67 protein-coding genes and 12 pseudogenes are annotated in these 80,821 nt (G+C 44.9%); 19 read left to right on the top strand and 60 right to left on the bottom strand.

Annotated features, from left to right (window positions below; translation table 11 throughout):
- Positions 1-55 precede the first annotated feature (55 nt).
- The 17 genes and pseudogenes from accA to rpsB all read right to left on the bottom strand — a co-directional run bounded on the left by accA (position 56) and on the right by rpsB (position 19,436).
- Positions 56-1,015 (bottom strand): acetyl-CoA carboxylase carboxyl transferase subunit alpha, encoded by a 960-nt coding sequence (accA, locus tag BLO31_RS19695; RefSeq protein WP_070970830.1) that lies wholly within the window; start codon positions 1,013-1,015, stop codon positions 56-58.
- Between the two features lie 41 nt (positions 1,016-1,056).
- Positions 1,057-4,534 (bottom strand): annotated as a pseudogene (gene dnaE / locus BLO31_RS19690) (DNA polymerase III subunit alpha).
- A 107-nt stretch (positions 4,535-4,641) separates the two neighbouring features.
- Positions 4,642-5,264 (bottom strand): annotated as a pseudogene (rnhB, locus tag BLO31_RS19685) (ribonuclease HII).
- A 2-nt stretch (positions 5,265-5,266) separates the two neighbouring features.
- Positions 5,267-6,412, bottom strand: a complete 1,146-nt coding sequence (gene lpxB / locus BLO31_RS19680) for a lipid-A-disaccharide synthase (RefSeq protein ID WP_070970827.1) — start codon at positions 6,410-6,412, stop codon at positions 5,267-5,269.
- Between the two features lie 91 nt (positions 6,413-6,503).
- Complete coding sequence (gene lpxA / locus BLO31_RS19675) at positions 6,504-7,292, bottom strand: acyl-ACP--UDP-N-acetylglucosamine O-acyltransferase (protein ID WP_070970824.1); 789 nt, start codon at positions 7,290-7,292, stop codon at positions 6,504-6,506.
- Position 7,293: 1 nt separating this feature from the next.
- Positions 7,294-7,746 (bottom strand): 3-hydroxyacyl-ACP dehydratase FabZ, encoded by a 453-nt coding sequence (gene fabZ / locus BLO31_RS19670; RefSeq protein WP_070970850.1) that lies wholly within the window; start codon positions 7,744-7,746, stop codon positions 7,294-7,296.
- Positions 7,747-7,882: 136 nt separating this feature from the next.
- Positions 7,883-8,914: a UDP-3-O-(3-hydroxymyristoyl)glucosamine N-acyltransferase gene (lpxD, locus tag BLO31_RS19665; protein WP_070970821.1), complete on the bottom strand. Its 1,032-nt coding sequence runs from the start codon at positions 8,912-8,914 to the stop codon at positions 7,883-7,885.
- 2 nt (positions 8,915-8,916) lie between these two features.
- Positions 8,917-9,426 carry an OmpH/Skp family outer membrane protein gene (locus BLO31_RS19660; RefSeq protein WP_070970817.1) on the bottom strand — a complete coding sequence of 170 codons (510 nt, stop codon included), beginning with the start codon at positions 9,424-9,426 and terminating at the stop codon, positions 8,917-8,919.
- Between the two features lie 13 nt (positions 9,427-9,439).
- Positions 9,440-11,844, bottom strand: a pseudogene (bamA, locus tag BLO31_RS19655) (outer membrane protein assembly factor BamA).
- Positions 11,845-11,881: 37 nt separating this feature from the next.
- Positions 11,882-13,240, bottom strand: a complete 1,359-nt coding sequence (gene rseP, locus BLO31_RS19650) for a sigma E protease regulator RseP (RefSeq protein ID WP_070970816.1) — start codon at positions 13,238-13,240, stop codon at positions 11,882-11,884.
- Positions 13,237-14,445: a 1-deoxy-D-xylulose-5-phosphate reductoisomerase gene (ispC, locus tag BLO31_RS19645; RefSeq protein WP_070970813.1), complete on the bottom strand. Its 1,209-nt coding sequence runs from the start codon at positions 14,443-14,445 to the stop codon at positions 13,237-13,239. The genes rseP and ispC overlap by 4 nt, the downstream gene beginning before the upstream one ends.
- Positions 14,446-14,494: 49 nt before the next feature.
- Positions 14,495-15,337, bottom strand: coding sequence for a phosphatidate cytidylyltransferase (locus BLO31_RS19640; RefSeq protein ID WP_070970847.1), 843 nt, complete (start codon positions 15,335-15,337; stop codon positions 14,495-14,497).
- Positions 15,338-15,351: 14 nt separating this feature from the next.
- A complete protein-coding gene (locus tag BLO31_RS19635) occupies positions 15,352-16,131 on the bottom strand; it encodes an undecaprenyl pyrophosphate synthase (protein ID WP_070970844.1) in 780 nt (259 codons plus the stop codon).
- 90 nt (positions 16,132-16,221) lie between these two features.
- Positions 16,222-16,779 (bottom strand): ribosome recycling factor, encoded by a 558-nt coding sequence (frr, locus tag BLO31_RS19630; RefSeq protein ID WP_070970810.1) that lies wholly within the window; start codon positions 16,777-16,779, stop codon positions 16,222-16,224.
- 93 nt (positions 16,780-16,872) lie between these two features.
- Positions 16,873-17,595 (bottom strand): UMP kinase, encoded by a 723-nt coding sequence (gene pyrH / locus BLO31_RS19625; protein WP_070970808.1) that lies wholly within the window; start codon positions 17,593-17,595, stop codon positions 16,873-16,875.
- A gap of 141 nt (positions 17,596-17,736) precedes the next feature.
- Positions 17,737-18,579: a translation elongation factor Ts gene (gene tsf / locus BLO31_RS19620; protein WP_070970805.1), complete on the bottom strand. Its 843-nt coding sequence runs from the start codon at positions 18,577-18,579 to the stop codon at positions 17,737-17,739.
- Positions 18,580-18,707: 128 nt separating this feature from the next.
- Positions 18,708-19,436 carry a 30S ribosomal protein S2 gene (gene rpsB, locus BLO31_RS19615; RefSeq protein ID WP_070970803.1) on the bottom strand — a complete coding sequence of 243 codons (729 nt, stop codon included), beginning with the start codon at positions 19,434-19,436 and terminating at the stop codon, positions 18,708-18,710.
- 375 nt (positions 19,437-19,811) lie between these two features.
- On the opposite strand from rpsB, the gene map reads away from it, so the two are divergent.
- From map to BLO31_RS19600, 3 genes are all read left to right on the top strand, one after another.
- Entirely contained in the window at positions 19,812-20,690 is an 879-nt protein-coding gene (gene map, locus BLO31_RS19610) for a type I methionyl aminopeptidase (RefSeq protein WP_070970801.1), read from the top strand.
- Positions 20,691-20,811: 121 nt separating this feature from the next.
- Positions 20,812-23,433, top strand: a complete 2,622-nt coding sequence (gene glnD, locus BLO31_RS19605; protein WP_070970798.1) for a bifunctional uridylyltransferase/uridylyl-removing protein GlnD — start codon at positions 20,812-20,814, stop codon at positions 23,431-23,433.
- 162 nt (positions 23,434-23,595) lie between these two features.
- The gene (locus BLO31_RS19600) at positions 23,596-23,979 is read left to right on the top strand and encodes a DUF3461 family protein (RefSeq protein ID WP_070970796.1); all 384 of its coding nucleotides are present in this window, start codon (positions 23,596-23,598) and stop codon (positions 23,977-23,979) included.
- 27 nt (positions 23,980-24,006) lie between these two features.
- On the opposite strand, the gene pgpA is transcribed toward BLO31_RS19600, so the two are convergent.
- From pgpA to vcdP, 15 genes and pseudogenes are all read right to left on the bottom strand, one after another.
- The gene (gene pgpA / locus BLO31_RS19595; protein WP_070970793.1) at positions 24,007-24,510 is read right to left on the bottom strand and encodes a phosphatidylglycerophosphatase A; all 504 of its coding nucleotides are present in this window, start codon (positions 24,508-24,510) and stop codon (positions 24,007-24,009) included.
- Between the two features lie 2 nt (positions 24,511-24,512).
- A complete protein-coding gene (gene thiL, locus BLO31_RS19590; protein ID WP_070970841.1) occupies positions 24,513-25,481 on the bottom strand; it encodes a thiamine-phosphate kinase in 969 nt (322 codons plus the stop codon).
- Between the two features lie 154 nt (positions 25,482-25,635).
- Positions 25,636-26,103: a transcription antitermination factor NusB gene (gene nusB, locus BLO31_RS19585; protein ID WP_070970791.1), complete on the bottom strand. Its 468-nt coding sequence runs from the start codon at positions 26,101-26,103 to the stop codon at positions 25,636-25,638.
- Positions 26,103-26,573: a 6,7-dimethyl-8-ribityllumazine synthase gene (gene ribH, locus BLO31_RS19580; RefSeq protein WP_004415274.1), complete on the bottom strand. Its 471-nt coding sequence runs from the start codon at positions 26,571-26,573 to the stop codon at positions 26,103-26,105. The genes nusB and ribH overlap by 1 nt, the downstream gene beginning before the upstream one ends.
- A gap of 168 nt (positions 26,574-26,741) precedes the next feature.
- A pseudogene (gene ribBA / locus BLO31_RS19575) lies at positions 26,742-27,850 on the bottom strand (bifunctional 3,4-dihydroxy-2-butanone-4-phosphate synthase/GTP cyclohydrolase II).
- A gap of 32 nt (positions 27,851-27,882) precedes the next feature.
- Positions 27,883-28,536, bottom strand: a complete 654-nt coding sequence (locus BLO31_RS19570; protein WP_070970788.1) for a riboflavin synthase — start codon at positions 28,534-28,536, stop codon at positions 27,883-27,885.
- Between the two features lie 6 nt (positions 28,537-28,542).
- Positions 28,543-29,648 (bottom strand): annotated as a pseudogene (gene ribD / locus BLO31_RS19565) (bifunctional diaminohydroxyphosphoribosylaminopyrimidine deaminase/5-amino-6-(5-phosphoribosylamino)uracil reductase RibD).
- 7 nt (positions 29,649-29,655) lie between these two features.
- Positions 29,656-30,105, bottom strand: coding sequence for a transcriptional regulator NrdR (gene nrdR / locus BLO31_RS19560; RefSeq protein WP_070970785.1), 450 nt, complete (start codon positions 30,103-30,105; stop codon positions 29,656-29,658).
- Between the two features lie 100 nt (positions 30,106-30,205).
- A pseudogene (locus tag BLO31_RS19555) lies at positions 30,206-31,455 on the bottom strand (glutamate-5-semialdehyde dehydrogenase).
- 15 nt (positions 31,456-31,470) lie between these two features.
- Positions 31,471-32,609: pseudogene (gene proB, locus BLO31_RS19550) on the bottom strand (glutamate 5-kinase).
- Positions 32,610-32,926: 317 nt separating this feature from the next.
- Positions 32,927-33,316, bottom strand: a complete 390-nt coding sequence (crl, locus tag BLO31_RS19545; RefSeq protein ID WP_070970782.1) for a sigma factor-binding protein Crl — start codon at positions 33,314-33,316, stop codon at positions 32,927-32,929.
- A 101-nt stretch (positions 33,317-33,417) separates the two neighbouring features.
- Complete coding sequence (frsA, locus tag BLO31_RS19540) at positions 33,418-34,665, bottom strand: esterase FrsA (protein ID WP_070970779.1); 1,248 nt, start codon at positions 34,663-34,665, stop codon at positions 33,418-33,420.
- Positions 34,666-34,761: 96 nt separating this feature from the next.
- Positions 34,762-35,226, bottom strand: coding sequence for a xanthine phosphoribosyltransferase (gpt, locus tag BLO31_RS19535; protein ID WP_070970776.1), 465 nt, complete (start codon positions 35,224-35,226; stop codon positions 34,762-34,764).
- 73 nt (positions 35,227-35,299) lie between these two features.
- The gene (locus tag BLO31_RS19530; protein ID WP_070970773.1) at positions 35,300-36,589 is read right to left on the bottom strand and encodes an NCS2 family permease; all 1,290 of its coding nucleotides are present in this window, start codon (positions 36,587-36,589) and stop codon (positions 35,300-35,302) included.
- Between the two features lie 481 nt (positions 36,590-37,070).
- A complete protein-coding gene (vcdP, locus tag BLO31_RS25305; protein WP_483855406.1) occupies positions 37,071-37,157 on the bottom strand; it encodes a small protein VcdP in 87 nt (28 codons plus the stop codon).
- Positions 37,158-37,612: 455 nt separating this feature from the next.
- Between vcdP and BLO31_RS19525 the strand changes: the two genes are divergently transcribed.
- The 4 genes from BLO31_RS19525 to BLO31_RS19510 all read left to right on the top strand — a co-directional run bounded on the left by BLO31_RS19525 (position 37,613) and on the right by BLO31_RS19510 (position 41,806).
- Complete coding sequence (locus tag BLO31_RS19525) at positions 37,613-39,085, top strand: aminoacyl-histidine dipeptidase (RefSeq protein WP_070970769.1); 1,473 nt, start codon at positions 37,613-37,615, stop codon at positions 39,083-39,085.
- Between the two features lie 330 nt (positions 39,086-39,415).
- The gene (locus tag BLO31_RS19520; RefSeq protein ID WP_070970768.1) at positions 39,416-39,856 is read left to right on the top strand and encodes an ATP-dependent zinc protease family protein; all 441 of its coding nucleotides are present in this window, start codon (positions 39,416-39,418) and stop codon (positions 39,854-39,856) included.
- A complete protein-coding gene (rimK, locus tag BLO31_RS19515; protein WP_070970763.1) occupies positions 39,856-40,761 on the top strand; it encodes a 30S ribosomal protein S6--L-glutamate ligase in 906 nt (301 codons plus the stop codon). The genes BLO31_RS19520 and rimK overlap by 1 nt, the downstream gene beginning before the upstream one ends.
- A complete protein-coding gene (locus tag BLO31_RS19510) occupies positions 40,748-41,806 on the top strand; it encodes a succinylglutamate desuccinylase/aspartoacylase family protein (protein WP_070970761.1) in 1,059 nt (352 codons plus the stop codon). Before rimK ends, BLO31_RS19510 begins: the two co-directional genes overlap by 14 nt.
- A gap of 58 nt (positions 41,807-41,864) precedes the next feature.
- On the opposite strand, the gene BLO31_RS19505 is transcribed toward BLO31_RS19510, so the two are convergent.
- The 4 genes and pseudogenes from BLO31_RS19505 to dinB form a co-directional block, all read right to left on the bottom strand.
- Positions 41,865-43,229, bottom strand: a complete 1,365-nt coding sequence (locus BLO31_RS19505; protein ID WP_070970758.1) for a sodium-dependent transporter — start codon at positions 43,227-43,229, stop codon at positions 41,865-41,867.
- Positions 43,230-43,445: 216 nt separating this feature from the next.
- Positions 43,446-44,189, bottom strand: a complete 744-nt coding sequence (locus BLO31_RS19500; RefSeq protein WP_070970755.1) for a YggN family protein — start codon at positions 44,187-44,189, stop codon at positions 43,446-43,448.
- A 72-nt stretch (positions 44,190-44,261) separates the two neighbouring features.
- On the bottom strand, positions 44,262-44,750 hold the full coding sequence (locus BLO31_RS19495) for a transcription elongation factor (RefSeq protein ID WP_425425312.1): 489 nt from the start codon (positions 44,748-44,750) through the stop codon (positions 44,262-44,264).
- 52 nt (positions 44,751-44,802) lie between these two features.
- Positions 44,803-45,872: pseudogene (gene dinB / locus BLO31_RS19490) on the bottom strand (DNA polymerase IV).
- A 153-nt stretch (positions 45,873-46,025) separates the two neighbouring features.
- Here dinB and BLO31_RS19485 point away from each other — a divergent pair.
- Positions 46,026-47,240, top strand: coding sequence for a GGDEF domain-containing response regulator (locus tag BLO31_RS19485; protein WP_070970752.1), 1,215 nt, complete (start codon positions 46,026-46,028; stop codon positions 47,238-47,240).
- A 68-nt stretch (positions 47,241-47,308) separates the two neighbouring features.
- Here BLO31_RS19485 and nqrM read toward each other — a convergent pair whose 3' ends face one another.
- The 9 genes and pseudogenes from nqrM to bolA form a co-directional block, all read right to left on the bottom strand.
- Entirely contained in the window at positions 47,309-47,563 is a 255-nt protein-coding gene (gene nqrM / locus BLO31_RS19480; protein ID WP_070970749.1) for a (Na+)-NQR maturation NqrM, read from the bottom strand.
- 24 nt (positions 47,564-47,587) lie between these two features.
- Positions 47,588-48,589, bottom strand: a complete 1,002-nt coding sequence (locus BLO31_RS19475) for an FAD:protein FMN transferase (RefSeq protein WP_070970747.1) — start codon at positions 48,587-48,589, stop codon at positions 47,588-47,590.
- 123 nt (positions 48,590-48,712) lie between these two features.
- Positions 48,713-49,936 carry an NADH:ubiquinone reductase (Na(+)-transporting) subunit F gene (gene nqrF / locus BLO31_RS19470; protein ID WP_070970744.1) on the bottom strand — a complete coding sequence of 408 codons (1,224 nt, stop codon included), beginning with the start codon at positions 49,934-49,936 and terminating at the stop codon, positions 48,713-48,715.
- Between the two features lie 35 nt (positions 49,937-49,971).
- The gene (gene nqrE, locus BLO31_RS19465; protein ID WP_070970741.1) at positions 49,972-50,568 is read right to left on the bottom strand and encodes an NADH:ubiquinone reductase (Na(+)-transporting) subunit E; all 597 of its coding nucleotides are present in this window, start codon (positions 50,566-50,568) and stop codon (positions 49,972-49,974) included.
- Positions 50,569-50,574: 6 nt separating this feature from the next.
- Positions 50,575-51,206, bottom strand: a pseudogene (locus BLO31_RS19460) (NADH:ubiquinone reductase (Na(+)-transporting) subunit D).
- Complete coding sequence (locus tag BLO31_RS19455; protein ID WP_070970738.1) at positions 51,206-51,976, bottom strand: Na(+)-translocating NADH-quinone reductase subunit C; 771 nt, start codon at positions 51,974-51,976, stop codon at positions 51,206-51,208. The pseudogene BLO31_RS19460 and the gene BLO31_RS19455 overlap by 1 nt, the downstream one beginning before the upstream one ends.
- A complete protein-coding gene (locus BLO31_RS19450; RefSeq protein ID WP_070970737.1) occupies positions 51,966-53,210 on the bottom strand; it encodes an NADH:ubiquinone reductase (Na(+)-transporting) subunit B in 1,245 nt (414 codons plus the stop codon). The genes BLO31_RS19455 and BLO31_RS19450 overlap by 11 nt, the downstream gene beginning before the upstream one ends.
- A 5-nt stretch (positions 53,211-53,215) precedes the next feature.
- Entirely contained in the window at positions 53,216-54,556 is a 1,341-nt protein-coding gene (locus BLO31_RS19445; RefSeq protein ID WP_070970734.1) for a Na(+)-translocating NADH-quinone reductase subunit A, read from the bottom strand.
- A 474-nt stretch (positions 54,557-55,030) separates the two neighbouring features.
- A complete protein-coding gene (bolA, locus tag BLO31_RS19440; RefSeq protein ID WP_070970731.1) occupies positions 55,031-55,342 on the bottom strand; it encodes a transcriptional regulator BolA in 312 nt (103 codons plus the stop codon).
- A gap of 149 nt (positions 55,343-55,491) precedes the next feature.
- Here bolA and BLO31_RS19435 point away from each other — a divergent pair, with 149 nt between their 5' ends.
- The 4 genes from BLO31_RS19435 to BLO31_RS19420 all read left to right on the top strand — a co-directional run bounded on the left by BLO31_RS19435 (position 55,492) and on the right by BLO31_RS19420 (position 59,310).
- On the top strand, positions 55,492-56,622 hold the full coding sequence (locus tag BLO31_RS19435; protein ID WP_070970835.1) for a methyltransferase: 1,131 nt from the start codon (positions 55,492-55,494) through the stop codon (positions 56,620-56,622).
- A 140-nt stretch (positions 56,623-56,762) separates the two neighbouring features.
- Complete coding sequence (locus BLO31_RS19430; protein ID WP_070970729.1) at positions 56,763-57,332, top strand: YajG family lipoprotein; 570 nt, start codon at positions 56,763-56,765, stop codon at positions 57,330-57,332.
- Positions 57,332-57,877 carry a peptidylprolyl isomerase gene (locus BLO31_RS19425; RefSeq protein ID WP_070970725.1) on the top strand — a complete coding sequence of 182 codons (546 nt, stop codon included), beginning with the start codon at positions 57,332-57,334 and terminating at the stop codon, positions 57,875-57,877. Before BLO31_RS19430 ends, BLO31_RS19425 begins: the two co-directional genes overlap by 1 nt.
- 53 nt (positions 57,878-57,930) lie before the next feature.
- Positions 57,931-59,310: an AmpG family muropeptide MFS transporter gene (locus BLO31_RS19420; RefSeq protein ID WP_070970722.1), complete on the top strand. Its 1,380-nt coding sequence runs from the start codon at positions 57,931-57,933 to the stop codon at positions 59,308-59,310.
- Between the two features lie 62 nt (positions 59,311-59,372).
- On the opposite strand, the gene BLO31_RS19415 is transcribed toward BLO31_RS19420, so the two are convergent.
- From BLO31_RS19415 to BLO31_RS19405, 3 genes are all read right to left on the bottom strand, one after another.
- Positions 59,373-60,041, bottom strand: a complete 669-nt coding sequence (locus BLO31_RS19415; protein ID WP_070970720.1) for a ChrR family anti-sigma-E factor — start codon at positions 60,039-60,041, stop codon at positions 59,373-59,375.
- Positions 60,038-60,622 (bottom strand): sigma-70 family RNA polymerase sigma factor, encoded by a 585-nt coding sequence (locus BLO31_RS19410; protein ID WP_070970717.1) that lies wholly within the window; start codon positions 60,620-60,622, stop codon positions 60,038-60,040. Before BLO31_RS19410 ends, BLO31_RS19415 begins: the two co-directional genes overlap by 4 nt.
- A gap of 61 nt (positions 60,623-60,683) precedes the next feature.
- Positions 60,684-61,274 (bottom strand): LON peptidase substrate-binding domain-containing protein, encoded by a 591-nt coding sequence (locus BLO31_RS19405; RefSeq protein WP_070970714.1) that lies wholly within the window; start codon positions 61,272-61,274, stop codon positions 60,684-60,686.
- A 346-nt stretch (positions 61,275-61,620) separates the two neighbouring features.
- Between BLO31_RS19405 and BLO31_RS19400 the strand changes: the two genes are divergently transcribed.
- From BLO31_RS19400 to csdA, 4 genes and pseudogenes are all read left to right on the top strand, one after another.
- Positions 61,621-62,370 carry an outer membrane protein OmpK gene (locus tag BLO31_RS19400; protein WP_070970711.1) on the top strand — a complete coding sequence of 250 codons (750 nt, stop codon included), beginning with the start codon at positions 61,621-61,623 and terminating at the stop codon, positions 62,368-62,370.
- 205 nt (positions 62,371-62,575) lie between these two features.
- Positions 62,576-63,463, top strand: coding sequence for a 2-dehydropantoate 2-reductase (gene panE, locus BLO31_RS19395; RefSeq protein WP_070970708.1), 888 nt, complete (start codon positions 62,576-62,578; stop codon positions 63,461-63,463).
- Position 63,464: 1 nt separating this feature from the next.
- Positions 63,465-64,063: pseudogene (locus BLO31_RS19390) on the top strand (DJ-1 family glyoxalase III).
- A complete protein-coding gene (csdA, locus tag BLO31_RS19385; RefSeq protein WP_070970705.1) occupies positions 64,064-65,275 on the top strand; it encodes a cysteine desulfurase CsdA in 1,212 nt (403 codons plus the stop codon).
- 45 nt (positions 65,276-65,320) lie between these two features.
- Here csdA and ndk read toward each other — a convergent pair whose 3' ends face one another.
- The 11 genes and pseudogenes from ndk to trmJ form a co-directional block, all read right to left on the bottom strand.
- The gene (ndk, locus tag BLO31_RS19380) at positions 65,321-65,746 is read right to left on the bottom strand and encodes a nucleoside-diphosphate kinase (protein ID WP_070970832.1); all 426 of its coding nucleotides are present in this window, start codon (positions 65,744-65,746) and stop codon (positions 65,321-65,323) included.
- A gap of 61 nt (positions 65,747-65,807) precedes the next feature.
- A pseudogene (gene pepB, locus BLO31_RS19375) lies at positions 65,808-67,105 on the bottom strand (aminopeptidase PepB).
- Positions 67,106-67,261: 156 nt separating this feature from the next.
- Entirely contained in the window at positions 67,262-67,456 is a 195-nt protein-coding gene (gene iscX, locus BLO31_RS19370) for a Fe-S cluster assembly protein IscX (protein WP_070970702.1), read from the bottom strand.
- 26 nt (positions 67,457-67,482) lie between these two features.
- Entirely contained in the window at positions 67,483-67,821 is a 339-nt protein-coding gene (gene fdx, locus BLO31_RS19365; protein WP_070970700.1) for an ISC system 2Fe-2S type ferredoxin, read from the bottom strand.
- 12 nt (positions 67,822-67,833) lie between these two features.
- Positions 67,834-69,685: pseudogene (gene hscA / locus BLO31_RS19360) on the bottom strand (Fe-S protein assembly chaperone HscA).
- Between the two features lie 20 nt (positions 69,686-69,705).
- Positions 69,706-70,221 carry a co-chaperone HscB gene (hscB, locus tag BLO31_RS19355; protein ID WP_070970695.1) on the bottom strand — a complete coding sequence of 172 codons (516 nt, stop codon included), beginning with the start codon at positions 70,219-70,221 and terminating at the stop codon, positions 69,706-69,708.
- Positions 70,222-70,277: 56 nt separating this feature from the next.
- The gene (gene iscA / locus BLO31_RS19350) at positions 70,278-70,601 is read right to left on the bottom strand and encodes an iron-sulfur cluster assembly protein IscA (RefSeq protein WP_070970692.1); all 324 of its coding nucleotides are present in this window, start codon (positions 70,599-70,601) and stop codon (positions 70,278-70,280) included.
- Between the two features lie 68 nt (positions 70,602-70,669).
- A complete protein-coding gene (gene iscU, locus BLO31_RS19345) occupies positions 70,670-71,053 on the bottom strand; it encodes a Fe-S cluster assembly scaffold IscU (RefSeq protein ID WP_070970690.1) in 384 nt (127 codons plus the stop codon).
- Positions 71,054-71,090: 37 nt separating this feature from the next.
- Complete coding sequence (locus BLO31_RS19340) at positions 71,091-72,305, bottom strand: IscS subfamily cysteine desulfurase (protein WP_070970688.1); 1,215 nt, start codon at positions 72,303-72,305, stop codon at positions 71,091-71,093.
- A 28-nt stretch (positions 72,306-72,333) separates the two neighbouring features.
- The gene (gene iscR, locus BLO31_RS19335) at positions 72,334-72,840 is read right to left on the bottom strand and encodes a Fe-S cluster assembly transcriptional regulator IscR (RefSeq protein WP_084659940.1); all 507 of its coding nucleotides are present in this window, start codon (positions 72,838-72,840) and stop codon (positions 72,334-72,336) included.
- Positions 72,841-72,956: 116 nt separating this feature from the next.
- A complete protein-coding gene (gene trmJ / locus BLO31_RS19330) occupies positions 72,957-73,688 on the bottom strand; it encodes a tRNA (cytosine(32)/uridine(32)-2'-O)-methyltransferase TrmJ (RefSeq protein ID WP_070970682.1) in 732 nt (243 codons plus the stop codon).
- A gap of 184 nt (positions 73,689-73,872) precedes the next feature.
- Here trmJ and suhB point away from each other — a divergent pair, with 184 nt between their 5' ends.
- The 3 genes from suhB (at position 73,873) to BLO31_RS19310 (ending at position 78,573) form a co-directional block, all read left to right on the top strand.
- Positions 73,873-74,676 (top strand): inositol-1-monophosphatase, encoded by an 804-nt coding sequence (gene suhB, locus BLO31_RS19320; protein WP_070970676.1) that lies wholly within the window; start codon positions 73,873-73,875, stop codon positions 74,674-74,676.
- 362 nt (positions 74,677-75,038) lie between these two features.
- The gene (locus tag BLO31_RS19315; protein WP_070970673.1) at positions 75,039-75,806 is read left to right on the top strand and encodes a DUF1266 domain-containing protein; all 768 of its coding nucleotides are present in this window, start codon (positions 75,039-75,041) and stop codon (positions 75,804-75,806) included.
- 1 nt (position 75,807) lies between these two features.
- Positions 75,808-78,573 carry a DnaJ domain-containing protein gene (locus BLO31_RS19310; protein ID WP_070970670.1) on the top strand — a complete coding sequence of 922 codons (2,766 nt, stop codon included), beginning with the start codon at positions 75,808-75,810 and terminating at the stop codon, positions 78,571-78,573.
- Positions 78,574-78,608: 35 nt separating this feature from the next.
- Here BLO31_RS19310 and BLO31_RS19305 read toward each other — a convergent pair whose 3' ends face one another.
- On the bottom strand, positions 78,609-80,279 hold the full coding sequence (locus tag BLO31_RS19305) for an Hsp70 family protein (RefSeq protein ID WP_070970667.1): 1,671 nt from the start codon (positions 80,277-80,279) through the stop codon (positions 78,609-78,611).
- Positions 80,280-80,821: the final 542 nt, after the last annotated feature.

Here is an 80,821-nt window from a genome sequence, read left to right as displayed (position 1 = left end):
AAGACAAATAAAAAAGGCTGACCATGGGTCAGCCTTTTTAATCATTGTTTTCAAATTAGCAGTAACCGTAACTCATTAGGCGCTGGTAACGACGCTCTAACAAATCTTCTGCTTGGAACTGCTCTAGTTCTTGTAACTGACGAAGTAGCGTTTCTTTCATGTTAGCAGCCATTTGGATATGGTCTCGATGAGCACCACCCAGTGGCTCTGGAATAATTTCGTCAATAAGCTCTAGTTCTTTTAGACGCGGAGCAATCAAACCCATCGCTTCTGCTGCTTGTGGAGCTTTATCTGAATCGCGCCACAAAATAGAGGCACAACCTTCTGGCGAAATAACTGAATACGTCGAGTACTGAAGCATGTTTACGTAATCGCCAACACCAATCGCAAGCGCACCACCAGAACCACCTTCACCAACGACGTTACAGATAACAGGCACTTTAAGGCCAGCCATCACTTTTAGGTTTGTCGCAATAGCTTCAGATTGACCGCGTTCTTCTGCGCCAACACCTGGGTAAGCACCTGCTGTATCGATAAATGTGATGATCGGCATTTTGAAGCGCTCAGCCATTTCCATCAAACGCAGTGCTTTGCGATAACCTTCTGGTTTTGGCATACCGAAGTTGCGAATCACTTTTTCTTTCGTTTCACGGCCTTTCTGATGACCAATGATCATAACAGGACGACCTTCTAGGCGCGCGATACCACCAACAATGGCTTTATCATCGGCGTAGGCGCGATCACCAGCCAACTCTTCAAACTCTGTAAAAGCGTGCTCAATATAATCTAGGGTGTAAGGACGCAGTGGGTGACGAGCCATTTGAGCCGTTTCCCAAGCGCCTAAATCACTGAAAATTTTCTTCTTTAGTTCCAGACTTTTCTTTTCAAGCTGCGCAATTTCTTTATCTAGATCGATACCTGAGTCTCCGCCGTGACGAGATACATCACGCAAGGCTTCAATTTTCGCTTCAAGTTCAGCAATTGGCTTTTCAAATTCTAGAAAGTTTAGGCTCATCTACGGATCCTTTTTGACTCGGCAACATCGGTCACCGAATATTAATTAAATTCGAGTTCTACTTGGTTCTTTCCAAGCAGTTGTTTTAATTCGTCTAGCAGAGTATCGCTCGGCGTTACTCGCCATTCTGTGCCCAGCGTCAAACGCGCACGAGCATCGTCGCGCTGGTAATACACATTAACAGGGACACTACCAGCTCGATGAGGCTCCAGTACTTTACTGAAGCGCTCGAAAAATGATTCGTCTACTTGAGTCGCATCGATGGAAACCGACAGGCCACGCGCATATTTTTCGCGCGCCGTTCCGAGATCCATAACTTCTCGCGCGGACATTTTAAGACCACCATTGAAATCATCAAAGCTGACCTGTCCAGAAACCACCAAAATTTTATCTTTTTCTAGTAGTTCCGCATATCTATCTAACGCATCTGAGAACAACATCACCTCGATGCGCCCACTTCGGTCATCTAGAGTCATGATACCGATACGACTGCCGCGTTTAGTCGTCATAACCCTAGCGGCAATAACCAAACCGGAAAGTGTCACAGATTGATCGCGCCTTGTTGGTGTCGCATCTTTTAATCGACAACTCGTATACTTACCTAGTTCCTTGATATAGGCATTTATTGGGTGCCCGGTCAAATAAAGGCCAAGTGTATCCCGTTCTCCCTCTAACCATACTTTTTCTGGCCAAGGCGGTACTTTGGTATACTTACTCTCCACTTCTTCTGGGGATTCAGTCAGAACGCCAAACAGATCAGATTGACCAAATGCTTCAGCTTGGTGGTGTTGGCTAGCCGCTTTTACCGCATCGTCTAGCGATGCCATCATCGCAGCTCGGTGCGGCCCTAAGCGGTCTAACGCCCCTGCATAAATGAGCTTTTCGATAACGCGTTTATTGACTTTTTTCAGGTCAATACGGGCACAAAAATCAAATAGGTCCTTGAAGTATCCATCTTTCTGGCGAGCTTCTAAAATCGCTTCAATAGGACCTTCACCTACCCCTTTAATTGCGCCGATACCATAAACGATTGACCCATCTTCATCGACGTTAAAACGATACAGACCCGAGTTAATATCTGGCGGTAACACGGTCAGCTTCATGCGCTGACACTCATCAACCAGTCCTACCACTTTTTCAGTGTTATCCATATCGGCTGTCATAACCGCCGCCATAAACTCGGCTGGGTAGTGTGTCTTTAGCCAAAGCGTTTGATAAGAAACCAGAGCATAGGCCGCTGAGTGAGATTTGTTAAAGCCGTAGCCAGCAAACTTCTCTACCAAGTCGAAGATCTTCATGGCGAGTTCGCCATCAACCCCGTTTTTCACCGAGCCTTCTTCAAACACGGCGCGCTGCTTTGCCATCTCTTCCGGCTTTTTCTTACCCATAGCTCGGCGGAGCATATCCGCACCACCAAGGGTATAACCGGCGAGAACCTGCGCAATCTGCATTACCTGCTCCTGATAGAGGATAATGCCGTAGGTCGGGTCAAGGATCTCTTTTAATGACTCATGCTGCCACTTTTCATCTGGATAGGAGATATCCTCGCGGCCGTGCTTACGGTCGATAAAGTTATCAACCATTCCCGATTGCAAAGGACCCGGACGAAAGAGTGCTACCAGTGCGATAATATCTTCGAAACAGTCTGGTTGTAGACGTTTAATTAGCTCTTTCATGCCCCGAGATTCGAGCTGGAATACCGCTGTGGTTTCTGAATTTTGCAATAGCCTAAATGAAGCGTCATCTTCTAGCGGTATGGATTCAATCAGAACGGGCTCTTTACCCTCTTTTTCTAATCTCGGATTGATGAGCCCCAGCGCCCAATCGATAATGGTCAGCGTACGCAGACCCAAGAAGTCAAACTTAACCAGTCCCGCTGTTTCTACATCGTTTTTATCAAACTGCGTAACGGGGAAATGACCTTCCGCATCGGCGTAAATTGGAGCAAAATCTGTAATTGTGGTTGGCGAAATAACAACACCACCCGCGTGTTTACCCGCGTTTCGAGTACAGCCCTCAAGAATACGACACATGTCGATGAGTTCTTTGACTTCTTCATCTGCCTCGTATAACTCAGGTAACGCAGGTTCCGCTTTAAACGCTTTTTCTAACGTCATTCCCGGATCAGGCGGTACCAACTTAGAAATTCGGTCAACAAAGCCAAATGGGTGGCCGAGCACTCGTCCTACATCGCGGATAACCGCTTTAGCGGCCATAGTACCAAAAGTGATAATTTGCGATACCGCATCACGACCATACATCTCAGCCACGTGGTCGATAACCTGGTCTCGTTTGTCCATACAAAAGTCGACATCGAAATCGGGCATGGAAACACGTTCAGGGTTAAGGAATCGCTCAAAGAGTAGATCGTATTCTAACGGATCGAGATCGGTAATTTTTAGAGCATAAGCAACGAGAGATCCGGCACCGGAACCACGCCCCGGTCCAACAGGGATAGCGTTATCCTTAGACCATTGAATAAACTCCATCACGATCAAAAAGTAACCGGGGAAGCCCATTTGGTTGATTACATCGAGTTCAATTTGAAGTCGATCATCGTATTCAGGCCTTTTCTCTAGTCTGGTCTTTTCATCGGGAAACAGAAACTCTAAACGCTCTTCCAAACCTTCTTGAGATTTCTTAACCAGAAAATCTGTCTCTTCCATACCTTCCGTTGGGAAAGCGGGAAGGAAGTACTCTCCCAAACGCACGGTGACATTACATCGCTTGGCAATTTCAACACTGTTTCTAGCGCTTCGGGAATGTCTGCAAAGAGCTCACACATCTCCTCTTCGCTGCGAAGATACTGCTGTGGGCTATAGTTTTTTGGACGTCTAGGATCTTCTAAGGTATAGCCATCGTGAATAGCTACTCGTATCTCGTGTGCATCAAACAGTGAATCATCAAGAATGACGACGTCATTGGTCGCAACAACAGGCAATTCTGATTGCTCTGCTAAATCAAGTGCGAAGTGTAGATAGTTTTCTTCGTCTGCGCGGCCGGTTCGGGTTAACTCTAGATAAAACCTGTCTTGAAAGTACTGATTGTAGAACTGAACACACTCAGAAACGAGCTGCTGATTTCCCTTCAGTAGGGCTTTGCCGACATCTCCATCCTTACCACCTGAGATGAGTATTAGCCCTTCACAAAGCTCCGCTAGCCACTCTTTATCAATCACGGGTTGGTGTTGAACGTGACCTCTCAAGTAAGCTTTTGAAATCAGTAGCGTTAAATTTTTGTAACCTTGGTTGTCTGCCGCCAGCACGGTGAGCTTGGTCAGTTCTTCCCCAAACTCGGCAGATTGAACGGAAAAGTCAGCGCCAATAATCGGCTTTATACGCAACTGTGTGCTGTCCCATAAAACTTTACCAAACCACATAAGTTGGTAAAGTCGGTGAGCGCCACGGCAGGCATCCCCATTTCCGCTACCTTTTTTACTAAAGGAGGTACTTTGGAAAGTCCATCAACCATGGAAAAGTCACTGTGGACTCGTAAATGAATAAATTTGGGATCTGACATCAATAGGTTCCGGATATCACGACAGCATCTAAAAGCGATAGGTCATTCTAAATAACTTAAAATTAGATGGCTATCTTCAGGGTATATTTTCCTTGAACTAAATCTGACTAGTCAGCCAGACCCAGTGCCTTTTTCACGGGTTTAAAACTCTTTCTATGCTCTTCGATTACGCCGTGCTGCTCAATTGCTTCAAAGTGGGCCTTGGTTGGATACCCCTTGTGCTTGGCAAATCCAAACTCTGGATGACGTTTGTCCAGTTCTTCCATTTCTTGGTCTCGCACAACTTTAGCAATAATTGAAGCCGCACTGATTTCGGCAACTCTGAGGTCCCCTTTAACAATAGCTTGAGCGTTAACGGTCAATTCAGGGATTCGATTTCCATCAACTAAGACAAAATCAGGTTGAATCTTTAGACCTTCAACCGCCCGCTGCATAGCCAGCATGGTCGCGTGCAGTATGTTCAGTTCATCGATTTCTGTTGGAGAACAACGTCCTACTGACCACGCCAGTGCCTTTTCCTTGATTTCTGGTAGCAAAGCTAACCGCTTTTTCTCTGACAGTTTTTTTGAATCGTTTAACCCTTCAATCGGGTTATTGGGATCCAAAATGACGGCAGCAGTAACCACATCACCAACTAATGGCCCACGACCAACCTCTCTACGCCAGCAAATCTTTGATACCCTTCTGGATATTCAAACGGGGGAAATTCAATTTTTGGTTTGGTCGCCATAGTTAACTACTTCGCTTAATCAATGAAAGTACTGCATTTGCAGCTTGTGTATCTGCGTCTTTGCGGATCCAGTGGTGCATTTCTGTAAACCTCTCTACCATTGGGTGAGAATCCGTGTTTAGCAGCGCCGACGTTTCGAGGTAAAGGTTCTCAACAGTACAGTCGTCTTGCAAGTATTCTTTAACCAGCTCTTCGTCAGCCAAAATATTAGGCAGGGAAACATACTTAGTTTTCACCAATCTGCGCGCGATAAAATGCGTTAAAGCGTTAACCTTGTACCCAACCACCATAGGGCGCTTTAACAACATACACTCTAGAGCAACCGTACCTGAGGCCAGCATAACGGCGTCTGCTGCCGATATAACATTTCTCGCCGTATCATTAACCAGTACAAAATCGAGTTCTGGTGCTTGTTCTTTCCAGACTTGTTCAAACTGCTCTCGGCGTTTCTCGTTTACTACCGCAACCACGAACCCCAAATTGGGATTGTCTTTGTATAGGCGCTGACAGGTCTCAATAAAGGGTGGCGCCAACATTTTAACTTCACTACCACGGCTTCCCGGCAGAACGGCTAACCATTTTTTATCTTCGTCTAGCTGGAGTAATTCTCTTGCGGGTGTCTTTTCAACCACAAGTGGAATGGCGTCTGCAAGGGTATGTCCAATAAACTCACAAGGTACTGAAAACTTGTCGTAAAAGGCTTTTTCAAACGGCAAAAATGCTAGAACCAAATTGGTGGCTTGGGCAATGCCGTGGATGCGATTCTGTCTCCATGCCCAAACCGATGGGCTAACATAGTGAACCGTTTTAATTCCCGCTTGCTTTAAATCTTTTTCAACTCTTAAGTTAAAGTCTGGCGCGTCGATACCAACAAAAACATCAGGTGGATTTTCAGTGTAGTAACGAATCAGCTCTGCTTTGATTTTAAGCAGACGAGGAAGACGCCCTAGAACTTCTACCAAGCCCATAACCGCCAACTCTTCCATATCAAAAAGAGATGTGCACCCTTGCGCTATCATCTTCGGCCCACCAATCCCTACAAACTCTGCGTCGGGATGTTGTGCTTTGATTGCTTTGATCATACCTTCACCTAAGGTATCACCAGAAAGTTCACCTGCTATTACACCAATACGCAATGGTTTTTTCATTTTTGCCTCTATTGCTTTCGGGCATATAAAACAGAAAAAGACCGCTACTCATGGAGCAACGATCTTTTTGAATTAAATTGCCATTCGTACTTTAACGAATGATACCACGTTCAGTTCGCTCTAAAATTTCGCAAAAGCCTTTAACTGGTGCGCACTCTTCGGCCATTTCCGCTAGCAAAGGTTTCACCTCTTCTAGCGTTTTACCTGAGCGGTAAATCTCTTTATAAGCCTTGTTCAACCCGCGCAGCTCTGACTTTTCAAATCCGTTGCGCTTCAAACCGACAAGGTTTAAACCAAATGGTTTGGCGTGATTACCTTGTGCAAGGACATAAGGCGGAACATCTTGCACTACTGCACTACAGCCACCGATATAAGCGTATGCACCGACTTCACAGAACGGATGAATGGCAGAAAGTGCCATTACACCAGCGTAATCGCCAACAGTGACATGTCCACCCAAGATGGCATTATTACCGATATGGGTGTGATTGCCGACGACACAATCGTGAGCAATGTGTGCATTCACACACAGCAAGTTATCATCACCAATCACCGTGGTCGCTTTATCTTGTGTAGTTCCGCGGTGAATCTGCACACTTTCGCGAATAACATTGCGATCGCCAACAACTACCGTGGTTTCTTCGCCACCGTACTTTTTGTCTTGGTTTTCTTCGCCCACAATGGCAAAAGGAAAAATGCGGTTATCTTTGCCAATGACCGTTTTCCCCTTAATGACTACATGGGACATAACTTCTGTTCCATCACCTATCTCTACATCTTGTGTGATGTAAGTAAATGGACCTACCGTTACATTTGCACCAATTTTGGCACCTTCTTCCACCACTGCAGCAGGGTGAATTTTCGCTGTTTCATGGATCATATTAGAACTCTCGACGAGCACACTTTAGCTCTGCAGAACAAACGACTTCACCATCCACTTTGGCCACACCATTGAAAGCCGCAATCCCGCGACGTTCTTTAATAAACTCGACTTCAATAACGAGCTGGTCACCCGGAGTAACCGGTCTGCGAAACTTCGCATTATCGACACTAGCGAAATAGTATAGTTCGTTTTCAGAAGGTGCACCGAACGATTTGAAGGCCAGTAGTCCTGTCGCTTGGGCCATTGCTTCTAAAATCAGCACACCAGGAAATACTGGAAGTTGAGGAAAATGACCTGTGAACTGAGGTTCATTCACTGATACATTCTTAATTGCTGTTAGGTATTTTTCTTCTTGAAAATCAACCACTTTATCAATCATCAGGAATGGATATCTATGCGGTAGAAGTTCCTGAATTTCTGTAATATTCATGGTTTTAGTTTCAGTAGTCAAAGTCATATTCCTATGTTCAATCTTAAAATATTTTCGGATACTGACCTTTGACTTATTCAAAGGTCAGTATCCGTATTTCATGCAAGCATAAATAGATAAAAAGACTCGCACTAAGCGAGTCTTTTTATCAGAAGAGCTAGGATTGCTCGTTCTGATCTAGCAGCTTTTCCACCGCTTTCAGACGCTTGTTCATATCATCAATTCGATGAACTCGTGTCGCGGTTTTACGCCACTCTCGGTTCGTCTGTAATGGGATACCAGAGGAGTAGACACCTTTTTCAGTGATGCTACGCATAACCATCCCCATCCCTGTAATGGTCACACCATCAGCAATATCAATATGACCATTAATCACGGCCGCACCACCGATAATACAGTATTTACCAATTTTGGTACTACCTGCGACTACTGTACCACCAGCCATCGCTGTACCATATCCGATGTGCACGTTGTGAGCGATCTGCAACTGATTATCTAAAATCACGTTGTCTTCAATGATAGTGTCATCTAGCGCTCCGCGATCGATAGTCGTACATGAACCGATCTCGACTCGATTGCCAATTACAACACTACCTACTTGAGGGATTTTGATCCACTCACCTTTTTCGTTAGCATAGCCAAAACCATCCGAACCAATCACACTGTTGGATTGGATGAGGCAGTCACTGCCTATCGTCACTTCGTGATAAACACTGACATTGGCCCACAACTTAGTGTTTTCACCAATTTTCGCATTTTTACCGACAAAGCAACCTGCGCCAATAACCACACCGTTCGCCAGCTCAACGCCAGATTCGATAACAGCATTAGCACCAACACTGACATTTTTTCCTAGAATTACATCTTCAGCAATGACCGCTGAAGGCGCTATTTCAGTCGCAGGTGGCGGAGTACTATCCAAAGCTAAAGCAATTTTTGCATACCCTACGTATGGGTCATCAACAACGATGACGTTGCCAATGCAGGCCTCTTTTTGCGCCTCTTTCACCATAACAACACTTGCCTTGCATTCAGACAAGTGTTTAGCGTATTTCAAATTCGACAAGAAGGTCACATCCCCCTCACCGGCCTTATCCATAGGCGCAACTCTAGATACCTGTACTTCACTGTTACCGTGAAGTTCTCCACCAGTAATTTTTGCCAGTTCGGCTAAAGTCAACGTTGTCATAATTATTTCAGTGCGTTAATCACTTTTTCAGAAATATCATCTTCAGGTTTAGCATAAGCAAGGGCTTTTGCCTCAACAATCATGTCGTAGCCTTCTTTTTCAGCAATTTCCTGAGTTTTGTCTTGGATTACTTTAAACAGCTTCTGCGTTTCTTGAGCTTCACGCTTTTTGCTCGCCTTATCTAAAGCTTGAGCTTTAAGCTTATACTCATTGTCTAGTTGGCCTATTTCTAAGCGAAGGTTTGCAACTTCTTCGTCACCCAACAGCTCGCCATCGCGCTGGAGCTTCTCTATTTTTGTTTTCGCTTTAGCTTGAATGGCTTTAAGCTCGTCGGTTTTTTCTTTAAATTCAGCCTGCATTTTTTGCAGTACTACTTCGCGCTGCGGTATGGTTTGGAAAACCTGAGCCGAGTTGATGTAACCAATTTTTTGAGCCGCTTCAGCAGCATTAGCAAATAGAGACGTTGAAAGAAGTGCTAGGCTGATACCTGCTACTTTTGCCATTTTTTTCACTTGTAATTCCTCATTAGAAGGTTCGGCCAATTGTGAAGGTGAAGAACTCTTCGTCATCACCTTCATACTTTTCGATTGGTTTAGCTAAAGAGAAGACCAATGGACCATTGGGGACATCCATTGCAAAGCTGCACCATATGAAGCTCGGTAGTTTGTTGGGTCTGAGTAGTCATAGTAAAATGGGCTATCGATACCATCTCGATAGGTAAACTCGGTATCCCAAACACTTGCCGCATCTACAAAGACGCTGGTACGTATCTGACTTCTCACTTCATCAGAAACTAGCGGAGTTGGGAAAATCAACTCCATACTAGCGAGAGCAACGGCATTACCACCTACCGAATCATCTGTGGCAGTAGTACAACCATTGTTACCGCACGAGCCACTATTGTTTGTGTAAACCGCTCTTGGGCCAGCTGTATTAGAACGGAAACCACGTAAGGACGTAAAGCCACCAGCATAGTAGTTTTCGTAAAATGGGTAAACATTGTCATTCCCATCCGACTGACCGTAGCCGTTACCATAACCTAAACGACCGCGCATTAAGAGACTAAACTCATGCTTTTTGGTCAGTGGAACATACTGTCTAACATCATACTGTAGTTTAAAGTACTGAGCGTCGGAGCCCGGTACTGTCATTTTGGCAAATGCCCTTTGATAGTTACCCGCGGTCGGGAAATAGCCTCGGTTAAGGTTATTTCTTGTCCATGCAAGGTTGATATCAATATCACCGGTTTGAATTTCATTCTGACCAGCCTGACCTATGCTACGTGTAAACAGCTGTGCCTGATCATGAGTTGGTACATTACCAATATTATTGTGCGTGTAACCAATGCCGTACTCAAATCGGTTTAACTCATCTAACCATGAGCCCAGCGTTAACTCTAGGCCGTAGCTGGTGTTGGTATAGTCGATAATACCCGCTTCGGATGCTTCAAACTCGTTGTAGAATACTTTTCCGCCTAAACTAACACCATCAAGGGTCCAGTATGGGTCGCGATATTCCACACTCACATTCTTTTGGTAGTCATTCATCATAGCGTTAATACCGACTCGGTTACCAGTACCCGCGAAGTTATCTTGTTGCAGACCTACCTGAAAACTGATACCGGACTCAGTACCATAGCCAATACCAAAATTGACACTACCTGAGTTGGCTTCTTTCACGTTGTAGACCAAATCAACTTGGTCGTCACTACCCGGTACACGGACGGTCTGGACATCAACGGTCTCAAAGAAACCCAAGCGATTAAGACGGCTTTTACCCGTTTCAATCGACTTAGAGTTAAGCCAACTTCCTTCCATTTGACGCATTTCTCGACGTAAGACTTCATCCTTAGTCGAGTTGTTACCGACAAAGCGGATATCGCGAACATAAATACGCTTGCCGGCTTCGACGTTAACAGTCAGAGTAACTTGCTGATTTTCATCGTCAAACTCAGGGATAGTAAAGACTTTAGGGTATGCGTATCCCGACTCGCCAAGTACTCGCTTGATCTCGTCCTCAAGTGCAGTGACTTGACTGCCATTGTACGTCTCACCAATTTCAAAAGGCGTTAATAGTTTGAACTCGCCTTCTTTTCCTAACAGCTCACCTCGGAAGTTAACGTCTTTGACTGTATAAGGTAAGCCTTCTTCAATACCCAAGGTGATGTATACACCTTTTTTATCTGGAGAAATTGCTACTTGGGTAGAATCGACAAGAAACTTCAAGTAGCCACGGTCTAGATAGTAAGAGCGAAGTGCCTCAATATCGCCTGCTAAAACTTGTTTTTGGTACTTGTCGTCAGACAGGAAGTTCCACCAAGCGACATCAACGTTAAGGTTAAATCGGCCCAACAGCTCCTCATCGGTAAAAACTTGGTTACCAATAAAGTTGATCTGCTGAATTTTCGCGGAAACACCTTCACTAAACACAAACTTTAGATCGGCGCGATTGCGAGGTAGAGGAGTAACAACCGCTTGGACACTGGCATTGTACTTACCAACGCTGTAATAAAAATCTTCAAGGCCTTTCTCAATTTTGCTTAATGAGGTTCTATCTAACGCCTCACCAACGCGAAGACCCGAAGCATCTAAGTTCTGCTTTAGTTGTTCTTCTTTAATCGCTTCATTACCCGAAAAGGAAATACTCGCGATAGTTGGGCGCTCAGTGACTTTAACAACTAGGACACTCTCATCTCTCAGAACTTGTACATTCTCAAAGTTACCCGAAGCATAAAGAGCGCGTATTGCATCCGCAATATCCTGACCACCGATGGTATCGCCGACACGAACTGGCATGTTTAAAAGAGCCGCACCAAGGGCCACCCTTTGTAAACCTTCAATCTTTATATCTTGAACAACAAAGTTTTCCGCACCATTTGCCGCTACGCTTGTCGCTAATAACGTGGCAAATAGAGTTTTTTTGATCGCCATTTTGTTTTAGTTATTCCTTACTACACCTTTACCCAGTCTAGAGTCGGGTAAAGTCATTAAATAATGCTACAGCCATCAATGAGAAAATAATGGCACCACCAATTCGATAACCCATTTCTTGTACCTTTTCTGGTACGGGCTTTCCTATGACTGCCTCTATGGCAAAAAAGAGCAAATGTCCGCCATCAAGCATTGGCAGCGGAACAAGATTAATAATTCCGAGATTGACACTGATTAAAGCCAAGAATCCCAAAAAGTACACCAATCCATAGTCGGCTGTTGTTCCGGCCCCTTTAGCTATAGAAATTGGCCCACTGAGGTTGTTTAACCCTACATCACCCACCAGTAGTTTTTTAATCATACTGATGGTGAGTTCAATAACTTGAACTGTCTTATCTATTGCTTTTCCAACTGATTCAAATACACCATATTGGAGATCAAATCGATAGTTTTCAGGCCATTCTGCGACCTCAGGAGCGATTCCAGCAAAACCAATAAGTTCACCACTACCTTGCTTACGGCTATCCGGCGTTAAAACTAAATTTAACCGTTCGCTGTTTCTCAGCACATCAACAGAGATAGCTGCGTTAGCATTCGTTCGAATAGCTTCCACCACCTGCTCCCACTTAGTGATGTCACTGCCATCGATCGCAATAATTTTATCTCCTACTTTAAAGCCAGCTTTAAAAGCTGCACCATTTTCAGAAATGGTCGCTAGAGTAAGAGATACTGCTGGGGTATAAGGCTTAAAACCCAAGGCCCACATAGCAGACTCTTTTTCTGGGTCAAAGTTCCATTTGGCTAGGTCAAGAGTGATCACTTCCTCAACGCCAAGCCTATCGGGAGAAGATACAGTCAATGTCATTGAGTCATCACCGATATGACCGATCAAACCCATATTAACTGATTCCCAGTCTGCGGTTTTGACGCCAGAGACGGCTTTAAGTTCCATTCCAGACTCTATTCCTGCTTCAGCAGCGATAGAATAGGGGGCAACTTCACCCACTACAGGCTTTACTGCTGGCACACCCATAATAAAGACTATCCAGTACGCGACCAGAGCAAAAAGAAAATTAAAAACTGGACCAGCGGCTACAATCGATGTGCGTTGCCACAGTGGTTTCTTGTCAAACGCATACGCTTGTTCGCTATCGGGAACATTGTCCACTCGTCCATCAAGCATTTTGACAAAGCCACCCAAAGGGATAATCGAAATGGTGTATTCTGTACCATCTTTACCCACTTTGCTCCAAATTGAGCGGCCAAAGCCAATTGAGAACTTTTCTACTTTAACGCCACAACGACGTGCGACCCAAAAATGACCAAACTCGTGCACTGCGACCAAGATGCCAAGAGCGACAATAAAAGAGACAAAGTTCCATAAAATTCCGGTCATAATGCGTGTCCAGTAATCAGTTCCTTGGCATAGAGTCTTGCCATTTTATCCAGCTCTAATAAGCTTTCCAAGTTATTGCTTTGTACTTGAGTATGAGTCGCACAAATTTTGTCTACTACCGAGTGATTTAACTTGGCTATCTCCGTGAACCGCAACCGCTCATTCAAAAAGGCGTCAACGGCCACTTCGTTAGCAGCATTAAGAGCAGTGGTTGCGTGCTGCCCCTCAAAACAAGCGTCCATAGCCAGTTTTAGACATGGGTAACGCGAATAATCCGGAGCCATAAAAGTGAGTTCAGCAATCTGAGTAAAATCTAATGCTGATACCCCTGCGTTAACGCGATTTGGGTATGCCATAGCATAAGCGATTGGAGTCGCCATATCAGGCTCCCCCATTTGTGCGATGACCGAACCATCCAAAAATTGGACCATTGAGTGAATAACAGATTGAGGATGTATCAAGACTTTTAGTTGTTCTGGTTGAGTGTTAAACAACCAACGAGCCTCGATATATTCCAGCCCTTTATTCATCATAGTGGCTGAATCTACAGAAATTTTTGGTCCCATTGACCAGTTGGGGTGAGCGATCGCCTGTGCTGGCGTAACGTCAGCTAACGTACTTGGATCGCTATAGCGGAAGGGGCCGCCGGACCCGGTTAGTAAAATATGAGAAATACCTTGAGATGCAAGATCGCAATGGCCGAGTTGAGACTGAGTAGCAGGTGGCAGACATTGGAAGATCGCGTTGTGTTCACTATCCACTGGAAGTAGCTGAGCATTTGAACGCTTCACTTCGTCGATAAACAACTGACCAGACATCACCAGAGCCTCTTTGTTGGCTAAAAGCACGCGCTTGCCCGCTTTTACTGCGGCCATGGTTGGCATTAGCCCAGCAGAGCCTACGATGGCCGCCATCACAGTGTCGACTTCTTCTAAAGAAGAAACCATACTCATGGCCGCTTCACCATACAGTACTTCAATCTTAGCGCCCGCAGAGTTTAATGTCCGTTCAAGCTGGTGAGCAGCTTCAGGTGTAGACATGACTGCATATTTTGGCGAGTACTTAATGCAAAGCTCTCGCATTTTCTCTACGTTTTGCCCCGCAACCAAGGCAACAACCGAAAATTGCTCCGAATTTTGGTCAATGACTTTAAGAGTGCTGCTACCAATAGAACCTGTAGCACCTAAGATTGTCAATTTATGCATAGCAACCAGCCAATATTATCTGGGATGATCTCTTATTCATCCTATTTTATTAGAATAAGAAGTAGAGAAAGGCAAAAACCGGAAATGCTGCGGTCAAACTATCTATCCGATCGAGTACTCCGCCATGCCCAGGTATAATGTTACTGCTGTCTTTGATTCCAGAGACTCGCTTAAACATACTCTCGACTAGGTCGCCCAATACCGAGATAACCACTGTTGCTAAAGTAATGATAACCATAGTTAAAGGACTGCTAAATTCGATAGAAAACCAATCTGCGGCCAACCAAGCGACAGCTAATGCGGTAATAACGCCACCGATGAGTCCTTCAATGGTTTTATTTGGGCTGACCTGAGGGGCCATCTTACGACGCCCTAGACTCTTACCGGAAAAATAAGCGCCACTGTCCGCCGCCCAAACCAACAAGCAGACAAAAAGGACGAGTTTGGCACCGTGATAAGCATCCCCTTCCACAACTTCAGCTCTTAGCAAAATGACACTAAAGAAAAAAGGCACCAGAGTTAAAAAGCCAAATAGATGCCGTAATAGACGAGAGCCTTCCCACAAGCGACTGGAATTGGGATAGGTGACGACAAGAGCACTGGCGATGATCCACCAAAGCGATCCTACCAACAATATGCCATAGTGGCTTGAGCTAACGTTTTTCAAGCTCTCATTGTCAACAGGAACAAAATAGAGAAGCGCTGCTATTGCAATAAGGCTAGGGGCCATAGACACCACTCTAGAGCTGCCTTTGACAAACTGTGTCCACTCCCACAAGCCGAGAAAACAGACTCCTGCAATAGCAAAAACAAATCCTAAAAGAGGTAACTCAAAAATCCCCAAAATGACTAGGGGCGCAAGGATAAGTGCAGTGATTATTCTTAGTTTCAAATCCAAATGATCCTTTACTGACTTTCCATCAATGTCTTGATTTGTTCACCGGTACAGCCAAAACGACGTTCTCGATTAACAAACCAAGTCACTGCTTCTATCAGGCTTTCTTCATTAAAATCGGGCCAAAACTCTGGGGTAAAGTAGAGCTCGGCATAAGCCATCTGCCACAGCATAAAATTACTGATGCGACATTCACCACTCGTTCGAATCATCAAATCCACTTCAGGTAAGTCCGCCATGGTCAAATGATCTGTCATGAGTTCTTCTGTCAACGCATCGGCATCGAGTTCACCGTTGGCAACTTTTCTCGCGATTGATTTTGTCGCCTCTAAGATATCCCATTTACCGCCGTAATTGGCAGCAATGTTGATTACCATACCAGTATTCGTTTCTGTAAGCTTTTCGGCATGTTCGATTTTTTGTTGAAGGCGCTCGCTAAACCTTGATTTATCACCAATAATTCGCAGACGTAAGTTGTTTTTATGCAGTTTTTTCACTTCGGTGGAAAGAACCGAAATAAACAACTCCATTAATAAGCCCACTTCCTCTTCAGGACGGCGCCAGTTTTCGCTACTAAAAGCGAACAGAGTAACAGCTTTAATTCCTAACCTTGCAGACGTCGATATCGCTTTGCGAACAGCTGTAACACCGTTTTTATGGCCAAAGACACGTGGCTTACCCTGAGCTTTAGCCCATCGGCCGTTGCCGTCCATAATAATGGCGATATGTTGTGGAAGTTGATCGGCAATTTGCTCTGAGAGCGCAATGGGAGAGGAGTTCTGGTTTTGCATATAGAGGTTCTGTAAGCAGCGAGGGTCAAAGCCTAACATAGAAAAACGCTGTGCTGTGAGCACAGCGTTTAAAGTGTGAGAAACAGAGGCTTATACTTCCATCAACTCTTTTTCTTTTGCAGCAAGTGCTTCATCCACTTTTTTAACCGCTGCATCTGTAATCTTCTGAATTTCGTCTTGTGCTTTGCGATCTTCATCTTCAGAGATCTCTTTGTCTTTCAACAAAGCCTTAAGATCATTGTTTGCGTCGCGACGAACGTTGCGAATCGCAACGCGGCCACCTTCAGCTTCACCGCGTACAATTTTAACCAAGTCTTTACGACGCTCTTCCGTTAACGGAGGAAGTGGAACGCGAATTACTGTACCAGCAGACATTGGGTTTAGACCCAGATCAGACATCATAATTGCTTTCTCTACTTTCGGAGCCAGCTCTTTGTCAAATACAGTAATAGCCAAAGTACGAGAATCTTCAGCGACAACGTTAGCAACCTGATTAAGAGGAGTCGGAGCGCCGTAGTACTCTACGTTAATACCTGAAAGCAGGCTCGGGTGAGCACGACCAGTACGCACTTTAGAAAGGTTGTTTTTTAGCGCTTCTACGCTTTTTTCCATACGCTCTTGAGCGTCTTGTTTGATTTCGTTAATCACAATATCACCTTAAATGTGTCTTTCTAAGTGAAAGTATAATAGGGAGTAAAACATGGCAATACCGAGGCCACTACCTCGGTAAGCATTCAGCTGTTAAGAGATCAAAGTCCCTTCAGCTTCTCCCATTACCACGCGACGAAGAGCGCCTGGCTTGTTCATATTAAATACTCGAATTGGCATTTTGTGGTCACGCGCCAGCGTAAATGCGGCCAAGTCCATTACTTTTAGTTCCTTTTCAAGAACTTCACCAAATGAAAGGTTATCATACAGCTCTGCATCAGGGTTGGCTACTGGGTCTGCTGTAAATACACCATCAACTTTTGTGGCTTTAAGCACAACATCCGCTTCAATTTCAATACCGCGAAGACAAGCAGCAGAATCAGTGGTAAAAAATGGGTTACCTGTACCTGCAGAAAAGATAACAACGCGACCTTGGCGCAGTTCGCGAATAGCGTCAGCCCAGTTGTAATCGTCACATACGCCTTTCAAAGGGATTGCAGACATAACGCGAGCATTAACATAAGCACGGTGAAGAGCGTCGCGCATAGCCAAACCATTCATCACTGTAGCCAGCATACCCATGTGATCGCCAACAACACGGTTCATGCCCGCTTCAGCAAGACCAGCGCCACGGAACAGGTTACCACCACCGATAACGACACCAACTTGAACACCCAACTCAACCAATTCTTTTACTTCTTGAGCCATGCGATCAAGGATCGCTGGATCAATACCAAAGCCTTCTTCGCCTTGCAGAGCTTCACCGCTCAATTTTAACAGAATACGTTGATATGCTGGTTTAGGGTTCGTAGTCATGGAGTTTACCTTCCAAAGAGAGTTTGTTGATTAACAGTCATCAATAGAGGCTCGGTAACGCTAAGTCTATATTGATGACAATTATTCATAAAAAGACCGCAGCCATGGCCACGGTCTAATCTTTACACAATTCGCTAAGGATTAACCTTTTTGCGCTAGTGCAACTTCTTCAGCGAAGCTCATTTCTTCTTTCTTCTCGATACCTTCGCCAACTTCTAGACGAACGAAAGTAGAAACAGAAGCGCCGCGCTCTTTCAAGATTTCACCTACAGATTTCTTAGGTTCCATAACGAAAGGCTGACCAGTTAGAGAGATTTCGCCAGTGAACTTCTTCATGCGGCCAACAACCATCTTTTCAGCGATTTCAGCTGGCTTGCCTTCGTTCATTGCGATTTCAACTTGAACTGCTTTCTCTTTTTCTACAACGTCTGCTGGTACGTCTTCAGGGTTAACAAACTCTGGACGAGAAGCAGCAACGTGCATAGCAACGTGCTTAAGTGTTTCAACATCGCCTTCACCAGCAACAACAACACCGATTTTCTCACCGTGACGGTAAGAAGAAATAGCAGCACCTTCAACGTATTGTACGCGACGGATGTTGATGTTTTCGCCGATTTTAGCAACTAGAGCTACGCGCTCTTCTTCAAACTGAGCAACTAGCTCTTCAACAGTCGCTTTAGAAGCTAGAGCAGTCTCTGCAACTTTCTCTGCAAATGCAGTGAAGTTACCGTCTTTAGCAACGAAGTCAGTTTGGCAGTTAACTTCAAGAAGAACTGCAACACCGTCTGCGTCTTTAATGATGATCGCACCTTCAGCCGCTACGTTACCTGCTTTCTTAGCAGCTTTTGCAGCGCCTGATTTACGCATGTTTTCAATTGCTAGTTCGACGTCGCCGTTAGTTTCAACAAGCGCCTTCTTACATTCCATCATACCTGCGCCAGTACGATCGCGCAGTTCTTTAACTAGAGCAGCAGTAACAGCCATTCTCTATTCCTCATTGATTCCGGATAAGGTAAAAATCAGGGGCCTTCAAGTGGCCCCTGATGCTAACTATAACTTAGTTTATGCGACAACTAGGTTTCACATAGACCAAGTGTGACACAGAGCCGTTATTATTCAGCTTCTACGAAGCCGTCTTTTTCAGCTACAGCAGCAACGTCTTTGTTACGGCCTTCAGATACCGCTTGACCAGCAGCATTTAGGTACAGCTGAACTGCACGGATCGCATCGTCGTTACCTGGGATGATGTAGTCAACGCCGTCTGGGTTAGAGTTAGTATCTACCACAGCGTAAACTGGGATACCTAGGTTGTTAGCTTCTTTAATCGCAATGTGCTCGTGGTCAGCGTCGATTACGAATAGAGCGTCAGGTAGGCCACCCATGTCTTTGATACCACCAAGAGATTTCTCTAGCTTCTCCATTTCGCGAGTACGCATTAGAGCTTCTTTCTTAGTTAGCTTGTCGAAAGTGCCGTCTTGAGCCTGTGCTTCTAGATCTTTAAGACGCTTGATAGACTGACGTACAGTTTTGTAGTTAGTCAGCATACCACCCAACCAGCGGTTGTTTACGTAGAACTGGTTGCTTGCGATTGCAGCTTCTTTAACAGCTTCAGATGCAGCGCGCTTAGTACCAACAAAAAGAACTTTACCTTTCTTCTCGCCAACTTTTTGTAGCTCAGCTAGAGCGTCGTTGAACATAGGTACAGTTTTTTCTAGGTTGATGATGTGAACGCGGTTACGAGCACCAAAGATGAATGGCTTCATTTTTGGGTTCCAGTAACGAGTTTGGTGACCGAAGTGAACACCAGCTTTCAGCATGTCGCGCATTGATACAGTTGCCATTTTAAATTCCTCTATGGGGTTAGGCCTCCACATTCCCCATGTTACCGACCTAGACTTAACGCTAAGCACCCCGGAACACGTGTCGGAATGTGTGTGATTTAACAATAATTTGGTTTATGGAGACTGACTCGGTATCGCCAAATTGAAGATATCAGAGCAGCTTCCGGCGCGCTTTATACCATATTTTAGCCTCACAAAGCCAGTAAAAATTGCTTTCTGCGCACTTTTCCATGGCCCTTTTCTACTTTGTCTTCGTAACTATGTTTAGCATTCAAAATATAGAATGTGGGTTAAGACAAATACACATTCTCATTTCTTCCTGATAGAATGCGGCAAACTGCTATGGCAGAGAGAACAAATTGGTAGAGAAAGTACATGTCAATCAAGATTAAAACCGCAGAAGAAGTAGAACGTATGCGCATTGCTGGTGCGCTAGCAGCAGATGTATTAGAAATGATCGAGCCTCATATAAAGGAAGGGGTAACGACAGAAGAGCTAAACCAGATCTGCCATGATTACGCCACCGACAAAGGGGCATACTCTGCGCCACTTGATTACCATGGGTTCCCAAAATCCATCTGTACTTCCATTAATCACATTGTTTGTCACGGCATTCCGGCTGTTGCCGATGAAGTGGGGAGCAACGGCCAACTAAAACCCGCGGTGCTAAAAAATGGCGACATCATCAATGTCGATATCACGGTAATCGTACCTGATGAGGAAGGCGCAGATATAAGCACGCGTCCACAAGGTTACCACGGAGATACCTCTAAAATGTTCTTAGTAGGTGATGTATCACCCGCAGATAAACGCTTGTGTATGGTTACTCAAGAAGCGCTTTACGTAGGTATGCGAAAAGTGAAGCCCGGCGCAACGGTCGGTGATATCGGAACAGCGATTGAAAAGTACATCAAAGAGAACAACAAGAAAAACCCGCGTAACAAATTCTCTATTGTAAAAGATTTTTGCGGACACGGTATTGGCAACGAGTTCCACGAAGAGCCTCAAGTTGTTCACTACAAAAACAACGACCGTCGCATTCTAAAAGAAGGCATGTGCTTTACCATAGAACCTATGATTAACGCCGGAAAATTTGGCGTAAGTGTCGATGCAGCCGATGACTGGACCGTGTACACGGGAGACGGTAAAAAGTCAGCGCAATACGAACACACTTTACTGGTGACTAAAAATGGATGCGAGGTTCTCACTCTTCGCAAAGAAGAATCCATTCCCCGTTTGATGAACAACGCTTAATCCTTTCAAATCCTCGCTTCGGCGGGGATTTTTTCAACCAAATAAATCTCGTGCTTCTTGAGCAAACACTAGGTTACGTATAGAGTGGATTTAGATTTTGCTTTAGCACGGATTGCTCAATATGTCCTATCAATGCCCCCTCACCTTCGAACCAAACCAGCTAGCTGTTGACGAGTTAAAAGCGCAACTAGAAGCCTTTGCTCATTTTCAGAAACAAGAGTTTCTCAATCACCATCCAGTGACAGACTTAGTCCTTGGCAGAGCGGAATTCATAGACCTGATGCTTAATCGACTTTGGGAACATTTTGGCTTTGCAGAGTATCCGCATATCAGTTTGGTTGCCGTAGGGGGGTATGGAAGAGGTGAGCTACACCCTCTCTCGGACATCGATATCTTAGTCGTTTCAAGAATGACATTGCCCGATAGTTTGGCAGCAAAAGTCAGCGAGTTTATTACTCTACTATGGGATCTGCGCTTAGAAGTCGGGCACGCTGTGAGAACCGTCGAAGAGTGTGCCGAGATAGGTCGCAACGACCTGACTGTCGCCACAAATTTGCAAGAGGCCAGATTGCTTTGCGGATGCGAAGATACGTTTCAGCAGCTCAAACTGGTGATTCATTCCGACTCATTTTGGCCCAGTGAAGTTTTTTACAAAGGAAAAGTTAAAGAACAAAGAGAGCGCCATGCTCGCTATCACGACACCACGTATAACCTTGAACCTGATATCAAATCCACTCCTGGAGGGTTGAGAGATATCCATACACTGAGCTGGATTGCTCGTCGCCATTTTGGCGCTACGTCATTGCTCGAAATGAGCAAATACGGCTTTCTTACGGATGCGGAATATAGGGAACTGGTTGAATGTCAGGATTTCTTGTGGCGCGTAAGATTTGCTCTGCACATAGAACTCAAACGCTACGACAACCGGCTGACCTTCGCCCATCAAGCGCAAGTCGCCGAACACTTGGGGTATATGGGAGAAGGAAACCGCGGTGTCGAAATGATGATGAAAGAGTTCTACCGAACATTGCGACGGGTGGCAGAACTCAACAAAATGTTGGTTAAAATTTTTGACCAAGCAATCTTAGATAATGGTGTGCAAGACAAACCAGAAATCCTCAGTGAAGACTTCTTAAGACGCGGCCCACTGATAGAAGCGAGAAAACCCGCACTGTTCCAAGCGAGACCAGAAACCATACTTGATATGTTTCTGCATATCGCCAACGACTCAACCATAGAAAGTGTTGCGCCAGCGACACTTCGCCAGTTAAGAACCGCTAGAAGACGCCTCAATAAGTTTCTACATACCATTCCCGCAGCACGGGAAAAGTTTATGGAGCTATGTCGGCATCCAAACGCCCTGCATCGAGCCTTCGTATTAATGCATAAACTCGGGGTACTAGCGGCCTATTTACCGCAATGGAGCCAAATTGTAGGACAGATGCAGTTTGACCTCTTCCACGTTTACACCGTCGATGAGCACAGTGTCCGGTTGCTAAAGCATATCAATACTTTCAGCTATGCAAAAAACCACGATAAGCATCCAATTTGTTGCGAAGTTTACCCTCGAATTCAGAAAAAAGAGCTTCTGATCCTCGCTGCAATTTTCCACGACATAGGAAAAGGACGCGGCGGAGACCACTCAGAAATAGGTGCGGAAGAAGCGTATGAATTCTGTATTGATCACGGCTTGTCCAAACCAGAATCGCGTTTGGTATCTTGGTTGGTTAGACACCATTTACTGATGTCAGTAACGGCGCAAAGGCGCGACATCTACGATCCGGAAGTGATCACCGAGTTTGCCAAAAAAGTGAGAGACGAAGAATATCTAGAGCACCTCGTCTGCCTGACGGTTGCCGATATTTGTGCCACAAACCCCGAGCTGTGGAACAGTTGGAAACGCACCCTGTTAGCAGAGCTCTTTTACTCCACTCAACGAGCGCTGCGACGCGGGTTAGAAAACCCAGTAGATGTGCGCGACCGCATTCGCCACAACCAACAGCTGGCTTCGGCCCAGTTGCGCAAAGAAGGATTTACAGCACGTCAAATCGAACTGCTATGGCAGCGCTTTAAAGCAGACTATTTCCTTCGCCATACCCATAAACAGATCGCTTGGCACGGTATGCACCTACTGCATCATAACGACCTAAGTGTCCCATTAATCCTGATCAGTAAAAAAGCGACTCGCGGCGGCACTGAGGTATTTATTCATAGCAAAGACCAAAGCGCACTGTTTGCCACGGTGGTTGCTGAGTTAGACAGACGCAACTTTAACGTTCATGACGCCCAAGTAATGACGAGTAAAGACGGATATGTGCTCGATACCTTTATCGTACTGGATCAACACGGTGACGCCATCGAAGAAAATCGTCACAAAGCCGTGATAAAGCATTTAGCCCACGTACTACAAGACGGCCGACTGACCAAGATAAAAACTCGCCGTATCCCTAGGAACTTGCAGCACTTTAAAGTCAAAACCAAAGTTGATTTTCTACCGACAAAAAGTCGTAAACGCACTTTATTAGAACTTGTCGCACTTGATACCCCGGGCCTTTTGGCAACGGTAGGGGCGACCTTTGCAAACCTAAACATCATTCTTCACGCAGCTAAGATCACGACCATTGGCGAGCGAGCAGAGGACTTGTTTATCATCACTGATGGTCAGGGCGGTCAGCTGAATGAGCAGCAGCAAGCTACACTAAGAGAAACCTTAGTAGCCAATGTTGCTGAGCTTGCCCCATAGCCGCTCTGTACGGAAGGCGATCTCGCCCACAAGTTGTACTATTGGTTAGAAAATCAACTATCTACCACGAAACTTGGCTGCTACATTAAAGGTAGATTAGCCCAAATAATCTAACATTAAGAGGATTTGGGTATGACAACATCAATCACTAAGAGGTCGCTTATGTTTCCAAACCTCACTGGCTTAGGCATCCATGATCCTAAGCAAATCGAGCGTTACTCCTTAAGACAGGAGGCTCACAAGGATGTGTTAAAAATCTATTTTCGCAAACAAAAAGGAGAGTTGTTCGCGAAAAGCGTTAAGTTTAAATATCCGCGTCAAGTAAAAAACGTATTGGTGGACAGTGGCAGTCATCAATACAAAGAAGTGACGGAGATAAATCGAAACCTTACTTTAGTTATCGACGAACTCAACACACTTACCCGACCAGAGAAAATTGCAGAAGTAGACTTAAAGGAAAAGGTACTGAGCGATCTCAGGCATCTTGAAAAGGTGGTATCGAGTAAAATAGCGGAGATAGAAGCGGACTTACAAAAACTTAAGTAGCAAAAAAGGTTCCTTTCGGAACCTTTTTTAGTTTAACCATCCAGCAAAATGGCCAACAAAATAGAGAGCCACACCAGCCATACCACCAGCGACTATGTCATCGAGCATAATACCTAGCCCACCGTGAACCTTTTTGTCCAACCAGCCTATTGGCCAAGGTTTCACCATATCGAAGAAACGGAAAAGCACAAAGCCAGTTATTAGCCACTTCCAATCGGTGACCGACAACTGAAATAGCGGTACAACTAACATGGTAAGCCAAAAACCCGCAAACTCGTCCCACACGATTGCACCGTGGTCGTGGACCCCCATATCATCTGAAGTTACCTGACAAATTTTAATACCAATAAGGCAAGATACCGCGACCGCGATGATATAAAGAGGTAGAGGCAATAGAGCCAAAACTAGGTAAAACGGTACCGCTGCTAATGTTCCCATTGTTCCCGGAACAATCGGTGAAAGCCCACTGCCAAAGCCAGTTGCTAAGAGGTGCCAAGGATTTTTTAAGTTAATCAGTGCTAAAGGGGTCATGCTTATCCTTTAAAGTGATCGAAACCAGTTAAGTCCCAATCTAATTCTTCTCCATCTCTATGCAGTTCAATTCGACCTTGAGGCCGGATCATTCCGATGCAGGAGACAGGTGTTCCAGTATGTACAAGTAATGTCTCTAACGATGATTTGGCATTAGAGTCAACGGTGAAGCATAACTCATACTCTTCACCGCTTGAAAGTGCGTACTGCAAAGCTTTCTCTTGTGAACCCAAAAAAGCCACCAGTTCATCAGAGATTGGCAACTGGCTTACATCAACGCTCGCGCCGACATTCGAACTTTTTAATATGTGCCCTAAGTCAGAAATTAGACCGTCAGAAATATCAATAGCTGACGTTGCCACACCTTGTAACGCCTGTCCGGTAAGTACTCTTGGAGAGCTAACAAAGTGTCGCTTCTCTAACTCATCCGCATGCGGATGCTCGCGCTTGTTGCTGTCGAGAATAACATCAAGCCCTGCTTTACTGTCGCCCAAATTACCGGTGACATAAATCCAATCTCCAACATTCGCCCCGCTGCGCTTTAGCGCCCCTTCAACGGGAACAAAACCTTGAATGGTGAGTGTAATGGCCAAAGGCCCTTTTGTGGTATCTCCGCCTATCAGTTGAATGTCATAATAATCTGCGAGTTTGAAAAAGGCATCACAAAATGGCTTAAGCCACTCTTCATCAACTTCTGGCATAGTCAAAGCAAAAGAGACCCAAGATGGTGTTGCTCCCATTGCAGCCAGATCACTGATATTAGAGGCTAACGCTTTGTGAGCGACCCAAGCAGGGTCTGCATTTTTAAGGAAATGTGTCCCTTCAACTAATGTGTCAGTACTGATAGCAATAGCAAGGTTATCAGGCGCCTGAACGATGGCACAATCATCCCCAGCAGCTAACAGAACATCTTTTCTTTGTTTTTGCTTACCAACGAAGTATTTGTCAATTAAGTTAAACTCACCGTTCATATCTGTTGTCTTGTTATCATCCCAACTTAATAATGGTTTAGTGTCGTAAGCGCAAAATCTACCCAATCTTTCTGCCTATCGACACTATCCAAACTGAAACCTTGCTGCAATAAAAAAGGCCAGCTTTGGGCTGACCTTTATCGATTAAAGTCGATTATTTTTTGCGAACGTGAGGTGCGGCTTTATCCAACACACCATTGACGAACTTATGGCTATCTTCTGCTGCGAACACTTTCGCTAGCTCGATAGCTTCATTAATTACAACTTTAAAAGGCACATCTTCTCGACGAGTCATTTCGTACATCGCTAGACGAAGCAAAGCTAACTCCATCATATCTAAATCCTGCATAGGACGAGAAGTGTATGGACGAATCTTACTGTCCAGCTCAGTGTGGCTTAAAACCACGCCGCTTAACAGGTCACGAAAATATGCTACATCTGTATCTGGAGTGGACAATGCAGGTTCAGAAGCGTGATGCTCCTCCTCATCGTATTTGTCACCAGACAAAAACTGCTCTTCAATGGTGGCAACATTTTCTTTAGTAATTTGCCAAGAATAGATCGCTTGTAGAGCAAAGCGACGTGCATTACGACGTGCGGCTGGTTTCACACTGGCCCCCATTAGGAATCGATTTCAGAAAGAACGTTAATCATCTCAAGTGCGCTTAGTGCAGCCTCTGCACCTTTATTACCAGCCTTGGTTCCTGCGCGCTCGATAGCTTGATCAATAGTATCAACAGTCAGTACACCAAACGCTACTGGAAGGCTATATTCCAGAGAAACTTGAGCAAGACCTTTGTTACACTCACTACAAACATAGTCAAAGTGCGGCGTTCCGCCACGAATAACTGTACCTAGAGAGACAATCGCATCAAACTTACCAGTTTTTGCAACGCGCTGAGCGACAAGAGGCAGTTCAACTGCACCTGGGCAACGCACAACAGTGATGTTGTCTTCACTAACTTGTCCATGACGCTTTAAAGTATCGATTGCACCAGACAAAAGACTTTCGTTAATAAAGCTGTTAAAACGAGAAATAACGATAGCAATTTTCGCATTTGGCGCTGGGAAGCCACCCTCGATCACTTTCATAAGCTTTCCTTTACTATATTCATCAAGTGAGAATCGCCGGATTCTAGCATAAAATTGTGAGCAATATCTAACAATATTTGAGCCAAATCAGGCGACTTAAAACAGATAGGTAAACGCGCTCATATTGAGCAGCCCCTACCCTATTTACAAGTGTTAATCTTGTTCAACTTACTCGCATACGTACTCAACGACATTTAGGCCAAATCCACCTAAAGCGTGATATTTTTTGTTCGGCGAAGAGAGCAGGCGCATATCGGTAACGCCTAAGTCTGACAGTATCTGTGAACCGACACCAACTCGTCGAGAAGTACCTTGTTTTTTCGCCAATGTTGGAGCTTGACCGTTATCTTGTGCTTCAAACATCTTGACCCTATGTACGAGAAGATCCGTCGTTTCTTCGTTGCCAAGGATCACTAGAACACCGCCATCTTGACCAATGCGTTTCATTGCTTTGTCTAAGGTCCAACTGCGTTCTGCATTGCGATCGCTGCGAAGCAGATCGGTAAAGGTATCTTGTAAATGCACACGAACCAAGGGAGCTAACGTACTCACCTCACCTTTTTTCAGCGCATAATGAATCTGATTGTCTATGGTGTCGCGATACGTTACCAGTTCAAACTCGCCATATTCAGTTGGCAGTTTACACTGAGCTACGCGTTCTATGGTTGTTTCCGTGTTGTTGCGATACTCAATAAGATCGGCAATCGTACCAAGCTTTATGTCGTGCTTCTGTGCAAACACTTCGAGGTCTGGACGACGAGCCATAGTGCCATCGTCATTTAGGATTTCTACGATGACCGATGCGGGTTCCATACCAGCCAGTCTTGCTAAATCACATCCAGCTTCTGTGTGCCCTGCTCGCGTTAACACGCCACCATCTTGAGCGGCAAGCGGGAATATATGACCGGGCTGCACAAGATCCGAGGCTTTTGCATCTTTGGCTACCGCAGCTTGAACCGTTCGAGCGCGATCCGCAGCGAGATTCCCGTCGTCACGCCTTCGGCCGCTTCAATGGAAACCGTAAAGTTGGTGGTGTACTGAGCATTATTGTCTTGCACCATTGGCGGTAAACCCAATTTTTCACACCGCTCTTTAGTCATAGTCAAACAGATCAAACCGCGGCCATAAGTCGCCATGAAATTGATGGCTTCTGGAGTAATGCTTTCAGCCGCCATGATCAGATCACCTTCGTTTTCACGATCTTCATCATCCATCAAGATGACCATTTTACCTTGGCGAATATCATCGATAATTTCTTGTGGGGTACTAATTGACATGGTTGTATCCTGTTGTGTGCAAACAATGGCGCTTAAGCAAAACCATTCTGTTGTAAAAATTCCATCGTAATAGATGAAGACGGGCTTGAATCTTCTCTGACCTGTAATAAGCGTTCCATATAGCGAGCCATTACATCCACTTCTAAATTTACTTTTGTGCCCACTTGGAAATCTGCAATCGTCGTTTCTTCACCCGTGTGGGGAACGATCGTCAGCTTAAATGCCTCTTTGCGAAGAGCATTAACCGTGAGGCTAATACCGTCAACGGTCACCGAACCTTTTTCTGCTAAATACTTGGCTATGCCATTAGGTATAGAAACCCAAAACTCTATCGCTCTGCCCACCATATTGCGCTCTATCACTTCCCCCACGCCATCGACGTGGCCAGAGACAATGTGCCCACCGAAGCGAGTTGTCGGCAACATGGCTTTTTCAAGGTTCACTTTGTCACCAACTTGGTAATGAGCAAAACCCGTTTTATTTAACGTTTCTAATGAGAGATCGGCTGTGTAGTGGTGTGCGCTAAAGTCAACAACAGTAAGGCACACGCCATTTGTTGCTATGCTATCACCGAGTTTCACATCCCCCATATCCAGCTTTCCCGTTTCTACAGTGACACTGATGTCTTCGCCTTTTGGGGTGATCGCTGTAACTGTTCCTACAGCTTCGATAATTCCTGTAAACATGATTTCTTAACTGCCTATTTGCTTTGGCGTGGCAATGATTCTCAAGTCATTACCAATTTTTCTAACGTCTTTAAACTCTAGTTCAATAAGCTGGGACATCTCTCTAAACCAAGGTTTGCGAATAGCCCTCGTCCATCACTACCTATCAACTTAGGGGCGATATACAATACGATTTCATCGACGAGATTTTCTTTCAAAAGACTCCCTGCTAATGTCGCACCAGCTTCTACCCAAAGGTGATTAATCTCTTGCTCTTTCGCTAACTGACTCAATGCCGTTTTTAACGCCAGGCCTTGTTGAGTTCCTCCGACTTCGACATCACCTTGCGGGCCTACCGTTATCACATCGCCCTCTGTCCGAAATAGATTGAGATCGGATGTTAATCGACCTTGCCTATCCAGAATCACTTTTTTAGGTTGTCGTAGATCTTTTTGCTTATACGAAGCTTGCACGTGATCGGGCAGTTCGTCCCAACGAACGGAAAGGGATGCGTTGTCCGCTATAACGGTCTGGCTAGTAGATAAAATACCACCCGCTTGTGCTCGAAAGCTCTGCACATCTTTTCGAGCTTCCGATCCAGTAATCCACTGGCTGAGGCCGTTGGCAAGTGCGGTCTGTCCATCTAAGGTAGCGCCCATTTTAAGCTGCACAAAGGGCAGCCCCGTTTCCATGCGCTTGATGAAGCCTTTGTTTAACGCGCGAGCTTCTTGCTCCATAATACCGACAGCGACTTCAACACCCGCCTCTCTTAACATGGCAAAGCCTTTACCGGCGACTTTGGAATGCGGGTCTATCATAGAGCAAACGACGCGGTGGATACCTGCATCGATCAAGCCTTTAGAACAAGGAGGAGTGCGGCCGTAATGGGAACAAGGTTCAAGAGTGACATAGGCAGTCGCTCCGCGACACTTGTCTCCAGCCATGCGCATAGCGTGAACTTCTGCGTGAGGCTCGCCAGCGCGATAGTGATAGCCCTCACCGACCATTTCGCCATCACGTACAATTACGCAACCGACATTTGGATTAGGGGCAGTAGTAAAACGCCCATTTTCGGCTAACGCTATAGCCCGCGACATCCATACATAATCGCTTGGAGTAAATTGATCCGACATATAGATGTTAATCTTCTAGTTTGGCGATTTCTTCTCCGAACTCGCGAATGTCTTCAAAGCTGCGATATACAGACGCGAATCGAATATACGCAACCTTGTCTAACTCTTTTAGCTGCGCCATTACAAGGTTGCCAATCATATCGCTGGGAACTTCCCTTTCGCCCGTCGCTCTCAACTGAGACTTAATCATGCTGATTGCCAGTTCGATAGAGTCAGCACTTACTGGGCGTTTTTCCAAGGCTCGTTGTATTCCACCCACCATTTTGTCTTCGTTAAATGGTTCGCGGTTGCCATTGGATTTAATGACTTTTGGCATCACTAACTCAGCGGTTTCAAACGTAGTAAAACGTTCGCTACAAGCTAAACACTGACGACGTCGGCGGACTTGGTGACCATCCGCCACTAGGCGTGAATCGATTACCTTGGTATCGTTTTCAGAACAGAAAGGACAATGCATATCACCTCCAAATAATTGAAGCTAGTTTAGCGGAATTAGGTAACTAACAAAAACAAAAAGGGACGTGAACGCCCCTTTTTATCTGTTTAATCACCAATTTTTAGGCTCTCGGCAAGTAATTTGCCTTACCGACCCACTTGTAGCTCGTTAACTCTTCTAGCCCCATAGGCCCACGCGCGTGTAGTTTCTGGGTCGAAACTGCCACCTCCGCACCTAACCCAAACTGAGCACCATCCGTAAATCGAGTTGAAGCGTTCACGTACACGGCGGCAGAACCGGCAGAGTTAATAAAGCGCTCCGCATTTTCGATATTATTGGTCATAATGGCATCAGAGTGGCTTGCGTTGTGATCGCGCATGTGATCAATCGCTTCTTTGACATCAGCGACCACTTTCACGCTTAAGGTATAGCTCAACCACTCGGTGTCGAAATCACCTTCAGCAATGTCGCGAACCGAAGGCGCTTTGCCTAGAAATCGCTTGGCCGATTCAGTGGCAACAAATTCTACGCGCTCACCCATTTTGTCAGCCAACATTGGCAAAAACTCTGCTGCAACTTTATCGTGCACAAGTAAGGTATCTAAAGCGTTACACGCCGATGGCCTTTGTACCTTTGAATTTTCAACCACGTCTACCGACTTTGCCAAGTCCGCACTTTCATCAACAAAAATATGGCTAATACCAAAACCGCCAATAATCACTGGAATAGAGCTGTTTTCTTTACACATTTTGTGTAACCCAGCACCGCCGCGAGGATGATCATATCCACGTAGTCATCTAACTTGAGAAGTTGGGAAACCAGCTCTCGGTCAGGTTTTTCTATATACTGAACCGAAGCTGCTGGTAGCTCAGCTTTTTCCAGTGCCGATTGAATCACCTTGACCAACTCCATATTGGAATAAAACGTCTCTTTCCCACCGCGAAGAATACTCGCATTACCGGTTTTAAGGCACAGCGCCGCAATATCAATCGTCACATTCGGTCTAGCTTCATAAATCACACCAACCACACCGAGAGGGACACGGCGACGAGAGAGTGACATACCATTTTCTAAAACCTTGCTGTCGATTTCGCTGCCAACAGGATCATTGAGACTGATGACGTTTCTTACATCACCAGCAATACCAGCAAGTCGCTGCTCATTCAAAAGCAGTCGATCCAGAAGTGCTTCTGTTAATCCCGCTTCGCGTCCTGCTGAGATGTCTTTTTCATTGGCCGCGAGAATTTTTTCTGCATTCGCTTCTAACTCATCCGCGATAATTGCCAGTGCTCTGTTTTTCTGCGCGGTTGACGCCGTAGCCAGTTCAAAAGCCGCTGATTTTGCCGCTTTACCTAATTGAATTAATTCCACCTTGCTCCCTCTTTACTATTCCTGAATAACAACTAAATCGTCACGGTGAATGACTTCTGAGCCGTAGTCGTATCCCAAGATATTTAGAATGTCTTTACTGTGTTTGCCAAGGATTTTAGTTAGATCTTCGCTTGAGTAACTGCTAATACCTTTCGCTATCAAATGACCGTTAGTATCAACCACGCGAGCAACTTCCCCGCGAGCAAATGATCCATGAACAATAGTCACCCCTTTTGCAAGTAGACTACTGCCTTTGCCGACAACCGCATTCGCTGCCCCTGAATCGATCACAATATCTCCAGACGCCGCAGGTCCGGCGAGAATCCAACGTTTGCGATTTTCCAAAGCTTCTTCACAAGGTAAAAATCGCGTTCCGTGCGGCTCATCAGACACTGAGTCACAAACCACATTTGGAGCGCTACCTGCAGCGATTACAACCTCGATTCCCGCTCGTCTTGCAATGTCGGCAGCTTGCAGCTTAGTCGCCATTCCACCTGTGCCAAGTGTTGTTCCACTGCCACCAGCGATCTTGCGCAAGGTGTCATCAATGGTCTTCACTTCCTTAATGAGTTCAGCATTCGGATCTTTGCGAGGATCAGCAGTAAACAAACCTTTTTGATCTGTAAGAAGCAAAAGTGTATCTGCGCCGCACAAAATGCCTACCAGCGCTGAGAGGTTGTCGTTGTCGCCAACTTTAATTTCGCTTGTCGCAACAGCGTCGTTCTCATTCACAATTGGAATGATGTCGTTTTCAACCAAGGCGTGTATGGTGTCGCGAGCATTGAGAAAACGCTCTCTGTCTTCCAAATCTGCACGAGTTAGTAGCATTTGACCTATTTTCAAGCCATAGATAGCAAACAGAGATTCCCATACTTGAATAAGTTGCTCTGCCCAACAGCCGCTAATAGCTGTTTGTTTGCCATAGAGTTTGACAATGCGGGGTAACCCAAGTGCTCTCTACCTGCGGCAATGGCGCCTGACGATACCATTACCACCGAGTGTCCTTGCTTTTTAAGCTCGGCACACTGACGAACCAACTCAACCATATGGGCGCGATCTAAGGCGAGCGTCCCTCCGGTTAACACACTGGTTCCAAGCTTTACTACTATGGTGCGCTTGTTAGATTGCACTGTACTTTGTTGATTCGCTGACATGATCTCTATAGCAAATAAAATTCGATTTAGGCTTACTGTTTTAGCAATCAATACGCCTTTTAACAAGAAGAAAAGGTGCCCAAAAGCACCTTTTTCGCGTTTTGAAGCTTTAATACAGCTTAAAGCTCCGTTTGTAGAGGATTACATCGTTTACACCAGATGATCCCGTAGTTTTAACTTACTCCAACGGCAGAGGAGCTAGTCCCCCATTTCTACGGAGCCTTCCCAAAATCATGTCAGTGTAGTTTCAGTAAAAAAATGCAGAACCGCGGTGGCCGCAGATCCTGCATTTACGCTTTCAGTTCGTGCTGAGCTAGTTAAACAAACTCAGCAGACTCTTGGTGTAACACAACTTCTAAGCCAAACTGCTCCGAAGTCGCTTTGACAAGCTTTTCGTGAAACACCTCTTGAGTCCGGCCGACTTCTTGCACTGACTTTTTAGGTAGTTTTTCGGTAACCCACTCCCCCTTTGAGTCATACCGACCTTTGTGATATCTGGCTTCGAAACCGTCTTCTTTTTTGACCAGTTCCAGCCACCACCCCCAAAACTCCCGTTCTTCAGGAGACTTTTTATCGTTCACGCAAACAGATAAGCAATCGAATAAAAAACGTTCCTCATCACTTTGGTTTTCTCTTAGATAAGGGCCGATGGCCTTAAATGTCGATACCAAGCGGTAATGAGTCGGTTTTTTCGTCACCTCAGACATATTGACTCTCCATATTCAATGTTAAGAATGACAATTATTTTTATTTATCAGATGCTTAATTAGCACCCTCTTTATCACTCTTAACTAAAATACGAGATTTGTCATCTAATTAGCTCATCTTCCAGCCAATTTATCGCTAAATCGAGGGATTGCTCATATCCTTGTGTAATTGTTTTTGCACTTATTTTCTTAGCCTTGCCATTTGTACTAAAAAGAGCTACGAGCTGATTATCACTGTGAGGTGAAACAGGGTCGCCCTCCAAACTCATAGCGAGAATGGGTACTTTGGTCTTGCGATTGCTGAGGATCCCCTGAGACTTTAAAGACCAGGCTCTCATTTGCGTGGCAAGGCTGTGAATATCTACCGCGTTTTTACCCAAGCGACTAGCCAAGACATCTAGATACATCTTCGGCATTTTTTTCAACTTAGCAGGAGACGACAAAACATCGTGAATAGGGGCACCCAAGGTCACACAAGCTTTTATTTTCTCTTGCTCAAAGAATGAGAGACGAACCATCGCATTACCGCCAAAGCGGAAACCCACTAAACCAACTCGATTGTGATCAACCCAAGGAACAGTATCAAGTTGATTGAGTACCGCTTGATGAAGTTCTGAAGAGTCTTCGGATAGCGTCCAGTGAGAGCTATGCCCCACCGAAGGCATATCAATGGTCAACATCGCAATATTGCGCTTGGCAAAATGGTCTCGAAACAGTGCCCACATATCGGTTTGAAGGCTATCAAGCCCTGCACTGACAATGACCACTGGTTGAGGCTCATCCGTATTTGATAGATGTAAAAATCCCGTTATCTTGCGGTTCTGATAAGGAAATTCTATCTGCTTAACCACGTAACCCGTTTTCTTCGCGCCTTCCGTATAGGCGCTATTTGCTAGCACTTGAGCTTGAATGGCAAGGTTGTCACTTTTTAAATGAGGATAACCAGCAATGCTGTAGCAAAGAGAAGCATTAAACAGCTGATCTGCCGCTTGCTCACCTTCTAAAGTGTTTGAACGTTTTTGGTGCTCCATTCCGAGTCTAGTCCACTCGTAGCACCAGTTTCCCTTGCGATACCCCATAACGGTATCAAGCCATTCGTCATGCGTGCGAGAGCTTGGAGAAGAGGCCACACTGGCTAAAACGGCTTCCTGCTCAATGGGATCAACGCCTTGCCAAACCCATTGAAGGCGGCGAAGGTTTCGATACCAACGGTAGCCTTCTAGCTTTTTTTTCTCTTCCAGTTCTTCTTGACTGGTGGGTAAATACTGGGTCAGTTCTGAGGTTTCTTTTGCTTGTTTGTGTTTTACAAATAAGGTTTCGGATAAGTTCTTGCTTTGCGGCTCGGACATTCAGCGCCCCATCAAATTGAATACTCTGTATATATTAATAAAAAAAATGACCCTTGGAAGGGTCATTCAATGTATTTTCAATAAAATGAGCGAAGATTACTTTTGCTTGCGATTAATCGGTTCAGCGTATTGAATCGTCATATCCCATGGTTGCTCAATCCACGTATCCTGAGGGATATCGACAATGTATTCATCAACAAGATCAACACCAGCAGGCTTAGCACATACCGTAACCAGCTTTGCTTTAGGATACATTTCACGAATTTTACGCGCAGTATCACCACTGTCTACCAGATCATCAACGATCAAAAAACCTTCGCCGTCGTGCTCAGGCGCTTTCAAAACACTCATGTCGCGTTGGTGGTCGTGGTCGTAGCTAGAGATACAAATAGTATCGACGTAACGGATACCCAGTTCACGAGCAAGAATAGCCGCAGGTACAAGACCGCCACGACTGACACCCAAGATACCTTTCCATTGTTCAGCAGGCATCTGCTTTTCAGCAAGTTGACGACAATATGTCTGCATATTGTCCCAAGTAATCACAAATTTATTGCTCATTATAATAGACCTAAAGTAACGCTAAAGGCCTGCCTCGTTATCACTAACACGGCAGACCCTAAAATAATATGGATTAAGCCAGTACGTATTTCGCTACGAAGATAGCCGACATAACCCAAACGCTTGCTGATACTTCACGACCCTTACCACTAAACAACTTGATAGCTGCATAAGCAATAAAGCCCAATGTAATACCTTCGGCAATAGAAAATGTCAGTGGCATCAGTAAACAAGTTACTACTACTGGCGCCGCTTCAGTCAGGTCACGCCAATCAATGCTTACCAAGCCAGAAAGCATAAGAATGGCAACATAAAACAGTGCACCCGCTGTTGCGTATGCTGGGATCATACCAGCTAATGGCGAGAAGAATAGTGCAAGTAGGAACAAAATACCAACCACTACTGCGGTTAGACCTGTACGACCACCAGCAGAAACACCCGAAACACTTTCAATGTAAGAAGTAGTGCTTGAGGTTCCCAGTACTGCACCTACAGATGTGGCCGTTGAGTCAGCGAGAAGAGCGCGATTTAGGCGTGGGATGGTTCCATCTTTTTCCATTAAACCCGCTTTTTGAGATACACCGACCAGCGTGCCTGCAGTATCAAAAAGGTCAACAAATAGGAAAGCGAAAACAACAGAAATCATACCTACTTCAAACACTGCAGAGAAATCAAGCTGCATAAAAGTCGGAGCTAGGCTTGGTGGAGCAGAAATCACACCACCCCATTGCACATCACCAAACAGTAGACCAATACCTGTTACTGCAAGGATGGCAATCATTACTGCGCCCTTAACGCCGCGATGAACGAGCGCAATCGTCAAGAAAAAGCCAACCGCAGCCAGAACTGCTGGTAAAGACGTAATATCTCCCATAGTCACTAGCGTTGCAGGAGAATCAACAACAATCCCCGCATTTTTAAGGCCAATCAGAGCTAGGAAAAGACCAATACCAGCAGAAATACCAGTGCGCAGAGAGAGTGGGATTGAATTGATGATCCACTCACGGATCTTAAATACGCTCAGTAGAACAAACAGGACACCGGATACAAACACCGCGGCCAGAGCCACTTGCCATGTATACCCCATTCCAAGAACAACAGCGTAAGTAAAGAAGGCGTTTAGACCCATACCCGGAGCCTGAGCAATCGGGTAATTCGCCACTAAGCCCATGATGAAACAGCCAATTGCAGCAGCCAAACAAGTTGCTACAAACACTGCACCGCGATCCATTCCGGCATCGCTTAAAATTGCTGGGTTTACAAAAATGATGTAAGCCATGGTTAAAAATGTGGTAACACCAGCAATGATCTCAGTTTTCACGTTCGTGCCGTTTTCACTGAGCTTAAATAGCTTTTCGAACATAATCGAATCCTATAAGGGTAAAAAGTAAACGGTTGCGTAATCGATTGGCTGAGGATTATAAAGTTATCAAATAGCAAATTCCACTTAGATTGATCAGAGTAATCGAGATTTATGCGACTCATCGCCCTATGCAATCCATTACAATTTGCCAAGCATCGCAAAAAATCCAGTTAAATTAACTAATAAGGGAAAAACATTTCGAAACGTTTAATTGATACTTTTTTAATCTGTGTCGCAAACTTTCAAAGCATTTGACCCACTTTTTGCTGGTAGTTGTATGTAATTATGCGAATAACACCGAGCGTATTACCGGCAGATAACAAACTTATCAAGATTGAAATTAATGAGGAGGGATATTTATGCAAAAAAAAAACGCCACTCAAATTGAGTGGCGGCTGAATCATGTCAACTCTAATCAGAGTTGTAAAAAAATTCCAATATATAGGGGTGAACAAACTGTTCGAGTTACAAGCTTTAAGTCTTAGTAACCAAAGCTAGTAGGGTATGCAAAGTTGTTGGTATAAACAGAGCTGTTAATCCAAAACGTTGCACTTGGTAAACCTTTCATAACTATCACCTTTAAAATCAATAAAACACTTAGTTTGATTTCTCAGTTCCTTGGAGGCGATAAATCGGACTCATCCTTTGAGCGTTTTCTCTTCTCTCGAAGTTGGTAACTACTATACCTCAAAGAAAAAATATTACAACCCTCAAGGTGACGCAAATCACATTTATTTCGTTTTTTGACTCGCATCAATCAAAATCTGTAATTTAATTACACAAAAATCAACAGTAAGGCTAATAAAACTACAGTGCGTGGCTAAAGTGTATGCAAATAGTGACAGAACTCTTTGTTGATACTGTGATAACCCCAATGCTTTTGAGTACGCTTTCCCTACTCCTAGCCACGACACAGTGTTATCCTTGCTGCCGTTACTCATTTCGCCATAACAGCAAAACAAACTACATTATTGTCGTTTTGCCACCACAATATATGGCTATGTATTCAATAAGGAGTTGTCCGTGTCTGAATTCCATTCTGAAATCAGCAATTTATCGCCTAAGTCTTTATGGCAGTTTTTCGATAAAATTTGCTCTATTCCCCATCCTTCTAAACATGAAGAAGAATTGGCCCAATTCATAGTTAACTGGGCTAAAGAGCAAGGCCTTGATGTTCGCCGTGACCCTACTGGTAACGTATTTATTAAAAAGCCTGCGACGAAAGGCATGGAAGATCGCAAAGGTGTCGTGTTGCAAGCGCACATCGATATGGTCCCTCAGAAAAACGAAGATACTGAACACGACTTTACTAAAGATCCTATTCAACCCTTCATCGACGGTGAATGGGTGACAGCCAAAGGAACAACACTCGGTGCCGACAACGGTATCGGTATGGCATCATGCCTTGCTGTTCTTGCCGCTGATGATATTGCTCATGGTCCAATTGAAGTACTACTGACTGTTGATGAAGAAGCGGGGATGACTGGTGCATTCGGCCTTGAGGCAGGTTGGTTAGAGGGCGATATCCTTCTAAATACTGACTCAGAGCAAGAAGGTGAAGTTTACATGGGCTGCGCTGGTGGTATCGACGGCGAGATGGCTTTCGACATTACACGTGAATCCGTACCTGCGGGATATGTCACTCGTCAACTTGTCCTAAAAGGACTAAAAGGTGGCCACTCGGGTTGTGATATTCACACGGGTCGAGGTAACGCAAACAAGCTTGTTGCTCGATTCCTAGCAGGTCACGCACAAGAACTTGATCTGCGTTTGATCGAATTCCGCGGTGGTAGCCTGCGCAATGCTATTCCTCGCGAAGCATTTGTAACCATTGCTGTTCCTGCTGAGAATCAAGATAAACTTGCAGAACTATTTGAAGACTATACTCAACTTCTAAGCCAAGAGCTTGGCAAAATTGAAACTGATATTGTTTCTTTTAACGAAGTCGTCGAAACAAGCGAGCGAGTATTTGCCGTCGCAGACCAGCAACGTTTTGTAGCAGCACTAAACGCATGCCCTAATGGCGTTATTCGCATGAGCGATGAAATTGAAGGCGTTGTTGAGACCTCTCTTAACGTTGGTGTGATCACTACAGAAGAGAATAAAGTAAACGTACTATGCCTTGTTCGTTCCTTGATCGACTCAGGTCGACAGCAAGTTGAAAGCACACTGTCTTCTATCGGTGAACTCGCTGGCGCACAAGTGACATTTTCGGGCGCATACCCAGGTTGGAAGCCAGATGCTGACTCTGAGATCATGGTGGTATTCCGCGATATGTACGAAGGTATCTACGGACACAAGCCAAACATCATGGTTATTCACGCAGGTCTAGAGTGCGGACTATTTAAAGAACCGTACCCTAATATGGACATGGTTTCATTCGGCCCAACGATTAAGTTCCCACACTCTCCAGACGAGAAAGTGAAGATTGACACCGTAGCGCTATACTGGGATCAAATGGTAGCCTTACTACGCAATATTCCTACCAAGTCGTAATCCACAATCGAAGCAAATAGCCGGCATAAATGCCGGCTATTTTTGTTTTCTATCCACAAATATTTTTTGTCGTAAAGGTCATTTTATTTCGTTAGCGACATAGATAGACCACTGCTAAAGTTCACCTCACTTGAGCACCTTAGAGTCATTCCTAACGCTCTACTCAAGGCATGGTTTCCATGCGCGGGGTTACGTTGTTCCAACGTACTTTTATTTCATAAGACCAAATTCAACGACCGAACGGTTTTGGTGGAGTGACACATTGTCATCACTCCTTTTCGCGAAACAACGCCAAGTGTCGCATTTTGGTCGTTAACATGTGTTACAGCAATGCACCAAACAATCACCGTAGGCTGGCGTGAATACGTGGCTTTACCCGAACTGATGATTAGTCGAATAAAAGCCAAAGTGGACACTGGAGCAAGAACTTCTTGTTTGCATGCTTTTCGAATTGAGGAGTTTTACAAGGGGCAACAACATTGGGTTCGATTTTGGATACACCCTAATCAAAAGTGTTCGGACATCGAAGTCATTTGCGAAGCAAAAGTAAAAGATCAAAGAATGGTTCGCGACTCAGGTGGGCACGAAGAAACGCGCTATGTCATTGAAAGTCTGATCACTCTTGGCAAAGAATCATGGCCAATAGAGATCACACTAACCAATAGAGAAAACATGGCGTTTCGAATGTTATTAGGCCGTACAGCAATGCACAACAAACTACTAGTAAATCCAACAAAGTCCTTTTTAGTTTCTCTTGAGGAGCAGAAATAATGAAAATTGGTATTCTTTCCCGCAATTCAGGCCTTTACTCAACCAAGCGCTTGATCGAAGCGGCAGAGAGTCGCGGTCACCAAGTGAAAGTGATCGATGCGTTGCGTTGCTATATGAATATCAACTCCGAGAAGCCCGAGATTCATTTCAAAGGAGAAGAGCTCAAGGGATATGAAGCGATTATTCCGCGCATTGGGGCATCCGTCACCTTCTATGGCACCGCCGTATTGCGTCAGTTTGAAATGATGGGGGTGTATCCAGTAAACGAATCGGTGGCGATCACTCGCTCCCGCGACAAATTGCGTTCGATGCAGTTACTCTCACGCAAGGGTGTCGGCATGCCAATTACTGGTTTTGCAAGTAAACCCGATGATGTGAAAGACCTACTTGAAATGGTAGGTGGTGCGCCCGTAGTGATTAAGTTGCTAGAGGGAACTCAGGGCATAGGTGTGGTACTAGCTGAAACACGTAAAGCGGCGGAAAGTGTTGTTGAAGCCTTTATGGGACTTAAAGCCAACATCATGGTACAGGAGTACATTAAAGAAGCTGGTGGTGCCGATATTCGCTGCTTTGTCATTGGCGACAAAGTCATTGCAGCAATGAAACGTCAAGGGGCTGAAGGTGAATTTCGTTCTAACCTGCATCGAGGGGGAACGGCTTCACTGATCAAGATTACTCCAGAGGAACGCCGTACCGCAGTTGCAGCAGCCAAAGCTATGGGGCTGAATGTAGCAGGGGTTGACCTTCTTCGCTCTGAACGCGGTCCATTGGTGATGGAAGTCAACTCTTCGCCAGGGCTTGAAGGAATCGAAGCTGCAACGGGTAAAGATATCGCCGGCATGATTATCGAGTTTATCGAAAAAAACGCCGCCAGTAATAGGACTAAAACGCGTGGCAAAGGCTAAGAATAATTGTGCTTTTGAGTTCCTTGGCCAATTTGTAGAGTCGGGGGAGCAAAAAGCCTTTGAACTGGAAACAGCGAAACTTTATACCCATTCGCCGCTTTCCATTCCGGTAGAAATTATCAACGGCCGTTACCAAGGTCCAACATTGATGGTTAATGCTGCGATTCACGGTGATGAGCTAAACGGGGTAGAGATCGTTAGACAACTGATCAACACCCTAGATGCACATAAATTAAAAGGTACGGTCATCGCCGTACCTATCGTTAATGTGTTTGGTTTTATTCACAAGTCGAGATACCTGCCGGACAGGCGGGATCTCAATCGCTGCTTTCCCGGTACTAATACGGGCTCTTTGGCTTCGCGTATTGCACACACCTTTTTTACCCAGTTGGCACAAAGGTGTGATGTCATTTTAGATCTACACACTGGCGCCATTCATCGAACCAACTTGCCACAGATCAGAGCCGATTTAAGCAACGAAACCACCCTCAATATCGCCAATGCTTTTGGAACGCCAGTGGTGATTGACGCTCCGCTGCGAGATGGCTCGCTGAGAAGCGAAGCTGAGAGGCTGGGTATCCCCGTTCTCACCTATGAAGCGGGAGAAGCGTTGCGGTTTGAACCTATCTGTATTCAAGCTGGAGTTATGGGTGTAAAACGAGTTATGCAGTCCTTAGCCATGCTTCGCTCGGACAGAAAACGCGTACCAATTCCGATTATTGCTAAGTCGACTAAATGGCTACGAGCAGAAAGTGACGGTATTTTGCGTACCTTAGTTACACTGGGAGAAAAAGTTGAAAAAGATCAGATCATTGCGTTCATCAGCTCACCATTAGGACATGGTGAAACTGAGTTACGAGCGCCAAAAGCTGGCATTGTTGTTGGTCAGCAAACCTTGCCGCTGGTCAACGAAGGTGACGCCGTTTTCCACCTCGCCTTTTTTAGCCAAGATGAGAACGAAGTGGAGACTCAGGTCGGTGAGTTTATTGAAACCATTGTCGAGACAGAACTCGAAACACTCACTACTGGACAGATTATTCCATAACTCAAAAACAGAGCCCGCCAAAATGGCGGGCCGTTTCAAATTGAGTATCAACCACTCTTTAGCCAAATGAGGCCCATATGACCGTGGTGACCAAAATTGGGCAGACAAACTTGATGTATATCGGCCAGAGTTTACCAAACCAACCTTGTGTGAACTCTGGGCAGCCTTGCTCTAACTCTTTAATTTTTGAATGACGGCTCCATACCCAGCCACCAAACAGACAGAAGAACAGCGCCGCAGTCGGCTGTAAGTATTGCGTTGCAACCGTGGCGACTAAGCCAAATAGAGCGCCAAAGTTAAATACGATCACAACACTAACCAGTGCAATCAAACCACCTAAGACCCAGCTCGTCGTCGAGCGCTTGCTTTCAAAGCGTTCGCTTACCAATGCTACTGGACACTCTAACATCGAGATAGACGAAGTTAACGCAGCGATGGTCAGTAGCAAGAAGAAGACAACGGCAAACAACTGTCCAAGTAGACCTAAGCTATCAAACATAAGAGGCAGTACAGTAAAGACTAAAGTATCTGAACTGAGCAAAGAGCCGTCTTCTGCGTAAATCTGCACACCTTTTTGCATTGCCACGAACATAGCAGGTAGTACTACAAGGCCTGCGATAAACGCAACCGCTGTATCCACCAACGTCACGTTAATGGCCATTTTAGGCAAGTTCTCTTTCTTGCTCAGGTAAGAACCATAGATAAGCATGGAACAGCCACCAATGGTCAGCGAGAAGAAGCCTTGTCCCATTGCAGCCAAGATAAGTTTGCGATCCCATACTTTGTCAAAATCAGGAACTAGGTAGTGCTTTAGACCTTCGACTGCACCGCTTTGTGTCATGATGTAGATAAACAGCATGGCAAACAATACGAACAAGGCTGGCATTAATCGAGTCGACCATTTTTCGATACCTTGCTTAACGCCGCCCTGTACGATAAGAACCGTTAGTACGTAAAACACCAGAGTACCGAACAAGTTGCGCTCAACACTAAACCCTTTGAACCAAGCGGTTGCCGCTTCCATTCCCAATAGGTCGGTAATCGCCCCTAACAAGAAACAGATCAACCAACCACCCACAATGCTATAGAAAGCAAGTACGGCGCTTGGCACACTTAATCCTAACCAACCAACGGCCGCCCCCGCTCTTTTGCCTACAGGGCTAGAGGTTAGTGAACGCATACTATCAACAGGGTTAGCTTGTCCATGGCGACCAATTGCCATCTCCACAACTAACATAGGAAAAGCGACCACCATGATCATGATCAGATAGACCATCAGGAACGCGCCACCGCCGTTGCTAGCGGCTTGAGTTGGAAAACCCCAAATATTGCCCAAGCCTACAGCAGCACCAGCTGCTGCAAGAATAAAACCTAATCGAGAGCCAAAATGCTCACGAGATGATGAATTTGCTTTCTGAGTCATACTACTCACTCTATGACATATGAACTAGTTTGCTAGTACACTATTACAGAGAAACGAGTGATACAAGCCAGAGCAGGAGAAAACATCGTCTGCATCGAATATTTCCAGTGACTCAGGCTGTACACTTTAAAATACACAGAATAAAAATCGAACAACCTAGCTTTTGAGTAACAAAAAAGAGCGCATTAAGCGCCCTTTGTCATCGATAGAAACCAGTCAAATAGTGAACAACTGATACTCTTTTAACTGAGGAATAATGCTGTGTAACTCAGATTCTTGTTCCGATAACTCTTCCAAAGAATCACACATAGAGTCGCTTTGCTTTTGAATCTCACTTTCGTGCGCTTTAAGTCGCTCAGCGATTTTCGCTTTCAGCTCCGCCATATTGTCAGCTAACTCAGTTAAGTTAAGTCCACCATCTTGCTTCATTTTTTCCGACATGGCTTGAAAAGCACTACCAATAAACTCGCTAGTGAATAGATCTTTTGCACGTTCAAGATCTTCTAACCAACCTTGACTTAGATTTGATAGGCTATCGGCTGGTATCACAAAATCATTGCCCTGATAGTACTTTTCTTCAAGTGCTTCAAAATACGACTTCATTGACGCTTTCACGTCGTCAAATGCATCTGGCATATCAAAACTGGTCGCCACATCGTCGATAATTTCATTAGCGAGTGCTAAACCTTCGACCGTCATCGCTTTTAACTTTGGAAGGTAATCATTTAACTGGTTGCGATAAGCTTGAATTGCCGCTTGTTGATCCGCATCTAGTTCAATCTTTTCACCGTGAATAAACAGATTGTTGTCACCGTCAATGCTGGCGGACCCACCACTCGTTTGCTGAATAGTGAGCACTTGATCATTCAAGTGGATCTCATTTTGTAATTCAAACTGACATTGGCCAGCCATCGCATACTGACTTGCCAACAGCGAACTCAATACTAAGAGCCTTTTCATAACACATCCCAACTTTATTTTTCTCAACCATAACATCACGCACTGGCTTGTAGGTCAACCTGAGGCCAAAACTTACTCTAGATTAGCGAGCTCGTAGCAAAACTCCGCGTCTCCAACCTGTAACGATATTTCATCATCAACTTGCTTGCCCATAACCGCTCGACCTATGGGGGAGCTCGGTGTCACCACGGAGATCTCAACGCCTGCCAAAGTTACTACCGTTCCTCCAGAACAGGGGCAAAGTAAAAGATGGCGAGACTTTCCTTGTTCATCTTCCAATACAATATACGCGCCAACTCCTGCAGATCGACCGACAAAACTCTGTTCGGGTAACGCCTTTAGTTGAGCAAGCTCCTGTTCGCACTCCTCGACTCTCATCGCTTGCCCGTGGGCTAAGTAGGCTGCTTCTAGTGCAAGCGTATCGTATTTGTGCTCAGGTTTGGTTTGCTCATCAGTTGCTGCATCCATTGCCGTTTGAGTGGCCGCTTTCGCGATGGATAGGTTTTGCTCTGCCAGTTCAACAACGGCATTTAGCAGTTCCGCTTTATTCATTTTTATCATTCAACTTTCAATATTCGCAAAGAACTGGCCCCCATTATAATAGAAACTGTCCTTACTCGAAAAAACTCAACTGGCGCACCTGTTCTTCCGGTTTCAACATCACACTAATCCCCAATAAACGAATCTCTCTACCTTTTTGCCTTTGCAGAATATCTCGTAAAAGCTGTTTAAAGTGGGCAAGCTCAAACTCAGGGTGGATGTGTTCAATTGTGGTTAGCTGAAAGTCCGCAAACTTAAGCTTTACGCCCTGTTTGATTATGGCTTTCTCTGGGCAAGCTTTACTCAATCGCCTATCGAGCTCTGGAAATAGTTTGCTTTCAATTACATTCCAACACTGGTCAAAGGTAGAAATGTTTTCACTAAACGTACGTTCGACACCGACAGATTTGCGCTCTCTTTCAACCACGACTTCTCGATTATCAATACCGTGACTCTTTTTCCAGAGTGAAGCGCCTAAACGTCCAAACTTTGTCAAAATCTCGCGGTAGTCACTCTGCCTCACATCTTCACAAAGGTAGAATCCCGCTTGATGGAGCTTCTCTAAACTGACTTTTCCAACACCTGGTATTTTTTCCAAGGGGAGTTTATCCACCACCTCTTGGACCTTTTCTGGCGGCACGACACATATGCCATCGGGTTTGTTTACATCAGAAGAAACCTTAGCGAGAAACTTAAGTGGCGCAACACCTGCAGAGGCCGTTAAATCGAGTTCATTTCGAATCGCCAACCGAATCTCTTCGGCAATAAGAGTGGCGGAACCTTGGCAATGCTTAGAATCAGTCACATCAAGGAAAGCTTCATCGAGGGAGAGTGGTTCTATTAAGTCCGTGTATCGCAAAAAAATGGCTCTTATTTGCTTAGATACCTGTTTGTAAACTTGCATCCTGCCGGGGATCACCAAAAGAGATGGGCACAGTTTCTTTGCCTTAGCGGTCGACATGGCACTACGCACGCCAAAGCGCCTTGCCTCATAGTTGCACGTGCTGATCACTCCGCGATGCTTTTCGCTACCACCGACGCTAAAGGCCGACCTCGGTAGGAAGGGTTGTCCCGCATCTCAACCGCTGCAAAAAAACAATCCATATCTATGTGTATGATTTTTCTTGTTTTCTCGACCAACATAATGCAATAAGAATAACTGTATATTTAACCAGTCTAACCCAATAACCACAAAGTTACCACGAGATGTGACTAATGCTCCTGACATTTTCCGACAGGGGAGCGAATTTGCGCTTATTATTAATAGATAAGTAAATTAACTCAGGGAAAGAAAAGTTGAACCACAAAGTTTTGGTCGTCGAAGACAGTCGCGCCTTTCGCAACTACTTAGTTCAGCAACTAACCAGTATTGGTTGCCATGTGCTATCCGCCGACACTTATCAAAATGCCCAAGCCATACTCAAAGAAAACGATGATTTTCTATTTGCTGTATTAGACTATTGCTTGCCAGATGCCGAAAATGGCGAAGTGATCGATCTCGTTCTAGATCATAAGCAAAAAGTCATTGTATTGACGGCGACCTTTTCAACCAAGACCAGAGAGCGTTTTATCGCAAAAGGCGTCGTCGACTACATATTAAAAGACAGTATGAGCTCCATCTCTTACTTGCTTCCTTTAGCAAAACGTCTCATGAACAATGCAAACCATCACGCTCTAGTAGTGGATGATTCTTCGACGGTAAGACAGCATGTGTGTCAACTTTTAGAACATCAATACATACGAACCACCCAAGCTAAAAATGGGCTTGAAGCTTTGCAAAAGCTTTCTAATACCCCTGATATTACATTTGTAATCACCGACCACGACATGCCCGAAAAAGACGGCGTCTCCATGACAAGAGAGATTCGCCAGCTCTATGACAAAAACAGCTTAGCGGTTTTGGGGTTGTCAGGCAGTACCGACAAAACGATCACAGCGAAGTTTCTTAAAGCTGGCGCAAATGATTTTCTTCACAAACCCTTTAACAATGAAGAGTTCTACTGCCGAGTTCATCAAGTTCTGGATATGAAAGAAGCCACAGACAAACTGTTTAAACTCGCCAATCAAGATATGTTGACCGGTCTTTGGAATCGTCGCTACTTGTTTGAACACATAAGTCGCAATGCTCAAAAGCGCAATATTGCCATGTTGGACATTGACCATTTTAAGAAGGTGAATGACACCTATGGGCACGAAGGGGGAGATAAGGTTCTCACGCAGGTTGGTAAAGTTTTAAAAGTGCTGTTTAAAGCGGATATTGCTGTTCGCTTTGGCGGAGAGGAGTTTTGTATTTTTTCCAATGCGACATTTGATGACTTTGTCACTCGGTTAGAGCAATTTCGTCAACACATTGAACAAACCCCCATTCCCTATAACGATCAACTTATCCGACTCTCGGTCAGCATTGGTGTCAGTTGTATCGATGCCGAGCTCGAAGAGCAAATCCGATTGGCTGATGATCGTTTATACCAAGCCAAAGAATCAGGCAGGAATCGCCTGATATCAGAGTAGGCGCTCACCATACCCTATAAAAAAGCATCGTATCAACGATGCTTTTCTCATTTAAATTCCGTTTGCGATTAAGCAATTCGATCTTTTTCCCAAGATTCGAGTTTCTTCTCACGAGCAGCAAGTTTTTCAGCCCTAACGGCTTCTCTCGCTTCCCGTTTTTTACGGGCATCACAAGGTTCTGGGCAGTTACACACTTTATCGATACCAACGGCACCAAGTCCACCACAGCTGCCTTTAACCACCTTTTTCTGGAAGATATAACCCACTGCCATCATGGTGATAACAGAAAGGAACAGTCCAAATGTGATAATAAATTCATTCATACGACACGCTCACTTTACTTTGAATTATTTTAGAAATGGCTTAAATGCTTCGGACGCCATTTCTACGAATCCTTGATCCGTTTTTACAATCATCAGGGCTGCAATATTATTATCATTAGCGACTTGCATACCCTTGACTTCGCCTAACACCATTAGACCTGTTGATAAGCCATCTGCTGTCATGGAAGATTTATCTAAAACCGTCACTGACACCACCTTATGAGTGATCGGTTTACCCGTTTCTGGGTTAATTATATGTGAATATCTTACACCATTTTTTTCAAAATAGTTGCGATAATCCCCCGAAGTTGCCACAGCCATATCACCGGGCTCGATAATATGCTGGATACTGCGCTCCCCAGCGGTCGGTTTCTCAACAGCGATACGCCAACCGACCCCTTCGCGATTAACGCCTTGCAATCGGATTTCACCTCCGACTTCGACCATATAGTTTTCCACACCGACCGAAGTGAGATAGTCAGCGACTACGTCAACGCCCCACCCTTTAGCGATCGTCGAAAGATCCACGTACAAATCAGGGTTGGTTTTAATTAGCTGGTTGTTTTGAACTGAAAGGTACTGAATACCAACTTTTGCTCGACGCTCTGCCAGTTCCTGTTCAGTAGGGACCACTTCCGGTCGAGCTTCTGGGCCAAAACCCCATAAGTTAACCAAAGGACCTACCGTGACATCTAACGCGCCAAGCGTAACCTCATTAAGGCGAATCGCCTCTTTAACAACGGTTGCCGTTCTCGAAGAGACGTCAAAGCCATCGCTACCGTGATACTGGTTAAAGCGGCTCAATTCAGAAGTTTTGCGATAAGTAGACATATCGTCGTTCACTTGCTCAAGTAGTTTGTCTACTTCTACCTGAAGCTCTTCTGGTGTGGGAATAGTGTCTGACTCAAGGTATTTAATGTTGTAACTAGTCCCCATCGTTGGGCCACTAATATGAACTTGTTGAACAGACTTCTCACAGCCAGCTAAAGCGATAACAGACGCGATTACGACAAGCCAAATTCTCACTTGTGAATTCCTTATTATGTTCAATTATTAAAGGGAAATAGTCATCGAATAACCATTTGCCTTTAGCAACAAAAAACAATGGCTGACTCAGATGAGTCAGCCACTTTTCTTATTCAGAGGTCATTAACCACCGAAGTCATCGAGAAGGATGTTTTCATCCTCAACACCAAGATCCTTCAGCATGCCAATAACCGCTGCGTTCATCATTGGTGGACCACACATGTAGTACTCACAATCTTCAGGCGCATCGTGATCCTTCAGATAGTTTTCGTACAGTACGTTGTGGATGAAGCCAGTGTAACCATCCCAATTGTCTTCAGGCATTGGGTCAGACAGCGCACAGTGCCATACGAAGTTGTCGTTTTCTGCTTGTAGGCCGTCGAAATCCTCTACGTAGAACATTTCGCGTTTAGAACGAGCACCGTACCAGAATGACATCTTACGAGAAGACTTAAGACGCTTGAGCTGGTCGAAGATGTGTGAACGCATTGGAGCCATACCAGCACCACCGCCCACGAAGACCATCTCGTTGTCTGTATCTTTCGCGAAGAACTCACCAAATGGACCAGAAATAGTACACTTGTCGCCCTCTTTAAGAGACCAGATAAACGAAGACATGATACCAGGTGGTACATCAGGATTATTAGGCGGCGGCGTAGCGATACGCACGTTAAGCATAATAATGCCTTCTTCTTCAGGGTAGTTAGCCATTGAGTAGGCGCGGATTGTCTCTTCGCTTACCTTAGACTCGTAGCGGAACAAGTTAAACTTGTCCCAATCTTCGCGATACTCTTCAGGAATATCGTAGTCTGCGTATTTCACGTGGTGAGCAGGCGCTTCGATCTGGATGTAACCACCCGCACGGAAAGGTACGGATTCGCCATCAGGGATCTGTAGCTTAAGCTCTTTGATGAATGTCGCTTTGTTATCGTTAGAGATAACTGAACATTCCCACTTTTTAACACCGAAGATTTCTTCAGGAAGTTCGATATCCATGTCGGTTTTCATTGCAACCTGACACGCAAGGCGTTCGCCTTCGCGAGCTTCACCTTTAGTGATATGGTCAAGCTCGGTAGGTAGGATATCACCACCACCTGATTTAACTTTTACACGACACTGACCACATGAGCCACCGCCACCACAAGCAGAAGAAACGAATACGCCAGCGCCAGCAAGAGCCCCCAGCAGTTTACTACCTGGTTGTGTAACGATCGCCAAAGAAGGGTCATCGTTTACAGAAATTGTAATGTCACCTGTTGGTACAAGCTTAGACTTAGCGAATAAAATCACTAAAACTAGTGCGAGTACAATCAGAGTAAACATCACTACACCAAGAATAATGTCCATTGACTATTTTCCTTAATTGTTGCGGTTTACCCGACTTACAGTTGAACACCAGAGAAAGACATAAAGCCTAACGCCATCAAACCTACAGTGATAAAGGTGATACCTAAACCACGTAAACCCGGAGGTACATCAGAATACTTCATCTTCTCACGAATACCTGCAAGTGCAACGATTGCTAGCATCCAACCTACACCTGAGCCGAAACCGTAAACGACTGACTCAGCGAAGTTGTAGTCACGCTGTACCATGAATGATACACCACCAAAGATGGCACAGTTTACCGTGATAAGCGGCAGGAAGATGCCCAGTGCGTTGTACAGAGGTGGGAAGAAGCGGTCAAGAATCATCTCTAGGATCTGTACAAGTGCAGCAATTACACCGATAAAGGTAATGAAGTTAAGGAAGCTAAGATCAACCCCTTGAACCAATGCGTTCTCTTTCAAGATTAGGTTGTAAAGCAAGTTGTTCACTGGCACTGCTACTGTCAGTACGAAAACAACTGCTACACCTAAGCCAAAAGAAGTCTTAACTTTCTTAGATACGGCAAGGAAAGTACACATACCTAAGAAGAAAGAAAGCGCTAGGTTTTCGATAAAGATCGATTTAACTAATAAGCTAATATAATGTTCCATGACGCCTTACTCCTTCGCTTCAATCTGCTCTGGTTTCGCAATGCGAATCGCCCAGATCAGGAAACCAATTAGGAAGAATGCAGATGGCGCTAGAAGCATCAAGCCGTTTGGCTGATACCAACCGCCATTGCTCACTAGAGGTAGTACTTCCATACCAAACAGTTTGCCTGAGCCAAACAGTTCGCGGAAGAAACCAACAGTGATAAGGACAAAACCGTAACCCAGACCGTTACCAATACCGTCAATCAACGATGGGAAAGGTGCAGACTTCATAGCAAAAGCTTCTGCTCGACCCATTACGATACAGTTAGTGATGATAAGACCTACGAATACGGACAACTGCTTAGAGATGTCGTACAAGTACGCTTTCAGCACCTGGTCAACCACGATTACCAGTGATGCAATGATCGCCATCTGAACGATGATACGCACACTGTTTGGAATGTGGTTACGAATCAGAGAAACAAACAAGTTGGAGAATGCCGTTACGAACACAACCGCAATCGTCATTACAAATGCTGTTTCTAGTTTGGTTGTTACTGCCAATGCAGAACATACGCCAAGAACCTGAAGGGCAATCGGGTTGTTATCCAACACCGGTGCATAATGCTCTTTTTAATGTTTTGTGCGCTAGACATTAGTTCAGACCTCCGTCACGAACTTTTGCTAGGAATGGACCAAAGCCCATATCGCCTAACCAGAAGTCAAATGTACCTTGAACACCGTTACCAGTTAGTGTCGCGCCAGAGAGGCCATCAACACCGTGCTCAGAACCTGCTGGAGCACCACCTTTAACGATTTTGATTGCTGGCTTGTAGTTTTCATCAAACAACTTTTTACCGATGAACTGGTCACGCCAGCTCGGGTTCTCAACTTCACCACCCAGTCCAGGAGTTTCACCCTGTTCGTAGTAAGTGATGCCAGAAACGGTATTGCCATCGGTTTCAACCGCAACAAACGCGTACATCATTGACCATAAACCAGTACCGTGAACAGGAAGGATAAGTTTAGAAACTTCGTTTCCTTCTTTCACTAAGTAAACTACGCCAGTATTAGCACGGCGCAAGATCTTACCTGGGTCTTGGTCACCAGTCAGTTTGATCGACTGAGACGGATCTTTCGCTGCTTTGCGTTGGTCGTATGCTGCCGCATCACCGTCGATGAAGTCACCCGTATCAAAATCCACTAGGCGAGGTTCAATAAACTCAGCATAGAGTTCAGGCACCTTTTTGCCCTGAGCGTCAATACCAGCTACTTCGATGATTTTGGTTTGCTTATCTAAAACCGCATTGGCTTTCTGCTTATCACGCAGACCTACCGCTGCTGTTGATACGACGATCGAACACACCAAGCTCAGACCGACAACAACACCCAGCGTCTTTTTGATAGTATCGTTATTATTTGCCATAACGTGCTAGTCTCCGCTTGATGTTCTTCTCAACAACCACATGGTCAAACAGTGGTGCAAATAGGTTCGCGAATAGAATCGCCAGCATCATACCCTCTGGGTAAGCTGGGTTAACAACGCGAATTAGCACACACATCACACCGATTAGGATGCCGTACCACCATTTACCTGAGTTAGTAAATGATGCAGATACAGGGTCAGTTGCCATAAAGAACATACCAAAGGCAAAACCACCGAGTACCAAGTGCCAGTGCCATGGCATGCTGAACAGTGCATTAGTTTCAGAACCAATGACATTGAACAGAGTCGCCATTACGACCATACCAATCATGACACCTGCTATGATTCTCCACGATGCAATACGCATGTAGACAATCAAGGCTGCACCGATCAACAGCATCAGAGTCGATACTTCACCGATTGAACCAGGAATGTTACCGATGAACGCGTCCATCCAAGTGATCGTTTCGCCTGTTACGTTGTTGATCAACGCACCAGCACCGCCTTGAGCCCACTGACTAAGAGCAGTCGCACCAGAGAAACCATCCGCTGCAGTCCAGACCAAATCACCTGAGATTTGCGCTGGGTATGCAAAGAATAGGAACGCACGACCTGCTAGAGCAGGGTTAAGGAAGTTACGACCAGTACCACCAAAGATCTCTTTTGCTACAACCACACCAAAGGTAATACCCAGAGCGGCTTGCCAAAGTGGTAGTGTCGGTGGAACGATCAAGGCAAACAGGATAGAAGTAACAAAGAAACCTTCGTTAACTTCGTGTTTGCGCACGATACAGAACAGAACCTCCCAGAAACCACCAACGATAAAGACCGTTGCGTAGATTGGTAGGAAGTAAGTAGCACCAAGCAGCATCTTGCTGCCCCATCCAGCTTCAGGACTCAGCGTGCCGCCAAGCATTTCCGTTAGCCAATAGTGCCAGTTGCCGGCAATAACTGCCGCTAATTGGTCGCCCGCATACATGTGGTTTAGGGCTGCAACAGCCTGACCACCAGCGTTGTACATACCCCAGAAGATAGCTGGGAATGTCGCAAACCACACCATGATCATGATGCGCTTCAAATCAACACTGTCACGAACGTGAGAGCTTTTCTTAGTAATCAAACCTGGAGTATAGAAAACTGTGGCTACAGCTTCGTACAGGGCAAACCACTTCTCGTGTTTACCGCCAGGCTCAAAATGATGCTCGATATCTTCAAGAAACTTTTTTAAGGCCATTGAACTTACCCTTCTTTCTCAATCGTATCTAGGCATTCACGCAGCAATTCGCCGTATTCGTATTTACCAGGACATACAAAGGTACACAACGCTAAGTCTTCTTCGTCCAGTTCAAGTGCACCAAGTGCTTGAGCACTATCGGTATCACCTGCACATAGATCGCGAAGTAGCAGTGTAGGTTCCATATCTAGTGGCATCACACGTTCGTAGTTGCCGATTGGAACCATTGAGCGGTCACTACCGTTAGTCGTCGTCGTCATGTTAAACAATTGACCACTAAACAGGTGACCCAAGAAAGAGCGAGTTACAGAGAACTTATTCTTACCAGGCATAGCCCAGCCAAACAGTTCTTTATCACGACCTTCGCGCAGAACAGAAGCCTGCAGGTGGTAACGGCCTAGATAAGCGTGAGGGCCAGAAGCTTGCGTACCAGTCAGAACTGAGCCAGAAATTACGCGTACTTCACCTGGCATCAACTCGTTATCCGTAACATCATCTAGACTAGCACCTAGCGTTGTACGAACTAAACGAGGATTGTTTACCACTGGACCTGCAAGAGAAATAACTCGATCAGTGTAAAGTTCACCAGTCAGGAACAACTTACCGAATGCGATAACGTCCTGATAGTTTATGCTCCAAGCCACATTTTCAGCATTTACTGGGTAAAGAAAATGCATGTGAGTTCCTGCAAGGCCTGCAGGGTGTGGGCCATCGAAAACATGCTCTTCAACATTAGATTGCTCGCTACGAGGTAGACTAGAGCCAGACTTACAAACGTAAACTTTACCTTCTGTAAGTGTTGAAAGAACATCCAAACCAGCGACAAAGGCTTCCGCTTGCTCATTGATGATCAATTCAGGCTGAGCTGCCAATGGATTAGTATCCATAGCTGTCACAAAAATTGCCTGAGTAGAAGACTCAATTGCTGGAACCTTGCTGAACGGACGAGTACGCAAAGCAGTCCAAAGACCAGAATCTACCAGTTGCTTTTTCACAACTTCTGTTTCTAGGTTGGCCAATTGGCCGGCTTCGAACTTGTCGAATGTCACCTGCTCATCGCCTGCCACTTCAATCACTACAGATTGGAGGACACGCTTTGCGCCACGGTTAACTTCGATCACTTTACCGCTTGCTGGAGAAGTAAACTTCACACCAGGATTCTTCTTATCTTCAAAAAGAACTTGAGCTTTCTTTACTTCATCACCTACGCGGACATGCATGGTTGGACGCATGCCAACGTACTCTTCGCCAAGCAAGGCGACTTTATTGATGGTTTTACCATCATTAATCACCTGGGTAGGAGCTCCTGCGATAGGAAGATCCAAACCCTTCTTTATTGTAATCATACGCACTTGCACTACTTTTATCGGGAAAAAGATTCTTTAATTGCGTAACTTTTAGACACGACATGAGTGTCCGGTTTTGGCACCGTGTAAAACGCCAAAATCGCAACATCCTATTAAAAATCTCGTCACATACGTTAGCGAGATTTATCAGGTGCGATAGTCTATCATCTTTTGTGAATGTGATGCCATGACCAAAAGGGGTATATGTGCTGATAAATTCTACGTTTTAAGGCCAAAAGGTCACTTTATGCTCATAAGTTTGACCCATCGCACAATACCAAACTACCCGTCTCGACTAGGTAGAAAACTTTCATTCACAAGATGAAACAAAACAATATAAAAACATTTATCTATCCATATGTTTTTATATTGTTAATGTTACTAGCCACCTCAAAAATTGTGATTTAGAGGTCTTGGTGGGTTCGCACCCTACCTCCAAATTAAAGACGAAAAAAGCAGCTTTCGCTGCTTTTTTTAGGATTTTCCACCACCGAGACACATTGGGCTATCGGGGGCTGTATTATTTTTTTCCTGCCACTCTTGGTCGGTAAAAGTATGCATCGACAAGGCGTGAATACTTCCGGCGAGCTCCTCGGCCAGTAAGCCATTGACCAATCGATGCCGGGCTATTAACCTCAAACCTTCAAATTTTTTGCTGACAATCACGAGTTTAAAGTGACTTTCGCTGCCTGCCGGAACGTTGTGCATATAGCTTTCATTTAGCACTTCTAAATACGACGGCTCAAACTCTTGTTGTAATTTTTGTTCTAAAATTGCCTGTAGCATGGTACTCCCCTAACTGCTTCACCATCAGTCGAACGCTCGACAGTGTACCCTAATACTAATAATACGTAAGAGAGAACAAAAGGTTTTAGTTTCCCTTGAATTCTACTTCTGCGACAATTTGCCCAAACACCAAGCAACACTTTGAAAAAATGAAAACTGAGCTCACTGTTAACGAACGTTCTCTCACTCTTTGTCGCTTTCCCAAACGCAGTAACGAAACGCTGCAAGCTTGGGATGCTGGCGATGAATATTTGATAAACCACGTCGAGTCGATGGGCTTAGATAAGGGACAACACATACTCATTATCAACGATAGCTTTGGCGCTTTGTCATGCTATTTTTCCCCTTATCACCAAGTGACAATGATGAGTGACTCATTCATTTCCCAACAGGGTGCAAAGGCCAACCTAAAACAGAATCAATCTAAGAGTATTGAGTTTCTTACCACTATGGATGAACTCCCGTCCAAGGTTGACTTAGTTTTGCTGCAACTTCCCAAAAGCAATCGACATCTAACTTGGATACTCACCCAGTTAAGACAAGGGCTCAATGCTAATGTTCCAATTATTGCCGTTAACAAAGCCAAAGAGATCCACACTTCGACACTTAAGCTTTTTGAGCAATACTTAGGGGCGACAACCACATCATTAGCTTGGAAAAAGCACCGATTGGTATTTAGTTGTGCCAACCAGACCGCACCAAAACAGGCAGAGATTTATTCAGAGTGGGCCGTTGACAAACAGAACTACTCACTCAAGAACCGAGCGAACGTCTACTCAGGCGACAGCTTAGATTTGGGCGCTCGATTCATTCTGGAGCACTTACCTCAAGATCCGACCCTATCAGATTTTATTGATCTGGGCTGTGGCAATGGTGTGCTGTCGATAAAAATGGGACAACTCAACCCCCAAGCTCATATCACATGTGTTGACGAAAGCTTTATGGCGGTCCAGTCAGCAAAAGAAAACCTAATCGCAGCGCTCGGCGATAAAAGAAAAATCGCTTGTGTGGCGAACAACTGCTTAGATGGCTTTCAAGCCGAAACCAGTAGTATGGTGATATGCAATCCCCCCTTTCATCAACAGCAAGCGATTACTGACCACATCGCGTGGCAGATGTTCTGTGATGCAAAGCATGTTCTTAAACAAGGGGGAAAATTATTGGTGATCGGTAACCGTCACCTCGGCTACGATGTGAAATTGGTTCGGTTGTTTGGTAAGACTCAGGTAAAAAAAGTCGCCCAAAACAAGAAATTTGTTATTTTACAAGCCACTAAATAGTTAACTATTGTTCTGTATAGTACTTAACTATTGTGTCGGATAATGTTTAACTATATCTAACTGAAAAAAGACTATCTGAGCGGCGACCTATACTTTGGCTCAGGTTCCTCGAAACGAGAGTAATAATTAAGGAAGTTACCATGAAAAAACTGGTTCTCGCAGCGTCCGTAGCACTTTTGGCTGCTTGTTCAGCTCCTCAGCAAGAACAAATTAACTTAACGCCGAAATCGGTTCTTAGTAATAATGACCTAGTGCAAGGTTCGACGTTTACTTTAACCAGTAAAGATGTTCGCTCTGCACAGTATGTTGCCTTAATCGACAGTGGTCGTTCAAACATCGAACCGATCCACGCGAAACAGAATGTACGCATTACCGTTGAAAATGCACTGGTTGAACTTTTCCAATCTCAAGGCTTCCGCAGTACGGTAAACAGCGATAACTCGATCGTTATTGAAGTTCAAGAAGCTTTGGTGACCGTTAAACACTCGGTAATGGAAAACAAAATGGATGCGAGTGTCGTCATCGAAATCACCGCAGAAACACCAAAAGGTAAGTTGGTCAAAACATACAACGGCGTGGCAAAACGCAGCGGTCTATTAAGTGCCTCTAATGACGAGATCGAGCAAGTACTGAACGACGTTGTTAACCTCGTTTTCCAAGAAGTGGCTAACGACCGAGAACTACAGTCGTACATGCAGGAGCGCTTCTAATGAAAAAAACACTGTTTGCTGTACTGGCTTTAGTCAGTCAGCTCGCCTTTGCTGGCCCAACAGTGATGTTTGAAACCAACTTGGGGCCTTTTGTTGTAGAACTCAATCAAGAAAAGGCACCAGTGACGGTGAAAAACTTTCTTCGTTACGTCGAAGATGGGAGCTACAAGGGCTCTGTATTTCATCGCGTGATCCCTGGTTTTATGGCGCAAGGCGGAGGTTTCACTCCTGAAATGGAACGCATCGATACCTACGCGCCAATTGAAAACGAAGCGGCTAACGGATTGAAAAATGAAGTTGGCTCTATCGCTATGGCGCGTACAAACGATCCAAACTCGGCTACTCGCCAATTTTTTATCAACTACAAAGACAACAACTTTTTAGACTATGCCAATCGACCACCAGGTTACGCGGTTTTTGGCAAAGTGGTAAAAGGCTTTGAAGTAGTCGAAGAGATGGCGACAAAACCCACGGGACGCAAAAATCGCTACCAAGACGTCCCCCTTGAACCTATCGTGATTACCAATGTAACCATCGTAGAATAATAAAATCGGCTCTGGCGCTTGCCGGAGCTTTTTCTTTTCAGAAGGATTTGATTATGTCATCAGACTCCTCTTCTATGTCTTGGCTAGAGACATTTCGCAGCTATTTAGACAAACGCTTGATGTGGGTATTTATGATGGGATGTGCCAGTGGTTTTCCATGGGTACTCATCGGTTCCAACATGTCGGGCTGGCTAAAAGACGCCGGACTTACCCGCGCTGCCATCGGCTATTTCGGCAGTGTATTTGCTGTCTACGCCATCAATTTCCTTTGGGCACCATTGGTCGATAGGGTGAAACTCCCCCTACTCCACGCTATGCTAGGACAAAGACGAAGCTGGATATTTTTCTGTCAGAGCATTGTGCTTGTTTGCACCTTACTCATAGCGGGTGTGGATCCGGCTAACAGTTTAATGTTCACCTCTATGCTCGCGTTGGGGATAGCGATCGCCTCTTCTACTCAGGACATCGCTATCGATGCTTATCGCATCGATACTTTCCCTAAATCTGAAGCTTCTAAACTTCCACAAGCCTCTGCCATGGCAGTGATTGGTTGGTGGACGGGCTATTCTTTACCTGGCTACTTGGCCTTTATTAACGCCGATAGCATCGGCTGGAATGGCGTCTACTACGGCATGGCAGGGATTGTTGGGATTTTAATGATTTTCACTTTGCTTATCCGCGAACCTAAAACCAAGCGAGAAGCATTGCAAAGCGCAGCAGAAAAACGACACTCAGAAGTCGTCGGCTCTCGTCTAACCGCGTGGCTTACCGTGACTCTTATAGAACCCTTCTTAGACTTCTTTAAGCGCAATGGCTTTCGAGTGGCTTTCACACTATTGCTATTCGTCTTCTTATTTAAAATTGGCGAAGCCTTCCTTGGTCGCATGTCCATCGCTTTCTACAAAGACATTGGTTTTAGTAACGAGCAAATTGGCTATTACTCTAAACTTATTGGGTGGGGACTGACTATTCTCTTTACCTTATTGGGCAGCATGGTCAATGTGAAGTTTGGTATCGTAAGAGGGCTAATGATTGGTGGTATCGCCATGGCTGCCAGTAACCTGATGTTCTCTTGGATTGCGAATGTGGGCCCAAATGAGCAACTTTTCCTAGCAACCTTGGTCGTTGACAACTTTACCTCGGCATTTTCCACCGTCGCATTTGTCTCTTTCTTGACCATGGTGACAGGACAAGCTTTTTCTGCCACCCAGTATGCCCTGCTAGCTTCGTTGGGCAACTTTGGTCGAACGACCTTAGCTTCCTTTAGTGGAGAGCTAGTCGACTACCTAAACGACTGGTCACTGTTCTTTATCATCACCGCTCTTATGGTGATCCCTAGCTTGATTATGCTCTGGTCATTGAGACACTACTTTACCGATCTACTCAATAAAGCTAAACAGCGCGATGCAGAAGAACTTAATCAAGCCGATTAAGCTGCAGAAAGCTAACATAAAAAAGGGTTGCCGTTGGCAACCCTTTTCCTTTTCATACGCCTTTACGGGTACATACCCTTGCCAAACATGTTGAAGATCCTAGCCACACCTTGGGTAAACAGCATCGGCTCGGTCAAGATTGTTAAGCACAAGCAGTCTTCGCCAGGTTTAGTGTATGGTGCGTGTTTGATAGAAGCGTCTCGTAACATATAGTCACCCGCTTCGTAATGCCCATCCTCGTCACTGAATCCGCCGTGCAGTACCAAGGTTGACTCATGTCCTTTGTGGGTATGCTGGGGAATTCGCACGTTTTCACTTATGTACAAAAGATTGACTCGTGCCTCTTCATCAATATTGATTTGAGCACTAAAGACTTTGCCACCGTAGCTTTTCCAACTACCTATGTTGTTTCTAAAACGGCTCAAGGAGACGGGAAGCACAAACTCTTTACCATTCACCTCAATGTGCTCAGGTTTGCGATGGCGAGAAAATGGTTCGTCGCTTTGCTCTAGAGAAATGATCTCATTGAACATAGCTGACATATCAATTTCTCCGCAACTGTCTGCGCTTAGTTCCATTAGCGCTTCGCCGTTTTGCGCTTCGTACTTAGCGACTAGCCCTTTACACATAGGGCAGGACTCCAAATGGGTCGCTACTGCAAAGCCGTTAACAGGATCAATCGTGCCATTGGCGTAGCGCTTTAATAACTCTTTGTCTGGATGATAGCTCATAATTGCTCCGCTTTAATGGTTGATCTTAACTTCTCTACAGCGAGTCTTAAACGCGACTTGACGGTTCCCAAAGGTATGTCATACATGTCTGCGACCTGCTGATGAGGAAGCTCCTCTAAATAAACAGCTTTAATTATCTTCTGCTGCGCATCGGGCAAAATGTCCAAGTATTTTACGACTTGCTCTTTCAACATGTCCTGTTCTGGAGAATAGTGCTCGATCATATCCGGTGGACAATAATCCGTAGGCCAAATGTCATCAGCTAACAAATGAGGTTCTTTGCCTTTCTGTTTGCGCAAGGTGTCGAAACACAGGTTTCTCGCGATGGTATAAATCCAAGTTGACAGCGAACTTTTCTCGGGATCAAACAGTGCACTTTTCTGCCATACTAGGGCCAACGTCTCTTGGACCATCTCGTTGGCCACTTGGTCGTTTGACATATGCTTAAAAACAAACTGCTTTAATCGCGGCGTGAAATGCTGAAAAATGATGGCAAAGGCTTTTGCGTCCTTTGTTTTCACTTTCTCCATGCACTCTGCCCAATCAGATCTGCCAAAATTGCTTGGGTCTACTTTAGTCATCCTTACGCCCTTATTCGGCTTTGTTAACAGTTAGAGTATACGTGCTACTCAAACACAACGATCACTTTTGCTGACGAGTTTTTTCAAATTCAATGGCGTTATTGAGAAATTGAAGAGCATCAAAACAGTCATCACTGCGAGTGATGGAATCAAATTGCTCATTGGTCAAAGGGAGAATCTCAATCCAACGCTGACATACCCAGCTCGTATCATCAAAGAAACATTGCTCGTATAGCTCTCCCACTTGAGGAAACTCCATATACAAATCTCTAAGGCGGTCGGACAAACCCTGAGCCCCATCAGTGACTTCTCGCATCTGCCATTCATCTCGCCAATCGACCGTTGCTATGCGCAGTCCATCGTATTCTGTGCGTACTCTCTTAATCAAAAAACGCTTTTCACCTACTACAGTAATACCCAGTAAACCGCCGTCCAAAGATTCAAAATCAACGATCCTTACCCTACATCCAATCTGGGATAGCTGGGCACTTTGTCTACCTTCCCCTTTCTCGAGAAGACAAATGCCGAAACAGGCGTCCCCTTTGAGTGCTTGACTTACTAATCTTTTATAGCGCGGCTCAAAAATCCTGAGCTTCATTTTTCCTTCCGGAAGCACAATTGAGCCTAAAGGAAAAAGCATCACCTGAGACATAAATGTGACCTCTTTAACAGTTTACCTTTATATACGCCTAGCTGTGGATTCCAGATCATTAACAAAACCTGTTGATAGCGGGACTTAATCGAAAATTAGCGCAAGCGATTACGTAATCGATAACTCTATCAATATTTATGTAACAAAAAAAACGTTTCACAAATGCGCAAAAAATGATCAAGAGACGTGATATAGATCACTGGATTTATGTTTTTTTATACAATTTCCCGCTTCAAATTGAGATTTTTATCGCTATTATTCCCCACCGAATGAAGCACGGCAAAGACCGTGCACTAGAAGGCATAAACACTTTATTTCTTATCAGACAAAATTAGAGAGTCTCACTATGCGTAAATCACTTTTAGCTCTTGGAGCAGTAGCAGCAGTGTCCGCAGTACCAGCTCAAGCTGAGTACTTATTTGGTTTTGGTAGCATGTACGCTGACTACCAAGTATGGAATCAAGGTTTCGGTAACGATGACGACAACTTTGGCGGAAAAATCGAAGACCGCAACCAAGCAGTGATCGGTATCGAAGGTGGTGCTGTATTCGACTGGGGTCAAATGTACGGTTTCTACGACTACGAAGGGGTTGACCGTTCAGGCAACGATCGTGGCGCGTCGACTAAAGGTACCATCCACTACAACCTCACTGAATCAGGTGTGAGCTTATACGCTCAGGTTTACAATACCGATACAGACAAAGGCTTTCACGAGCAAAACCGTGTCATCGGTCTTGGCTATACTGGCCTTGGTGGCGACGGCTGGGGCTTCACTCCTTGGGTTGGTGCTCACCAGATCAACACCAATGGCAACAGTGGATCTAACGGTGGCATGGTAGGTTGGGTAGGCTTCTACAACACGGATCTTGCTGGTCAAAACTTTACTTTCTCTACTTGGGGTGAATACGAGTTCGCTCGTAACGACAAGTACGCAGCAGCGCAAGGCGACGACTGGGGCCTAAATGGTAGCATCAACGCTATGTGGAACTTCCACAAAAACTGGTCAACCGGTGTACTATACCGCTACACAGTGAACAAACTAGCGCGTGAAGATTATCAAGATCTCGTTATCTATCGCCTACAGTACAACTTCTAAGTTGTCTCTATAGCCTTAATCATTAGAAGCGACTTTCTCTTGATTGGTTAGCTCATTGACCAAGCCATTCCTCATCTTTGGTCTTTGTTGCTCATACAGGCGAAGCGCTACCCCTTAAAAATGGTGCCTATGGCACCATTTTGTGTTTGCTTTATTGTTCAGCCTCATTATCCTGTCTCCACCGTACTAAACGTGGAAAATCATCGTGAACATCGTTGTTTTAGGCCCGGGGGCTATCGGCTCATTATGGGCATATAACCTTATGCAGGCTGGCCATAATGTCAGTGTTTGGAGCCGTTCGTCTGACAAACACTATCATTTTCGCCTTGATGACTCCCCATCTATTCAGCTAATAAACAATGATATCGAAAGCCTTCATAAGGCTGATCTGATACTGGTGACGGTAAAAGCGTGGCAAGTAGAAGCTGCCTTGCAAAGCATTGCCATCCATATAGCACCCGAGACCGTATTGATGCTTATGCACAATGGTATGGGTAGTGCCGAACGATTGCCAACAACACTTACCCAGCATCCTATTTTACTCGCGACGACCACTCATGGTGCCTACAAGCCTAGTGTCGACCAAGTTCTTCATACCGGGCTTGGAGCAACACAAGTAGGGCCTTACAACGAACTTGGCAAACAGTGTTCTTTTGTCGCAGAAGTGTTGCAACACGCTTTAACGGATGTGAACTGGAACGAACATATCGAACATGCACTTTGGCAAAAGCTTGCCGTTAACTGCGCCATTAACCCTTTAACGGCTATCCACCAAATCAAAAATGGTAAACTTGCCGATCCACGCTATCACAAAGAGATTACTGGTATCGTCTCTGAAGTGGTTCTCATCATGAACGCCAAAGGATTCCCTGCAAAGTCGGAGCCACTCTGTGAGATGATATATAGTGTTATTAACGCGACGGCAGAAAATTATTCTTCTATGCATCAAGATGTGATGCATCATCGACCGAGTGAGATAGATTTTATTACCGGCTATCTCCTGGATACGGCCAAAGCGCAAAATATTAGTGCCCCTTTTAACCAAGCGCTGTTTAACGAAATAAAAGAGATAGAGAAAAACTGGACGCCATAATATGAGTAAAAAAATTCTAATTCCTATTGCTAGCGGCACCGAAGAAATGGAAGCCGTTACCATGATAGATATGATGGTTCGAGCTGGTTATGATGTCACTGTAGCCAGTGCTGATTTTGATGGTCAACTCGTTCTGAAAGCCTCCCGAGGTGTAACGTTAACTGCCGATTGCAAGCTGGTTGATATTGCTGATGACGAGTTTGATGCCATCTTACTCGCTGGTGGTGTAGAAGGAGCTGAAACCTTTCGCGATAGCCCCGTCTTAGTTGAGATTGTTCGACAGCATATGTATGAGGGCAAGCTGATGGGGGCGATCTGTGCGGCACCAGCACTAGTGCTGACCCACCACGCTTCTACCCCGACGCTATCATGACTTGTCATCCCGCTTTTAAAGACCATATTGCAGAAAAGAACTATCGCGTTAAACGTGTCACGCACGACGTAAACTTTAACTTGGTAACCAGTCAAGGCCCGGGCACTGCACTGGAGTTTGCAATGGAAATCATCCTCTTATTATCAGGTAAATCTCACGCTTGGAGTGTTGCAGAGCCTATGGTGACAAATCCTAGTTTGCAATATCACAAGTTGGGCGACGCTTAAATGTTAGATATCCAAGCCATTCGTCAGCAGTTTCCCGCGCTAAAGCAGTCAGTCAATCAATACCCTTTGGTTTACTTAGACAGCGCAGCCACAACTCAAAAACCACAATCGGTTATCGATTGTGTACAGCGTTACTACAGTGAGCAAAATGCAAATGTTCATCGAGGCAGCCATAGCTTAACTGCGGCGGCCACCAGCGAATTTGAATCGGCAAGAGAAACCGTTGCAGATTTTATCGGAGCTCAAAGCAGCAAAGAAATCATCTGGACACGAGGCGCAACTGAAGCGGCAAACTTAATCGCACAAACATTTGCGCGTTCAACGCTGCAAGCGGGTGATGAAATTCTAGTGAGCGAGTTAGAACACCACGCCAACATCGTCCCTTGGCAAATTGTGGCGCAACAAACTGGGGCTAAAGTCATAAAAGTCCCCATGACCACTGAGTGTCAGTTCGATTTTTCTGCTTTTCAATCCTTGTTAAGTACAAAGACTAAAATCGTTGCGCTTGCCCATATCACCAATGTAACAGGAACAAGGCAGCCAATTGAACAAGTCATAGATAGAGCGCATCAACTCGGCGCTGTAGTGGTAGTCGACGGCGCTCAAGGAATTGTTCATCAGGATGTGAACGTCACCCAATTAGATGCGGACTTTTACTTCTTTTCTGGACACAAAATTTTTGCTCCAGCTGGTATTGGTGTGCTTTACGGTAAGCTAGCCCTATTACAGGCGATGCCTCCTTGGCACGGCGGCGGAAAAATGGTTGAGCGCGTCTCGTTTGAACAGACGACATTTAGCGATTTACCCGGAAAGTTCGAAGCGGGTACCCCCAACGTTGCCGGTGCTCTTGCGTTAGCAAAAGCCATCAACTGGTATCGTCAATGGCCTTTAGATGAAGTTGAACAACACATCAACCACCTCGTTCGAGCCACCTATCTTGGTATCAAGGATCTGCCTGACATAAAAGTCTTGGGGTATCAACCTCATGCCAGTACGCTGACTTTTATCATTGACGGAGTCCATCATCAAGATATTGCGACCTTACTCGATCAGCAAGGAATCGCAGTGCGCGCAGGACATCATTGTGCTCACCCATTAATGGATGCATTAGGCGTAGTTGGCACGGTAAGGATCTCTTTTGCCATTTATAACACTGAACAAGACGTAGAAAGGTGTATAAACGCCATTGAGAAAGCTGTAGATATGCTATAAAAAAAAGCCCCTATCACGATGTAGGGGCTTTATTTTTTACGAGTCTTATCGAGGACATATCTCTGATTCTGGGAAGAAGAACTCTATCTCTCTTGCCGCTGACTCTGGGCTATCTGAACCATGAACTGAGTTGTGACGCATGCTCAGGGCATAATCTGCGCGAATCGTACCCGTTGCCGCTTCTTCAGGGTTCGTTTTACCCATTAACTCGCGATAACGTGAAATTGCGCTCTCACCCTCAAGGACCTGAACCATAATTGGGCCAGATGTCATGAATGCCTTAAGATCTGGGAAAAATGGTTTTCCTTCGTGTTCAGCATAAAAGCCGCTCGCCTGCTCTTCCGTCAAATGGACCATCTTTGCAGCGATAATTCTTAAACCCGCTTGTTCAATGCGATGATAGATTTCACCAATCAGATTGCGCTCTACTGCATCGGGCTTAACAATAGAAAAAGTTCTTTCTAGAGCCATAAGGTATCCTTTATTTGTTTCGTTATTTGTTATCTTCTTGAAAGACTCGTGGTCAACCAAGTTATTTTTCTGCTTGCTGAGTCAAAATGCGAGCTAAGGTTCTAACCCCAACCCCTGTTGCTCCTGCCGCCCACTTATCGGTCGATGATTTGCGATAAGTCGCCGCACAATCGAAATGCAACCACCCCTTTTTGTAGTCTTCAACAAAATAAGAGAGGAAAGCAGCGGCTGTGCTAGCACCTGGCGAATAATCACCACTGCTAATGTTAGACAGGTCAGCAAAGTTTGAAGGTAACATACCACGGTGGAAGTCGGCTAGAGGCAAAGGCCACAATCCTTCCTTTTCCTCACGCGCAGCAGTAAGCGCATGATGAGATAGCTCTTCATCAAAACTCATTAACGCGTGAAAGTCATTGCCTAATGCACTTTTAGCTGCACCAGTGAGTGTCGCACAGTCGATGATCAGTTCTGGATTTTGCTCGCTCGCATAGATAAGGCCATCCGCCAATACTAAGCGACCTTCAGCGTCCGTATTCATGATTTCAACGGTTTTGCCATTCTTGTATTTGATCACATCACCAAGTTTAATCGCTCGACCCGAGATCATGTTTTCTGCACAACACAGAATAAGCTTAACGCGCTTATTTAGGCCGCGCATGATCGCAAGCCCTAAGCCACCGGTGATAGTGCCGGAGCCACCCATGTCGGCTTTCATTGCAGTCATAAAGCCCGATGCTTGATGCTATAACCGCCAGAGTCGAAAGTAATACCTTTGCCCACTAGACACGCCCATACTGGTGCATTTTCGTCGCCAGTAGGGTTGTAATCGAGTTGGAGCATTGCCGAAGTGCGCTCAGAGCCACGACCAACAGCAAAAATGCCTTCCCAGCCTTCCGCAAGCAAATCTTTGTCTTTGACAATTCGAGCCTTTACCGTGCCTTCCGGCGCAACTGACTTGATAAACTCTGCCGCCATTGTCGCCAACTGGCGTGGAGCCACTTCTTCCGCTGGCTTGTTGACAATATCGCGGGTGAAATCTGTCGCTTTAATTCGAGCCATCAACTCAGCTTGATCGTCGGCTATGAGCTCTGGCCATTCGAGTTGCGTTTTCTTTTTCGGTCCTCTGTAACCTTGATGGAAAGACCAAACACTTTCTAAGTCCCAACCTTCACCACTAAGTAGAATGTTGTGAACACCTTGAGATTCTAGTTTCCTAGCCGCTTTTTGAATCGCGCCAAAGTCATGTCCTTCGCCCAAATGAATGGTTGACCCATTTTCAGAGAATGAAAGGATGGCTTTGTCACCCCACTGAGGTGCAGCCTGTTCTTGGCTTAAAAATACCGACATCTGATTAGACATGGTTTCTCCTTGTCTTTTCCAACCCTAACTGGTTGGTTTCTTTTCTAATAACCTTAGGATGTTAGCATTATGTACAGGGAAAATGTCAATTAGATAAAAAAACGAACCCTAAGGTCCGCCTTTTTTAGTAGAAACTGTTAACTCTGTACTTTGGCTTTAGTCCCACTCATCCAACCAACACAGGATGACGGCTTCTAAGATCTTCTCGTTCGAGCGATTAGGCTCGTCGTCAAAGTCTTCTAACTCCGTTATCCATTGGTGTAAGTCGGTAAAACGAACGGTCTTAGGATCCATGTCTGGAAACTTATCGCAAAGTTCGATTGCGATGTCTCTCGAGTCTGTCCACTTCATCATTGCTTCCTTTCTAACGCGTTAACTTAGTGATCTTCACTAGCATGGTTCAAGGTGTATTTAGGGATCTCCACAACCAAATCTTCATCTTCGATAGCGGCCTGACAGCCCAAACGAGATTCTGGCTCTAATCCCCACGCCTTATCTAACATGTCATCTTCTAGCTCATCACTTTCTTCCAAAGAGTCAAAGCCTTCGCGAATAATGACGTGACAAGTCGTACAGGCACAAGATTTTTCACACGCATGCTCAATGCCAATGCCATTTTTTAAAGCCACATCGAGAACGGTATCGCCCTTGGCTGCTTCCAGTACAGCACCTTCAGGGCAAAGATCTTCGTGTGGTAGAACTATAATTTTAGGCATAACTACTTTCTCTTAAATATCATCTACAGACTGGCCTGATAGGGCAGCCCTAATGGATTTATCCATTCGACGGGAAGCGAACTCTTGACTGGCTTTATCGGTTTCTTTTATTCCCAGTTCAATCGCGTCTGCATCCTTCCCATTACGCACCTCAATCAAGCGTTCAATAGCTTGAATAAGCTGAGTCCTTTCGTCTTCATTAAGAAGGTCATCGCCGTCTTGCTGCATCGCAGCAAGTAAACCTTCAATGACTCTATCTGCTTCGACTCGTTGCTCTGCTAAAGCACGAGCTTGCATATCCTCTTTAGCATAGGTCATAGAGTCCTTAAGCATATTGGCGACTTCGTCGTCACTAAGCCCGTAAGATGCTTCACCTGTATCTCAGACTGGACACCAGTGCTCTTTTCCATCGCCGTCACACTGAGTAGGCATCCGCATCAACCTGATAAGTTACGCGAATATGCGCCGCACCAGCAGCCATTGCAGGGATGCCCTTTAGAGAAAAACGAGCAAGAGAACGACAGTCGTCTACCATCTCACGCTCACCTTGGACTACGTGAACACTCATCGCAGTCTGTCCATCTTTAAAGGTCGTAAACTCTTGAGCTCTGGCTACTGGAATCGTGGTATTTCGCGGGATAATTTTTTCCACCAGCCCGCCCATGGTTTCAATACCAAGAGAGAGCGGAATAACATCCAGAAGTAACATTTCAGAGTCAGGCTTGTTTCCAGCAAGAATATCCGCTTGAATACCCGCGCCAATCGCCACTACTTCATCAGGGTTAATAGAAGTAAGAGGTGGGCGTTCAAAGAATTCTCCAACCATTTCTCGAACTAGCAAAGTACGAGTGGAGCCACCAACCATAACGACTTCTAAAACGTCTTCTATTTCGACGTCAGCATCTTTTAATGCGCGTCTGCAAGACATCAGTGTTTTCTTAACCAGTGGGCGAATGAGATCTTCAAACTGCTCACGGCTCAGTGTGCCTTTCCAGCCCAATACATCAATCTCTGCTGATTGCTGCTGAGAAAACGAGATTTTGGCCGCGGTTGCTGCGTTTAATACCATTCGGTTGTGTTCGGCACTTAGCGGTTGAGTAAGACCCGCTTGCTCAATGATGTAATCGGCAACCAAGTGGTCAAAATCATCACCACCCAGAGCGGAATCCCCCCCTGTTGCTAACACTTCAAAAACGCCTTTTGACAGACGTAATATCGATACATCGAACGTACCGCCACCTAGGTCATAAACGGCAATCACCCCTTCCTGACCTGAGTCTAAACCATAAGCAATCGCTGCTGCTGTCGGTTCATTTAACAAACGCAGTACGTGCAAACCAGCCAATTTCGCCGCGTCTTTGGTACCCGCTCGTTGCGCGTCGTCAAAGTAGGCCGGAACGGTTATAACAACACCTGCAAGTTCACCGCCCAGAGTCTGCTCCGCACGCTGACCTAACACTCGTAGAATATCTGCTGAGATTTCGACTGGGTTTTTATTACCTTGAGCCGTTTTGATAATTGGCAAACCGTTATCAGAGGCTTCAAAACGATAAGGAAGTGATGGGTAGCGTTTCTCAATATCTGCCAATGAGCGGCCAAGCAGTCTTTTTACCGAGATAACGGTATCTTCTGGCTGCTGCTCCGCCATAGCCTTCGCTTCATGACCAATAACGGTTTCAGTATTAGCGTAGTTCACCACTGAGGGTAAAATGCTACGCCCATTGTCATCTTCTAATGTTGACGCATCACCACTTCTTACTGACGCAACCAGAGAGTTAGTTGTGCCAAGATCTATACCTGCCGCCAGTTTGTGTTCATGTGGTGCCGAGCTTTGGCCCGGTTCTGCTATTTGAAGTAATGCCATTGCTTGTCCTTGTGTAAGAACTAGTCGAGCAACTTTTCCTCTACTAATTCTATTTCATGCTTCAGTTTGGCGATAAATTTTAGTTTTCTAACTCTATCAGCTGCCAATTGCCATTTAGCTTGGTCTAATTCTTCTTCGATGGCTGATAGTTGCTGTTTATACATTTTTGATACGCGGGCATCAAAGTCAAACAATGCATCTTCCGCTTCCGCAAGGTTAGCAATCGATTCTAACTCCTCGCGCAGTTCCATTTGTTCCATTAAGAACATAGGATCCTGCATTGTTTGTTGCTCGCCTTTTAACTCTATTCCATTCTCTGACAACAGATACTCGGCCCGCGAGATAGGGTTCTTCAACACTTGGTAAGCATCATTAATCTGTGCGGCTTTTTGTACCGCCATGAGTCGATCTCGCTCTGATGCCGTGGCAAAGTTGTCTGGATGAAAGCGTTTTTGTAGTTCTCTAAACTGAGAAGAAAGAAGGCTACCATCCAGAACAAACTGACTTGGTAGCCCAAACAATTCAAAATGATTCATAGAGAATATGATCCTTGGTCAAGCCTCCTAATGTGCTTCAGTAGGAGGCAAAATCACTAGACGTTGAAGCTCTCACCACAACCACATTCACTTTTTGCATTAGGGTTGTTGAACTCGAAGCCCTCATTCAACCCTTCTTTCACATAATCTAGCTCAGTGCCATCGAGGTATACGAGACTCTTTGGATCAATAATTACTTTGACGCCTTCGTGTTCAAATACTTGATCGCCATCTTCTAGATCGTCAACAAACTCAAGTACATATGCCATACCTGAACAACCCGTCGTTTTCACACCCAGACGCAATCCGATACCTTTACCTCGGTTGTCTAAGAATGATTTAACTCGACTTGCTGCTGTCTCTGTCATTGTGATGGCCATACTGCACCTTAATCTACTTGTCTGCGAATGGAATGGGAGCGATTGACTCCCATTATATTACGATTTGCTTATTCTTGGTGTTTTTTCTTGTAGTCTGCAACCGCTGCTTTGATCGCATCTTCAGCCAAGATAGAGCAGTGAACTTTTACCGGTGGTAGTTCAAGTTCTTCAGCAATTTCAGCATTCTTGATTTCAGCGGCTTCATCAATACTTTTGCCTTTCACCCACTCAGTCACTAGCGAGCTAGAAGCGATTGCGCTACCACAACCGTATGTTTTGAACTTCGCATCTTCGATAATACCTTCAGGTGTTACCTTTATTTGAAGTTTCATGACGTCACCACAAGCAGGAGCACCAACCATGCCACTACCAACGTGTGGATCTTCTTTATCGAATGAACCGACGTTACGTGGGTTCTCGTAGTGATCTATTACTTTTTCGCTATATGCCATAATACTTTACCTCGAATCCTCTATTTCCTTGGAATGATTAGTGGTGAGCCCACTCAACTGTGCTCAGGTCCACACCCTCTTTATACATATCCCAAAGAGGAGACATGTCTCGCAGCTTCTCAACTGCAACACGAATTTGGTTAATTGCGTAATCCACTTCTTCTTCGGTAGAGAAACGACCGAACGAGAAACGAATTGAGCTATGTGCTAGTTCATCATCTAGACCCAGTGCACGTAGAACGTACGAAGGCTCTAAGCTCGCTGAAGTACAAGCACTACCAGAAGAAACCGCTAGATCTTTCAAAGACATCAATAGGGATTCACCTTCAACAAAAGCAAAGCTGATGTTTAGGTTGTTTGGAAGTCTTTGATCTAGGTCTCCGTTAATGGTTACTGCTTCCATCTCTTTCACACCTTCTAGAAGGCGATTGCGAAGAGACAGAGCGTGATCGTAATCTTTTTGCATGTCTTCTTTAGCAATACGGCAAGCTTCACCCATTCCAACGATCTGGTGTGTCGCTAGCGTACCTGAACGGAAACCACGTTCGTGTCCACCACCGTGCATCTGCGCTTCTAGACGTATACGAGGTTTGCGGCGTACGTATAGTGCTCCAATGCCTTTAGGCCCGTAGATCTTGTGCGCTGACATAGAGATCAAATCAACCTTGAGCTCTTTTACATCGATTGGCAGCTTACCCGTTGATTGAGCAGCATCGACATGGAAAATAATCTTGCGCTCGCGACATAGTTCGCCGATTGACGCAATATCTTGGATTACACCAATCTCGTTGTTTACGTGCATGATAGAAACCAGAACCGTATCTTCACGCATCGCTTCTTCAAGCTTTTTAAGGTTGATAAGACCATTTGCCTCAGGCTCTAGATACGTGACTTCAAAACCTTCACGCTCTAGCTGACGGCAAGGGTCTAGCACTGCCTTGTGCTCTGTTTTACAGGTAATAACATGTTTACCTTTTTTAGAGTAAAAGTGTGCTGCACCTTTTATTGCTAAGTTGTTTGACTCAGTGGCGCCTGATGTCCAGACGATTTCACGAGGGTCGGCATTTAATAGATCTGCAACTTGCTCTCGAGCGTTATCTACCGCTTCTTCTGCCTGCCAGCCGTAACGATGCGAACGTGATGCTGGGTTACCAAAGGTCCCGTCCATCGTCATATACTGAACCATTTTTTCGGCCACACGGGGATCAACCGGGCAAGTAGCCGAATAGTCAAAATAAATAGGCAGTTTCATTCTCTACTCCAATGTAACTAGCTGACCGTTAAGAACGGACATTCACACCGATGGGCGCGGTGTTTATATTATTGTTAGCCAACCCATGATTAACCACCAGGTCTAGATCCTGACGATCTGAAATTTCTAATACTTCGTTATCAGTCATCAACTCACCAAGAGTGATGTTGTTTAAAAAGTCACTGATGCGAGAACTTAAATCACGCCAAAGCGTGTGAGTCAGACAGCGAGTTCCGCCCTGACAATCACCTTTACCGTTGCATTTAGTTGCATCTACTGACTCGTCGACAGCAGCGATAATGGTTCCTACAGCGATAGTGTAAGCATCTTCACCTAGGCGATAACCACCACCTGGGCCACGAACGCTTGCTACTAAACCGGCTTTGCGAAGCTTAGAAAACAGTTGTTCTAGGTAAGACAAAGAAATGCCCTGTCTTTCTGAAATATCAGCCAAAGGCACTGGATTTTGTTGCGAGTGAAGCGCTACATCCAACATTGCCGTTACTGCGTATCTTCCTTTCGAAGTCAGTCTCATAAAATACACCATATCCACATCGTTTATGTGGAGTGAATTTTTCCATACCTGACTATTTTAGTCAAGTATATATTTGACTAAAATAGTCAGGTATTAGTAACAAACCGATAATAAAGCTATTTCTTTTGTTTCATGCTCTTTTCTGTCGCCGTTAACATACCTCTCAAGATATTTAACTCTTGCGATTCAGGTCGGGCCCTAGTGTATAGACGGCGCAATTTGTTCATGACTTTACCCGGCTGAGCAGGGTCAATGAAATCTGTTTCCGTTAATACCTTTTCAAGGTGCGAGAAAAATCTCTCTAAATCATCGTGCCTCGGATATTCCACCACTTCTTCTGCTGGAAACTGACTGCGCTCTTTTTCCAAGAAAGCCATTCGCGCTTCATAGGATAAAGTTTGAACCGCCATTGCTAAATTAAGCGAACTATATTCAGGGTTTGCTGGGATACAAACGTGATAGTGGCAGAGCTGTAACTCTTCGTTGGTGAGGCCCGTTCTCTCGCGGCCAAATACCATGGCTACAGGGGTGCTCTCACCTTGTTCAACTAGTTTTACGCCACACTCTCTTGGTTCTAGCATAGGCCAATCAAGAGTTCTGGAACGCGCGCTTGTTCCTACTACCAAACCGCAATCTTTCACCGCTTCTTCCATTGTCGCGAATACTTGAGCGTTTAGTGCAATCTCACTTGCGCCCGCGGCCAAAGCCACCGCTTGTGAGTCCACTTCACATTGAGGATCAACTAGAACCATTTGGCTAAGTCCCATCACTTTCATTGCCCTCGCTGCAGAGCCAATATTTCCAGAGTGAGAGGTACCGACGAGTACGACCTTAATGTTGCCTAACATAGAATATCCGTAACAGAAACGTAATAGAAAAAATCGGCGGCATAGTATCATATACCTGAGCAAAATAGTCAGGATCAAAAATGCCTTTTGATTGAAAGCTCAAAAAAACACCACTTCCCTTTTGCAAAGACTCTGGTATACTGCCGCCCGTTTTCTGTTCTTTAACATCCGTTGGGAAAAATATATGCATCCAATGCTTAATATTGCCATTCGCGCTGCGCGAAAGGCAGGCAACCATATTGCTAAATCTCTTGAAAATGCAGAGAAGATTGAATCTTCTCAGAAAGGCACTAATGACTTTGTGACTAATGTTGATAAAGAAGCTGAAGCTTTAATTATTGACGTTATCAAGAGCTCTTACCCAGACCACAGCATCGTCGCTGAAGAAAATGGTCTAATTGAAGGTAAAGATAACGAAGTACAATGGATCATTGACCCACTGGATGGCACAACCAACTTTGTTAAAGGTTTACCTCACTTCTCAGTTTCTATTGCTGTTCGCATCAAAGGTAAAACTGAAGTTGCTTGTGTATACGACCCAATGCTAAACGAACTGTTTACTGCACAGCGTGGCTCTGGTGCTCAGCTAAACAACGCTCGTATTCGCGTAACCCCAATTAAAGATCTTCAAGGTGCGGTTCTTGCGACTGGCTTCCCATACAAGCAGAAGCAGCACTCTGAATCTTACTTAAAAATCCTTTCATCCCTATTTGTAGAGTGTGCTGATTTCCGTCGCACTGGCTCTGCGGCACTTGACCTATGCTACGTTGCAGCTGGTCGTGTCGACGGCTTCTTCGAGTTAGGCCTAAAGCCTTGGGATCTAGCTGCGGGTGAACTCATTGCTCGTGAAGCTGGTGCTATCGTTACAGATTTCGCTGGCGGTACCAATTACATGACTTCAGGAAACATTGTTTCTGGAAGTGCACGCGGTGTTAAAGCGACGCTTAAACATATCCGCGAAAATGGCAACGAAGCCATCCTAAAATAAAAAAGCTCCGTCACAGCTGATAAAAGGCCCGCTATTTCTAGCGGGCCTTTTTTGTATCCGGTGAAAAGAGCCACTACTCTGGGGGAAGAGTAGTGGCAAACCAAAGTAAGCACACAGTGACAGAGCTCGCTGCCTGCTTAGGGAGGCACAATCAAAGGTATAGAAAAACATCAGTTATGAAAAAGGCATCAATAAAATGAATTCAAAACTAAACGCCCATTTTTGACGCCATAAGAAAAACACCTTTCTTTTCAATAATTAAACCTCTTACCTACACTAATTTTCTTGAAGTGACTCCACGAATTTTCAATACAAATCAGATAATCTAGGAACCTAATTGAATATCTGTAGCCTTGTTAACCATGAATTACACGCTTCCCAAAGAGTTTACCGCGTCCAAGAGTGAACACTGGACCCTAACTATCGCTGTACCCCACTTTCAGTACATGTACCATGAAAAAGATTACTTGGAACTTGGGATCTATACCGATTCACCAGAAGTGGAAGAAGTCATTGAAGAGTTACAAGCTGACTGGGAAATCGTCGCTAAGCAAGAGGCCATTCGCACTATATTGCTTCTTCTACGAGGTCGCTTTCTCGGCGATATGTGGAAAAATGCTGTTAGTTCCAGAGCATGCCAAAGCAGACACAAGTGGAAAGCAAGTATCGATAGTGCACCTAGTATTCAAGTAAAAGAAGAACTGAGTTTTATTGATACTGTCTATTCTCTCGCTGGTAGTTCTGGCTTTCTGGCTTGGGATCTGGCAAGAGGTTGCTTTCTGGCGCGCCAATGTTACTACATAGGCTGGCTATCAAAAGACGAAGTACGCTATATCATCCATCGATTTGCCATTGCTAGCCAAGGTTCGTTTGCGTCGTGGCGACAGTTCACAAATAGCTTTGTTTTAGGTCGTCATATGATGAGTTATCGCAATGATGACCAAGATCCCGATGACAAGATCAAAGTACTTCACAACTTTGGCTATTCCCCCGGCTACCAGAGAAACTTTGCAGAAATTTCAAAACTCTTTGAGCAGGGATACTTCTCTTCGCCATGGGACACCAAACTACCAAAAGTTGCTATGCCGACTACTCTGCCTGACACTTTCAACGACAGTGAGGGGGTTTAACATGGATTTTTTTACTCTCTTGGAGCTCTCTACAGATTTTGACGAGAAAGAGTTAAAGGCTGCCTACCGAAGTAAAATAAGAAAACACCACCCAGAAGACGATCCAGAAGGCTTTAAACGCGTCAGGGAAGCTTACGAAGCTGGGTTGAAATACTTGGAGGAAAAAGAGCAAGATGAAGAGCCTTTTGACTTTTTTGCCCCCATAGAAACACAAACTTATTGTAACCAATGCAATGAAGAGACCTCTACATCGCCTCCCCACGCTCCACTTTTAGATCAGTTAAAAAACTTACTCTCTGATCATGAGTTGCGCTTTAAAGAAAAATCTTGGGATAACTGGGTTAATGAGGTCCAACAACTCCCCATCGTCCATTTCTCTGCTTTAAATCAACCGGTGTTAGATTTGATCACCCAACGCAATTGGCTTCCACCAAGTTTGGTAAACAAGCTTTGGCAATGTTTCGATTGGCACTCTTTAATAGAACTAAGTGAAGATAGCCAAGAGCTAGGTTACAGGCTTAAAAACTGGTGCGAACAAGATGAGTACTTCACATTAAGTGAACTCGACCAAATGAGTCATGCCCAGCAAAGGAACTGCCTGAGTTTCAACTGCTCGTTAGCCAAAGCGCTTAGCGATTCAAATATTGAGCAAGTAAGCCAGTGGTTAAACCACGCTGCTACTTTTGCGTTTTTGAACTTCAAAGCCTCGATAGCCCTTGCTCAGGCATTACTTGCAACCAATCATCACAACAAGCTGTTAGAAGCCCTATTTGATCATATCTGCCATCATTTTTTCCAATCTTTAAGTGTTGAACAGAGAGTGACTGTTATACAAATTGCATTTCGCCTAGGCAAAGATGAGCTCATAGAACCACTTAGTAAACCGCTTTACGACACTCATAACTATGCCGAGTACTGCCAAGTTCAATACCAAGTCAACAAGTCCAAGTGTACAGACAAAGCACTAATATATGCGTTTCTATCTGATCAATTTTGGCCAATGCCAAAGGCCTATTGGCTTGCGGAACTTGCAGAAATACCTGGAGGTCATACTGATCCCATTACACACCACTGGCTCAGAGATGAAATTGAGGGGTTAGAATCAACCAGCGTATCCACCGTTCTTAACTTACAGCTCAAAGGAGACCAATATGATTCAATCTATGAAAAACTATGGTTGGGATTACACGGCAGTTATCGAAGTCTAAATGATTCCATTTTAGAAACCCCTAGCCTAAACGATCCAGAACTAGCCCTACTGCATACGATTGTAAACGAGTGGCTAAGAGTAAAAATCGCAGAATCACAGTTGAGCCAACCTATTTTTGAAAAGTTGCAAGCCTACGGGCAACCCGGATGGTTTGAAGACGCAAGCTTGACCGAAGAAGAAGCGGTATCTATGACCGCTCCCGAGTGGATTAACTGTTTACTTCGCCACCCATTTATTCCCGATCAGTGGTTCAAGCTTCTTGTAGAAAAAGAAATCCTAACCGCTGAGATTATCAATGACACCGATACCGTTGATACAAAACTATATCGACTTCTCTTTGGTCGGTTCGTCAACCCAGAGTTTGAACTCACCTCTCCTTGGAACAAGATTCGCTCAGAACACTCAATGGTGTGGGCAGAATTTTTTTACGCTTACTTGTCACCAAATGATCCAAAGCTTGAAAGCGCTCTAGAACAACTGCCAAGCCTAGAAGAAATAGACAAAGACAGCGCCTTTATCGCTCTACTCGATTTTGTTAAAGAACAAAGTTATGCCTATGACAAAGCTCGTAACTTAGCAAACTATCCAGATCAATTTACCTTTCATTATGTCACCGTAAATCAAGTAGAGTGGCTTATTCAAAACGTGGTTGAAGAAGAACTTATCGCCAATGCCAGAGCCGGTGACTATTTTGCTTGCTTAGCGCTTTGTCGAGTGTGGCAAACTACACACATTGATGCTGCTATCGTTATTTGGAACGTCCTTGCTGCTCATTACTCTTACAAAGCAGATAACCTACGCACACTCGTGAACTGGCAGCGAGGCTATCTCGCACAGGAAGTCCAAAATAAAGGTTTGTACCAAGATGAGTTCAAATTTAAAGAAGCGGCTGCACTTAGAGCTTACTTAACAACGAACAAAGATTGGTTCACACCTTCCAATCAGTTAGTCAATGTTAAACCAGAAGATGATGCCAAAGCCTTCCACTTTCCAATGTGCATATTGTTGTCTCAGTTACACCTAGGTATAAACCAGCAGGGGGATGATATAACGGAGCTGAGGGCTCTATTTAAGCGACGAGAGGAACAGTCCGGTGAACAACAAGTCGCGACAGACATAGCCATTTCAGCTCTTGAAGAGATGTATCAAGACAAACTAGACTACGACCTTGCCAACGGAGTAGCAAAGATAACAAGTAGTAAATGGAGAGCATTTTCAACATATATTTTGGGTAATCTCGCTCTTGTTCCTATCATAGGCTTCTTAGATACGAGTAATCCCTTCTTGATTTTTGGCTGGTTAATTGCCGTCTTTGTACTAACTGCAAGAACAATATCAAAGGGTCTACCAGCGAGTTACAATAAGAGCAATGTTTATACATTTCCTTTGGCGTATCTTTTCTTCGGGACGATTACAGGACTTACCTTCTTATCGATGTGTTTCTTCCTGTCACTTTTGTATTACTTATCTCGTATGTCCAAGCTTTACGTAAATAATGGCTGGGCGCGCAAGATAATAAAGGGTAAGAAAGTAGATTTAGATCGAATACTAGGATAACGCATCAAAGCTAGCTGGCCCTGAGGCCAGCTAGGTTATTCATAAGCCAGCAGCTCGCGATTTATTTGCTCAACCGCTTTTTTAATTTTAACGTGATCTTGGCTTTCCAATACCGAATTAAATAGAAAAATCAGTTGGCTAATGTGATGTCTTTCGTTCGATAGATGTTCCTCATAAAGGCGATTTAGTTTCTCCATCAGCGTGATATTAGGAATAGCGTCACGAGGATGTAGTTTAAGCTGAGCCAGTCGTTCTATGCTTCTTTGTTTGGCTTCTTCATCAAGGCCTTTTGCGGTTCGATCAATAAGCTTGAGTTTACTCTCTCCCGTTGATACCACGGTGACATCAACTTCTAATAGACCGTTTATATCGTAGCTAAAGCGAACATCGATTGCTTCACGACCCGCTCTATTCTTAGGGACCGCTAATTCTAGTTCATCGATAAATAGGTTTTCTCTAACCCATATGCGTTCACCTTGGTAAACCTCAATCGACACATATTCTTGATCATCGTAACCAGTATAAAAACGTTCGACACGAGAGGCTGGTACTACCGTGTTTCTCTCGATAATCGGATTAAACACACCTGAGTTGCCATCTCGATTAACAGATATCCCTAAAGTATATGGGCTGACATCGGTAAGAATAACCTCTTCAACTGCTTCATCTCTTAATCTGCACGCCGCTTGAGTTACAGCACCAATTACCACGACCAGATCTGGGTCGATTTCACTCTTGCCAAAACGACCTAGTAACCTAGTTGCCATCTTCTGTACTTCGTTGAGTCGAGTAGCACCACCGACAAAAACAAGTTCATCGATATCATCTGGTGAGAGACGAGCATCATTTAGTGCTTGTCGAATTGGACGCGATAATCGAGTCAATAGATTTTTCCAAATCTCTTCTGTAGCTTCCTTATCTAAGGTAAGAGTTCTGTTAAATGGAGAAGGGAGAACAACCTGTCTAACCGACGTTGCTTGGCACTTAGCTGCTTCACAAGCACTGGCAATTTTTGCGAACTGTATGAGATCAGACTCATCGGCCTCGTCACCTAAAGAGTCGAATACCCAACGAATAAGCTCATGAGTAAAGTCTTCTCCACCCAGTAAATTGTCACCCGTTGAAGCTCTAACCTCAATAAAGCCCTCTTGATGTTCAACGACAGTAACATCAAAAGTACCGCCGCCAAGATCAAAGACCAAAAACTTGCGCTCGTGGGTCTCATGTAGGCTATACGCCAAACACGCCGCTGTTGGCTCATTAATTAGTCTTACCGCATTTAGTTCAGCAAGCTCTGCTGCATGAGCCACCAGTTTCCTTTGATGGTCATTAAAATAAGCAGGTACAGAAATAACCACGTCTGTTACATTGCGATTCAGGTACGCCTCTGCATCCGATTTAAGCTGCCTTAAGATTAAAGAACAGAGCTCTTCAGGTCTAAATTCCAAACGACCTAAGCGATAAACTTTGTCAGAACCAAGAAAACGTTTAAAAGCCGCAGCGGTCTGATCGGGACGAGTAATTAGCCGCGATTTCGCTGCTTCGCCAACTAAGATGTTTTGTTCTTCATCGACGCTAACCACCGAAGGAGTAAGAAATAGTCCGAGAGGGTTAGGGATAAGCTTCGCTTTTCCACCTTCCCACACGGCAATCGCACTATTCGTCGTGCCTAAATCAATACCAATAGCCAACTCTTGTGTAGACATGAATAAACCTTTTGATAGTTTTTTGTTCAATTTACTAAATCAACTATATAAATCAATACCTTATTGAACAAAACACCACCCACCACAAGAATTAAAACACAACCATTTGAAAATACTACAGGGACCTTATTCACCTTACATAAGCTAGCCTACCCATCTAGATAGATTTTTAAAGTACACAAAACAGCGGATAGGTATAAATTAACCAAGGGAGCTGCTCTAGACTGACATTCTACAAGCGTAAAAAAGCCCCAGTCTTTCGACTGAGGCTTAGTATATGGCAAGAGTGGACTGGGCCGGCATTTCGGAGATTCGACCGAGCAGGCACTCCAGTCCCAACACGCGCTTTCTTTTTGAAATACGGGGGAATCCGCTGCTCTAGGCTAATATTCTACAAACGTAAAAAAGCCCCAGTCTTTCGACTGAGGCTTAGTATATGGCAGGGTTGGACTGGGCCGGCATTCCGGAGATTCGACCGGGCTGGCGCTCCAGCTCCCAACACGCGCTTTCTTTTTGAAATACGGGGGAATCCGCTGCTCTAG

This window comes from Vibrio sonorensis (assembly GCF_001854765.1).
Taxonomy (GTDB): Bacteria; Pseudomonadota; Gammaproteobacteria; order Enterobacterales; family Vibrionaceae; genus Vibrio; species Vibrio sonorensis.
The sequence above is the reverse complement of the archived record's forward strand: the minus strand, read 5'-3'. Positions and strand labels throughout refer to the sequence as shown.

Excerpts from the sequence above, each read along its gene's own strand:
- rimK (WP_070970763.1), top strand. The coding sequence starts at position 39,856 with ATGAAAATTGGTATTCTTTCCCGCAATTCAGGCCTTTACTCAACCAAG.
- nqrM (WP_070970749.1), bottom strand. The coding sequence starts at position 47,563 with ATGAATGAATTTATTATCACATTTGGACTGTTCCTTTCTGTTATCACC.
- rseP (WP_070970816.1), bottom strand. The coding sequence starts at position 13,240 with ATGACCGGAATTTTATGGAACTTTGTCTCTTTTATTGTCGCTCTTGGC.
- rpsB (WP_070970803.1), bottom strand. The coding sequence starts at position 19,436 with ATGGCAACTGTATCAATGCGCGACATGCTGAAAGCTGGTGTTCACTTC.
- iscU (WP_070970690.1), bottom strand. The coding sequence starts at position 71,053 with ATGGCATATAGCGAAAAAGTAATAGATCACTACGAGAACCCACGTAAC.
- BLO31_RS19305 (WP_070970667.1), bottom strand. The coding sequence starts at position 80,279 with ATGTCTACACAAGAGTTGGCTATTGGTATTGATTTAGGCACGACGAAT.
- BLO31_RS19635 (WP_070970844.1), bottom strand. The coding sequence starts at position 16,131 with ATGCAAAACCAGAACTCCTCTCCCATTGCGCTCTCAGAGCAAATTGCC.
- nqrF (WP_070970744.1), bottom strand. The coding sequence starts at position 49,936 with ATGGACATTATTCTTGGTGTAGTGATGTTTACTCTGATTGTACTCGCA.
- nusB (WP_070970791.1), bottom strand. The coding sequence starts at position 26,103 with ATGGGGGCCAGTGTGAAACCAGCCGCACGTCGTAATGCACGTCGCTTT.
- BLO31_RS19430 (WP_070970729.1), top strand. The coding sequence starts at position 56,763 with ATGAAAAAACTGGTTCTCGCAGCGTCCGTAGCACTTTTGGCTGCTTGT.
- lpxA (WP_070970824.1), bottom strand. The coding sequence starts at position 7,292 with ATGATCCATGAAACAGCGAAAATTCACCCTGCTGCAGTGGTGGAAGAA.
- BLO31_RS19520 (WP_070970768.1), top strand. The coding sequence starts at position 39,416 with ATGCACCAAACAATCACCGTAGGCTGGCGTGAATACGTGGCTTTACCC.
- BLO31_RS19310 (WP_070970670.1), top strand. The coding sequence starts at position 75,808 with ATGGATTTTTTTACTCTCTTGGAGCTCTCTACAGATTTTGACGAGAAA.
- BLO31_RS19405 (WP_070970714.1), bottom strand. The coding sequence starts at position 61,274 with ATGTCTCAGGTGATGCTTTTTCCTTTAGGCTCAATTGTGCTTCCGGAA.
- BLO31_RS19495 (WP_425425312.1), bottom strand. The coding sequence starts at position 44,750 with ATGATAAAAATGAATAAAGCGGAACTGCTAAATGCCGTTGTTGAACTG.
- tsf (WP_070970805.1), bottom strand. The coding sequence starts at position 18,579 with ATGGCTGTTACTGCTGCTCTAGTTAAAGAACTGCGCGATCGTACTGGC.
- iscX (WP_070970702.1), bottom strand. The coding sequence starts at position 67,456 with ATGAAGTGGACAGACTCGAGAGACATCGCAATCGAACTTTGCGATAAG.
- BLO31_RS19600 (WP_070970796.1), top strand. The coding sequence starts at position 23,596 with ATGTTTCCAAACCTCACTGGCTTAGGCATCCATGATCCTAAGCAAATC.
- accA (WP_070970830.1), bottom strand. The coding sequence starts at position 1,015 with ATGAGCCTAAACTTTCTAGAATTTGAAAAGCCAATTGCTGAACTTGAA.
- thiL (WP_070970841.1), bottom strand. The coding sequence starts at position 25,481 with ATGAACGGTGAGTTTAACTTAATTGACAAATACTTCGTTGGTAAGCAA.
- BLO31_RS19420 (WP_070970722.1), top strand. The coding sequence starts at position 57,931 with ATGTCATCAGACTCCTCTTCTATGTCTTGGCTAGAGACATTTCGCAGC.
- nrdR (WP_070970785.1), bottom strand. The coding sequence starts at position 30,105 with ATGCATTGTCCTTTCTGTTCTGAAAACGATACCAAGGTAATCGATTCA.
- lpxB (WP_070970827.1), bottom strand. The coding sequence starts at position 6,412 with ATGAAAAAACCATTGCGTATTGGTGTAATAGCAGGTGAACTTTCTGGT.
- BLO31_RS19500 (WP_070970755.1), bottom strand. The coding sequence starts at position 44,189 with ATGAAAAGGCTCTTAGTATTGAGTTCGCTGTTGGCAAGTCAGTATGCG.
- BLO31_RS19340 (WP_070970688.1), bottom strand. The coding sequence starts at position 72,305 with ATGAAACTGCCTATTTATTTTGACTATTCGGCTACTTGCCCGGTTGAT.
- BLO31_RS19415 (WP_070970720.1), bottom strand. The coding sequence starts at position 60,041 with ATGAGCTATCATCCAGACAAAGAGTTATTAAAGCGCTACGCCAATGGC.
- crl (WP_070970782.1), bottom strand. The coding sequence starts at position 33,316 with ATGTCTGAGGTGACGAAAAAACCGACTCATTACCGCTTGGTATCGACA.
- hscB (WP_070970695.1), bottom strand. The coding sequence starts at position 70,221 with ATGAATCATTTTGAATTGTTTGGGCTACCAAGTCAGTTTGTTCTGGAT.
- frsA (WP_070970779.1), bottom strand. The coding sequence starts at position 34,665 with ATGTCCGAGCCGCAAAGCAAGAACTTATCCGAAACCTTATTTGTAAAA.
- map (WP_070970801.1), top strand. The coding sequence starts at position 19,812 with ATGTCAATCAAGATTAAAACCGCAGAAGAAGTAGAACGTATGCGCATT.
- trmJ (WP_070970682.1), bottom strand. The coding sequence starts at position 73,688 with ATGTTAGGCAACATTAAGGTCGTACTCGTCGGTACCTCTCACTCTGGA.
- lpxD (WP_070970821.1), bottom strand. The coding sequence starts at position 8,914 with ATGACAACGTTGACTTTAGCCGAACTGGCAAAAATTACTGGTGGAGAA.
- csdA (WP_070970705.1), top strand. The coding sequence starts at position 64,064 with ATGTTAGATATCCAAGCCATTCGTCAGCAGTTTCCCGCGCTAAAGCAG.
- BLO31_RS19505 (WP_070970758.1), bottom strand. The coding sequence starts at position 43,229 with ATGACTCAGAAAGCAAATTCATCATCTCGTGAGCATTTTGGCTCTCGA.
- BLO31_RS19400 (WP_070970711.1), top strand. The coding sequence starts at position 61,621 with ATGCGTAAATCACTTTTAGCTCTTGGAGCAGTAGCAGCAGTGTCCGCA.
- iscR (WP_084659940.1), bottom strand. The coding sequence starts at position 72,840 with ATGAGACTGACTTCGAAAGGAAGATACGCAGTAACGGCAATGTTGGAT.
- ispC (WP_070970813.1), bottom strand. The coding sequence starts at position 14,445 with ATGCATAAATTGACAATCTTAGGTGCTACAGGTTCTATTGGTAGCAGC.
- glnD (WP_070970798.1), top strand. The coding sequence starts at position 20,812 with ATGTCCTATCAATGCCCCCTCACCTTCGAACCAAACCAGCTAGCTGTT.
- ndk (WP_070970832.1), bottom strand. The coding sequence starts at position 65,746 with ATGGCTCTAGAAAGAACTTTTTCTATTGTTAAGCCCGATGCAGTAGAG.
- fdx (WP_070970700.1), bottom strand. The coding sequence starts at position 67,821 with ATGCCTAAAATTATAGTTCTACCACACGAAGATCTTTGCCCTGAAGGT.
- pyrH (WP_070970808.1), bottom strand. The coding sequence starts at position 17,595 with ATGACTACGAACCCTAAACCAGCATATCAACGTATTCTGTTAAAATTG.
- BLO31_RS19570 (WP_070970788.1), bottom strand. The coding sequence starts at position 28,536 with ATGTTTACAGGAATTATCGAAGCTGTAGGAACAGTTACAGCGATCACC.
- BLO31_RS19530 (WP_070970773.1), bottom strand. The coding sequence starts at position 36,589 with ATGTTCGAAAAGCTATTTAAGCTCAGTGAAAACGGCACGAACGTGAAA.
- bolA (WP_070970731.1), bottom strand. The coding sequence starts at position 55,342 with ATGCTACAGGCAATTTTAGAACAAAAATTACAACAAGAGTTTGAGCCG.
- nqrE (WP_070970741.1), bottom strand. The coding sequence starts at position 50,568 with ATGGAACATTATATTAGCTTATTAGTTAAATCGATCTTTATCGAAAAC.
- ribH (WP_004415274.1), bottom strand. The coding sequence starts at position 26,573 with ATGAAAGTGATCGAGGGTGGCTTCCCAGCGCCAAATGCGAAAATTGCT.
- suhB (WP_070970676.1), top strand. The coding sequence starts at position 73,873 with ATGCATCCAATGCTTAATATTGCCATTCGCGCTGCGCGAAAGGCAGGC.
- iscA (WP_070970692.1), bottom strand. The coding sequence starts at position 70,601 with ATGGCCATCACAATGACAGAGACAGCAGCAAGTCGAGTTAAATCATTC.
- BLO31_RS19445 (WP_070970734.1), bottom strand. The coding sequence starts at position 54,556 with ATGATTACAATAAAGAAGGGTTTGGATCTTCCTATCGCAGGAGCTCCT.
- BLO31_RS19435 (WP_070970835.1), top strand. The coding sequence starts at position 55,492 with ATGAAAACTGAGCTCACTGTTAACGAACGTTCTCTCACTCTTTGTCGC.
- BLO31_RS19450 (WP_070970737.1), bottom strand. The coding sequence starts at position 53,210 with ATGGCCTTAAAAAAGTTTCTTGAAGATATCGAGCATCATTTTGAGCCT.
- BLO31_RS19455 (WP_070970738.1), bottom strand. The coding sequence starts at position 51,976 with ATGGCAAATAATAACGATACTATCAAAAAGACGCTGGGTGTTGTTGTC.
- vcdP (WP_483855406.1), bottom strand. The coding sequence starts at position 37,157 with ATGAAAGGTTTACCAAGTGCAACGTTTTGGATTAACAGCTCTGTTTAT.
- BLO31_RS19315 (WP_070970673.1), top strand. The coding sequence starts at position 75,039 with ATGAATTACACGCTTCCCAAAGAGTTTACCGCGTCCAAGAGTGAACAC.
- BLO31_RS19425 (WP_070970725.1), top strand. The coding sequence starts at position 57,332 with ATGAAAAAAACACTGTTTGCTGTACTGGCTTTAGTCAGTCAGCTCGCC.
- gpt (WP_070970776.1), bottom strand. The coding sequence starts at position 35,226 with ATGAGCAATAAATTTGTGATTACTTGGGACAATATGCAGACATATTGT.
- pgpA (WP_070970793.1), bottom strand. The coding sequence starts at position 24,510 with ATGACCCCTTTAGCACTGATTAACTTAAAAAATCCTTGGCACCTCTTA.
- BLO31_RS19410 (WP_070970717.1), bottom strand. The coding sequence starts at position 60,622 with ATGACTAAAGTAGACCCAAGCAATTTTGGCAGATCTGATTGGGCAGAG.